At 67.9% G+C, this 109,637-nt stretch carries 110 protein-coding genes and 1 riboswitch (2 of these 111 cut by a window edge); of the genes, 60 read left to right on the forward strand and 50 right to left on the reverse strand.

Going from position 1 to position 109,637, the window contains the following annotated elements; genetic code table 11:
• Window positions 1-15: the 5' end (the start) of a hypothetical protein gene (locus tag ACRARE_RS10875; protein WP_432656457.1), read on the reverse strand. Its footprint begins 237 nt before the window's first position; 15 of the gene's 252 nt are visible here — the first part of the coding sequence; it begins with the start codon at window positions 13-15; its stop codon lies beyond the left edge, outside the window.
• A gap of 282 nt (window positions 16-297) precedes the next feature.
• Between ACRARE_RS10875 and ACRARE_RS10880 the strand changes: the two genes are divergently transcribed.
• Window positions 298-1,362 carry a Hint domain-containing protein gene (locus ACRARE_RS10880; RefSeq protein ID WP_432656458.1) on the forward strand — a complete coding sequence of 355 codons (1,065 nt, stop codon included), beginning with the start codon at window positions 298-300 and terminating at the stop codon, window positions 1,360-1,362.
• A 205-nt stretch (window positions 1,363-1,567) separates the two neighbouring features.
• Window positions 1,568-2,188: a 30S ribosomal protein S4 gene (gene rpsD / locus ACRARE_RS10885; protein ID WP_432656459.1), complete on the forward strand. Its 621-nt coding sequence runs from the start codon at window positions 1,568-1,570 to the stop codon at window positions 2,186-2,188.
• Window positions 2,189-2,650: 462 nt separating this feature from the next.
• Here rpsD and ACRARE_RS10890 read toward each other — a convergent pair whose 3' ends face one another.
• Window positions 2,651-4,075: an FAD-binding oxidoreductase gene (locus tag ACRARE_RS10890; protein WP_432656460.1), complete on the reverse strand. Its 1,425-nt coding sequence runs from the start codon at window positions 4,073-4,075 to the stop codon at window positions 2,651-2,653.
• A 48-nt stretch (window positions 4,076-4,123) separates the two neighbouring features.
• Between ACRARE_RS10890 and ACRARE_RS10895 the strand changes: the two genes are divergently transcribed.
• Window positions 4,124-5,044 carry a LysR family transcriptional regulator gene (locus tag ACRARE_RS10895; protein ID WP_432656461.1) on the forward strand — a complete coding sequence of 307 codons (921 nt, stop codon included), beginning with the start codon at window positions 4,124-4,126 and terminating at the stop codon, window positions 5,042-5,044.
• Window positions 5,045-5,049: 5 nt separating this feature from the next.
• Here ACRARE_RS10895 and allE read toward each other — a convergent pair whose 3' ends face one another.
• From allE to ACRARE_RS10945, 10 genes are all read right to left on the reverse strand, one after another.
• Window positions 5,050-5,787 carry a (S)-ureidoglycine aminohydrolase gene (gene allE / locus ACRARE_RS10900; protein WP_432656462.1) on the reverse strand — a complete coding sequence of 246 codons (738 nt, stop codon included), beginning with the start codon at window positions 5,785-5,787 and terminating at the stop codon, window positions 5,050-5,052.
• Window positions 5,784-6,908 (reverse strand): M20 family metallopeptidase, encoded by a 1,125-nt coding sequence (locus ACRARE_RS10905; RefSeq protein WP_432656463.1) that lies wholly within the window; start codon window positions 6,906-6,908, stop codon window positions 5,784-5,786. The genes allE and ACRARE_RS10905 overlap by 4 nt, the downstream gene beginning before the upstream one ends.
• Window positions 6,909-6,911: 3 nt before the next feature.
• A complete protein-coding gene (locus ACRARE_RS10910; RefSeq protein ID WP_432656464.1) occupies window positions 6,912-7,850 on the reverse strand; it encodes a polysaccharide deacetylase family protein in 939 nt (312 codons plus the stop codon).
• A gap of 4 nt (window positions 7,851-7,854) precedes the next feature.
• A complete protein-coding gene (locus ACRARE_RS10915; RefSeq protein WP_432656465.1) occupies window positions 7,855-8,754 on the reverse strand; it encodes a polysaccharide deacetylase family protein in 900 nt (299 codons plus the stop codon).
• Window positions 8,751-9,485: an aspartate/glutamate racemase family protein gene (locus ACRARE_RS10920; RefSeq protein WP_432656466.1), complete on the reverse strand. Its 735-nt coding sequence runs from the start codon at window positions 9,483-9,485 to the stop codon at window positions 8,751-8,753. Before ACRARE_RS10920 ends, ACRARE_RS10915 begins: the two co-directional genes overlap by 4 nt.
• Window positions 9,486-9,530: 45 nt before the next feature.
• Window positions 9,531-10,343: an ABC transporter permease gene (locus ACRARE_RS10925; RefSeq protein ID WP_432656467.1), complete on the reverse strand. Its 813-nt coding sequence runs from the start codon at window positions 10,341-10,343 to the stop codon at window positions 9,531-9,533.
• Complete coding sequence (locus ACRARE_RS10930) at window positions 10,340-11,194, reverse strand: ABC transporter permease (protein ID WP_432656468.1); 855 nt, start codon at window positions 11,192-11,194, stop codon at window positions 10,340-10,342. The genes ACRARE_RS10925 and ACRARE_RS10930 overlap by 4 nt, the downstream gene beginning before the upstream one ends.
• Window positions 11,191-12,249: an ABC transporter ATP-binding protein gene (locus ACRARE_RS10935; RefSeq protein ID WP_432656469.1), complete on the reverse strand. Its 1,059-nt coding sequence runs from the start codon at window positions 12,247-12,249 to the stop codon at window positions 11,191-11,193. Before ACRARE_RS10935 ends, ACRARE_RS10930 begins: the two co-directional genes overlap by 4 nt.
• Before the next feature lie 3 nt (window positions 12,250-12,252).
• Window positions 12,253-13,284 carry an ABC transporter substrate-binding protein gene (locus tag ACRARE_RS10940; RefSeq protein ID WP_432656470.1) on the reverse strand — a complete coding sequence of 344 codons (1,032 nt, stop codon included), beginning with the start codon at window positions 13,282-13,284 and terminating at the stop codon, window positions 12,253-12,255.
• Between the two features lie 121 nt (window positions 13,285-13,405).
• Window positions 13,406-15,031, reverse strand: a complete 1,626-nt coding sequence (locus tag ACRARE_RS10945; RefSeq protein WP_432656471.1) for a thiamine pyrophosphate-binding protein — start codon at window positions 15,029-15,031, stop codon at window positions 13,406-13,408.
• A gap of 602 nt (window positions 15,032-15,633) precedes the next feature.
• Here ACRARE_RS10945 and hisC point away from each other — a divergent pair.
• From hisC to ACRARE_RS10960, 3 genes are read left to right on the forward strand one after another with little or no spacing between them, the layout of a single operon-like run.
• Window positions 15,634-16,725: a histidinol-phosphate transaminase gene (gene hisC, locus ACRARE_RS10950; protein WP_432656472.1), complete on the forward strand. Its 1,092-nt coding sequence runs from the start codon at window positions 15,634-15,636 to the stop codon at window positions 16,723-16,725.
• Window positions 16,722-17,636 (forward strand): prephenate/arogenate dehydrogenase family protein, encoded by a 915-nt coding sequence (locus ACRARE_RS10955; RefSeq protein ID WP_432656473.1) that lies wholly within the window; start codon window positions 16,722-16,724, stop codon window positions 17,634-17,636. Before hisC ends, ACRARE_RS10955 begins: the two co-directional genes overlap by 4 nt.
• Complete coding sequence (locus tag ACRARE_RS10960; protein ID WP_432656474.1) at window positions 17,633-18,508, forward strand: extensin-like domain-containing protein; 876 nt, start codon at window positions 17,633-17,635, stop codon at window positions 18,506-18,508. The genes ACRARE_RS10955 and ACRARE_RS10960 overlap by 4 nt, the downstream gene beginning before the upstream one ends.
• Before the next feature lie 121 nt (window positions 18,509-18,629).
• On the opposite strand, the gene ACRARE_RS10965 is transcribed toward ACRARE_RS10960, so the two are convergent.
• Window positions 18,630-19,622: a DUF2125 domain-containing protein gene (locus ACRARE_RS10965; protein WP_432656475.1), complete on the reverse strand. Its 993-nt coding sequence runs from the start codon at window positions 19,620-19,622 to the stop codon at window positions 18,630-18,632.
• 63 nt (window positions 19,623-19,685) lie between these two features.
• Between ACRARE_RS10965 and ACRARE_RS10970 the strand changes: the two genes are divergently transcribed.
• The 3 genes from ACRARE_RS10970 (at window position 19,686) to ACRARE_RS10980 (ending at window position 23,400) form a co-directional block, all read left to right on the forward strand.
• Window positions 19,686-20,216 carry a gamma-glutamylcyclotransferase gene (locus tag ACRARE_RS10970; protein ID WP_432656476.1) on the forward strand — a complete coding sequence of 177 codons (531 nt, stop codon included), beginning with the start codon at window positions 19,686-19,688 and terminating at the stop codon, window positions 20,214-20,216.
• 67 nt (window positions 20,217-20,283) lie between these two features.
• Entirely contained in the window at window positions 20,284-21,477 is a 1,194-nt protein-coding gene (locus ACRARE_RS10975; RefSeq protein ID WP_432656477.1) for a biopolymer transporter ExbB, read from the forward strand.
• Between the two features lie 3 nt (window positions 21,478-21,480).
• Entirely contained in the window at window positions 21,481-23,400 is a 1,920-nt protein-coding gene (locus ACRARE_RS10980) for a peptidoglycan -binding protein (protein ID WP_432656478.1), read from the forward strand.
• A 184-nt stretch (window positions 23,401-23,584) separates the two neighbouring features.
• Here ACRARE_RS10980 and ACRARE_RS10985 read toward each other — a convergent pair whose 3' ends face one another.
• The 3 genes from ACRARE_RS10985 to gloB all read right to left on the reverse strand — a co-directional run bounded on the left by ACRARE_RS10985 (window position 23,585) and on the right by gloB (window position 27,920).
• Window positions 23,585-24,517: a M23 family metallopeptidase gene (locus ACRARE_RS10985; protein WP_432656479.1), complete on the reverse strand. Its 933-nt coding sequence runs from the start codon at window positions 24,515-24,517 to the stop codon at window positions 23,585-23,587.
• Window positions 24,518-24,648: 131 nt separating this feature from the next.
• Window positions 24,649-26,982 carry an ATP-dependent Clp protease ATP-binding subunit ClpA gene (clpA, locus tag ACRARE_RS10990; RefSeq protein WP_432656480.1) on the reverse strand — a complete coding sequence of 778 codons (2,334 nt, stop codon included), beginning with the start codon at window positions 26,980-26,982 and terminating at the stop codon, window positions 24,649-24,651.
• A gap of 167 nt (window positions 26,983-27,149) precedes the next feature.
• Window positions 27,150-27,920 (reverse strand): hydroxyacylglutathione hydrolase, encoded by a 771-nt coding sequence (gene gloB / locus ACRARE_RS10995; RefSeq protein ID WP_432656481.1) that lies wholly within the window; start codon window positions 27,918-27,920, stop codon window positions 27,150-27,152.
• Window positions 27,921-27,979: 59 nt separating this feature from the next.
• Here gloB and ACRARE_RS11000 point away from each other — a divergent pair, with 59 nt between their 5' ends.
• On the forward strand, window positions 27,980-28,747 hold the full coding sequence (locus tag ACRARE_RS11000) for a class I SAM-dependent methyltransferase (RefSeq protein WP_432656482.1): 768 nt from the start codon (window positions 27,980-27,982) through the stop codon (window positions 28,745-28,747).
• A gap of 33 nt (window positions 28,748-28,780) precedes the next feature.
• On the opposite strand, the gene ACRARE_RS11005 is transcribed toward ACRARE_RS11000, so the two are convergent.
• Window positions 28,781-30,610, reverse strand: coding sequence for a putative sodium/potassium/calcium exchanger (locus ACRARE_RS11005; RefSeq protein WP_432656483.1), 1,830 nt, complete (start codon window positions 30,608-30,610; stop codon window positions 28,781-28,783).
• 644 nt (window positions 30,611-31,254) lie between these two features.
• Between ACRARE_RS11005 and ACRARE_RS11010 the strand changes: the two genes are divergently transcribed.
• The 6 genes from ACRARE_RS11010 to ACRARE_RS11035 all read left to right on the forward strand — a co-directional run bounded on the left by ACRARE_RS11010 (window position 31,255) and on the right by ACRARE_RS11035 (window position 36,711).
• Window positions 31,255-31,815: a F0F1 ATP synthase subunit delta gene (locus ACRARE_RS11010; RefSeq protein ID WP_432656484.1), complete on the forward strand. Its 561-nt coding sequence runs from the start codon at window positions 31,255-31,257 to the stop codon at window positions 31,813-31,815.
• Window positions 31,816-33,354: a F0F1 ATP synthase subunit alpha gene (gene atpA / locus ACRARE_RS11015; protein ID WP_432656485.1), complete on the forward strand. Its 1,539-nt coding sequence runs from the start codon at window positions 31,816-31,818 to the stop codon at window positions 33,352-33,354.
• Window positions 33,355-33,371: 17 nt separating this feature from the next.
• Window positions 33,372-34,241, forward strand: coding sequence for a F0F1 ATP synthase subunit gamma (locus tag ACRARE_RS11020; protein ID WP_432656486.1), 870 nt, complete (start codon window positions 33,372-33,374; stop codon window positions 34,239-34,241).
• 18 nt (window positions 34,242-34,259) lie between these two features.
• On the forward strand, window positions 34,260-35,681 hold the full coding sequence (atpD, locus tag ACRARE_RS11025; protein WP_432656487.1) for a F0F1 ATP synthase subunit beta: 1,422 nt from the start codon (window positions 34,260-34,262) through the stop codon (window positions 35,679-35,681).
• A gap of 11 nt (window positions 35,682-35,692) precedes the next feature.
• On the forward strand, window positions 35,693-36,121 hold the full coding sequence (locus ACRARE_RS11030) for a F0F1 ATP synthase subunit epsilon (RefSeq protein WP_432656488.1): 429 nt from the start codon (window positions 35,693-35,695) through the stop codon (window positions 36,119-36,121).
• A gap of 242 nt (window positions 36,122-36,363) precedes the next feature.
• Complete coding sequence (locus ACRARE_RS11035; RefSeq protein WP_432656489.1) at window positions 36,364-36,711, forward strand: H-type lectin domain-containing protein; 348 nt, start codon at window positions 36,364-36,366, stop codon at window positions 36,709-36,711.
• 182 nt (window positions 36,712-36,893) lie between these two features.
• Here the strand turns inward: ACRARE_RS11035 and ACRARE_RS11040 are convergent, their stop codons facing one another.
• Window positions 36,894-37,586: a metal-dependent hydrolase gene (locus ACRARE_RS11040; protein ID WP_432656490.1), complete on the reverse strand. Its 693-nt coding sequence runs from the start codon at window positions 37,584-37,586 to the stop codon at window positions 36,894-36,896.
• A gap of 95 nt (window positions 37,587-37,681) precedes the next feature.
• Here ACRARE_RS11040 and ACRARE_RS11045 point away from each other — a divergent pair, with 95 nt between their 5' ends.
• The 7 genes from ACRARE_RS11045 to ACRARE_RS11075 all read left to right on the forward strand — a co-directional run bounded on the left by ACRARE_RS11045 (window position 37,682) and on the right by ACRARE_RS11075 (window position 44,897).
• Window positions 37,682-38,332 carry a ceramidase domain-containing protein gene (locus tag ACRARE_RS11045; RefSeq protein ID WP_432656491.1) on the forward strand — a complete coding sequence of 217 codons (651 nt, stop codon included), beginning with the start codon at window positions 37,682-37,684 and terminating at the stop codon, window positions 38,330-38,332.
• A gap of 115 nt (window positions 38,333-38,447) precedes the next feature.
• Entirely contained in the window at window positions 38,448-38,735 is a 288-nt protein-coding gene (gene gatC, locus ACRARE_RS11050) for an Asp-tRNA(Asn)/Glu-tRNA(Gln) amidotransferase subunit GatC (protein WP_432656492.1), read from the forward strand.
• Between the two features lie 39 nt (window positions 38,736-38,774).
• Window positions 38,775-40,265 carry an Asp-tRNA(Asn)/Glu-tRNA(Gln) amidotransferase subunit GatA gene (gatA, locus tag ACRARE_RS11055; RefSeq protein WP_432656493.1) on the forward strand — a complete coding sequence of 497 codons (1,491 nt, stop codon included), beginning with the start codon at window positions 38,775-38,777 and terminating at the stop codon, window positions 40,263-40,265.
• 103 nt (window positions 40,266-40,368) lie between these two features.
• Window positions 40,369-41,166 carry a hypothetical protein gene (locus tag ACRARE_RS11060; RefSeq protein WP_432656494.1) on the forward strand — a complete coding sequence of 266 codons (798 nt, stop codon included), beginning with the start codon at window positions 40,369-40,371 and terminating at the stop codon, window positions 41,164-41,166.
• Window positions 41,167-41,170: 4 nt separating this feature from the next.
• Window positions 41,171-41,878 carry an N-acetylmuramoyl-L-alanine amidase gene (locus ACRARE_RS11065; protein WP_432656495.1) on the forward strand — a complete coding sequence of 236 codons (708 nt, stop codon included), beginning with the start codon at window positions 41,171-41,173 and terminating at the stop codon, window positions 41,876-41,878.
• Between the two features lie 247 nt (window positions 41,879-42,125).
• Complete coding sequence (locus ACRARE_RS11070; RefSeq protein ID WP_432656496.1) at window positions 42,126-42,956, forward strand: TIGR00282 family metallophosphoesterase; 831 nt, start codon at window positions 42,126-42,128, stop codon at window positions 42,954-42,956.
• A gap of 156 nt (window positions 42,957-43,112) precedes the next feature.
• Window positions 43,113-44,897, forward strand: coding sequence for an SLC13 family permease (locus ACRARE_RS11075; RefSeq protein ID WP_432656497.1), 1,785 nt, complete (start codon window positions 43,113-43,115; stop codon window positions 44,895-44,897).
• 259 nt (window positions 44,898-45,156) lie between these two features.
• Here the strand turns inward: ACRARE_RS11075 and ACRARE_RS11080 are convergent, their stop codons facing one another.
• The gene (locus tag ACRARE_RS11080) at window positions 45,157-45,873 is read right to left on the reverse strand and encodes a M48 family metallopeptidase (RefSeq protein WP_432656498.1); all 717 of its coding nucleotides are present in this window, start codon (window positions 45,871-45,873) and stop codon (window positions 45,157-45,159) included.
• A 161-nt stretch (window positions 45,874-46,034) separates the two neighbouring features.
• Between ACRARE_RS11080 and ACRARE_RS11085 the strand changes: the two genes are divergently transcribed.
• Window positions 46,035-46,286, forward strand: coding sequence for a DUF8831 family protein (locus ACRARE_RS11085; protein ID WP_432656499.1), 252 nt, complete (start codon window positions 46,035-46,037; stop codon window positions 46,284-46,286).
• A 113-nt stretch (window positions 46,287-46,399) separates the two neighbouring features.
• Here ACRARE_RS11085 and ACRARE_RS11090 read toward each other — a convergent pair whose 3' ends face one another.
• Window positions 46,400-46,669 (reverse strand): DUF167 domain-containing protein, encoded by a 270-nt coding sequence (locus tag ACRARE_RS11090; RefSeq protein ID WP_432656500.1) that lies wholly within the window; start codon window positions 46,667-46,669, stop codon window positions 46,400-46,402.
• A 118-nt stretch (window positions 46,670-46,787) separates the two neighbouring features.
• On the opposite strand from ACRARE_RS11090, the gene ACRARE_RS11095 reads away from it, so the two are divergent.
• From ACRARE_RS11095 to ACRARE_RS11110, 4 genes are all read left to right on the forward strand, one after another.
• Window positions 46,788-47,909: a histone deacetylase-like amidohydrolase gene (locus tag ACRARE_RS11095; protein ID WP_432656501.1), complete on the forward strand. Its 1,122-nt coding sequence runs from the start codon at window positions 46,788-46,790 to the stop codon at window positions 47,907-47,909.
• Window positions 47,910-47,946: 37 nt separating this feature from the next.
• Window positions 47,947-48,252 (forward strand): SdpI family protein, encoded by a 306-nt coding sequence (locus tag ACRARE_RS11100; protein WP_432656502.1) that lies wholly within the window; start codon window positions 47,947-47,949, stop codon window positions 48,250-48,252.
• Between the two features lie 80 nt (window positions 48,253-48,332).
• On the forward strand, window positions 48,333-48,911 hold the full coding sequence (locus tag ACRARE_RS11105; protein WP_432656503.1) for a nitroreductase family protein: 579 nt from the start codon (window positions 48,333-48,335) through the stop codon (window positions 48,909-48,911).
• The gene (locus ACRARE_RS11110; protein ID WP_432656504.1) at window positions 48,896-49,603 is read left to right on the forward strand and encodes an EI24 domain-containing protein; all 708 of its coding nucleotides are present in this window, start codon (window positions 48,896-48,898) and stop codon (window positions 49,601-49,603) included. Before ACRARE_RS11105 ends, ACRARE_RS11110 begins: the two co-directional genes overlap by 16 nt.
• Window positions 49,604-49,763: 160 nt before the next feature.
• Here the strand turns inward: ACRARE_RS11110 and ACRARE_RS11115 are convergent, their stop codons facing one another.
• Window positions 49,764-50,048 (reverse strand): DUF1467 family protein, encoded by a 285-nt coding sequence (locus ACRARE_RS11115; RefSeq protein WP_432656505.1) that lies wholly within the window; start codon window positions 50,046-50,048, stop codon window positions 49,764-49,766.
• Window positions 50,048-50,452, reverse strand: a complete 405-nt coding sequence (gene mce / locus ACRARE_RS11120) for a methylmalonyl-CoA epimerase (RefSeq protein ID WP_432656506.1) — start codon at window positions 50,450-50,452, stop codon at window positions 50,048-50,050. The genes ACRARE_RS11115 and mce overlap by 1 nt, the downstream gene beginning before the upstream one ends.
• Window positions 50,453-50,632: 180 nt before the next feature.
• Here mce and ACRARE_RS11125 point away from each other — a divergent pair, with 180 nt between their 5' ends.
• The gene (locus tag ACRARE_RS11125) at window positions 50,633-51,340 is read left to right on the forward strand and encodes a response regulator (RefSeq protein ID WP_432656507.1); all 708 of its coding nucleotides are present in this window, start codon (window positions 50,633-50,635) and stop codon (window positions 51,338-51,340) included.
• A gap of 239 nt (window positions 51,341-51,579) precedes the next feature.
• Here the strand turns inward: ACRARE_RS11125 and wrbA are convergent, their stop codons facing one another.
• The 4 genes from wrbA to ACRARE_RS11145 form a co-directional block, all read right to left on the reverse strand.
• Window positions 51,580-52,197, reverse strand: a complete 618-nt coding sequence (gene wrbA / locus ACRARE_RS11130) for an NAD(P)H:quinone oxidoreductase type IV (protein WP_432656508.1) — start codon at window positions 52,195-52,197, stop codon at window positions 51,580-51,582.
• A gap of 217 nt (window positions 52,198-52,414) precedes the next feature.
• Window positions 52,415-52,966 carry a 2OG-Fe(II) oxygenase gene (locus ACRARE_RS11135; protein ID WP_432656509.1) on the reverse strand — a complete coding sequence of 184 codons (552 nt, stop codon included), beginning with the start codon at window positions 52,964-52,966 and terminating at the stop codon, window positions 52,415-52,417.
• A 139-nt stretch (window positions 52,967-53,105) separates the two neighbouring features.
• Entirely contained in the window at window positions 53,106-53,414 is a 309-nt protein-coding gene (locus tag ACRARE_RS11140; protein WP_432656510.1) for a ScoMcrA-related endonuclease, read from the reverse strand.
• Between the two features lie 170 nt (window positions 53,415-53,584).
• The gene (locus tag ACRARE_RS11145) at window positions 53,585-55,243 is read right to left on the reverse strand and encodes an NAD+ synthase (protein ID WP_432656511.1); all 1,659 of its coding nucleotides are present in this window, start codon (window positions 55,241-55,243) and stop codon (window positions 53,585-53,587) included.
• Window positions 55,244-55,474: 231 nt separating this feature from the next.
• On the opposite strand from ACRARE_RS11145, the gene ACRARE_RS11150 reads away from it, so the two are divergent.
• From ACRARE_RS11150 to ACRARE_RS11160, 3 genes are all read left to right on the forward strand, one after another.
• Window positions 55,475-56,971: an MORN repeat-containing protein gene (locus ACRARE_RS11150; protein ID WP_432656512.1), complete on the forward strand. Its 1,497-nt coding sequence runs from the start codon at window positions 55,475-55,477 to the stop codon at window positions 56,969-56,971.
• Window positions 56,968-57,675 carry a dienelactone hydrolase family protein gene (locus tag ACRARE_RS11155; protein WP_432656513.1) on the forward strand — a complete coding sequence of 236 codons (708 nt, stop codon included), beginning with the start codon at window positions 56,968-56,970 and terminating at the stop codon, window positions 57,673-57,675. Before ACRARE_RS11150 ends, ACRARE_RS11155 begins: the two co-directional genes overlap by 4 nt.
• Before the next feature lie 190 nt (window positions 57,676-57,865).
• Window positions 57,866-58,564: a hypothetical protein gene (locus ACRARE_RS11160; protein ID WP_432656514.1), complete on the forward strand. Its 699-nt coding sequence runs from the start codon at window positions 57,866-57,868 to the stop codon at window positions 58,562-58,564.
• Window positions 58,565-58,666: 102 nt separating this feature from the next.
• On the opposite strand, the gene ACRARE_RS11165 is transcribed toward ACRARE_RS11160, so the two are convergent.
• A complete protein-coding gene (locus ACRARE_RS11165; RefSeq protein ID WP_432656515.1) occupies window positions 58,667-59,407 on the reverse strand; it encodes a YebC/PmpR family DNA-binding transcriptional regulator in 741 nt (246 codons plus the stop codon).
• A 263-nt stretch (window positions 59,408-59,670) separates the two neighbouring features.
• On the opposite strand from ACRARE_RS11165, the gene ACRARE_RS11170 reads away from it, so the two are divergent.
• The 7 genes from ACRARE_RS11170 (at window position 59,671) to ACRARE_RS11200 (ending at window position 66,143) form a co-directional block, all read left to right on the forward strand.
• A complete protein-coding gene (locus tag ACRARE_RS11170) occupies window positions 59,671-59,958 on the forward strand; it encodes a hypothetical protein (RefSeq protein ID WP_432656516.1) in 288 nt (95 codons plus the stop codon).
• 135 nt (window positions 59,959-60,093) lie between these two features.
• Window positions 60,094-60,720, forward strand: coding sequence for a MarC family protein (locus ACRARE_RS11175; RefSeq protein WP_432656517.1), 627 nt, complete (start codon window positions 60,094-60,096; stop codon window positions 60,718-60,720).
• Between the two features lie 132 nt (window positions 60,721-60,852).
• Window positions 60,853-61,545, forward strand: coding sequence for a hypothetical protein (locus ACRARE_RS11180; protein WP_432656518.1), 693 nt, complete (start codon window positions 60,853-60,855; stop codon window positions 61,543-61,545).
• Between the two features lie 263 nt (window positions 61,546-61,808).
• A complete protein-coding gene (locus tag ACRARE_RS11185) occupies window positions 61,809-63,581 on the forward strand; it encodes an SLC13 family permease (protein ID WP_432656519.1) in 1,773 nt (590 codons plus the stop codon).
• Window positions 63,582-63,739: 158 nt separating this feature from the next.
• A complete protein-coding gene (locus ACRARE_RS11190) occupies window positions 63,740-63,997 on the forward strand; it encodes a DUF6455 family protein (protein ID WP_432656520.1) in 258 nt (85 codons plus the stop codon).
• Between the two features lie 63 nt (window positions 63,998-64,060).
• Complete coding sequence (locus ACRARE_RS11195; RefSeq protein ID WP_432656521.1) at window positions 64,061-64,312, forward strand: DUF6455 family protein; 252 nt, start codon at window positions 64,061-64,063, stop codon at window positions 64,310-64,312.
• Between the two features lie 280 nt (window positions 64,313-64,592).
• Window positions 64,593-66,143 carry a cryptochrome/photolyase family protein gene (locus ACRARE_RS11200; RefSeq protein ID WP_432656522.1) on the forward strand — a complete coding sequence of 517 codons (1,551 nt, stop codon included), beginning with the start codon at window positions 64,593-64,595 and terminating at the stop codon, window positions 66,141-66,143.
• 287 nt (window positions 66,144-66,430) lie between these two features.
• Here ACRARE_RS11200 and rimO read toward each other — a convergent pair whose 3' ends face one another.
• The gene (rimO, locus tag ACRARE_RS11205) at window positions 66,431-67,825 is read right to left on the reverse strand and encodes a 30S ribosomal protein S12 methylthiotransferase RimO (RefSeq protein ID WP_432656523.1); all 1,395 of its coding nucleotides are present in this window, start codon (window positions 67,823-67,825) and stop codon (window positions 66,431-66,433) included.
• Window positions 67,826-67,946: 121 nt separating this feature from the next.
• On the opposite strand from rimO, the gene ACRARE_RS11210 reads away from it, so the two are divergent.
• Complete coding sequence (locus ACRARE_RS11210; protein WP_432656524.1) at window positions 67,947-69,884, forward strand: AsmA family protein; 1,938 nt, start codon at window positions 67,947-67,949, stop codon at window positions 69,882-69,884.
• A 242-nt stretch (window positions 69,885-70,126) separates the two neighbouring features.
• Here ACRARE_RS11210 and ACRARE_RS11215 read toward each other — a convergent pair whose 3' ends face one another.
• The 5 genes from ACRARE_RS11215 to hrpB form a co-directional block, all read right to left on the reverse strand.
• Entirely contained in the window at window positions 70,127-70,717 is a 591-nt protein-coding gene (locus ACRARE_RS11215; protein ID WP_432656525.1) for a GcrA family cell cycle regulator, read from the reverse strand.
• 180 nt (window positions 70,718-70,897) lie between these two features.
• Window positions 70,898-71,824, reverse strand: coding sequence for an ornithine carbamoyltransferase (argF, locus tag ACRARE_RS11220; RefSeq protein WP_432656526.1), 927 nt, complete (start codon window positions 71,822-71,824; stop codon window positions 70,898-70,900).
• 69 nt (window positions 71,825-71,893) lie between these two features.
• Window positions 71,894-73,081: an aspartate aminotransferase family protein gene (locus ACRARE_RS11225; RefSeq protein ID WP_432656527.1), complete on the reverse strand. Its 1,188-nt coding sequence runs from the start codon at window positions 73,079-73,081 to the stop codon at window positions 71,894-71,896.
• A gap of 531 nt (window positions 73,082-73,612) precedes the next feature.
• Window positions 73,613-73,903 (reverse strand): 50S ribosomal protein L28, encoded by a 291-nt coding sequence (rpmB, locus tag ACRARE_RS11230; protein ID WP_432656528.1) that lies wholly within the window; start codon window positions 73,901-73,903, stop codon window positions 73,613-73,615.
• Between the two features lie 247 nt (window positions 73,904-74,150).
• Window positions 74,151-76,571: an ATP-dependent helicase HrpB gene (gene hrpB, locus ACRARE_RS11235; protein WP_432656529.1), complete on the reverse strand. Its 2,421-nt coding sequence runs from the start codon at window positions 76,569-76,571 to the stop codon at window positions 74,151-74,153.
• Between the two features lie 144 nt (window positions 76,572-76,715).
• On the opposite strand from hrpB, the gene meaB reads away from it, so the two are divergent.
• Complete coding sequence (meaB, locus tag ACRARE_RS11240; protein WP_432656530.1) at window positions 76,716-77,693, forward strand: methylmalonyl Co-A mutase-associated GTPase MeaB; 978 nt, start codon at window positions 76,716-76,718, stop codon at window positions 77,691-77,693.
• Window positions 77,694-78,021: 328 nt separating this feature from the next.
• Here meaB and ACRARE_RS11245 read toward each other — a convergent pair whose 3' ends face one another.
• Window positions 78,022-78,717 carry an NAD-dependent deacylase gene (locus ACRARE_RS11245; RefSeq protein ID WP_432656531.1) on the reverse strand — a complete coding sequence of 232 codons (696 nt, stop codon included), beginning with the start codon at window positions 78,715-78,717 and terminating at the stop codon, window positions 78,022-78,024.
• Between the two features lie 65 nt (window positions 78,718-78,782).
• Between ACRARE_RS11245 and ACRARE_RS11250 the strand changes: the two genes are divergently transcribed.
• Complete coding sequence (locus tag ACRARE_RS11250; protein ID WP_432656532.1) at window positions 78,783-79,268, forward strand: low molecular weight protein-tyrosine-phosphatase; 486 nt, start codon at window positions 78,783-78,785, stop codon at window positions 79,266-79,268.
• Window positions 79,269-79,302: 34 nt separating this feature from the next.
• Here the strand turns inward: ACRARE_RS11250 and ACRARE_RS11255 are convergent, their stop codons facing one another.
• Window positions 79,303-79,659 (reverse strand): COG4315 family predicted lipoprotein, encoded by a 357-nt coding sequence (locus tag ACRARE_RS11255; protein ID WP_432656533.1) that lies wholly within the window; start codon window positions 79,657-79,659, stop codon window positions 79,303-79,305.
• 379 nt (window positions 79,660-80,038) lie between these two features.
• Here ACRARE_RS11255 and ACRARE_RS11260 point away from each other — a divergent pair, with 379 nt between their 5' ends.
• Complete coding sequence (locus tag ACRARE_RS11260; protein WP_432656534.1) at window positions 80,039-80,596, forward strand: DUF2087 domain-containing protein; 558 nt, start codon at window positions 80,039-80,041, stop codon at window positions 80,594-80,596.
• 89 nt (window positions 80,597-80,685) lie between these two features.
• On the opposite strand, the gene ACRARE_RS11265 is transcribed toward ACRARE_RS11260, so the two are convergent.
• Complete coding sequence (locus tag ACRARE_RS11265; protein ID WP_432656535.1) at window positions 80,686-81,009, reverse strand: hypothetical protein; 324 nt, start codon at window positions 81,007-81,009, stop codon at window positions 80,686-80,688.
• Window positions 81,010-81,411: 402 nt separating this feature from the next.
• Between ACRARE_RS11265 and ACRARE_RS11270 the strand changes: the two genes are divergently transcribed.
• Window positions 81,412-82,602, forward strand: coding sequence for a Hint domain-containing protein (locus tag ACRARE_RS11270; protein WP_432656536.1), 1,191 nt, complete (start codon window positions 81,412-81,414; stop codon window positions 82,600-82,602).
• A gap of 78 nt (window positions 82,603-82,680) precedes the next feature.
• On the opposite strand, the gene ACRARE_RS11275 is transcribed toward ACRARE_RS11270, so the two are convergent.
• From ACRARE_RS11275 to ACRARE_RS11285, 3 genes are all read right to left on the reverse strand, one after another.
• Window positions 82,681-83,457, reverse strand: a complete 777-nt coding sequence (locus ACRARE_RS11275) for an MBL fold metallo-hydrolase (RefSeq protein WP_432656537.1) — start codon at window positions 83,455-83,457, stop codon at window positions 82,681-82,683.
• 207 nt (window positions 83,458-83,664) lie between these two features.
• The gene (locus ACRARE_RS11280; RefSeq protein ID WP_432656538.1) at window positions 83,665-84,708 is read right to left on the reverse strand and encodes a cytochrome-c peroxidase; all 1,044 of its coding nucleotides are present in this window, start codon (window positions 84,706-84,708) and stop codon (window positions 83,665-83,667) included.
• 215 nt (window positions 84,709-84,923) lie between these two features.
• Entirely contained in the window at window positions 84,924-85,841 is a 918-nt protein-coding gene (locus ACRARE_RS11285; RefSeq protein ID WP_432656539.1) for a DMT family transporter, read from the reverse strand.
• Window positions 85,842-85,924: 83 nt separating this feature from the next.
• Window positions 85,925-86,057, reverse strand: a riboswitch (FMN riboswitch).
• A 720-nt stretch (window positions 86,058-86,777) separates the two neighbouring features.
• Between ACRARE_RS11285 and ACRARE_RS11290 the strand changes: the two genes are divergently transcribed.
• The 4 genes from ACRARE_RS11290 (at window position 86,778) to ACRARE_RS11305 (ending at window position 91,470) form a co-directional block, all read left to right on the forward strand.
• Window positions 86,778-87,446 carry a hypothetical protein gene (locus ACRARE_RS11290; RefSeq protein WP_432656540.1) on the forward strand — a complete coding sequence of 223 codons (669 nt, stop codon included), beginning with the start codon at window positions 86,778-86,780 and terminating at the stop codon, window positions 87,444-87,446.
• Window positions 87,443-88,465 (forward strand): hypothetical protein, encoded by a 1,023-nt coding sequence (locus ACRARE_RS11295; protein WP_432656541.1) that lies wholly within the window; start codon window positions 87,443-87,445, stop codon window positions 88,463-88,465. The genes ACRARE_RS11290 and ACRARE_RS11295 overlap by 4 nt, the downstream gene beginning before the upstream one ends.
• Before the next feature lie 90 nt (window positions 88,466-88,555).
• Window positions 88,556-90,355 carry a translation elongation factor 4 gene (gene lepA, locus ACRARE_RS11300; protein WP_432656542.1) on the forward strand — a complete coding sequence of 600 codons (1,800 nt, stop codon included), beginning with the start codon at window positions 88,556-88,558 and terminating at the stop codon, window positions 90,353-90,355.
• 401 nt (window positions 90,356-90,756) lie between these two features.
• Complete coding sequence (locus ACRARE_RS11305; RefSeq protein ID WP_432656543.1) at window positions 90,757-91,470, forward strand: hypothetical protein; 714 nt, start codon at window positions 90,757-90,759, stop codon at window positions 91,468-91,470.
• Window positions 91,471-91,664: 194 nt separating this feature from the next.
• Here ACRARE_RS11305 and ACRARE_RS11310 read toward each other — a convergent pair whose 3' ends face one another.
• The 3 genes from ACRARE_RS11310 to ACRARE_RS11320 all read right to left on the reverse strand — a co-directional run bounded on the left by ACRARE_RS11310 (window position 91,665) and on the right by ACRARE_RS11320 (window position 92,879).
• Complete coding sequence (locus ACRARE_RS11310) at window positions 91,665-92,216, reverse strand: REP-associated tyrosine transposase (protein ID WP_432656544.1); 552 nt, start codon at window positions 92,214-92,216, stop codon at window positions 91,665-91,667.
• Between the two features lie 248 nt (window positions 92,217-92,464).
• Window positions 92,465-92,602 (reverse strand): entericidin A/B family lipoprotein, encoded by a 138-nt coding sequence (locus tag ACRARE_RS11315; protein ID WP_432656545.1) that lies wholly within the window; start codon window positions 92,600-92,602, stop codon window positions 92,465-92,467.
• 124 nt (window positions 92,603-92,726) lie between these two features.
• Window positions 92,727-92,879 (reverse strand): entericidin A/B family lipoprotein, encoded by a 153-nt coding sequence (locus tag ACRARE_RS11320; protein WP_432656546.1) that lies wholly within the window; start codon window positions 92,877-92,879, stop codon window positions 92,727-92,729.
• Window positions 92,880-93,073: 194 nt separating this feature from the next.
• Between ACRARE_RS11320 and ACRARE_RS11325 the strand changes: the two genes are divergently transcribed.
• The gene (locus ACRARE_RS11325; RefSeq protein ID WP_432656547.1) at window positions 93,074-93,265 is read left to right on the forward strand and encodes a CTP synthetase; all 192 of its coding nucleotides are present in this window, start codon (window positions 93,074-93,076) and stop codon (window positions 93,263-93,265) included.
• A 134-nt stretch (window positions 93,266-93,399) separates the two neighbouring features.
• Entirely contained in the window at window positions 93,400-94,080 is a 681-nt protein-coding gene (locus ACRARE_RS11330) for a TerB family tellurite resistance protein (protein ID WP_432656548.1), read from the forward strand.
• A gap of 14 nt (window positions 94,081-94,094) precedes the next feature.
• Here the strand turns inward: ACRARE_RS11330 and ACRARE_RS11335 are convergent, their stop codons facing one another.
• Window positions 94,095-94,859, reverse strand: coding sequence for an alpha/beta fold hydrolase (locus ACRARE_RS11335; protein WP_432656549.1), 765 nt, complete (start codon window positions 94,857-94,859; stop codon window positions 94,095-94,097).
• A gap of 197 nt (window positions 94,860-95,056) precedes the next feature.
• On the opposite strand from ACRARE_RS11335, the gene ACRARE_RS11340 reads away from it, so the two are divergent.
• Entirely contained in the window at window positions 95,057-95,449 is a 393-nt protein-coding gene (locus ACRARE_RS11340; RefSeq protein ID WP_432656550.1) for a hypothetical protein, read from the forward strand.
• A 3-nt stretch (window positions 95,450-95,452) separates the two neighbouring features.
• On the opposite strand, the gene ACRARE_RS11345 is transcribed toward ACRARE_RS11340, so the two are convergent.
• From ACRARE_RS11345 to ACRARE_RS11365, 5 genes are all read right to left on the reverse strand, one after another.
• Complete coding sequence (locus tag ACRARE_RS11345) at window positions 95,453-96,304, reverse strand: DUF817 domain-containing protein (RefSeq protein ID WP_432656551.1); 852 nt, start codon at window positions 96,302-96,304, stop codon at window positions 95,453-95,455.
• A 290-nt stretch (window positions 96,305-96,594) separates the two neighbouring features.
• Complete coding sequence (locus ACRARE_RS11350; protein ID WP_432656552.1) at window positions 96,595-97,038, reverse strand: MaoC family dehydratase; 444 nt, start codon at window positions 97,036-97,038, stop codon at window positions 96,595-96,597.
• A gap of 154 nt (window positions 97,039-97,192) precedes the next feature.
• Window positions 97,193-98,065 carry a TIGR01459 family HAD-type hydrolase gene (locus tag ACRARE_RS11355; protein ID WP_432656553.1) on the reverse strand — a complete coding sequence of 291 codons (873 nt, stop codon included), beginning with the start codon at window positions 98,063-98,065 and terminating at the stop codon, window positions 97,193-97,195.
• Window positions 98,066-98,277: 212 nt separating this feature from the next.
• Window positions 98,278-99,558 carry an O-acetylhomoserine aminocarboxypropyltransferase/cysteine synthase family protein gene (locus ACRARE_RS11360; protein WP_432656554.1) on the reverse strand — a complete coding sequence of 427 codons (1,281 nt, stop codon included), beginning with the start codon at window positions 99,556-99,558 and terminating at the stop codon, window positions 98,278-98,280.
• Window positions 99,559-99,960: 402 nt separating this feature from the next.
• Window positions 99,961-100,881, reverse strand: coding sequence for a manganese-dependent inorganic pyrophosphatase (locus tag ACRARE_RS11365; RefSeq protein WP_432656555.1), 921 nt, complete (start codon window positions 100,879-100,881; stop codon window positions 99,961-99,963).
• Window positions 100,882-101,019: 138 nt separating this feature from the next.
• Here ACRARE_RS11365 and ACRARE_RS11370 point away from each other — a divergent pair, with 138 nt between their 5' ends.
• The 7 genes from ACRARE_RS11370 (at window position 101,020) to ACRARE_RS11400 (ending at window position 108,051) form a co-directional block, all read left to right on the forward strand.
• Window positions 101,020-101,661 (forward strand): DUF2161 domain-containing phosphodiesterase, encoded by a 642-nt coding sequence (locus tag ACRARE_RS11370; RefSeq protein WP_432656556.1) that lies wholly within the window; start codon window positions 101,020-101,022, stop codon window positions 101,659-101,661.
• 297 nt (window positions 101,662-101,958) lie between these two features.
• Entirely contained in the window at window positions 101,959-102,246 is a 288-nt protein-coding gene (groES, locus tag ACRARE_RS11375; protein WP_432656557.1) for a co-chaperone GroES, read from the forward strand.
• Between the two features lie 66 nt (window positions 102,247-102,312).
• A complete protein-coding gene (gene groL, locus ACRARE_RS11380; RefSeq protein ID WP_432656558.1) occupies window positions 102,313-103,956 on the forward strand; it encodes a chaperonin GroEL in 1,644 nt (547 codons plus the stop codon).
• A gap of 345 nt (window positions 103,957-104,301) precedes the next feature.
• The gene (locus ACRARE_RS11385; RefSeq protein WP_432656559.1) at window positions 104,302-104,820 is read left to right on the forward strand and encodes a GNAT family N-acetyltransferase; all 519 of its coding nucleotides are present in this window, start codon (window positions 104,302-104,304) and stop codon (window positions 104,818-104,820) included.
• Window positions 104,821-104,936: 116 nt separating this feature from the next.
• A complete protein-coding gene (locus ACRARE_RS11390; protein WP_432656560.1) occupies window positions 104,937-106,082 on the forward strand; it encodes an alpha-D-ribose 1-methylphosphonate 5-triphosphate diphosphatase in 1,146 nt (381 codons plus the stop codon).
• A 414-nt stretch (window positions 106,083-106,496) separates the two neighbouring features.
• A complete protein-coding gene (gene purE / locus ACRARE_RS11395; RefSeq protein WP_432656561.1) occupies window positions 106,497-106,985 on the forward strand; it encodes a 5-(carboxyamino)imidazole ribonucleotide mutase in 489 nt (162 codons plus the stop codon).
• On the forward strand, window positions 106,978-108,051 hold the full coding sequence (locus tag ACRARE_RS11400) for a 5-(carboxyamino)imidazole ribonucleotide synthase (protein ID WP_432656562.1): 1,074 nt from the start codon (window positions 106,978-106,980) through the stop codon (window positions 108,049-108,051). The genes purE and ACRARE_RS11400 overlap by 8 nt, the downstream gene beginning before the upstream one ends.
• Window positions 108,052-108,158: 107 nt before the next feature.
• Here the strand turns inward: ACRARE_RS11400 and ACRARE_RS11405 are convergent, their stop codons facing one another.
• A complete protein-coding gene (locus ACRARE_RS11405) occupies window positions 108,159-108,383 on the reverse strand; it encodes a YdcH family protein (RefSeq protein WP_432656563.1) in 225 nt (74 codons plus the stop codon).
• Between the two features lie 162 nt (window positions 108,384-108,545).
• On the opposite strand from ACRARE_RS11405, the gene ACRARE_RS11410 reads away from it, so the two are divergent.
• Window positions 108,546-108,959 (forward strand): Hsp20 family protein, encoded by a 414-nt coding sequence (locus ACRARE_RS11410; protein ID WP_432656564.1) that lies wholly within the window; start codon window positions 108,546-108,548, stop codon window positions 108,957-108,959.
• A 26-nt stretch (window positions 108,960-108,985) separates the two neighbouring features.
• Entirely contained in the window at window positions 108,986-109,225 is a 240-nt protein-coding gene (locus ACRARE_RS11415) for a DUF1150 family protein (protein ID WP_432656565.1), read from the forward strand.
• A gap of 120 nt (window positions 109,226-109,345) precedes the next feature.
• Here the strand turns inward: ACRARE_RS11415 and ACRARE_RS11420 are convergent, their stop codons facing one another.
• Window positions 109,346-109,637, reverse strand: partial view of a ribonuclease E inhibitor RraB gene (locus tag ACRARE_RS11420; RefSeq protein WP_432656566.1) — the 3' portion only. 41 nt of this gene lie beyond the right edge of the window; only the last 292 of its 333 coding nucleotides appear in the window; the start codon falls outside the window, past its right edge; its stop codon occupies window positions 109,346-109,348.

Raw genomic sequence — 109,637 nt, forward strand, 5'->3', positions numbered from 1 at the left:
CGGGGTAGACGTCATCGTATGGACCCGGGTCCGGCAGGCCGCGGACCCGAGGGGGCGATCACGCTTTGGTTGTGCGCGCCCGGGGCCAGGCGTCGCCCGCCACTTTGCGGTCAGTCCGGCCACAGGCGCGGCGGGCACAGGCGCAAAACGACCCCTTATCCGGCACCGCGCGGGATCAGGGCAAAAAGATGGCCCGAAAAAGGGTCGATTTGGGGAAATTCCCCAAAAATGTCCGAATTCATAGGCACCCGTATAGAGTGTGTCGTGGGTTCTGGGATGTGAGGGTAAGTAGAGCGGATGCGGACGGGCTATCTGGGGACCTATGTCTTCTCGTGGTCGCAGACCGAGATCGACGGGCTGGCGCAGGCGCCGCAAAGCGCCCTGTCGGTCGGGTCTGGCTGGGTCTGGCGCGGCGATGCGGTGCGGGTCGACGGGCCCACCGAACTGCTCAGCCTTGGCCGCCCCGAGGACGAGGGCAACATGCGCCAAAGCGCGGCCCGGATGGTGCGCCGGCTGGTCGGCGCCGCGGTGACCGACAGCCGCCGCCCGGATCAGGTCGAGGTCGAGGATCCCCTGCTGGAGGCGGGCTTCGTGCTGACCGATGGCCACCGCACCTATGCGGCGACGGTGATCGAGGTCGGCCCCCATGCGCCGCCGCTGCTGATGTTCCTAGATGCGCTGCCCGAGGCGGGGCGCGAACACTGGGTGGTTCATGAGGCGCTGCGCCGGACCCCGGCGGCGCAGGGCGCCGAAGGGGCGGGCGGCGTGATCTGCTTTACCCATGGCACGACGATCTCCACGCCCACCGGGCCGCGCCTGGTCGAGGATCTGCGCGAAGGCGACCGGGTGCTGACCAAGGACAACGGCCCGCAGCCCATCCAGTGGATCGGCGCCCGCCGCATGAGCGGCGCGCGTCTTTATACCATGCCGCATCTGCGCCCGATCCGCATTCGCCAGGGCGCCTTCGGCATCCGCCGCCCCGAGGAAAGCCTGCTGGTCTCGCCCGAGCACCGGATGCTGGTCAAGGGCGCCGTGGCGCGGGACCTGTTCAACACCGACGAGGTGCTGGTCACCGCCCGCGACCTGGTCAACGGCCGCTCGATCCTGCGCGATGTCACGGTGCGCGAGGTGACCTATGTGCATCTGCTGCTGGACGATCACCAGATCCTCTTTGCCAACGGGATCGAGACCGACAGTTTCCACCCCGCCAATGCCGCCCTCTCGGCCCTGACCCCGGGTGACCGGGCGCGGCTGCTGGCCGGGCGGCCGGAACTGGAATACGATCCGCATCACTACGGCGCCTATGCCCGGCGCAACCTGTCGCGCCCCGAGGCGGCGATCTTGATGCGCGACGCGGCCTAGGCGGCGCCCCGGCGGCCCCGGGCGCGGAGGGCGCAGAAACTGCCCCGCGCCGATTGACTCTCTCTGCCCAGCCCGTATAAGCGCGGCTTCATTGGTGTTGGTGGGCCCCGCAAGGGGATTCCTGTCAACCCGGGTTGCCTGTCTCGCAAGAGAGAGGTCCGGGGAGAGGACAACGCCCTTCGAAACATTAAGAAGGAGATCAGCCGTGACCAAACGCACGTCTGCCAAGTACAAGATCGACCGCCGCATGGGCGAAAACATCTGGGGCCGTCCGAAGTCCCCGGTGAACCGCCGCGAATACGGCCCCGGCCAGCACGGCCAGCGCCGCAAGGGCAAGATGTCCGACTTCGGTCTGCAGCTGCGCGCCAAGCAGAAGCTGAAAGGCTACTACGGCGACCTGACCGAGAAGCAGTTCCGCCGCATCTACGGCGAAGCCGAACGCCGCAAGGGCGACACCGGTGAGCTGCTGATCGGCCTGCTGGAACGCCGCCTGGACGCCGTGGTCTACCGCGCCAAGTTCGTGGCCACCGTCTTTGCCGCCCGTCAGTTCGTCAACCACGGCCACGTCCTGGTGAACGGCAAGCGCGTCAACATCCCCTCCTACCGCGTGAAAGAGGGTGACGTGATCGAGGTCCGCGAGAAGTCCAAGCAGATGGTGGCCCTTCTGGAAGCCACCCAGCTGACCGAGCGCGACGTGCCCGACTACATCGAGGCCGACCACTCGAAGATGACCGCGACCTTCGTCCGCACCCCGGGCCTGTCTGACGTGCCCTACCCGGTGCAGATGGAACCGAACCTCGTCATCGAATACTACGCCCAGAACTAAGTTCTGCCGCGAGAGTTTCCGGAAAGGGCCGTGCATCCGCGCGGCCCTTTCTGCATTTCGGGCCGCCCTGACGTCCCGAGGCCTGAGGGCCTCGATCCGGCGGTCGGTCTTCTGGCCATCCCTGGGGCTGCGCCCGTCCGAAGCCTGGTCCTACTGTCCAGCTGATGCCGCCGATGTCGGGCAAGCCCCACGCGAAGCAGAGACGACATTTGAAGCGCCATCACGGGACCGATGCTGGCCGTGTCGGGATCCAGCCCGAGGCCCGCAGGCGCTTCTCTCCTTGCGGCGCGCAAGGGGCTGCGTGGGGCGACAGGCCCTCCGTTGATCACCTGCTTTCGAGCCTGGCCGCCGGAGTTCGGGATCGCCAACGCCCGGGGCGCGTCGCGTGGGCCAGCGACCTTGCGAAAGGGATCATCCGGGGCGAGCCGAGCGCGCCCCGGACGTTCTGCGCGGCCTCTGCCGTCACAGGTCCGTTTGCGGAAACACTGCGGACGGGTTGAGGATGCCGGCCGGGTCCATCTGCGTCTTGAGACCGCGCATCAGGGCAAGCTCTTCCGGTGTGCGGCTGTGCCCCAGCCAGCGCGCCTTGATGCGGCCGACGCCATGCTCTGCCGTGACCGCCCCCTGCCAGTCCCGCAGCACCCCATAGATCGCGGTCTCGATCCGGTCCTCGGCTGCGGCGCTGCCGTCATGGGCCACAAGCAGATGGACGTTGCCGTCCCCCACATGCCCGACCTTCAGCACGCCGGTCGCCTCGGGCAGCTCGGCCAGCACCGCATCGGCGGCGTCGCAAAAGCGCCCCAGGGCCGAGGGCGACAGGCCGATGTCGAAGTTGATGTGATGTCCGAAGTCGTCATCGACCTCTCCGACCGCTTCGCGCACGGACCAAAGCGCCTGCGCCTCGGCAAGGGATTTCGCCAGCACACCGTCCTCGACCAGGTCCTGCTCGAAGAGCTGGGCGAAGAAGGCTTCAAGCTCGTCTTCGGGCTGTGCCTCGCCCGCTTCGACCTCGACCAGCAGGTAGAACCCGTGCCGCCCCGTGATCGGCGCTGTCGCGAGAGAGGTCTCGTGGCAGACGAAATCCCAGTAGTCGGGCCACATCCCCTCGAAGGCCCGGATCCGCGCGCCGAACCGGTCACGGGCGGCAGAGAGGCAGGCCAGCGCGGCGGCGTGGTTCGGCAGAGCAAAGAGCGCCAGGGCGCTGTGCGGCACATGCCGGCGCAGTTGCAGCACGGCCCTGGTGACCACGCCAAGCGTGCCCTCGGAACCGATGAAAAGCTGCTTGAGGTCAAAGCCGGAGTTGTCCTTGACCGTCTTTCCAAGCCGGGACACGACAGATCCATCCGCCAGAACCGCCTCCAGGCCCAGGACATTGGGCCGGGTCATGCCATGCTGCAAGACGCGGATCCCGCCCGCGTTGGTGGCGATGGTGCCGCCGATGGTCGCCGTGCCCCGGGCCCCGATGTCGACCGGGTAGTCGAGACCGGCGGCGCGCGCCGCCTCCTGCACCGCCTCCAGCGGTGTCCCGGCCCAGGCCGTCAGGGTCATCGCCTCGCTGTCGATTTCTAGGATGCCCGACAGGCGCTCGGTCGACAGCACCACAGTGCCTTGCGGGCAGCAGGCGCCGCCCGACAGCCCGGTGCGCCCGCCCTGCGGCACGACGCCGATCCGGTGGCGGTTGCATATCGCCAGCACATGCGACACCTCCTCGGTGTCTGCCGGTCGCAGCACGGCCAGGGGCATGGCGCCCGCAAGACCGGACTGGTCCGAAGCATAGCGCGCGCGATCGCTCTCTTGCGTGAAGAGGCCTTTCCCCCCAAGCACTTCGGCCAGCTCTTTCAGCGCGTCGATGTTGGCACTGTCGTGTTGAATGCCGGTTCGGTCCATCTATGATGCGCTCCTTGACGCTAGACTGTTCGATCGCGGGAGCCCCCAATGCCACCCAGCAAGATCCTCGGGCGACTGCCCGGATTGAGGCATTTCATCGAAGTCGCCCAGCTTGGGTCCTTCCGGGCTGCGGCGGACAAGTTGCACGTGGCCCCCTCGGCGGTCAGCAAGCAGATCAAGAACCTGGAACTGGCGCTGGACGTCGAATTGTTCCGCCGGGACCGGGGGCGCGCCGGGCTCGAGCTGACCGAGGCGGGCGAGATCCTGTTGTTTCGCTGCGCCTCGGTGGTCAACGAACTGACCATCGCCCAGGATGAGATCGACCAGTTGCAGGGCCTTCAGCGCGGTCACCTGCGGCTGGGCGTCAACGAGGTGCTCGCCTCGGATCTTCTGCCGGGCATCCTGCGCGACATGAGCTACAACCACCCCGGACTGAAGTTCACAATCATCGTCGAGAACACCCGCGAGATCCTGACCCGGATGCAGGATGGCGATATCGACATCGCGCTTGGCTACAACTTCCCGCCCTCGGCAGAGATCGAGACGCTGGCGACCCTGAAGCGCCGCACCTACGTCGTCACCGCGCTGGATCATCCGATGGCACGCCTGCGGGACGTGCGTATCGAGGACATCGACGGCGAGAGGATGATCTTCCCCGACAATTCGATCCCGATGCGCCAGCTTCTGGAAGATGCGCTGGTGCAAAGCGGTGTCACCGTCCGCGAGATCATGAGCACCAACAGCTTCACCCTGCTGCGGCAGATGGTCGAAAGCGGCATGGGCATCGGTATCGTCTTTGGGCGCTTCCTTCAGATCCGCCGCGAGAAGATCGCCTTCGTCGAGCTGGAGAACCTGCCGTTCGAAAGCCCGCCGGTGGCCTGCTGCCGCATGGCCGGGCGCACGCCGACCGCCTCTTCGGTGGCTTTCGCCGCAGCCATCAAGACGATTTTCGCGAACTACGGGGGATAGTCGGATCATCGCTCGGCCAGCGGCGACCGGTTGTAGTTCTTGTAGATGAGGTAGCGCGAGGGGGTCCGCCCCAGGGCGCCGAACCACTGCGGCACATGGGGGCCCATCCAGATGGCGTCGCCCTTGCCCACCGGATACCACTGGTCATCCAGCCGGTAGATCCCGCCACCGTCCAGCATCAGCAGGCCGTGCTCCATGAAATGGGTTTCCACATAGGCGAGCGAGGCGCCGGGGTGGAAGTTCATGATGTTGACCTCGCCGTCGAACGCGGCGTCGGTGGGCAGCATCTTCTGCACCATCAGCCAGTCGTCGCCGCGCAGGGGGGTGCTCTTGATGTCGCTTACCTTGCCGAAGACCGGCGCGGGGATCGCGCCGCGCGCCACGAAACGCCATTCCATCAGCAGCAGGGACAGGCCTGCCGGGGCGCTCAGCCTGGCGTCGGTTTCCGGCGGCAGGAAGGCGTAGCCCTCGGCGCCAAGGGTCTGACCGGTCGAGAGGCTGGCCTCGCCCTCCAGCACGAAGACGAAACGGGCGATGCCGGGGGCGGCGGGAGCGATGTCGTTCAGCCCCTCTGCGCTGCGCACCAGGCCCATGGCGAATTTCGCGCCCATGTCGGGGCTGATGAGAAAGGCGATCTCGGCGCCCGGCCAGTCGGGCTGGGTGATCCACTCGTGGCTTTCCGGGGTCAACAGCGCATGGTTGCGGCGGATGTCGGAACGGGTCTGTCCGAAGCTGGGTTTCATTCTTTGTCTCCGGTGGGGCGGGTGCCCGCATAGGTCAGGATCAGTTCGCGCAGCAGCGCCATGCGGCGCGACAGCGGCGAGACGAGGATGTGTTCCTGCGGTGAATGCCAATTGTTGCCGATGGCACCAAGCCCGTCGAGGGTCGGCACCCCCGCGGCGCAGGTAAAGTTGCCGTCGCTGCCACCGCCGGAGCGGGTCTCGATCATCTCCGCCCCGAGCGCGGCGTTGATCTCGCCCGCGCGGGCGAACATGGCAAGGGTTTCCGGCGTGCGGGCAAGGCTTGGTTTCTCGATCGCGCCCGAGAGGGTGATGGTCACCTCGGGGTCCTGGGAGCGCAGCGCCTTCAGCGCATCTTCGACCGCGACACCCAGGGCATCATCGGCAAAACGCACGTCGATGTCGCAGGCGGCGTGGCCCGCGACGACATTGGGTTCGGTGCCCCCACGCAGGCGCCCAACGTTGACGGTGGTTTCCGTGGCAAGGTCGGTCATCTGCTCCAGCTGGCCGATGGTGCGCGCCATCTGGAGGATGGCCGAGTGCCCGTCGGCAAAGGCCGAGCCCGCGTGGCTCTCGACGCCGTGGAAGTCGAGCGTGTACTTGGCGCGGCCCTTGCGGAAGGTGATCGCCTCGTCGCCGCGCGCGGGCTCTGGGATCAGCGCTGCGCCCATCTTGCGGGCCTCGGCCTGGATCAGCTGGTGAGAGGTCGGAGAGCCGATCTCTTCATCCGAGTTGTAGATCAGCGTCACCGGGCCGGGCAGGGGCGTGCCGCTGTCGACGATCTCGCGCATGGCGCAAAGCGCGAGGTAGCCGCCGCCCTTCATGTCGGCGATGCCGGGGCCATACTGACGGTCACCATCGCGGCGGATCGCGACCGCGCCGGGGGCGCAGACCGTGTCGATATGCGAGGTGACCAGAACGCCCGGCCCGTCTCCGCCCTTGAACCGGGCGACAAGGTGGTCGCCCATGCCGTCACGGCCCGGGATGCGCGTCACGGCACAGCCCAGCGGGTCCAGTTGCGACTGGATCAGGTCGACCAGCCGGGCGATGCCCGCGACGTCCCCGGTGGGGGTGTCGATCTCGACCCAGGCCATCAGGCCCTTCAGGATGTCTTCGCTTTCCATGGCTCAGCTCAGGCTGTCTTCGTAGTCCTGCCAGATGCTCGGGGCGAGCTTCAGCGAGGTTTCCACGGGCTGCACGGTCTGCCAATGCGCGGCGATCTCGGCGCCGCTGGCGGCCCAGACGCCGGGATGGCCCATGGCCTCGCGCAGCAGGGTGGCGAGGTTGTCGAAGCGGTGGCCCCAGCCCGACCGTGCGGGCGAAACGCACAGGTTGAAGTACCGCCCGCGCCGGTACTGCGCCCGGAATTCGGCCCGCCAGTTGTTCAGCAGCGCCTGCGGACGCTCCAGCCCGGTGCCCTCGCGTGGGAACATCAGGAAGAAGGTGTCGTCGAAATGGTAGTAGTAGGGCAGGGTCAGCAGCGCCTCGCCCTTTGCCGCGTCCGACACCCAGTAATAGGGCGCGTCATCCGCCAGCCCGTTGCCGAAATAGCTGTAGCCGCGCGCCTTGAGCAGGGCGATGGTGGCGTCCGTGGCGCAGCCGGTGGCGGCGCGGTCGTCGGGATGCGACAGGGCGAACCAGCCCTGCGGCGCGGCGCCGGTGACGCGGGCAAGGGCCTCGGCCGCGCGGTCCATGTGCTCGGCCTCGACGCCAGGGGCGAGCAGGGCCGGGTCCTCACCATATAGCCCCTGGGCGGCGATCTCGTGGCCCTGCCCAAGGATGCGCGCGATCACGTCGGGGTAGCCCTCGGCGATCACGGCGGGGGTGGCGAAGGTGGCCCGGATGCCCAGCTCGGCAAAGAGCGACAGGAAACGGTCCAGCCCTTCGTTCAGCCCGTAATGCCAGGTCGGATAGGCCAGGTCCTTGGCGGTGATGCCCTTGCCCGCGCCGGCGGGGTTGAGGTTGACCGTCAGGCCAAGCGCCATCTGCTGGCCCGTCGGCCAGAGGATCTCGGCATCGCTAAGGCCGATCTCGTCGGAGGTGGTGTAGAACTCTTTCCAGGGCATGGGATTACTGCGCCTCCGGCATCGGGTGGTTGGTCAGGATGTGCTGGGCCAGCGCGTCGCAGGTGGGGAACCAGACGCCGGGCAGGGTTTTCATCCGCTGGATCAGCCGCTGGATCATGTCGACCCGCATGGCGTGCCCCGAGACGAAGGGGTGAAGCAGGAAGTTCACGTAGCCGCCCTGCTTGTACTGCTGGAGGAAGGCCGCCCACCAGATCTCGAACACCTCGTCCACATCCATCACGCGCTGCGCGTCGTTGGGCGTGTCGAGCCAGCCGAAGCTGAAGTACATCGCGTCGTCCAGCGCGTAGTGGAAGGGCAGTTGCAGGATCGGGTTCTGGCCCTGGGGATCCAGCTCGTAGAACGGCATGTCATGGGCCGAGGTGAAGGAGTTGTAGACCACGCCCTTGGATCTCAGCAGGCCGGGGGTGTGGCTTGACCGGGTGCCGGTGATCGGCTTGCCCTGCACGGCGCTTAGCGCGGCAAGGGTGCGGGTCAGATGCGCCTCCTCGATCACGGGGTCGGGGTAGACCTCGTGTTCCCACATGTGGTCGGCAAGCTCGTGGCCGTTCTTCACGACCGCCTTCAGCACCTCGGGGTACAGCTCGCAGATGCGCCCGGGGGTGAAAAGCGTGACCTTCACCTCCTCTTCGTCGAACATCTCCATGATGCGCCAGATGCCGACCCGGCCGCCGAATTCGCCCTTGGCCTTCTGGCCCCAGGGTTCGTTCAGCAGGCGGCGCAGCAGCATGGCGTCGAAATCGAGGGTGAAGTTCACCGCGACCTTCACCCCCTCGGGATATTTGAAATCCGCGATCGGGATGCGGCGGCGGCGCTGGAAACGGGCCGTTTCGACGAGGGCCAGGAAATCGTCCCGGGCCATGGCGGGGGTAGCAGAGGAGGTCATTGCGCGCTCCGGATGGTCTGTTGCAGGGGGCCGCGCGGCAGGCCCGCGCGGTAGAGAACGGCCGCCTCGGCGGCCTTGAGCCCGGCGATCACCGGGTTGACGACCGGCACGCCGACCGCCTGCGCAAGCCGTTCGGGCAGGCCCGGGATGAAGGACAGCGCGAAGCAGCCCAGCACCAGCACATCGGCGCCCTGCGCCACGCAGGCACGGGCCCGCTCCACGATGGCGGGCAGATGGGTGTCCGGGTCGCGGTTAAGATCGGCGACCGAGCCGCCCACGGTGATCTCTGACACAAAGCTGCCCTCGATGCCGATGCCGCGAATGCGGCGGCGCAGGCCCCTGGGCGTGGGATCGGAGGACAGCACCGAGAACCGCTCGCCCAGTTGCACGGCGGCAAGCAGTCCCGCCTCGCCGGGGCCGAGGACGGGGATCCCTGCGACCTCGGTCAGGGCATCGACGGCCGGGTCGCTGAAGCAGCCGATCAGCACCGCGTCGTACCGGTCGGCCCAGCCCGCCGCCGCCTCGCGCAGGGCGGGGAAGACCATGGCCGCATCCGCCGCGCTTTCGATGGCGCGGGGGCCGGTCTCGGGCGAGGCGATCGCGACCTCCGCCGAGGGGGCCCAGGCACGAAGCATCCGCAGGCGCTTGGCCACCACGGCCTCACCGGCGGTCAGGTGCAGCGGACTGGCCAGTTGATAGAGAATGCGGGGGCGCGCCGACGGGTCGGTCATGGTCGTGTGGTCTTTCAGGAAGGAGAGGCCCCTGACCCCGAAGGGTCAGAAGGCGCGTTGCAGGCCGACGAGCTTCTGCACCAGGGCCACACCGGCAATCGACAGCAGGATCGACAGGGTCGCGGCGGCGGCAGCGGTGGGTTTGAACTCGTAGGTCAGGAAGTCGAACAGCGCGAGCGGCAGGGTGTTGCCCCCGAGCGGCTTGAGCAGCAGCGAGATGGTGTAGAGATCGAAACTGTTGATGAAGGCAAAGATCCCCCCCATTGCCAGCCCCGGCATCACCAGCGGCAGGATCACGAGACGGAAGGTCTGCCACCCCGTGGCGCCCAGGCTTTGCGACGCCTCTTCCAGCGAGTTCGGCACCTGCCGCATCGCCGCGGCGATGGACACGTAGGCATAGGGGAAGGACATCAGGATGTGCCCCATCTGAAGGCCCAGCACGGTCTTGGCCATCTCGATCTTGTAGAGGAAAAACAGCAGCCCCACGGCGGTCAGCAGCTCTGGCACCAGCAGCGGCAGGGTCATGCCCAGCTGGAACCAGCCCGACAGTTTCCCCGAGATCACCTGACCGGCCATCGCCGCCATCATCGCCACGCTCATGGTGACGATGGCGGTCACGGCGCCGATGCGCAGCGACATCAGCAGGCCGTCCACCAGGTCCTGGCGGTTGAAGAATTCGGCATACCAGCGGAAGGAAAAGCCCTGTGGCGGGAACTCGATCATCAGCCCGTTTGTGAAAGAGGCGCCGATGATCATCACCAGCGGCGCCATCAGGAAGACGTAGAGCAGCACGATGAGGACGCCGAAGGCGATGTTGATCGGCTTCTGGTGGCCAAAGGTGTTGGTCATCTCGCTCATGCCTTGGACCTTTCCATGAGACGCGAGGTCAGCGCGGTAAACAGCGCGACAACGAGGATGGTGGAGACCGACAGCACGATCGCAAGCGCCGAACCGAAGGGCCACTGGAACGTGCCGGTCAGCTCTCCGATGATGAGCGTCGGCATGTAGCTGACCATCTGCCCGCCGAGCAGGGCCGGGGTGACATAGGCCGCGACGGCGAGGACATAGACAAGGATCATGCCGGGGTAGATGCCGGGAAAGCTCAGCGGCAGGATGATGTCGCGGAACACCTCGCGGCGGGTCGCGCCCATCGAGGAGGAGGCCTCGATCAGCGTCGGAGAGATGTTGCGCAGCGCGTTGTTGATCGGCAGCACCATGAAGGGCACGAAGACATGCACCAGCGCCAGGATCACCAGCCCCTGGGTGAACAGCAGCCGCAGCGGCATCTCGATGAGGCCGAGGCCAAGCAGTGTCTGGTTCAGGGGGCCGTTCAGCGCGGCGGCGATCATCCAGCCGAAGTTGCGTACCAGCACGCCGGTCATCAGTGGCGAGGCGATGCAGGCATAGAGGAACACCGCCTTCATCCCCCGGGCCTTCGACATGTGCCAGGCGATGGGATAGCTGACGATCAGGCAAAGCACCGTCACCAGTCCCGCCGTCAGCAGCGACCGCAACAGGACGGACCAGTAGTGGCCGTCGCTCAGGATGCGGTCGTAATGCTGCGTCGTGTAATCGTCGCCGAAGGGCGCAGAGGTCCCCGGCGTGCGAAAGCTCATCTCGACCATGTTGGTGATCGGCAGGATCATGAACACGAAGATGAGCGCGATCGCCGGAATGGCGAGCAGGAGCTTCGGGTTCTTCAGGCTCATGGCGCGACCTCGGGCATCAGCCAGGCGTGGCTGTGGTCGATGGCGATGCCGACCATTTCGCCCGGCACGACCTTGTGGTTCGGTTCGGCCGCCAGCTTGAGCATGGAGCCGTCGGCCAGGGTGATCTCGCAATGCAGCGCGGCGCCGAGGAAGGCCGATTTCGTCACCTTGCCCTTGAAGGTGCCTGCCTCGGGCGTGGTCAGCGACAGCGCCTCGGGGCGCAGCAGCAGCTCGGCCGGGCCGGTGATGCCGGGCACGCCGGACAGCGCCAGCGAGGCACCGGCGGCGGTGATGGCATAGCGCCCTTCGCCCTGGGGTGTGACCGACTGGCAGGGAATGAAATTCGCCTCGCCGGTAAAGTCGGCGACGTAGCGTTCGGTCGGCTGCTGGTAGATCTCGCGCGGGGTGGCGAACTGCGCCACCCGGCCCGCCTTCATCACCGCGACCATGTCGGACATGGCCATCGCCTCGGACTGGTCGTGCGTGACGTAGAAGGCGGTGATGCCGGACTGCTGTTGCAGGTCGCGGATCAGCCAGCGCACCTCGTCGCGCAGCCGCGCATCAAGGTTCGCCAGCGGCTCGTCGAGCAGCAGCAACTTGGGCTTCAGCACCAGCGCGCGCGCCAGTGCCACGCGCTGCTGCTGGCCGCCCGAAATGGCGCGCGGCAGCCGGTCGCCCAGGCCGTCGAGACGCACCAGCTTCATCGCGTCATGGACGCGGGTCGCGATCTCGGACTTGGGCAGTTTCTGGATCTTGAGACCGTAGCCGATGTTCTCGGCTACGGTCATGTGCGGGAAAAGAGCGTAGTTCTGGAAGACCACGCCGAAACCGCGACGGTTGGCAGGGGTCCCGAGGATGGACTCCCCGTCGACCGTGATTTCCCCGCCGTTCGCCTCGAGGAAGCCCGCAAGGCACCGCAGCGTGGTGCTCTTGCCGCAGCCCGAGGGCCCGAGGAGGGTCACCAGCTGGCCACTTTCGGCCTTCAGCGACACCCCGTCGAGTGCGAGGAAATCCTGATACCGCTTGCGCAGATCCCTGACTTCAACCGTCGCCATAACTCAGATCGTCCGTTCCCAGAGGTCGTTCAAGCCCGGCATGATGGCGAGCGTTTCATCCCAGTCAAAGCGGATCGCCTGGCTGACCACCTCGGGTTGCAGCGGCCACTTCTGAAGCTCTTCAGGCAGTTCGACGGTCTTGTTGGTCGGCGCGATGAGCCAGTTCTCGGCCATCCACAGCTGGATTTCCGGCGACAGCACGAAGTTGATGTAGTCGAAGCCGGTCTGCTTGTCCGGGCTGTTCTCGAAGACCGAGAACGAGTGGTCGAACACCAGCATACCTTCTTCGGGCACCACGTAGTCGATTGGAATGCCGGCTTCCTGCATCGCCTTGACCTCGCCGAGGTCGATCGGCGCCACGGCCACCTGGCCCTGCGACAGCAGCGGCGTCAGCTGGGCGGAATAGCCGATCTGCGGGAAGGGGCCCAGTTCCTTGAACTTGGCAACGGCGGTCTCGATGTCGTCGCGGCCCGAGCCGAAGTGCTCGCCGGCCCACATCGCCATCATCGTCGCGGCAGAGTTGGTGATCTTGTAGAGACCCAGCTGGCCCTTGAACCGCTCGTCCCAGAGATCGGCCCAGCCCTTGGGCGGCTCGGACACGAGGTCGGTGCGGTAGGCGATGACCAGCGGCGCCAGCATCCCGGTGACGGCGGTGTTGCCCTTCAGGATGGCGGGCTCGATCACGTCGGCCATGTTGGGCACGTTCTCGGGGGTCAGTTCCGCGAAATAGCCGTCATTGCGGATCATCGCGGTGTATTTCTCGTTCAGCATGACGGCCGGGAACGGCGGGTTCTCGGGGCCGGCAGCCTGGAAGTTGGAAATCCATGCCATGCCGAGGCCGATGTCGAGGTCGAAATCACGGCCGATCTGTGCGGCGAATTTCGGCATGACGTGCTGGCGCCAGTCGTTTTCCCAGCGGCCACCGAACATGTTCACGATGAACGTGTCGGATTGGGCGAAGGCCGGGGCGCCGATCGCGGCGAGGGCCGCGGCACCGGCCGAGGTCTTGAGGAAGTTGCGTCGGGTGAGGGTCATCTGAGGCTCTCTCCTGTTGAGGTGCTTCTTGGTCATTCGGCGCGCCCGGGCCTCGAGGGAGCATGTGCCCGGGGCGCGCCATGTATCCCCGTCGCGGCTGCGGCGGGATCTTGGGGCCGCCTTACATCTCGATCTTGTCGGGATCGAGTCGCAGGTCGACGAGGACGGGGCCGGTCCGCTCCGCGATGGCGGTGCAGGCGGCATCAAGGCTGGCGTCATCGGTGACGCGGACCGTGGCAAAGCCGAGCGTGGCGCAGGTGGCGGCAAAGTCGATCCGCGCGATCATCGACAGCTCGGGGTTCATGTTGCGGTTGGTGAACTGCACATGCTCGGCGCCATAGCTGCCATCGTTGCAGAGGATCACGATCATGTCGGCCTTTTCGCGCACGGCGGTGACCAGTTCGCTCAGGCCGGACAGGGTGAAGCCGCCGTCGCCCGCGACCAGCACGGTCGGGCGGTCGCTGATCGAGGTGGCGGTGCCGATGGCCTCGCCGAGGCCGCAGCCGATGGCGCCGAAATGCGAGGTGTAGACCAGATCCTGCGGCCGGGTGACCGGCAGGTTGCGCCAGGCGGTGGTGACGAAGCGGCCAAGGTCGGCGACCAGCACCCGCTCGCGCGGCAGCGCCTGGTTCAGGCGGCGCAGGGCCGGGATCATGTCGACGGTGCCGGGGGCCGTCCCTGCCGCGGCGGGCAGCTGCGCGAAGGCCTCGGCCTCGGCCTGCAACCGCTGGGCAAGGTCGTCGTCGGTGACGCCCGAGCCGGGGATTTCGGCCATGTCCAGAAGCTCGGTGAAGGCGCGCGCGGTGCCTGCGATGTCGCCGATCAGGCGCAGCGTCGGCGTGTCGAGGCGGGGGTTTTCCTCGGCGTCGGGAAGGATCTGCACCACGCGTTTGCCCTTGGTATAGGCCCGCTCCTCGGTGGTGTGCTTGCTCAGGCTTGCGCCGAAGGCAAGGATGCAATCCGACTGCATGATCACCTCGGTGGCCGTCGGATGGCTGAGGCCGCCGCAGATGCCCAGGTCGAAGCGTTCGCCATGGAACAGGCCCTGGGCCTTCAGCGTGGTGGCGACCGGGGCCTCGATGCGCGCTGCCAGTTCCAGCAGGGCGGCGCGGGCTTCGGGGGTTGCGGCCCCCCGACCGGCAAGGATCAGCGGACGCCGGGCCGAGGCCAGCATTCCCGCCGCCTCTTCCATGGCGTCGCCAGAGGCCGGCGCCATGGTGCAGGCGGGCAGGGCGATGGCCGCATCTGGCGCGGCCATGTCGTTCCACATCAGGTCGACACGCATGTTGAAGACCACGGGGCAGCGCCGGTGCGCGGCAATTCGGAACGCGCGGGTCAGATCCTCGACCGCCGTCGCGGGGCTGCGCATCTCGACGAAGGCGGCGCCTGTGCTGGCCACGACCTCGCGCTGGTCGATCTTTTGCAGGTGTTGCAGATCCCCGGGGGCCGTGTCGCCACACAGGACCACCAGCGGGATACCTCCGCGCGCCGCCTCTGCAAGCGCCGTGATCACGTTGGTCAAGGCCGGGCCATGGGTGATCGTCGCCACGCCGGTGCGCCCGGTCGCCTGCGCCGCGCCGATCGCGGCGAGGACCGCGTTTGCCTCGTGCGTGCAGGCGATATAGCGACCGTGCCCGGCCTCGACGTAGGCATCCACCATGAAGAGGTTGGCATCTCCGACAAGACCATAGAGGTGCGTGACGTCGAGCTCAGCGAGGGCCCGAGCCAGCCCCTGATGCAGTTTCATGGTATTCGCCGTGTCTTTCATGGGGTGCCGTTGGCCTTATCCGTGTCTGGCCATCACCCTAGGCGGGGTCGTGGCGTGACAAAAGATCATTTTAAATACCGAAAAAGTTCCAGAAAGTGACTTTATGCGGGGCACTGACAGGCCGCCGGGGGCGCAGGGGAATATCTGTCCCGAGCGTTGAGATCCGCACGCTGGATCGGCGCAAGCGGTGCGCCCGGGCGCCGGATCCGTCAGGACAGATCCGTTCGGCTGTCCCTGCTCATGACCGTCACGCGGCAGAGCAAGGCCCGTTGCAGGGCCGGGCCTGAGCGCCCGATCACCGGTTAGGCGCACGACTCCCCGGTGGCAGAGACCCGGCTGAAGCCGTTTGGCCCGATAAGGCCGATGACGAAACGCCGTTCGACCGTCGAGCCCCCCCCCGCGGCCCCCTGAAGGCCTTGATGGGCAGGCGTGCCGCGCGCGGCACCGCTATCCGACCCGCCAGGCGCGTCCCGGCGCGGAGTTTCTGCCACGGCCGCCGCCCGCGTCGGGTTTCATTCAAACTTCATCTTTCCTTGCTTTGGCCCGCCAGCTAGAAGCGGCAGTGGTGCAGAGGTGAGACTATGATGCAGAAGATCAAGCCGCAGCCCGGGATCATGGAGATCGCCCTTTATGTCGGCGGTGCCTCCAAGGTCGAGGGCGTGAGCGACGTGGTGAAATTGTCGTCGAACGAGAACCCCTACGGGGCGGGCGATCCGGCGAAGGAGGCCTTCCTGCGCGCCGTGCACGACCTGCATCGCTACCCTTCCACCGATCACGCCGAGCTGCGCCAGGCGATTGCCGCCCATCACGGGCTGGACCCGGCGCGGGTGATCTGCGGCGTGGGCTCTGACGAGGTGCTGCAATGGGTCTGCCAGGCCTATGCGGGCCCCGGCGACGAGGTGCTGTTCACCGAACATGGCTTCGGCATGTACCGCATCTGTGCCCATGCGGCGGGCGCGACCCCGGTCGAGGTGGCCGAGACCGACCGCGTCACCGATGTCGACAAGCTGATCGCGGGGATGACGCCGCGCACCAAGATCGTCTTCATCGCCAACCCGAACAATCCCACCGGCACGATGATCGGCACCAACGAGGTGGCGCGTCTGGCCGATGCCCTGCCCGAAGGGGCGCTCTTGGTTCTGGACGGGGCCTATGCGGAATATGTGCAGGGCTATGACGGCGGCGCCGCCCTGGTCGAGGCGCGCAGCAACGTCCTGATGACGCGCACCTTCTCCAAGATCTACGGGCTGGGCGGGCTGCGTATCGGCTGGGGCTACGGCCCGCAGGACATCGTCGATGTGCTGAACCGCATCCGCCAGCCCTTCAACCTGTCCAACGCCCAGCTGGCCGCGGCGACGGCGGCAATGAACGACCAGGCCCATGTCACCAGGTCGCGGACCGAGAACGCCCGGCTGCGCGACTGGCTGGCAGGCGCCCTGGCCGATCATGGCGTGCCCTCGGACCCGAGCCATGGCAACTTCATCCTGGCGCGTTTCGCCAGCCCGGAAGAGGCCGCGGCCTGTGACGCCTTCCTCAAGGGGCGCGGCCTGATCGTGCGCCAGGTGGCGGGCTACAAGCTGCCGCACTGCCTGCGCATCACCGTGGGCGACGAATCCGCCTGCCGCCGCGTCGCCCATGCCATCGGCCAGTTCAAGGCCGGAGAGAGCGCATGATCTACGGCACGGTCACCCTGGTGGGGCTGGGGCTGATCGCCTCGTCGATCATCCACGCCGCCAAACGGGGTGGCCTGGCGGGCGAGATCCGCGGCTATGACCTGTCGGACGAGGCCCGCGCCACGGCGCGCGAGATCGGCCTGGGCGACGTGATCTGCGACAGCCTGGCCGAGGCGGTGACCGGTGCCGATCTGGTGATCCTGGCGGTGCCCGTGGGCGCCATGGGTCGCGTCGCGGAACAGATCGCCCCCTTCCTCAAGCCCGGGGCCGTGCTGTCCGACACCGGCTCGGTCAAGGGCGAGGTGGTGCGCGCGGTCGGCCCGCATCTGCCCGAGGGCGTGCATTTTATCCCCGCCCACCCCCTGGCGGGCACCGAGCATTCCGGCCCCCGCGCGGGCTTTGCCGAGCTGTTCGACAACCGCTGGTGCCTGCTGGTGCCCGCGGGCGAGACCGACCCCGACGCCCTGGCGGGCCTGCGCGCCTTCTGGGAAGGCATGGGCGCCCATGTCGAGGAGATGGACCCCGAGCACCATGACCTGGTGCTGGCGGTGACCAGCCATACCCCGCACCTCATCGCCTATACGATGGTCGGCGTGGCCGATGACCTGCGCCGGGTGACCGACAGCGAGGTCATCAAGTATTCCGCCGCCGGGTTCCGCGACTTCACCCGGATCGCCGCCTCGGACCCGACCATGTGGCGCGACGTCTTCCTGTCGAACAAGGAGGCGACCCTGTCGATCCTCCAGCGCTTCACCGAGGAACTCTTCCGCCTGCAACGGGCCATCCGCCGCGATGACGGCGATCTGCTGTTCGACTACTTCACCCGCACCCGCGCGATCCGCCGCGGCATCATCGAGGCCGGTCAGGATACGGATGCGCCGGACTTCGGCCGGGGGACCACCCGGAAATGACCCTGCCCCGCCCCGCCCGGATCGCCATCGCCTGCCTTGCTGGCACGCTGCTGGCGGTCTCGGCGGGCGCGCAGACCCTGGCGCCGGGGGCCTCGCTGCGGCCGGTGGCGCGTGGCCAGATGGTGAAGGGCGTGATCCTGCCCGCCGAGGTCTTCGTGCAACGCGACATCGCCCATGAGGTGGCCCTCCAGGCGCTGGCGGCGGCCCGCGATCCCAACCGGGCCGAGACCCTGGGCGTCACCCGTCGCCTGCCCGACCGGCCAACGGCGCCGCTGCGCGCCCTGCGCCCGCACCTGCGTCCGGCGACGGTGGTGCAGCAGGGCCGCCGGGTGGCGGCGATGCGCCAGCAGGGGGCGGTCTGCGGCGATCCGGCCCTGCAAGGGGTGGCGATCGGGGCCGTGGCCTCGGACACGGCGGGCTGCGGCGTGGGGCAGGCGATCCGCCTGCAATCGGTCTCCGGCGTGGCCCTGTCGACCCATGCGGTGATGGATTGCACCACGGCGCAGGCGCTGAAAACCTGGGTCGACGGCGGCTTGCGCCCGGCGGTGAAACGCTATGGCGGCGGCGTGCGCGAGCTGCGCGTGGTGGCCCATTACGCCTGCCGCCCGCGCAACAACCGCAAGGGGGCGCGGATCTCGGAACATGGCAAGGGCCGCGCCATCGACATTGCCGCGATCCGGCTGCAAGACGGCAAGGACCTGGTGGTGCTGGACGACTGGTCGAACGGGCGCGAGGGGCGGATCCTGCACCAGGCCCATGCCTCGGCCTGCGGCCCCTTCGGCACCGTGCTGGGCCCCGAGGCCAACGCCCTGCACCGCGACCACTTCCATTTCGACACTGCCCGCTATCGCAACGGATCCTATTGCCGCTGAGCGCCCCCGCTGGCTCAAAAGGCGCCCGCCCGATCCTCCGGGCACGGCCCCCATGGCTTCTCATTGCCAAAAATATCCCCGCCGGAGGCTTCGCCGGCGCAGAGCGGCGGCGAAACGACCCCTAGCGCAGGTGCAGCACCGGGGCGGGGCCCAGGGGGATCAGCCCGGCCCAGATCGTGCCGTCGTGCAGGGTCAGGCCCAGGTCCAGCGAGTTGGGGTTGCCGCTGAACCCCGCCATCAGCGACAGGCCCTGCTCCAGGCTGCCCGCCACCTCGGCAGGCAGCGCGCCCGCGGCCACCGCCATCTGCAACATCTGCCGCCACTGGCGCGCCTGCACATGGGCCTCGCCCGACAGGCGTCCCTGCGCGTCCACCTCCAGATCGGCGGTCACCTGCAACAGCAGGTCGCCCCAGGCGGCCCGGGCCAGGTGCAGGGCGACCCGCTCGGGCTGGGGCCGCGCCTCTTCTAGGGCGCGCAGATCCCAGGGGCGGGTGAAGGTCACATCGGCATCCAGCCGCAGCTCGGTCACCGCCTCGGGCAGGCCCTCGACCGCCAGCCGCGCCGCCAGGGGGGCGGGCAGCGACAGGCCCTCGGCCGCCAGGCCCAGGCGATAGCGGCTGTCGTCCTCGGCGTCCTGCGCCATGGCGAGGTTGAGGCTGTCCATCGCCGCCTCGGTCCCGCCCGACAGCACCAGCGCGCGGCCCGTCATCTGCGCCCGTTGCAGCTCCAGCAGCGGGCCGGGGGTGACCCGCAGCGAGGCGCGCAGGTCCTCACTGGCCAGGGAAAACCGCTCTTCCGGCGTGCGGAAATCGAACCGCTCGGGCCAGACGGCGATCAGGTGGCCGGGTTTCCACGACAGGGCATAAAGGCCGAAACGCGGCATCTCGACCGCCAGCCCGGTGCCCGGATCGGCCAGGGCCAGGTTCTGCCACAGGGCATCGAACCGGTTCGGATAGCCGCGCAGGGAAAACTCGGCGTAATCCGCCTGCCAGCCCTCGGCGCGCCGTGCCTCCATCCAGTTTTCCAGGCCGCGCTTGGCCCCCATGGCCCCCAGGGCCCAATAGCCCGACCACAGAAGGGCGGCGGCGACAACGACGATCAGCAGGCGCTTCATCCGGCCCCCCTTCAACTCTGGCAACAGCTCGTGTTTATAAGTGGGGTCGAGAAAGGAAAAGTCATGTCGATGTGGGTCTTTGGCTATGGGTCGCTTCTGTGGAAGCCGGGGTTCGACCCGGTGGAGCGGGTGGTGGCCTATCTGCCCGACTACCGGCGCAGCTTCTGCATGACCTCGATCCACCATCGCGGGTCAGAGGCCGACCCGGGCCTGGTGCTGGCGCTGGACCCCGAAGAGGGGGCGGGCTGCACCGGACTGGCCCTGCGCGTGGCCGAGGACGAGGAAGACCGGGTGCTGGCCTATCTGCGCGAGCGCGAGCTGGTCTCTTCGGCCTATGTCGAGAAACGCCTGGGCGTCGAGCTGGTAGATGGCCGCGCGGTCGAGGCGCTGGTCTATGTGATGGACCCCGCCCATGACCAGTATTGCGGTGGCCTGCCGTTGGAGATTCAGGCCCAGATCATCGCCCATGCCCATGGCGGAATGGGGCCCAATGCCGAATATCTCTACAACACCGCCGCCCACCTGGAAGAGCTGGGGCTGGGCGATGACGAATTGACCTGGCTGGCCGCAAGGGTCCGCAATTTGCACGGATAAGTCCTTTTCCCGCAAGGCGATTGCACCTATGGTCGGGGCAACGAAAACCACACTCGGGACCGTCGAGATGGCTCATGGTGAGGGCGAGGCCGCCCCGCAGTTTTCCCAACCCATCCGCCAGATCCTGCTGATGCTGATCGTGCTGGGGCTGTGCGGCGCAGGCGGCGTTCTGGTGGCGCCAAAACTACTGCCGGTCTTCGAGGCGAACCCCTATCTGAACGGCTTCATCGCCTTCGTCTTCGTCCTGGGCGTGATGGCCTGTTTCTGGCAGGTGGTGCAGCTGATCTCGTCTGTGCGCTGGATCGAACGCTTCGCCTCGGACCTGGCCGAAGAGGCCGGGCGCGCGCCGCGCCTGCTGACCCCGCTGGCCACCCTGCTGGGCCAACGCGACCGCCGCTTGCAGATCTCCTCCAGCTCGGCCACCTCGATCCTGGAATCCGTCGCGACCCGGATCGACGAGGCGCGCGAGATCACCCGCTATATCACCTCGCTGCTGATCTTCCTCGGCCTTCTGGGCACCTTCTATGGCCTGGCCACCACCGTGCCGGCGGTGGTCGACACCATCCGCTCGCTGGCGCCCGGCGCGGACGAGGGGGCGACCTCGGTCTTTGACCGGCTGATGACCGGGCTTGAGGCCCAGCTGGGCGGGATGGGCGTGGCCTTTGCCTCTTCGCTGATCGGCCTGGCGGGATCGCTGATCGTCGGCCTGCTAGAGCTGTTCGCGGGCCACGGCCAGAACCGGTTCTACCGCGAGCTGGAAGAGTGGATGTCGACCATCACCCGGGTCGGCCTGTCGTCGGACGGCGAGGGGGGCGCGGACGAGTCGATGCTGGTCTCGGTGCTGGACAACATGGGCGAGCAGATGGCCCGGATGCAGGAGATGTTCGCCCGCTCCGACGCCGCCCGCGCCGAGGTGGACGCGAAACTGTCCACTCTGGCCGATACGATCGAACGGCTGACCGACCGCATGGCGGCGCAGAACAGCTCCGGCGGCCAGATGGCCGAGGCGATGACCCGCATCGCCGACAGCCAGGACGCGTTGATGCAGAAGCTGACGGAACAGGGTCTGGCCGAGGGGCTGGATGCCGAAAGCCGGATGCGCCTGCGCTCGATGGACGTGCAACTGCTGCGCATCCTGGAAGAGATCAGCGCCGGCCGGCACGAGACCATGGCCGAGCTGCGCACCGACATCGCCTCGCTGTCGCGGCTGATCGCCCAGGGGCAGCGCGCCCATCTTTCGCACCCCGACCGGGACGGCTGACCCATGGCCCTGTCGCGCAGATCCGGCGCCCGGCTTCAGGCCAATATCTGGCCCGGCTTCGTCGATGCGATGACCGGCCTCTTGATGGTGCTGATGTTCGTGCTGACGATCTTCATGATCGTGCAATTCACGCTTCAGGAAACCATCACCGGCCAGGAAAGCGAGCTGGATGAGCTGACCTCTGACCTGGCCGCGCTGAGCCAGGCCCTGGGGCTGGAACGCGACCGCAGCGCCCGGCTGACCGACGAAGTGGGTACCCTGACCGCGACGCTGGACGACCGCCAGACGCGGCTGGACCAGCAGGCGGCGCTGATCGCCTCGCTGACCCAGGAACGCGACAGTACCCAGGCCTCGCTGGAGGCCGCCCAGGGGCGGATCACCGAGTTCGAGGCCCAGGTGGCGGGGCTGCTGGCACAGCAGACCGAGGCCCGGGGTCAGATCAGTGATTTGCAGGCCGAACAGCAGCGGCTGATCGGCGAACAGGAGGCGCTGCAACTGGCCCTGGCCCAGGCCCGGGATGAGATCGACGCGGGCGCCGAGGCCGCCCGCCTGGCCGCCGCCCGCCGCGAGGCGCTGGAGGCCCTGGTGGACAGCCTGCGCACCGAACGGGACGACGCCCAGGGCCTGGCGGGCAGCCTGTCGGCCGAGCTGGCCGAGGCCCAGGCGCAGTTGACCGAGGAAGAGGCCGCCCGCCTGGCCGAGGCCGAAGCGGCCCGCGCCCTGCGCGCGCGGCTGGAGAATTCCCAGGACGCGCTGACCGCCATGACCCTGGCGCTGGAGGAACAGCGCCGGAAGGCCGAAGAGACCCTGACCCTGCTGGCCGCCGCCGAGGCCGCGCAAGAGGATCTGGACCTGCGCCTGGGTGCCGCCCTCTTGGCCCGCGACGAGGCCCTGGCCCAGGCGGGGGCCGCCGAGGGCGCGCTTTCCGCCCTGCGCGAGGAGCTCGACAGCGCGCGGGCCGCCAACGATACCGAGGATCTGCGCGCCCGCCTGGCCGCCGCCCTGGCCGCCCGGGACGCGGCTCAGACCGAGGCCACCTCCGCCCAGACCGACCGCGAGGCCCTGCGTGATCAGCTGGCCGCGGCCCTGGCCCGGCAACTGGCCGCCGAGCGGGAGGCCAGCGATCAGTTGAGCGAGGCCGAAGCGCGCGCCGCCCTGCTGGCCGAGGCCAACGCGGCGCTGGATGCGGAAGAGGCGAAATCGGCGGAAAGCCAGCGCCGGGCGGCGCTGCTGAACCAACAGGTGGCGGCGCTGCGCACGCAGCTTGGCTCGCTTCAGGCGCTGCTGGACGATTACAAAAGCCGCGAGGCCGCCAGCCTGGTGCAGATCGAAAGCCTGGGCCAGGATCTGAACGCGGCGCTTGCGCGGGCCACCGCGCTGGAGCGGCGCGAGCGCCAGCGCGCCGAGGCCGAGGCGGCGCGCCTGGCCGAGGAAGCCGCGCGGCTGGCCGCCCAGGCCGAGGATCTGGAGCAGTACCGCTCGGACTTCTTCGGCCGGATGCGGCAGATCCTGGCGGGGCAGGACGGGGTGCGCATCGTCGGCGACCGTTTTGTCTTCTCCTCCGAGGTGCTGTTCGCGCCCGCCCGGGCGCAGCTGTCGGAGGCCGGGCGCGACCAGATCGCCGAGATCGCGGGCATCCTGCGCCAGGTGGCCGCCGAGATCCCGGCGGGGATCAACTGGATCATCCGGGTCGACGGGCATACCGACAAGGTGCCCCTGCGCGGCAGCCGCGAGTTTTCCGACAACTGGGAGTTGAGCCAGGCCCGCGCCCTGTCGGTGGTGCGCTACATGATCGAGCTGGGCATCGCGCCCGAGCATCTGTCGGCCAACGGCTTTGGCGAGTACCAGCCCATAGCCGAGGGCGACAGCCCCGAGGCCCTGGCGGCCAACCGGCGGATCGAGCTGAAGCTGACCGAACGCTGAGGGCGACAGGTAGGGGGAAGGGGGGCTTCGCCCCCCGTCGCCTGCGGCGACTCCCCCCGGGATATTTTTGGCAATGAGAAAGAGGGGGTGGGCGCCTGGGCTGGGGCGCGTTGCGCCTGTTGTGGGCGGCGTAGGGGCCCGATGCCCAAAGTGGGGGGCGTTGCCGGGGCCTGTGCCCTGGGGCCTAGGGGGTGATCTGGATCTGGGTAGTGCTTTGCGCCAGGGGGTGGCCGTCTCGGGTCAGCGTGGCGCGGCCGGTGTAGAGGCCCGGGGGCAGGGCGGCGTGCAGGCGTTTGCCATGGGCGCGGAAGAGCTGGGCCTGGGTGCGGTCCAGCGTGATCTCCTGCCGGGTGAAGGGGCCGTCCGGGGCGGTGATCACCAGCGTCAGCACATCCCCCGCCCGGGCGCCGTAGAGATGGGCCCAGAGGACCAGGGCGGGGCTGTCGGCGGGCAGGGCGCCGCGGGCGGCGTCGCCTGCCTTGATCGAGGCATAGGCGGGCAGGGCGTCGAGAAAGCCCAGGGCGATCAGCCCGCCGGGCTGGTAGGGCAGGGGATCGGCCCAGAGGGAGCTGGGGGCGGGGGTGTCGCAGGCGGTGGGGCCTTCGGGCGCGAAAGGGTCGACGACCTGGCCATCGTGGCGCAGCGACAGGTGCAGATGCGGGAACTGGCTGCGCCCCGAGAGGCCGACGCGGCCCAGGGCGGTGCCCGTGGTGACCTCTTGCCCTTCGCGCACCGTGATCGGGCCTCGGGCCAGGTGGCAATATTGCGTCTCCCAGCCGTGGCCGTGGTCGATGACCACCCCATTGCCGCAGTCGCGGCCCGCCAGGTCGGTGGTGCCGTCCCAGAGCTGGTCGGCCATGCCGTCGCGCAGGGCACGGATGCGGCCCGGGGCGGCGGCGCGCACCATAACGCCCGCCTGCATCGCCGCCAGGCCGGGCATGGCAAAATCGGTGCCCTGGTGGCCGTCGTAGCTTAGGGTGCCGCAGCGGAAATCGCGTGCGCCCGGGCCGGGGTCGGCATCGACATAGCTTTGGATGTGGCAGGTTCGGCCCGGAGTGCAGTCGAGGGGGAGGGCCAGGCGGGGGGCCTGTTGCGCGACGGCCGGTGCGGCGGCCAAAGCGCCGAGGAAAGCCGCGAGGCGGCGCGCCGCCCGGAGGCTGGGGAGGCGAGGCCCGGACAGCCGAAGGGCGGGGACATGCCCCGCCCTTCTGTTGTTTCGTGTGCCATCGCCGGGCATGGTGCCCTGCCTCACTCTGCGGTCAGCAGCGGCGGCTTGTTGCCCGACAGGCGCAGCTTGTCCGGACCCTTGATTTGCAGGTCCAGCTCGTCGCCCTTCAGCGCCACCTTCACCACGCCGCCCTTGGCCAGCTTGCCGAAGAGCAGCTCTTCCGCCAGGGGCTTCTTGATGTGTTCCTGGATCACCCGACCCAGGGGGCGGGCTCCCATCTTGTCGTCGTAGCCCTTGTCGGCCAGCCATTCGGCCGCCGGGCGGGTCAGTTCGATGGTCACGCCGCGGTCCATCAGCTGGGCCTCGAGTTGCAGCACGAACTTCTCGACCACTTGCAGGATGACCTCTTTCGGCAGCGGCTGGAAGCTGATCACCGCATCCAGACGGTTGCGGAACTCGGGCGTGAAGGTGCGCTCGATGGCGGCGGTATCCTCGCCCTCGCGCCGGTCGCGGCCAAAGCCGATGGCCGATTTGGCCTGTTCGGCGGCGCCCGCGTTCGAGGTCATGATCAGCACCACGTTGCGGAAGTTCACCGTGCGGCCGTTGTGATCGGTCAGCTGGCCATGGTCCATCACCTGCAGCAGGATGTTGTAGACATCCGGGTGCGCCTTCTCGATCTCATCGAGCAGCAGCACGCAGTGCGGGTGCTGGTCGACGCCATCGGTCAGCAGGCCGCCCTGGTCGAAACCGACATAGCCCGGAGGGGCACCGATCAGCCGCGAAACCGCGTGTTTCTCCATGTATTCCGACATGTCGAAGCGCAGCAGTTCCACGCCCAGGGTATCCGCCAGCTGCTTGGCCACCTCGGTCTTGCCGACGCCGGTCGGCCCCGCGAAGAGGTAGTTGCCGATCGGCTTCTCGGGTTCGCGCAGGCCCGCGCGGGCCAGCTTGATGGCCGAGCTGAGCGCCTCGATCGCCTTGTCCTGACCGAAGACGACACGTTTCAGCGAGCCTTCGAGGTCTTTCAGCACCTCGGCATCGTCCTTGGTGACGTTCTTCGGCGGGATGCGGGCGATCTTGGCCACCACGGCCTCGATCTCCTTCACGCCGATGGTCTTGCGGCGCTTGCTTTCCGACAGCAGGTGCTGGGCCGCGCCCGCCTCGTCGATCACGTCGATGGCCTTGTCCGGCAGCTTGCGGTCGTTGATGTAGCGCGCCGAGAGTTCCACCGCCGTCTTCACCGCATCATTGGTGTAGCGGATGCCGTGGTGTTCCTCGAAATAGGGTTTCAGACCTTGCAGGATCTTCACCGCATCCTCGACCGAGGGTTCGTTCACGTCGATCTTCTGGAACCGGCGCGACAGGGCGCGGTCCTTTTCGAAATGCTGGCGGAATTCCTTGTAGGTGGTCGAGCCCATGCAGCGCAGCTTGCCCCCGGCCAGGGCCGGTTTCAGCAGGTTCGAGGCATCCATGGCCCCGCCCGAGGTGGCGCCGGCGCCGATCACCGTATGGATTTCGTCGATGAAGAGCACGGCATCGGGATGCGCCTCAAGCTCGGTCACCACGGCCTTCAGCCGTTCCTCGAAATCGCCGCGATAGCGGGTGCCGGCCAGCAGCGCGCCCATGTCGAGCGAGAAGATGGTGGTATTGGCCAGGATCTCGGGCGTTTCGCCCTGCACGATCTTGCGCGCCAGACCTTCGGCGATGGCGGTCTTGCCGACGCCCGGGTCGCCTACCAGAAGCGGGTTGTTCTTGCGGCGGCGGCACAGCACCTGGATGCAGCGTTCCACCTCGTGGCCGCGCCCGATCAGGGGATCGACGTCGCCGTCATCCGCCTTGGCGTTCAGGTTGACGCAATACTTGTCCAGCGCCGATTCCTTGCCGTCGCCCTCGGGCTGGGCGGCAGAGGGGCCGGTGGCGCGCTTCTGCTCGTCCTCGGCGCCGGTCACCGGGCGGCTTTCGCCATAGGCCGGGTCCTTGGCCACCCCATGGGCGATGAAATTGACCGCGTCGTAGCGCGTCATGTCCTGCTCTTGCAGGAAATAGGCGGCATTCGATTCACGTTCGGCGAAGATGGCGACCAGCACGTTGGCCCCGGTGACCTCGGTCCGGCCGGAACTTTGCACATGGATCGCGGCGCGCTGGATCACGCGCTGGAAGGCGGCCGTGGGCACCGCCTCGGAGCCGTCGATATCGGTGACCAGGTTGGCCAGTTCCTCATCCACGAATTCGACGAGGGTCTGGCGCAACTCCTCGGTGTCGACCGAACAGGCCTTCATCACGCGGGCCGCGTCGGGTTCGTCGATCAGCGCCAGCAGAAGGTGTTCAAGCGTCGCGAATTCGTGGTGCCGGGCATTGGCCAGCGCCAGGGCCGCGTGGATCGCCTGTTCCAGGGTGGTCGAGAATGAAGGCACTGTGGTGCTCCTTTTCGATCTGTGTCGGAGCGGGGGCGGGCCCCAGATCCAACCATGGCCTCTTAGTCTTAAAGTTTGGTCGATCCTGACCGGGCTTCAAGCGTTTTCTGCGACCGCTCGTTCACATTTCCGGGCCCGGCCTGCCGGAATAGTCCCTAAACGGTCATTCAGAAGGCGTCCTTGCGACGCCGGATCTCGGCGAAGACCTTCGCCGCGGGGGCGCCGGAAAGCCCGAGCTGTTCCGCGACCGCAGGTTGGGCGGCGCGCAGGAAGGGGTTGGTGGCTAGTTCTTCGGAAAGCTTGGACGGCACGGTGGGGCGTCCATTGGCACGGGCGGCCTTCACGGCCTCGACACGAGATATAAGATCGGAATTGCCCGGTTCAATCGTCAGGGCGAATTTCGCATTGGCCAGGGTGTACTCGTGCCCGGAACAGATCGTGGTGCGCGGCGGCAGCGCGGCCAGCTTTTGCAGCGAGTGGTACATCTGCTCGAAGGTGCCCTCGAAGACCCGGCCACAGCCAAGCGCCATCAGGCTGTCGGCGGTAAAGGCGATCTCGCTGGCGGGGAAGTGGAAGGCCAGGTGGCCGACGGTATGGCCCGACACGTCCAGAACGGCGCCGCGTTCGCCGCCCAGGCTCAGGTGGTCGCCCTCTTTCAGCGCCACGTCCAGCTTCGGCAGCCGGTGCGCATCGGCCTCGGCGCCATAGACCCGGGCGCCGGGATGCTGGGCCAGAAGCGCCTCCAGCCCCTGGACGTGATCGGGGTGGTGATGGGTCAGCCAGACCTGATCGGCGCTCCAGCCGCGTTCGGCCAGGGCGGCCAGGATCGGCGCGGCTTCGGGCACGTCCACCACAGCGGTCTCTCCGGCGGCGGGATCATGCAGCAGATAGGCGTAATTGTCGCTCAGACAGGGCACCGTGACGAGGGCAAGGGCCATGGTCATTTCCTTCGCACTTGTTATGGTTCAGAGTGAAACCCAAAGCGGAGCGGCTTGCAATGCACCTGGATGTGCAGGATCTGCGCAATTTCTACTACCGCTCGACCCTGGGCCGCGCCGCCCAGGCGTCTATTCGTGGGCGGCTGCTGGATTTCTGGCCCGAGGCGAAGGGGCAGACCGTGCTGGGCTACGGATTTGCAGCCCCGCTGTTGCGCCCCTACCTGGCCGAGGCGCGCCGGGTCATCGCCCTGATGCCCGCGCCGCAGGGGGTGATGCCCTGGCCCGCCGCCATGCCCAATGTCTCGGTCCTGTGCGAGGAAACCCTGTGGCCCATCGACACCGGGCTGGTGGACAAGCTGGTGCTGATGCACGGGCTGGAAACCAGCGACAGCCCGACCGAGCTGCTGGAGGAATGCTTCCGCGTGCTGGGGCCGGGGGGCAAGGCGATGTTCATCGTGCCGCACCGCTCGGGCCTGTGGTCGCGCTCCGACCGCACGCCCTTTGGCTATGGCCGCCCCTACAGCCAGGGCCAGCTTGAGGCGCAGCTGAAACGCCATGCCTTCCTGCCCGAACGGCATCAGCACACCCTGTACCAGCCGCCCTCGTCGCGCCGCTTCTGGCGCAAGACGGCGAATTTCTGGGAGAAGATGGGCGGCCAGGTCTCGGCGGTGCTGTCGGGCGGCGTGCTGATGGTCGAGGCCAGCAAGCGGGTGCAGGCGCCCTCTGGCCCCGGCGAGAAGGTGCGCGCCAAGTCGGGCCTGCGGGTGCTGGAGGGGCTGGCGGCGCCCAAGCCGGAAACGGCCCGGGCGCGTCACTGGCAGCGTTAGCGATCAGCGGGTGCCGGGCGCGGCGCGCCCGGATCAGGCGGCGGCGCTGCCCGCCAGGGCCGAGGCGGGGCTGAGGCTGCCATCGCCGTTGCGGATCCAGATGTCGTCCAGCGACAGCGGCGCCGTGTCGTCCAGCGCCACGGTGATGGTCTGGCTGAACGCGGCCCCTTCGGGCCCTTCCAGGCCGATCACCACATCGACATAGCCGCTGGTCGCGGCGGCGGTGATCCCGACCCCGGTCACCAACGAGCCGTCATCGGCCGTCCCGGCGATCTCGATCCGGTCGCTGCCGCCCTCGAAATCTTCGACCACGCCCAGGTCCTGGGTATAGGCCCAGTCGGGGATCTCGTCATATTCGGCCTCTTCCATCAGCGACAGGCCGGGCACGAAGTAGGTATCGCTGCCCGCGCCGCCATAGCCCTGGGCCTCGCCGAAGAGGGTCAGCGTGTCGTCGCCCGAGCCGCCATAGAGCTGGGCCGTGCCGCTGCCGATCATCCGGTCGGTGCCGGCGCCACCCTGGCCGGTGGCCTCGTCCTCGGCAAAGATGTTGTCGGCCCCGGTGCCGCCCCAGGCCTCGGCGGTATCCGAGGCCTCGATCCAGTCGTCGCCCGAGCCGCCATAGGCCAGGGCATCCCCGGTCGCGGTGATCGTGTCGTCGCCGCTGTCGCCCTGGGCCCGGGCCTCGCCGCTGGCGTTCAGCAGATCCTCGCCCGCGCCGCCATAGAGCTGCGCCTGGCCGCTGCCGGTCAGCGCGTCCTCGCCCGTGTCGCCATAGGCATGGACGCTGTCCCCGGCGGTCAGCACATCGTCGCCCGACCCGCCGTGCAACAGGGCCTCGTCCGACCCGCTCAGGGTGTCATCGCCCGAGCCGCCAAAGCCCGCGGCGCGGTCGCTGGCGGTGATCTCGTCGCGCCAGGCGCCGCCATGGGCCGCGGCGTCTTCAGATGCGTAAAGGTGATCGGCGCCCCGGTCGCCGTAGACCTGCGCACTGCCGTAGGCCGACAGCGTGTCCTGGCCCAGCCCGCCGTGCGCCTCGGCGCTGTCATAGGCCGCCAGCACATCCTCGCCGCTGTCGCCGTAAACGCTGGCCTCGCCCTCGGCGATCAGCCTGTCGGCCCCGGCGCCGCCATAGCCCTGGGCGCTGCCCGTCGCGCCGATCTGGTCCTGGCCATAGCCGCCGTGCAGCGTCGCCTCTTCGAAGCCGAACAGCGTGTCGTCATCCAGCCCGCCGTAAAGCTGGACATGATCATTGGCATAGCCCAGGTCGTCGCCGGGCCCGCCGTAAAGCCGCGCCGTACCGCCCGCCAGGTAGGTCTCGGCCTCGGGGTCGCCGCCCGCGCCGCCGTAGAGGGTGTCGTCGCCCGACCCGGCCCGGCCCAGGCCCTGGTCGTAGCCCTCGACCTCATCGTCGCCCGACCCGCCCCAGGCCTTGGCCTGACCGGCGGCGGCGACCGCATCGCTGCCCGCGCCGCCGTAGACCTGCGCGCGGTCCAGCCCGACCAGGTAGTCGTCGCCCGAGCCGCCGTAGACCGTCATGTCGTCCTCGGCGAAGGCGATGTCGCCGCCCGGCCCGGCATGAACGATGCCGCCGCCCGTCAGCACGCCCTCTTGCGCCTCGGGGCCGTCGTAATAGCGTTCCTCGCCCTCGGCCAGCTCGACGGCCTCGGGATAGGTCTGGTCGATCAGGTCGCGAAGTATGGATTGCACCGGCGCGTCCTCGTCCTCGTCGCCGGGAATCGACGGGTTGGGATCGTCGATCACATCGTCGCCGCTGTCCTCGGCTGAGGCGTGATCGTCATCGTCGCTGCCGTCGAACAGCGGTGCGGCCAGCAGGGGCAGAAGCAGCAGAAAAAGAAGTTCCATGCGAGGACCTGATATAAATGCGGTGGTCTGCGGCGGGCCGGGCAGGGGGGCAAGGCCCCCCTCCATCCGCCGAGTCGGCGTCGTATCTTTCTGGAATGACTGACAGATTTTAGAGAATGTGTCAGGAAACAGACTGTTTCGCCTCTAAGTTGCCACAATTCGACCCCGCAAGCCCCCGCCAGGGGGCGCGCGCCGTGGCGGTCCGCGGGGGTGCAGGGCAGGGGGCAGGACCCGCAAGGCAGGGAACCGGCCCGCGTCGGGGCCGTTTCGGGCCCTTTCGCACGGCTTCGGGGGGCGGTTGCAGGCCCGGACAGGGCCCCCGCGAAATTGCGTAGCCCCTCCCTGCGCAGCCGAATCGTTGACTATGCATGAGATCCCGACTGGTGCGAATCCCAAAAAGGTGAACAAATACTTGTGCTTTGCCTCACCCCCCGTCAGCCGGGCGCGGGCGAAAACCGCGAGGGACCCTCGAAGGCACTGAAAAACAAGGGTGATGAGGTTGGCGTTAACGGCGCCAAGCGGGTTGATGGGTCGTAAGGCCTCTGCTACACCCCCGCTGATTTTGATGCTCTGCTATGCTAGGGCTGCAAACCCCCTGCGCCGACGCCACGGTCGGAACGGGGCCGAAAATCGGAAGGGTGGACGTGTCCGAACCAGCTTCGATCTCCTACGGCATCGCCTCGCGCTATGCTCAGGCCGTCTTCGACATCGCGCGCGAAAACGGCAAGCTGAAAGAGCTTGAAACCAACATCAAGGATCTGGCCGAGGCTCTGGCGTCCAGCGACGACCTGCGCGACATGATCCTGTCGCCGATCTACACGCGCCAAGAGCAGGAAACGGCCATTCTGGCCGTCGCCGACAAGCTGGCGCTGAAACCGGTGACCCGCAACGCCCTGGGCCTGATGGCGCAGAAGCGACGCCTGTTCACCCTGCCGCAGTTCTGTCAGCGCCTGACCGAACTGCTGGCCGAGGAAAAGGGCGAAGTGACCGCCGAGGTCACCTCTGCCACGGCCCTGAGCCAGGAACAGCAGGACAAGATTACCGCCATGCTGGCCGAAAGCGTCGGCAAGCAGGTGGCCCTGAATACCGCCGTCGATGAAGCCCTCATCGGCGGTCTCGTCATCAAGGTTGGTTCGAAGATGATCGACGCGTCGATCCGTTCGAAGCTCAACGCTCTCCAGAATGTCATGAAAGAGGTCGGATAAATGGGAGTCCAAGCAGCCGAAATTTCTGCTATCCTCAAGGAGCAGATCAAGAACTTTGGCCAAGAGGCCGAAGTGGCCGAAGTGGGCCGGGTGCTGTCCGTCGGTGACGGTATCGCTCGTGTCTACGGCCTCGACAACGTCCAGGCGGGCGAGATGGTCGAATTCCCCGGTGGCATCCAGGGTATGGCGCTGAACCTCGAAGCCGACAACGTCGGCGTCGTGATCTTCGGTTCCGACCAGGACATCAAGGAAGGCGACACCGTCAAGCGCACGAACTCGATCGTGGACGTGGCCGCAGGCGACGCTCTGCTGGGTCGCGTTGTCGACGGTCTGGGCAACCCGCTGGACGGCAAGGGCCCGATCGAAGGCTCCGAGCGTCGCGTTGCCGACGTGAAGGCGCCGGGCATCATCCCCCGTAAATCCGTGCACGAACCGATGGCCACCGGCCTGAAGTCGGTCGACGCCATGATCCCGATCGGTCGTGGCCAGCGGGAACTGATCATCGGCGACCGTCAGACCGGTAAAACGGCTGTGGCCCTGGACGCCATCCTGAACCAGAAATCCTACAACGACGCCGCCGGCGACGACGAGAGCAAGAAGCTCTACTGCGTCTACGTGGCTGTCGGCCAGAAGCGCTCGACCGTGGCGCAGCTGGTGAAGAAGCTGGAAGAGACCGGCGCGATCGAATATTCGGTCGTGGTCGCCGCCACCGCATCCGACCCCGCGCCGATGCAGTACCTGGCCCCCTACACCGCAACCGCGATGGCCGAGTACTTCCGCGACAACGGCAAGCACGCCCTGATCATCTACGATGACCTGTCCAAGCAAGCCGTGGCCTATCGTCAGATGTCCCTGCTGCTGCGCCGTCCGCCGGGCCGCGAAGCCTACCCGGGCGACGTTTTCTACCTCCACTCCCGCCTGCTGGAACGTTCGGCCAAGATGAACGAAGAGTTCGGCTCGGGCTCGCTGACCGCTCTGCCGATCATCGAAACCCAGGGCGGCGACGTGTCCGCGTTCATTCCGACCAACGTGATCTCGATCACCGACGGTCAGATCTTCCTGGAAACCGACCTGTTCTACCAGGGTATCCGCCCGGCCGTGAACACCGGTCTGTCGGTGTCCCGTGTGGGTTCGTCGGCGCAGACCAAGGCCATGTCCTCGGTTGCCGGTCCGGTGAAACTGTCGCTCGCCCAGTACCGCGAGATGGCCGCCTTCGCCCAGTTCGGCTCTGACCTGGACGCCGCCACCCAGCGTCTGCTGGCACGTGGTGCCCGCCTGACCGAGCTGATGAAGCAGCCGCAGTACCAGCCGCTGACCAACGCGGAAATCGTCTGCGTCATCTTCGCCGGCACCAACGGCTACCTGGACAACGTGCCGGTCGCCGAAGTGGGTCGTTTCGAAGCTGAACTGCTGAAGTTCCTGCGCAACAGCAAACCCGAAATCCTCGAGTGGATCACCAACGAAGATCCCAAGATCAAGGGTGAGCCCGCGGACAAGCTGAAGGCAGTGCTGGACGAGTTCGCAGCAGATTTCGCCTGAGCCTAGGGAGGTAACACATGCCTTCTCTGAAGGACCTCAAGACCAGGATCGAGTCGGTCAAGTCGACCCGCAAGATCACCAAGGCCATGCAGATGGTTGCCGCGGCGAAACTTCGCCGCGCGCAAGAGGCCGCCGAAGCGTCCCGCCCCTACGCGGAACGCTTCAACGCGGTGCTCGGCCAGCTGGCATCCTCGGTGGGCGGGTCGGATACCGCGCCGCTCCTGCTGAAGGGCACGGGCAAGGACGATGTGCAGCTGCTGGTGGTCATGACCGCCGAACGCGGCCTGTGCGGCGGTTTCAACGCCAACATCGTCAAGCTGGCCCGCACCCGCATCGCCGCGCTGCAAGCCGCCGGCAAGACGGTCAAGATCCTGACCGTCGGCAAGAAGGGCCGTGAACAGCTCAAGCGTCAGTATGGCGATCTTTTCGTGGGTCACGTCGACCTGAGCGAAGTCAAGAACGTCGGCTACATCAACGCGCAAGAGCTGGCCGCCACGCTGCTGTCCTCCTTCGAGGAGGGCGAGTTCGACGTGGCCACGATCTTCTACGGCAAGTTCGAGAACGTCGTGACCCAGGTGCCGACCGCACAGCAGGTGATCCCGGCCGAGTTCGAAGCAACGGACGCGCCCGCGATCGACTACGACTACGAGCCCGGCGAGGCCGAGATCCTGGAAGAGCTGCTGCCCCGTGGCGTGGCGACCCAGATCTTCGCGGCCCTGCTGGAAAACGCTGCCTCGGAGCAGGGTGCCCGGATGTCCGCCATGGACAACGCGACCCGCAACGCTGGCGAGATGATCGACAAGCTGTCCATCGAGTACAACCGTACCCGTCAGGCGGTCATCACCAACGAGCTGATCGAAATTATTTCGGGCGCCGAGGCGCTCTAAGGAACCGGAGACAACGACATGGCATTGAAAGGCAAAGTGACCCAGGTCATTGGCGCCGTCGTGGACGTGCAGTTCGAGGATGGCCTGCCGGCAATTCTGAACGCGCTGAACACCGACAACAACGGCAACAAGCTGGTTATGGAAGTTGCGCAGCACCTGGGCGAGAACACCGTCCGGGCCATCGCAATGGACGCAACCGAAGGTCTGGTCCGTGGTCAGGAAGTCCTGGACACCGGCGCCCCGATCTCGGTTCCCGTCGGCACCGCCACCCTGGGCCGCATTCTGAACGTCGTCGGCGAGCCCGTCGATGAAAAGGGCCCGGTCGAAGCGGACGAGTACCGCCCGATCCACGCCCCGGCCCCCGACTTCGCCGACCAGGCGACCGAAGCCGAGATCCTCGTGACCGGCATCAAGGTCATCGACCTGCTGGCCCCCTACGCCAAGGGCGGCAAGATCGGCCTGTTCGGTGGTGCCGGTGTGGGCAAGACCGTTCTGATCCAGGAACTGATCAACAACATCGCAAAGGTGCACTCGGGCCTGTCCGTGTTCGCCGGTGTGGGTGAACGGACCCGTGAAGGGAACGACCTCTACCACGAGATGATCGAATCGGGCGTTCTGAACCCCGACAACCTGCCGGAATCGAAGATTGCCCTGTGCTTCGGCCAGATGAACGAACCGCCGGGTGCCCGTGCCCGTATCGCGCTGACCGGCCTGACCCTGGCCGAACAGTTCCGCGACGCCACCGGGACCGACGTTCTGTTCTTCGTCGACAACATCTTCCGCTTCACCCAGGCCGGTTCGGAAATGTCCGCACTGCTGGGCCGTATCCCCTCTGCCGTGGGTTACCAGCCGACGCTGGCCACCGACATGGGCGCGATGCAGGAACGGATCACCTCGACCAAGAACGGTTCGATCACCTCGATCCAGGCCGTCTACGTTCCCGCGGACGACCTTACCGACCCCGCGCCTGCAACGACCTTCGCCCACCTCGATGCAACCACGGTTCTGAACCGCGCGATCTCGGAACTGGGTATCTACCCGGCCGTGGACCCGCTCGATTCGACCTCGCGCCTGATGGACCCGCTGGTCATCGGTGAGGAACACTACCAGGTGGCCCGTGACGTCCAGGGGATCCTGCAACGCTACAAGTCGCTGCAAGACATCATCGCCATCCTCGGCATGGACGAACTGTCGGAAGAGGACAAGCTGACCGTGGCCCGCGCCCGGAAGATCCAGCGTTTCCTCAGCCAGCCCTTCGACGTGGCAAAGGTCTTCACCGGCTCCGACGGCGTCCAGGTTCCCCTGGAAGACACCGTCAAGTCGTTCAAGGCCGTTGTCGCCGGCGAATACGATCACCTGCCCGAGGGCGCCTTCTACATGGTTGGCGGCATCGACGAAGTGATCGCCAAGGCCGAGAAGATGGCCGCGGAAGCCGCGTAAGGTAGGATCTGATGGCTAACACGATGGACTTCTCCCTTGTCTCGCCGGAACGGAGCCTGGTCTCCGGCTCGGTGAGCGAGGCGCAGATTCCGGGTGAGGATGGAGATCTGACGGCGATGCCTGGTCATGCGCCGATGATCACCACCCTGCGCCCCGGGGTCCTGCACCTCAAGGGACCGGACGGAGAGGACGATTACGTCGTCTCCGGCGGTTTCGCCGAGATCTCGGCCGAGGGCGTCACCGTCCTGGCCGAACGTGCCCTGCACAGCAAGGAAATGACCCAGGACGTGCTGAACGACTGGGTCCAGGAAGCGCACAAGGCCTGGAAGGACGCGACCGACGACAACGCCGTCGCCCGCGCCGGCAAGCTCCTGGCCGACATGGTGGCCATGGGCACCCATATCGGCCTGGACCCCGATCACGCCAACTACGTGGACTGATCGCCGGTCCCGCGACCTGCACAAATCCTCATCAAGGCCCCGGCATCGCCCGGGGCCTTTTTGCGTTCCGGGGGCAGGGGGCGAAGGGGTTTCTCAACCCCTCTCGGCCTATCTGGTCCTGACCGGGCCCGGCCAGGCGTTGCCGCGACCCTCGGGGCTGTCGCGACACCCCCCCGAAGTTAGGGGGTGCACAAACGATTGAAAACGCGACAGGATGCGGGCCACTACGGGACGAAGACGACATGAAGAAATTGACGACACACACCATCGGGATCGACCAGGGGGATATGGTCATGTTCTCGGATTTCCAGGACGGCGGCGACATGTGGACCGGCACCGGCCCGCGCGAACGCCGCCGCCGGGTGCGCTTTTCCGAACCCTTCCTGGCCCTGCCTTCGGTGCATTGCGCCCTGTCGATGTGGGATATGGACAATGGCTCGAACCTGCGCGGGGACATCGAGGCCGAGAATATCGGCCGCGACGGCTTCGACGCGGTGTTCAAGACCTGGGGTGATACCCGCGTGGCCCGCGCCCGCATCCGCTGGATGGCCATCGGCCCGGTGCGCGGCGAGGGCGACTGGGACGTCTGAGGGGCGCACGCGGGGGATGCCCGTGCCGGGCCTTGCCTCCGGCGGGAGTATTTTCAGCCATCGAATAGGAGAAGGGCGCGGCAGCAAGCGAACCCCTTCTTTCTCTATTCGATGGCTACAAATACTCTGGGGGGAGGCTCCGGGACGGAGCCGGGGGGCAAAGCCCCCGGCCCCTTGGGGCCCTACAGCGCGATGGCTTCCAGCACCTCAGGTTCGATCACATCGACGCCGGGCAGTTCCGCCTTCAGCAGATCGGCCGACTGTTCCAGCAGCGGGAAGGTGCGGTAATGCATCGGCACCAGCGTCTTGAAGTCGAAGAAGGTCTTGGCGGCATAGGCGGCGCGGCGCATGTCCATGGTGTAATGGCCGCCGGCGCAGAGGATGCCGATGTCGGGCTTGTGCAGATCGTGGAAGATCTTCATGTCGGCCATCACGTCGGTATCGCCCGAGAAATAGATCGAGTGGCCTTCGCCCTCGATGATGAAGCCCGATTCGGAGCCCATGTAGACCGGCCCGTTCGGCCCGTCGCTGGCCGAGGAATGGGTGGCGTGCACCATGGTCACCTTGACCCCGCCGATATCCACCGTGCCGCCCTTGTTGAACCCGGTCGTCTCGACGCCGCCTTGATCCGCGACCCATTTCATCAGCTCGACCATGCCGAAGACGGGAATGCCCAGCTCTTTGGCGACGGGCACCACATCGGCCAGGTGGTCGCCATGGCCGTGGGTCACGAAGATATGGGTGGCCCCCGCGATCGCCTCGGCGCGGCGGTCCGCGGGGAACATCGGGTTGCCGGTCAGGAAGGGATCAAGCAGGATCACCTTGTCGGCGATTTCCAGGCGGAAAGAGCCGTGGCCGAGCCAGATCAGTTTCATGTCGTACCTCATATGATTTGGGCCGGGACGGAACGGATCCCGCCCGGGGATGCAATGCAGGTAACCTATCGGGCGGATAGGACAAGGAAAGTCCCTTGAACTGGAATGAGAGCATTGATGCCTATTGCGAGCGTCTCGGGCCTGCCTTCTGGTCCGAGCCGGTCAATGCGCTGACAAATCTGGCCTTTATCCTCGCCGCCCTCTGGGCCTGGCCGCGCGTGCGCGGCAGGACGACCGGACAGGTCCTGGCGGCGATCCTCTTCGTGATCGGCATCGGCTCGGGTCTGTTCCACACTCTCGCCACCGCCTGGGCGGGGCTGGCCGATACCCTGCCGATCCTGGCCTTCATCGAGGTCTATATCTTCGCCGCCACCCGCGATTTCCTGCACCGTCCCCGCTGGCAGTCGGGGCTGGTCACCCTGGCCTTTCCGCTGGTCGCGGGGGCCATGGCGCCGATGCTGGCGGGGCTGCCGCTGTACGGTGTCAGCGCGGGCTATCTGCCGGTGCCGCTGATGATCGCCGCCTATGCGCTGCTCCTGGCGCGCCGGGCGCCCGCCACGGCGCGGGGGCTGGGGATCGGGGCGGCGCTTCTGATGCTGTCGCTGACCTTCCGCTCGCTCGACATGCCGCTGTGCGGGGCGACCCATGGGCTGGGCACGCATTTCCTGTGGCATATCCTCAACGCCATTATGCTGGCCTGGATGATCGAGGTCTGGCGCCGTCATCCGCGGCGCGCCTGGGCCTGACACAGAGGGCCAGGTGCTGGGGGCCACATGGGGCCCGCCAGTGTCTTGCGGCCCGTGCCTGCGGGCGCTAAACCCGTCTGCGATCCGAAACCAGGAACATCCCCGGGAGATGCCCATGTCGATCGACACCGAAACCGCGGCCAAGGTCGCGAAACTGGCCCGCATCAAGGTGGAAGACGACGCGCTGCCCGCCCTGGCGGAAGAATTCAACACCATCCTCGGCTTCATCGAACAGCTGAACGAGGTGGATGTCGATGGCGTCGAGCCGATGACCTCGGTCACCCCCATGCGCCTGAAACGGCGCGAGGACGTGGTCACCGAGGGCGATCAGCAGGACAAGATCCTGGCCAATGCGCCCGATGCCCGCGAAGGTTTCTTCGCCGTGCCCAAGGTGGTCGAGTAAGACCCGAAGATCCACGCCCGACCAGAGAGGCGAGACGAGATGACCGAGCTGAACACATGGACCATTGCTGAGGCCCGCGACGCGCTGCGCAAGGGCGAGGTGACCTCTGTCGCCCTGACCGAGGCCTGCCTGGGTGCGATCGAGGGGGCCGGGGCGCTGAACGCCTTCGTGCACAAGACCCCCGAGATCGCCCTGGCCCAGGCCGCCGCCGCCGATGAGCGACTGAAAGGCAGCGAAGAGGCCCCGGCGCTTTGCGGCATTCCGCTGGGCATCAAGGATCTGTTCTGCACCAAGGGCGTGGCCAGCCAGGCCGCCTCGAACATCCTGGGCGGTTTCAAGCCCGAGTATGAAAGCACCGTCACCGGCAACCTCTTTGCCGAGGGTGCGGTGATGCTGGGCAAGCTGAACATGGACGAGTTCGCCATGGGCAGCTCGAACGAGACCTCGGCCTATGGCCCTGCGGTGAACCCCTGGCGCCGCGCGGACGATGAAACCCCGCTGACGCCGGGCGGCTCTTCCGGCGGGTCCGCCGCTGCCGTGGCCGCGGATCTGTGCCTGGGGGCCACCGGCACCGACACCGGCGGCTCGATCCGCCAGCCCTGCGCCTTCACCGGCACCGTGGGGATCAAGCCGACCTACGGGCGCTGTTCCCGCTGGGGCATCGTCGCCTTCGCCAGTTCGCTGGACCAGGCGGGCCCGATGACCAAGACGGTGCGCGACAGCGCCATCATGTTGCAGGCCATGTGCTCGCATGACCCCAAGGATTCGACCTCGGTCGATTTCCCGGTGCCCGATTTCGAGGCCGCCCTGACCGGCGACATTCGCGGCAAGACCATCGGTATCCCCAAGGAATACCACATGGAGGGGATCCCCGCCGAGATCGAGCAGCTTTGGACGCGCGGCAAGGAGATGCTGGCCGATGCGGGCGCCAAGGTGGTGGACATCTCATTGCCCCACACGAAATACGCGCTGCCCGCCTATTACGTGATCGCCCCCGCCGAGGCCTCGTCGAACCTGGCCCGCTATGACGGCGTGCGCTACGGCCACCGTGCCAAGCTGGCGGCGGGTGACGGCATCACCGAGATGTACGAGAAGACCCGCGCCGAGGGCTTCGGTTCCGAGGTGCAGCGCCGGATCATGGTCGGCACCTATGTGCTGTCGGCCGGGTTCTATGATGCCTATTACAACCGCGCCCGCCGCGTGCGCGCCCTGATCAAGCGTGACTTCGACGAGGCCTTCGCCAGCGGCGTCGACGCGATCCTGACCCCGGCCACGCCCTCGGCGGCCTTCGGTCTGGGCGAGATGCAGGATGCCGATCCGGTCAAGATGTACCTCAACGACGTCTTCACCGTGACCGTCAACCTGGCGGGCCTGCCCGGCGTCTCGGTGCCCGCGGGCACCGATGCCCAGGGTCTGCCCCTGGGTCTGCAACTGATCGGGCGCCCCTGGGAAGAGGGCGATCTGCTGAACACCGCCTATGCGCTGGAACAGGCCGCGGGCTTTGTTTCCAAGCCCGGGAAATGGTGGTAACCGAGGCCCCCAGGCCCTGATGGGCCCGCGCCCGCACGGGCGCGGCGCCCGATCCCCTTTCGATCCACCCCGGGGCCGTTCGGGCAGAATGAGAGAGTTTCGGATGCGCGAGATTACCCTGGCCGTGGCCCTTCTGGCCCTTGCTTCCTGTAGCCCGGCGGTGCCGGACAGCGCGGCGGGCGTGGGCTTCGGCGATTACCAAAGCTACCAGCAAAGCCGCGAGGCAGAGCTGCAATCCGCGACCATCGCGCCGCCGCCCAATGTCTCGTCCGAGGCGTTGCCGGGCACCTCGGGTGGCAGCAGCGCCGCGCCGCTGTCGGCCATCGCGACCCTGCCGCCGGGCGCCGCCACCACCCCTGCGGGCGCGGGCAGCCAGGGCGCCGACAGTGCCGAGGCCATCGCCGCCGACGCCCAGGCGGCGCTGAACGCCGCAGGTGTCAACTCGGGCCAGGTGCCGCTGGAGGCCAGCCCCGCCAACCCCGCCCCCGAGGCGGTCAATCAGCTGGGAATTTCCGAAGAGAACGATTTCGGCGCCGTCGACCAGCAGCGCTCGATCGAGGAAGACGCCGAGTTCATCCAGGAAAACCGCGCCCGCTACGAGCAGGTCCAGCCCGAGGCCCTGCCCGAACGGGCCGACACCGGCCCCAACCTGGCCGCCTATGCCCTGGGCACGACCCATGCGCCGGGCACGCCGCTCTACACCCGGATCGGGCTGAACGCCGAGGCGCGCTATACCCGCAACTGCGCCAAATACCCCTCGCCGGACTTGGCCCAGGCGGACTTCCTGTCCAAGGGCGGGCCGCAGCGCGACCGCCTGGGGCTGGATCCCGATGGCGACGGCTTCGCCTGCACCTGGGATCCGACCCCCTTCCGCAAGGCCGCCCAGGGCGCGACGGAGTGAGGGCATGAGCCTCTGGCAGGAGGGGGCGGAACCCTACGCCTCCCCCAACCGCAACGCCCGCCGCGACGGGCTGACGCCGCATCTTGTGGTGCTGCACCACACCGCGATGGAAACCGCCGAGGCCGCCCTGGCCCGTCTGGCCGATCCCCAGGCCCAGCCCACGCCGGTCTCGGTGCATTACGTCATCGCCGAGGATGGTCGCCTGTGGCAGATGGTGCCCGAGGCCGAGCGGGCCTGGCACGCCGGTCTGGGCCATTGGGCCGGGCAGGACGACATCAATTCCCGCTCGATCGGGATCGAACTGGCCAATCCCGCCCCGAACCCCTTTGCCGAGCCGCAGATGGCCCGGCTGGAACGGCTGCTGCCGCAGATCCTGGCCCGCTGGGCGATCCCGCCGGAAGGGGTGATCGCCCATTCGGACATGGCGCCGACCCGCAAGGCCGATCCGGGGCCGAAGTTCGACTGGCGCCGCCTGGCCCTGCAAGGCCTGTCGATCTGGCCCGACCCGGGCGCTGTGGACAGCGACGCGCCCCTGGCGCAAAGCCTGGCCCGCATCGGCTATCCGCTGGCCGATCCCGCCGCGGCCTTTGCCGCCTTCCGGATGCGGTTCCGTCCCTGGGCGCAGGGCCACGAAGAGGCCGAAGATCGCCGCATCGCCGCCGACCTGGCGCGCCGCTTTCCCGCCCGGCCCGGGCCCGGGGCGCAGGGCTAAGCGGATCGGCCTGCGGCGGGGATATTTTTTGGCAATGAGAAGGGCAAGGGGGCGGCACGTCGACGCCCCGGCGGCCCCCGGCTGCGGTGTAGGTCAACAGGGGCGGAGGCTCTTTCTTCTATTCGATGGCTGAAAATACTCCGGGGGAGTCTCAGCCTGCTGAGACGGGGGCAGCGCCCCCTCTCGCCACAGCCACAACCCGCCGAAACACTTGCCTCCGCCCGCCCGGAGGCATAGGGCATTGCCCATGCGGATGATGTTTCTCGGAGATGTGATGGGGCGCGCCGGGCGCGCGGCCATCGCGGAGTGGCTGCCGAAGCTTCGGCAGGCCTGGCGGTTGGATTTCGTCGTGGTCAATGGCGAGAATGCCAGCCATGGCGCGGGGCTGACCGGTGCCCATGCCAAGGGCCTGCTGGAGGCGGGCGCCGATGTGCTGACCCTGGGCGATCATGCCTTCGACCAGAAGGACATGTTGCAGGCCATCGAGGGCGAGAAACGCATCATCCGGCCCCTGAACTATGCCAAGGAATGCCCCGGCGTCGGCGCCCGGGTCTTTGACGCGCCGGGCGGGCGCAAGGTGCTGGTGGCCCAGGTGCTGGGCCAGGTCTTCATGAAGCGGCCCTTCGAGGACCCCTTCAGCCATGTGGACGCGGTGCTGCGCAAGTTCCCCCTGGGCGGGCTGGTGCAGGCGGCCCTGGTCGATATGCATTGCGAGGCCACCTCGGAGAAGATGGCCATGGGCCATTTCTGCGACGGGCGCGTCTCTATGGTGGTCGGCACCCATACCCATGTGCCCACGGGCGATGCCCAGATCCTGCCCAAGGGCACGGCGTTCCAGTCCGACGCGGGCATGACCGGCGATTACGATTCGGTCATCGGCATGGACAAGGCCGAACCGATGCGCCGTTTCATCACCGGCATGGCCAAGGGCCGTTTCACCCCCGCCGAGGGCCCGGCCACGGTCAGCGGCCTTTACGTCGAGACCGACGACCGCACCGGCCGTGCCATAAGGGTGGAGATGGTCCGCCAGGGCGGCCGTCTGGCCCCCGCGGGCCCCGGCCCGGTGCCCGCCAACTGACCCCGCCGCCGCCCGACCGGCCCGCCGCCGCTGCCTTCGCACAGGGCAGCGTGACCGCAGGCGACGGGGCGTGCGCGCGCAACGCTTGCAAGGCCCGCGGCGCTTCGCCTAGATCGTATTTCAGGCGACAGGCGCCGCGGAAGGAGAGCCACCAGGATGCTGGCCATCGACATTTCCCAGACCGGTGAGGCCCTCTTGGCCCTCGGCGTCGTGGTGGTGATGTTCGTGCTGTTCGTGCGCGAAACCTACCCGGCCGAGGTGGTGGCCATCTCGGGCATCTCCCTGATGCTTCTGCTGGGGCTTCTGCCCTATGACCTGGCCCTGCCGGTGCTGTCCAACCCGGCGCCCTGGACCATCGCGGCGATGTTCATCGTCATGGGGGCGCTGGTGCGCACCGGCGCGCTCGAGGCCTTCACCCAGACTGCCACCGCCCAGGCCAGCCGGCGGCCGATCCTGGCCCTGGCGATCCTCTTTGCCTTCGTCGCCCTGTCCTCGGCCATCGTGTCCAACACGCCGGTGGTGGTGGTGATGATCCCGGTCTTCGTGCAGATGGCCAAGACGCTGAACATCATGCCCTCGAAACTGCTGATCCCGCTCAGCTACACGGCGATCATGGGCGGCACGCTGACCCTGATCGGCACCTCCACCAACCTGCTGGTGGACGGGGTGGCGCGGTCCCAGGGGCTGGAACCCTTTGGCATCTTCGAGATCACCCCCATTGGCCTGGTCGTGGTCGGCTGGGGCTGTTTCTACCTGCTGGTGCTGGGCCGCTTCCTGCTGCCGCGCCGCGATTCCATGGCCTCGATGCTGACCGACCGCTCGAAGATGAAGTTCTTCACCGAGGCGGTCATCCCCCCCGACAGCAACCTGATCGGCCGCGAGGTGACGGGGGTGCAGCTGTTCAAACGCGAGGGCGTACGGCTGATCGACGTGCTGCGCGGCGATGAAAGCCTGCGGCGCAATCTGAAGGGCGTCGAATTGCAGGTTGGCGACCGGATCGTGCTGCGCAGCCATATCTCGGAACTGCTCAGCCTTCAGCGCGACAAGAGCCTGAAACGCGTCGACCAGGTCAGCGCGGTGGAAACCACCACGGTGGAGGTGCTGATCACCCCGGGCTGCAAGATGGTGGGCCGTTCGCTGGGCTCCATGCGCCTGCGCCGCCGCTACGGGGTCTATCCGCTGGCGGTGCACCGGCGGAACCAGAACATGAGCCGCCAGTTGCAGATGGACGAACTGGTGGTCCGCGTGGGCGACACGCTGCTGCTGGAAGGCGCGCCCGAGGACATCAAGCGGCTGGCCCGCGAAATGGACATGGTCGACGTGGCCACCCCCAGCGAACGCGCCTACCGCCGCAGCCAGGCGCCGATCGCCATCCTGGCGATCCTCAGCATCGTCGGCCTGGCGGGTCTGGGCGTGGCGCCCATCCTGATGCTGTCGGTGATGGCGGTGGCGCTGGTGCTGGTGACCCGCTGCATCGACGCCGACGAGGCCTTCGGCTTTGTCGACGGGCGGCTTCTGGCGCTGATCTTCTCGATGCTGGCCATCGGGGCGGCGCTGGAACATACCGGCGCGGTCGAGCTGATCGTGCGCTACGCGGCGCCGGTGCTGTCGCATCTGCCGCCGGTGATGGTGGTCTGGGCGGTCTACCTGCTGACCTCGGTGCTGACCGAACTGGTCTCGAACAATGCCGTGGCGGTGGTGATGACGCCGATTGCGGTCGGTCTGGCCCAGGCCATGGGGATTGATGCCCGCGCCCTGGTTATCGCGGTGATGATCGCCGCCTCGGCCAGTTTCGCCACCCCGATCGGCTATCAGACCAACATGCTGGTCTATGGCCCCGGCGGCTACAAGTTCACCGATTTCATGAAGGTCGGCATCCCCTTGAACCTGTCGATGGGGGTGATCGTCAGCCTGGTGATCCCGCTCCTCTGGCCGCTCTGATCCGCCCGCCCGGGCGCGCCTGCCCGCCCCGTTGACCGCGCGTTACCAGCCGGGGCGCCGCCGGGGCTTCAGGGCAAAAGTCCCGCGCTCTTCCCCGTCCCCCATCTTTCTCATTGCCAAAAATATCCCGGGGGGAATTGAGCCCGGCACGGGCTCAAGGGGGGCAGAGCCCCCCTTGTCCTATCCATTTGTCGCCATCCGGCGACGGCGGGGGCAGAGCCCCCACAACCAAGCCCCGCCGCCTCAGCGCGCGGTCCCCTCAGCGCGCGGCCAGCGCGCGACGCACCGTGGCCATGCGTTCGGCATTGGGCGGATGCGAGCCCAGGAAATCGTCGCCCGGATCCGGCAGCCGGTCGAAATACAGCGCTCCGCGCAACGGGTCGAACCCGGCGGCCCGGGCGATCTGGGCGCCCAGGTAATCCGCCTCCAGCTCGAACTGCCGCGAGTAGGAGCGTGCCCCATAGGCCGCCCCCAGCTCCGAGGCCCGGCGCACCGCGCGCCGCGACGCGCCAGAGCGCATGGCCGCCTCGGCATAGACCTGTGCCCCCTGGGCGGCATAGTCGCGCTGCCGGGTCAGATGGTCGAGGATGTGGTGGCTGGCCTCATGGCTCATCACGAAGGCCAGTTCGTCGGGGTTCCGCATGTCGGCAATCAGCGCCAGGGTGAAGATCAGCACCGGCTGGCCGTCCGCATCCAGGGTCTGGAAGGCATTGGCGGGCATCCGGCGGCGGCTGTCGATGGCGATGCGGAAGGCGCAGCGGTCGTCGTCGCGCCGGGCCCGGCAGATGCCCTCGGCCACCGGTTCCACCGTGGCCACCACCTCGGCGAACTGCCGCGCCGCGCGATCCGCGTCCAGCCGCGAGGGGATGTCCTGGCCGGGCGTCCCGGCCCCTTCGGGCCCGGGCATGGGCGGCAGCGCGCAGGCGGCCAGGCCGATAAGCAGCAGGGCGGAAAGCAGGGAACGCAGGGCTATCATGGCTGGATCTGTCCGGGGCTGGCCGCCCGGGGCGCGCCCGCACGGCAAAGAGATGCGAAACCCATCATATAGACGAAACGCCGGCCGTTTACAGCATCGTGAATCCGCCTGTGCGACATTGCGGCGTTTCCCGCCGGGCGGGGGCGGGCTAGAGTGATCCCATGTTTACGATCGAACACGATTTCGACTGCACCATCGTCACCCTGGTGGATGACGGCCCGGCCCCCTTGCAGGAGGACGTGACCGTCAACGCTTTCGCCGAATGCATCACGGTCGAGCAATACGATGCCCGTACCGATGAGGTGGTCCGCATCACCCTGTCGATGGCGCAGCTGCGTGACCTGGGCGCGGCGCTGAACCTGCCCGAAGGCTGCTACACCCTGACGCCGCAACCCAGCTCGGCGGCTAGCTGACGGGCCGCAGAGGCGCAGGCCCCGAGACGGGTATCGAGACGGGCATGGTGACGGGCGCAGGGATCAGCCAGGGGCGTGACCTGCGCAGGCAGGTCGCCGCCGTGCGTGCCTTCTTAGCTTTCTTCGATGCGAAACACCTTGTCGCGCGCCGTCTGGCCGCGGACCAGCAGCAGCCGCGACTTGGCCAGCCCCAGCGATTTCGCCAGCAGTTTGCGCACCGCCTCATTGGCCTTGCCGTCCTCGGGCAGGGCGGTGACATAGACCCGCAGCGGCCCGTCGCCCTCGGCGACGATCCGGTCGCGCGCCGCCTTGGGGGTGACGCGGGTGGCGATCTCGGCCCCGGGCCGGGCCAGGTGACTGAGGTCGGGCGGTTTGGCGGCCATCTCTGCTGTCCTTCTTTCCGCGCGCGCCGCGCAAGGGCGCCCCTGCCGGCGCAGGTCTTGCGCCCGGGCGCCGCAGGGCACAGTCTGCGCCGACAGAGGAACATCACGAGGCGCCAAGATGTCAACAGCACCCGACCCCCGCACCGGCTTCTACTGGGATGAGCGCTGCTTCTGGCACTCGGGCGGCAACTATGCCCTGACCCTGCCCGTGGGCGGCTACGTGCAGCCCCTGGCGGCGGGCGGTCTGCCCGAAAGCCCCGAGACCAAGCGGCGGCTGAAGAACCTCATGGAGGTTTCGGGCCTCTGGGCGGAACTGGCCACCACCTCGGCCCCGCCCGCCACGCGCGAGGATCTCATGCGGGTCCATCCCGCCAGCTACCTCGATGCCTTCAAGGCGATGTCGGACGCGGGCGGCGGCGAGCTGGGCCTGCGCACCCCCTTCGGCCAGGGCGGCTACGAGATCGCGGCCCTGTCGGCCGGACTGGCTGTGCAGGCGCTGGATGACGTGCTGGCGGGGCGGGTGCGCAATGCCTATGCCCTGTCGCGCCCGCCGGGGCACCACTGTCTGCCCGACTTTCCCAACGGTTTCTGCCTGCTGGCCAATATCGCCGTGGCCGTCGAGGCCGCCAAGGCGCGCGGCCTGGCCCCCCGCGTCGCGGTGCTGGACTGGGACGTGCACCACGGCAATGGCACCGAACATATCTTCTACGACCGCGACGACGTGCTGACCGTCTCGATCCACCAGGAGGCCAATTATCCCCTGGATACCGGCGCGGTCACCGACCGCGGGCGCGGCGCGGGCGAAGGATACAACCTGAACATCCCGCTGCCGCCCGGCGCGGGCCATGTCACCTATCTGGAGGTGATGGAGCGGATCGTCCTGCCCGCGCTCACCGCCTACCGCCCCGATGCGATCATCGTCGCCTGCGGCTTCGACGCGGGCATCTTCGACCCGATCGCGCGCATGTCCTGCACCGCCGAGACCTTCGGCGAGATGACCCGCCAGGTGATGCAGGCCGCCGACACCCTTTGCGACGGGCGCCTTCTGATGGTGCATGAGGGCGGCTATTCCGAGGCCTATGTGCCCTTCTGCGGCCACCGGGTGATGGAGGTGCTCTCGGGCAGCGACATCCATGTGCCCGACCCCATGGCCCAGGCGGTGGCAACGCGGCAGCCGAACGCGGGGTTCAACGCCTATCTGTCGGGGGTGATCACCCAGATCGCCGAGGCCCTGTCATGACCCGCGCAGGCCCGGGCGCAGGCCCGGAGGGGCGGCGATGAAATACCTGATGCTGGTCCCGCTGCTGCTGCTGGCGGCGATCGGCGCGCTGATGGCCGCCGGTCTGGTGCCGCCCAATGGCTATGTCGGCTATCGCAGCGTGCGCAGCCTGTCCGACCCGGCGCTGTGGTATGCGATCAATGCCCGCGCGGGGTTCGCCCTAGGCCTCGCCAGCCTGCTGGCGGCTGCGGGGGTCTGGGCGATTTACCGCCGCGCCCTGGACCCCTCGGTGCAGGCGCTGCTGTCGGTGGCGGCGCTGATCGCCGTGGCGATCGTCACGGTGATCGCGGGACGCACCGGCTAGAGGGGCAGGCGCCCCCGCTTTGCGGTTGAAACCCCGGCGCCGAGGGCCGACATATCGAGCCAGCCCAACCGGAGAGAGACATGCCCGAAAGAAACCAGGCGGCGCTGGACTTCCTGCTGACCCGCCGTTCGCGCCCGGCCAAGACCCTGGCGGCCCCCGGGCCCGACCGGGACGCGCTGGAGGTGATCCTGACCGCCGCCGCCCGCAGCCCCGACCATGGCAAGCTGGAACCCTGGCGCTTTGTCGTTCTGGAAGGTGCGGCCTTTGCCCGGCTGGCGGATCTGGTGCGCGCGCGCGGCGCGGCGCTGGAGAAAACCGAGGCCGAGATCGCCAAAAGCGTGAAGCAGTTCGACGATGCGGTGGTCTGCGTCGCCGTGGTCTCGGCCCCGAAACCCTCGGACAAGGTGCCACAGATCGAACAGCTTTATTCCGCTGGCGCCGTCTGCCTGGCGGCGCTGAACGCAGGCCTCGCCTCGGGCTGGGGCGCCAGCTGGCTGACCGGCTGGCATTGCTTCGACCGGGGCTTTGTCGAAGAGGGGCTGGGCCTGACGCCCGAGGAAAGCATCGCCGGGCTGATCTTCTACGGCACCGAACAGGTCACCCCGCCCGAACGTCCCCGCCCCGAGCTGAAGGAGATCACCACATGGATCTCGGCCTGATTCTTTCCGGCTTCACCCGCGCGCTTGGCCAGACCGGCGATCCGCGCTTTCGCCGGGTGCTGTTCATCGGCGTCGGGCTGACCCTGGTCCTGCTGGCCGGCGCCGCCTGGATCACCTGGTTCGGCATCGGCTGGGCCATCGGCGATGACGCCAGCCTGCCCTGGATCGGCACCGTGCCCTGGCTGAACGATCTGGCGGCGGCGGGCGGTCTCTTGGCGATGATGATCGCCTCGGTCTTCCTGATGGTGCCCGTGGCCTCGGCCATCACCTCGATGTACCTCGACCAGGTGGCCGAGGCGGTCGAGGATCGCCATTACCCGCAGTTCCCCCCGGTCGAGGGCACCGGCTTCTTCGAGGATCTGCGCGATACGCTGGGCTTTTTGGGGGTGATCATCGTCGCCAACCTGGTGGCGCTGGTCTTCTACCTGGTCCTGGCGCCGCTGGCGCCCTTCATCTTCTGGGGGCTGAACGGCTACCTGCTGGGGCGGGAATATTTCACCCTGGCCGCCATGCGCCGCCTGGGCCGCGCAGGCGCCGAAGAGCTGCGCCGCCGCAACATGGGCACGATCTGGCTGGGGGGGATCCTGATGGCGATCCCGCTGACCGTGCCGATCCTGAACCTGGTGGTGCCGATCCTGGGGGCGGCCACCTTCACCCATATCTTCCACGGGCTGGCCGCCAAGCGCGGCTAGTCTTATCCGACAGCCCAGAATACTCCTGCCGGAGGCAAGGCGTGCCCGCAGGGCGCGCCTTTTTCATCTGTCGCGCGCCGGTTGGCCCGTGCCGGGTCATGCCTTCGGCGAGAGTATTTCCAGCTGTCGGATGAACAGGGGCGGGCGCCCGGCGGGGCGGTCAGCCCGCCGTGGCGGGCGTGGACATGCGGTTGAACCAGTCCAGATCCTCGATGGTGATCCAGCCCGACAGGATGATGCCCGCGATGATCACGAAGAGCACGGTCGAGATCCCGGTGGTGATCCACAGCTTGGGCTTCAGGTGGTGGATCTCCAGCGAGCCCGACTGGGTGCCGCGCAGCACCCGGCCCATGTCCTGCTGGGTCTTCAGCTTCAGTGGTGCCAGGATCAGCAGGGTCATCCACCAGATCACCGCGTAAAGCACGATGGCAGAGGTGATGCCCATCAGACCTGCTCCAGCTCGATCAGGGTGCCGTTGAAATCCTTCGGATGCAGGAACAGCACCGGCTTGCCATGGGCGCCGATCTTCGGCTCGCCACCGCCCAGGACGCGGGCGCCCTTCTCCAGCAGCTGGTCGCGGGCCGCCAGGATGTCGTCCACCTCGTAGCAGATATGGTGGATGCCGCCCGCCGGGTTCTTGTCGAGGAACCCCTGGATGGGCGAGCCCTCGCCCAGCGGGTACAGCAGTTCGATCTTGGTATTGGGCAGGGTGATGAAGACCACCGTCACCCCGTGATCGGGTTCGTCCTGGGGCGCGCCCACATCGGCGCCCAGGGTCGAGCGGTATTGCTCGGCCGCGGCCTCCAGATCGGGGACGGCAATGGCGACATGGTTCAGGCGGCCGATCATGGCTGGGGTCTCCTCTTCCTCACCTGGCCCCTTATCGCCCGGTCCGGGGGGCGCGCGCAAGCCGGGGCGCAGGCCATGGGGTCGCAGGGGGCGCTTAACCCTGCGTTCACCTTCGCCCGCCTAGCCTGATCGGGTGATGTGCCGGTCCGGCCCTCGGACCCGTCAGGAAGGAAGGCGCCCATGGATCCGCTAGAACCCTTTGCCGCCCCGACCGCCGCGCGCCCGATGCTGGGGCTGACCGTGCTGGTGGTCGAGGACAGCCTGTATGCCTCCGAGGCGCTGCGCCTGCTATGCCTGCGCTCGGGCGCGCGGATCCGGCGGGCCGATTGCCTGCGCTCGGCGCGCCGTCACTTGCAGGTCTACCGGCCCTCGGTGGCGGTGGTGGACCTCGGGCTTCCCGACGGATCGGGGGCCGAGCTGATCGGCGAGCTGACCCGGGGCGGGGTGCGCCTGGGGGTGGTGGCGGCCATGTCCGGCGATCCGGGCGCCGAGGCCGTGGCGCGCGAGGCCGGGGCGCAGATCTTCTTTGCCAAGCCGCTGACCAGCCTGATCCAGTTCCAGCGCGAGATCCTGGCGCGTTTGCCCCCGGAATACCGCCGGTCCGGCCCCCGCCTGATGCCGGGCGAGCCGGTTGAACCCGATCCGGTGGCCTACAAGGACGACATGGCCCATGCGGCCGAGCTGCTGGAGGAAGGCGCCGATGCCGAGACGCTGGCCTATCTGGCGCAGTTCCTGCGCGGCGTTGCGCACTGTGCGGGCGATGCTGAGCTGGAGGCGGCGGCGCGCCATCTGGCCGCGCGCCTGGAGGAGGGGCAGCCGCTGCGCGCCGATCTGGCCGCGCTGGCGGGCCTGTTGCAGGACCGGGTGGGGCAGCGTCTGGCGATCTGACCGCTAGCCGCGGTCGGGCGCGCAGGGGCGGTTCAGGTGAGCTGAGGGAAGAGGACGGGAGAGCCGGGGAGGCTCTCCCTGCCGGTGTGACCGGGAGGGTGGGCCGCCCTTCGGGGAGAGAGGGCGACCCCGGTGACACCGGAGGTCCTGGCGAGGGGCCGCGCGGGGGCGTACGGCGTCGCGAGGGCCGGGGCAGGGGCGGCGGCGCGACGGAGCGGGCCGCGCCGCGCGCGCTGCGATCAGGCGGCCACGGCGGGGGCGGTGGCACCGGTCAGCTTGGCGGTCACCTCGACCAGGCGGCTGGCCTGGTGGGCGACGGCCGCCTTGCCCTTGTCGTCAAAGGCACCGGCCTTGCCGGAATAGCCGTAGGGGTTGCCGCCGGCCTCGGCGATCACCTCGGAGGTGAAGCCCGGGGCCACGACGATGGCGCCCCAGTGCATGACGGTCGGGTAGAACCCGAGGATGGTGTTCTCCATCCCGCCGTGGGTGTTGCCGGTCGAGGTCGAGGCGGTCACGGTCTTGTTGGCCAGCTTGCCCTGGGCCCAGACGCCGCCCAGCGTGTCGATGAAGGCGCGGATCTGCGAGGGCGCGCCGCCGAAGCGGGTCGGGAAGGAGAAGAAGTAGCCATCGGCCCAGGCCATGTCCTCGGGGGTGGCGACGGGGATGTCCTTGGTGGCTTCCAGGTGGGCCTTCCAGGGCTCCTGGGTGTCGATTACCGATTGCGGGGCGGTTTCGGCCACGCGCAGCAGGCGGACCTCGGCGCCCGCTTCGCGGGCCGCGCGGGCGGCTTCTTCGGCGACGGCATAGTTGGTGCCGTAGGTGGAATAGTAGATGACGGCGATCTTGGGTGCGCTCATGTCGATGCTCCTGAAACTGGGGGCTTGATGTCTCGTTTGAGCGCCAGATAGGCCCGAAGCGGCGCGGACAGAATTGCCGCAAGTGCAAAGCCGCTGTGCGCAAGCGCACGGTGCCGTGTGGGATCTTGCCTGAAAAAGCATCGTCGAACGCAGTTTCCCGCCTGCCGGAGGGCCGGCAGGGCGGGTGCATCCTGGATCCTTTGGGAATGTCAGAGGGTTAGCGGAAGGGTGCGCCGTGGGCCCAGACGGTCAGCGAGAACCGCTCGCCCGCGGTCACGGGCAGCACCCGGTGCAGCGCGAAAGAGGGGAACAGCACGGCGGTGCCCGGCGCCAGCTCTGCGGTGGCGCAGTTCGAATTCATCCAGACCTCAAGGGTGCCGCCCTCATAGGCGCCGGGATCGGACAGCTGGGTGACCAGCGTCAGCTTGCGCCGCGACGCCAGCCGCCCCTCTCCGATGTCGGAATGCCAGGTGAAATGCCCCTCGCGCTCGGCCCCGTAGCGGGCGATCTGCGGCGATTCGGAGAAATCGGTCAGGTCGAAGTCGAAGACCTCGCGATTGGCGCGGGCCACCAGGTCGATCAGCCGGTCCATGACCCAGCCGGTCTCGGGCAGGTCGTCGAGCCAGACCAGATCGGCGCGGCGCAGGTTGTGTTCGGTGGTGGCGCGCACCAGGCCCGCATCGGCGGCGGGGGCGGCGCGGGCAATCTCGGTCAGCTGGGCGCATTCGGCCACAGAGAAGGCATCGGGAATGGTGTGAAAGGCGATCATGGGCGCAATGCAGTCGAAAGGTGCGCCTCTATGCCCGCTGGGCGCCCCTGCCGCTGCGCCGTTTCCGACCTGTCAGATGTCGCTTTTGGCCCTGCGCGGGGGATCGCCTGCGGGAAAGCTCCGGCCCGGGCATCGGGGCCTAGCGTTCGCGGCCAGGGGCCGAGGGGGCGGCGCCGGGGCCTGCCGGGGCACGGCTGCGTTGCGGGCGGAAGCCACAGCGCACCAGGGCGCGTTCGACCCGTTCCACCTTGGCCGGGGTGCTTTCCATCCGCGCGATCCCTGCGCAGAGCTGGGCGGCCAGATAGCCGATCGCCTTGGCCGGATAGCGGCGGTTCTGTTGCTGGATATAGCGGGTGGCGGTGCGGCGCCGTCCGGTCACCTCATGCAGCCAGTCGTCGCCGTAGTGGTCGACCAGGGCCATCGCATCCAGCACGTCCTGACGGGTCATGCGATCGAGGCCGCGCAGGAAACGGGGCTGTGCGCCGGGCAATTCATTCATGATCGAAGAATAGCCCGAGCAGGGGCCGGGGGGTACATGAATTTCATGCATTTCCGTCATGACGGAAGAGAGTGAACAGCCCGTGAAGCCCCCCCCGGGACCGCGCCCCGGGGCCGGGCCTAGCTGGGGTCGCGCCAGCGGTTGACGATGGGATAGCGCCGGTCCAGCCAGAAGGCCCGGTTGGTCAGCCGCGCACCGGGCGCGGCCTGGAACCGCTTGTATTCCGACAGGTAGATCAGCCGCTCGACCTTTTTCACATCCTCGCGGTCATAGCCGGCGGCGACGCAATCGGCGACCGACCGCTCGTCGTCCACCAGCAGGGTCAGGATGCCGTCCAGCACGGGGTAGTCGGGCAGCGAATCGCTGTCCTTCTGGTCCTCGCGCAGCTCGGCCGAGGGCGGCTTGGTGATGATCCGCTCGGGGATCACCTCGCCCGCATTGCCCTGCATCCAGTCGCGGTGGTTGGCATTGCGCCAGCGGCAGGTTTCGAAGACCCGGGTCTTGTAGAGATCCTTGATCGGATTGTAGCCGCCCGACATGTCGCCGTAGATCGTGGCATAGCCCACGGCCACCTCGGACTTGTTGCCGGTGGTCAACAGCATCGAGCCGAACTTGTTCGACAGCGCCATCAGCAGCAGACCGCGCAGGCGGGACTGGATGTTTTCCTCGGTCAGGTCGGGCTGGGTGCCTTCGAAAAGCGGCGCCAGGGCCTCGGTCACCGCGGCGCGGGGGCCAGAGATCGGCACATAGTCATAGCGGCAGCCAAGGGCGTTGGCGCAGGCCTCGGCGTCCTCAAGGCTGTGCTGCGAGGTATATTCCGAGGGCAGCATCACGCAGCGCACGTTGTCGGGGCCCAGGGCATCGGCGGCGATGGTGGCGACCAGGGCCGAATCGATGCCCCCCGACATGCCCAGCAGAACCTTCTTGAACCCGGTCTTGCGGCAGTAGTCGCGCAGGCTTTCGACCATGACGCGGTAATCCTGCTCCCACTCGTCGGGCATATGGGCCTTCTCGCCCTCGACGATGCGCCAGCCCTCGGGGCCGCGCTCCAGCTCGACCATCTGCTGGGCCTCGTCGAAGACCGGCATCTGGAAGGCCAGCCCGCCATGGGGGTTCAAGCCGAAGCTGCCGCCGTCGAAGACCTGATCGTCCTGGCCGCCCACAAGGTTGAGGTAGATCAGCGGCAGGCCCGTCTCGACCACGCGGCCCACCATGTGGTTATAGCGGGTGTCCATCTTGTGCCGCGCATAGGGCGAGCCATTGGGCACGATGAGGAACTCGGCGCCGGTTTCCTCCAGCGTTTCCGAAACCTCGGGGTGCCAGGCATCCTCGCAGATGGGAAAGCCGACGCGTGCATTGCCCACGGCCAGCGGGCCGCCCAGGGGGCCGCTGTCGTAAAGGCGCACCTCGTCGAAGACGGTGTCATTGGGCAGGTTGTGTTTCAGCGCGCTGGAGACGACGCGGCCGCCCTTCAGCATGTGATAGGCGTTGAACAGCTCGGCCCCTTCCACATGGGGGCCGCCGATCATCAGCGGCGGGCCCTCGGCGCAGCGCTCGGCCAGGGTGGCGATGGCGGCGATGGCGTCCAGGTAGAAGGCCGGCTTCATGATCAGATCCTGGGTCTGATAGCCGGTGATGAACATCTCGGGCAGGCAGACCAGGTCGGCGCCCGCGTCGCGGCCCTGTTGCCAGGCGGCGAAGGCCAGCTCGGCATTGCCGGAAAGATCGCCCACGGTGGCGTTGCGCTGTGCCAGCCAGATGCGGAACCTGTCTGCCATGTAACCTCCTTGCGGCCGGGAACCGGCGCCTGTGTGGTTCAGAATATGCGTCCTGTGGCGCGCTGGGGCGCGCGGGTCGGGGCCTGCTTAGCGGCCAGACCCGCCGAGGGGAAGGCGATTTGGTGAAAGGCGTTGCCCCCCTTTTCCCGGTCGCATAGGTTTTCGCCAGACCAGCAAGGCCGCCGCGCGCGCGGATCGGGCCCAGCGAAACGGCGGGTTCAGGGAGAAACCATGACGCAGGTTCTGAAAAGCTTTCTGGTGGCCGGGTCGGTCGGCCTGGCACTTATGGCGGGCACGGTCGCGGCGCAGGACGGCGCGGTGCAGACCAAGCAATACGAGGATGGCGGGGTCTACGAGGGCAGTTTCAAGGACGGCCTTCAGGATGGCTATGGCACCTATCGGCTGCCCAATGGCTACGAATATTCCGGCGACTGGGTGGCGGGCGAGATCCGCGGCAAGGGCCGCGCGGCCTTCCCCAATGGCTCGGTCTACGAGGGCGAGTTCGCCAAGGGCAAGCCCGAGGGATTCGGCAAGATCACCTTCTCGGACGGGGGCACCTACGAGGGCGAGTGGGTGGACGGCAAGATCACCGGCCAGGGCATCGCCAATTACGCCAATGGCGTGCGCTACGAGGGCGGGTTCCGCAATGCGATGCATGACGGGCGCGGCCGGATGGAGAACCCCGACGGCTATGTCTACGAGGGCGACTGGGTGAACGGGGTGAAAGAGGGGATCGGCCAGATCACCTATCCCGACGGCACCACCTATGAGGGCGAGATCGCGGGCGGCCAGCGCCAGGGCAAGGGCACGCTGATCATGGCCGATGGCCTGACCTATGAGGGCGACTGGGAGGCCGGGCAGATCCAGGGCACCGGCAAGCTGACTCAGCCCAATGGCGACATCTACGAAGGCACCCTGGTGGCAGGCAAGCGCGAGGGCGAGGGCCGCGTCACCTATGCCAGCGGCGATGTCTACGAAGGCGGTTTCGTCGCCGATCAGCGCGAGGGGCAGGGCAGCTTCACCGGCGCCGATGGCTATCGCTACGAGGGCCAGTGGGCGGCAGGCAAGATCGCGGGCGAGGGGCGGGTGACCTATCCCGACGGCTCGGTCTACGAGGGCCAGTTCGCCGATGACCTGGCCGATGGCCGCGGCAAGATCACCTATCCCGATGGCGCCACCTACGAGGGCGACTGGGTCGGCGGCGTGATCGAGGGCGAGGGCGTGGCCACCTTCCCCTCGGGGCTGACCTACGAGGGCGGCTTCAAGGGGGCGCAGAACCACGGCTATGGCGTGATGCGCGATGCCGACGGCTATGTCTACGAAGGCAATTGGGCCGAGGGCCAGCGCGACGGCGAGGGCCGCGCCACCTATCCCGACGGCATGGTCTACGAGGGCGGCTTCAAGGCCGGTCTGCGCCATGGCGAGGGCAAGATCACCATGCCCGATGGTTTCAGCTATGAAGGCGACTGGGCCGAGGGAGAGATGACCGGCGAGGGCGTGGCCACCTACAAGAACGGCGATATCTACACCGGATCCTTCGTCGAGGGCCGCCGCCAGGGCGAGGGCACGCTGACCTATGCCACCGGCGAGGTCCTGTCGGGGCAATGGGTGAACGGCGTGCTGGACGAGGGCAGCGCCAGCGAGGCGGGCGCCGCAGATGAGGGCGCCACCGAGGGCACCGCGGAAGAGGGCGCTGCCGAGGATGGCGCGCCCGAGGCCAGCGAGTGAGCCGCCCGGGGCGCGCCTTCGCCTATCGCGGCGGGGCGGCGGACAGCCTGGGGTATCTGGTCCTGCCCGAGGGGGCGGGGCCCTGGCCGGGCGTGCTGGTCGCCCCGGCCTTCGGCGGGCTATCGGATTTCGAACGCGACACCGCAGACCGGCTGGCCGGTATGGGCTATGCGGCCCTGTGCGTGGATTACTACGGTGGCGGCGCCCGGGCGGCGGATCGCGACGAGGCCTCGGGCTGGATGGGCGCGCTGATGGCCGACCGGCCCGAGTTCGCCCGGCGGATGCAGGGCGCGCTGGCGGCCCTGGGCGCCCTGCCGCAGGTCGATGCGGCCCGGCTGGGGGCCATGGGCTTCTGCCTGGGTGGCAAGGGGGTGCTGGACCTGGCGCGTTCGGGGGCGGCCTTCCGTGCGGGCGTGTCGCTGCACGGGATCTTCGACGCGCCCCTCGAAGGATCGCAGCCGATGCAGGCGGCGCTGCTGGTGCTGCATGGCTGGGACGATCCCCTGGCCCCGCCCGAGGCGGTCACCGCCCTGGCGGCCGAGCTGACGGCCCATTGCCCCGACTGGCAGATCCAGGCCTTCGGCCATACCGGCCATGCCTTCACCAATCCGGCGGCCCAGGCCCCGGGCATGGGCTATTCCGCCCCTGCCGCTGCACGCTCCTGGGCGGCGCTGGACCGCTTCTTCGCCGAACATCTGCACTAGGACGCCGGGCGCCGCGCGCGCCCGCCGGGCGCGACGCCCCGCCTCCCGTCCCGTGGAAGGGACCGGGCGCGCGCCCATGCCCCGGGCCAGGCTGACGTGCGCGTCAATTGACAGGGGCCGTCCGGTCGCCTTTCTTGTCCGCGCAAGCGCGCCCGCCCGGGCCGCACCAGCCGCCACCAAGGAAGACCCGATGCCAAGATCCATCCTGACCGCCGCCGCCCTGTTCCTTCTGACCGCCCTGCACCCGGTCACGGCCCGGGCCACCGAGGTCTACGTGGAGAACACATGCAGCGAGACGGTGCAGGTCGCGGTCAGCTATACCGACAGCCGCGGCAAGGAGCGCACCGAGGGCTATTTCCGTCTGCCCGCCGGGGCCGAGCGCAAACTGCTGCGCACCGAGGCCGGGCGCTTTGCCTTCTACGCCTATGACCCGGGCCGCAGCTGGCGCGGCGCCTACCGGATGCCCTCGGTCGGTGACGACTATGGGCTGGACGGCACCCTGGTCACCTTCGACCCGACGCTGAAACGCTATTCCCATGCCCTGAGCTGCGCCGAAAGCCAGGGCGACGCCGCCCTGCGCCAGATCCGCATGGCCACCACCTGCGACCACGATGTCTTCATCGCCGTGCGCTATCAGGACCTGGCCGGGCAGATGCAGACCCAAAGCTGGTATCGCCTGACCCGGGGCGAGGTGTCCTATCTGCCCAAGACCCGGGCCGATCACTTCTTCTACTACGGCCGCAGCGAGACCTTCCTGGAGCAGGGCGAAGAGACCTGGTTCAGCTATGTCGGCGCCCATCCCTTCGCGCTGGAGGGCAAGGAAGAGGGCTTCATCCGCAAGGATTTCAACACCGATGCGCATCTGCTGCTGCTGAGCTGCGGCGGCTAGGCGCCGGGGTGGGGCTGCGCGCCCCGCCAAAGGAAACGCCCCGAAGCCGGACGGCTCGGGGCGTTTGTCATTCGGATCTGCCGCTGCGGGCGCGGCGTGCGATCAAAGCTGCTCCATCACCTCGTCGGAGGCCTCGAAGTTCGCGGTGACGCGTTGCACGTCGTCGTCGTCTTCCAGGGCGTCGATCAGCTTCATCAGCTTCTGCATCGCCTCCAGGTCCATCTCGGTGGTGGTGGTGGGCTTCCAGATCAGCTTGGTCGACTCACTTTCGCCAAGCTGCTCTTCCAGGGCTGAAGAGACGGCGGCCAGATCGGTGTCGGCGCAATAGATCACATGGCCGTCTTCCGAGCTTTCCACATCCTCGGCGCCCGCCTCGATCGCCGCCATCATGACGGTGTCGGCATCGCCCACGGAGGCGGGGTAGACCACCTCGCCCTTGCGGTCGAACATGAAGCCGACCGAGCCGGTCTCGCCCAGGTTGCCGCCGTTCTTCGAGAAGGTCGAGCGCACGGTCGAGGCGGTCCGGTTGCGGTTGTCGGTCATCGCCTCGACGATGATCGCCACACCGTTGGGGCCGTAGCCCTCATAGCGGATCTCTTCGTAGTCGTCGCCTTCGCCCGCCTGCGATTTCTTGATCGCGCGGTCGATCACGTCCTTGGGGACGGATTGCGACTTGGCTTCCTTCACCGCCAGGCGCAGGCGGGGGTTCTTTTCGGGGTCCGGGTCGCCCATCTTGGCGGCCACGGTGATCTCTTTCGAGAGTTTCGAGAAAAGCTTCGAACGGGCGGCGTCCTGCCGCCCCTTGCGATGCTGGATATTCGCCCATTTAGAGTGGCCGGCCATCGGTGCCTCCGGTCTCGGTCTGAATTCGGTCGCGTCTCTATAATCGACAGCGGGGGCGGGCCGCAAGGTGGCTGCGCATCGGTGCGGATCCTCAGACGGTTGTGCCTGGCGCGCAGGCTGCGCCCCTGGCGGGCACCCGCGGCCAGATCGCCGCCACAGGCCCGGCCAGGGCCTTTTGTAACAAGGGTTGTCATTTGAGCTGCCCGCGCGGTTCGGGGCCAATGGGGGCTATTTTATACGTCAGTCTCAACAGGGGGCGTTTCATGCCCGTCTCTCTCTGCCCGCGCTATCACGATCCCAAGCAGGGCGCCTGGGTCACCCACGCCTGGGCGCAGATGGGCGCGTTCGAGACCACCTACCTGGGCCCGACCGGCCGCGACTGTTACTCCCTCTACGCCGAGACCGACCCGATCTCGCACAGCATCACCAGCGACATTTCCAAGACCGTCATCCAGGGCAACGCCCAGACGGTCAAGGTGGCGGGCCAGACCTATGGCCTGCGCGAGATGCGCGCTGAAGGGGGGATGCAGAAACTGGCCTGTAGCCTGTGAGACACGGGGCGGCAAAGGATCGCCTGGCGGGCCTTGTTCCCGGTGACCCGCGCCCCAGATATGGGGCAGGGGCCCGGTCCGGCAGGACGGGCCCCTTGATCTGTTCCGTCCCCTGTCCCCCGAGGTGCCCCGCCCATGACCGCCGATCTGTTCGAGCAATTTGTCACGCTCTGGGTCGTGATCGACCCGATCGGCACGATCCCCGTCTTCGTTGCGGTGACCGCCGGGCTGGGCCCGAAGGCGCGGCGCAAGGCGGCGGTGCAGGCCAGCCTGGGCGCCGCCGGTGTCCTGCTGTTCTTCCTGGTGCTGGGCCAGTTCCTGACCGAGGCCCTGGGCATCTCGCTGCCGGCCTTCCAGATCGCCGGCGGGCTGATCCTGTTCCTCTTCGCGCTGACCATGATCTTTGGCCAGGGCGACCGCTCGGACCGGATGGCCGACGGGCACAACCCGGCGATCTTTCCGCTGGCGGTGCCCTCGCTGGCCTCGCCCGGCGCCATGCTGGCCATCGTGCTGCTGACCGACAACAACCGGTTCTCGGTGCCGGAACAGGCGGTGACGGCGGCGGTGATGCTGGCGGTGCTGGCGGTGGCCTTCGTGCTGATGCTGTCGGCCGGGCCGATCCTGCGGGTGATCCGTCCGGGCGGCGCGGCGATCGTCAGCCGGGTCATGGGCATGGTGCTGGCCGCCGTGGCCACCGACAACGTGATCGAGGCGATCTTCCAGTTGGTGGCCGAAGGCCCGGGCACGGGTGGCGCCCTCTGATCCCCGGGACAGTGGACGCAGACCCCGCTATTTCCAATGATGACACTGTTAGAACCGGTCCCGCAGGGCACCGGGCAGGCGCCTTTGCCTGGCCCTTGCCTGCGCGGGGCGGGACAAAGGAGGTTTGAGACCATGACGATTTTCCGCCCCCGGCGCCTGGCCGCCCTGCTGGTGCTGGGCCTGGCCCTTGGCCTGCCCCCGACCGCCGCCCAGGCCGCCAACACATTGGTCTTCCAGAACGATTGCTCGGAACAGGTCTGGGTGCATTTCATTTACTACGACCGGGCCGGCGCCCGGGTGACCATGCCCGCGCAATCCTTTCAGCCCGGCGCGCGGCAGTCGGTCTTCGTCACCGACAGCAGCACTTATTACTACTACGCCTATGACGATGGCCGCCATTGGAGCGGCGATACCTACCTGCGCAACATCAATGACGATCCTTTGCCTTACCGCGAAAGGGTGATCGACGAAGAGATCGAGACCCTGCGCCTGACCTGCGAAGACAGCTATGGCGATACCAATCTGATGGAATTCCGCGCCCTCAACCGCTGCCAGCAGCCGATCTGGGTCGCCCTGCGTTACAAGTCGCTGGACGACGAGTGGAAGACCTTTGCCTGGCGCAAGGTAGAGCCGGGCCAGATGGGGTTCTTCCCCAAGACGCGCAACGGGGTGATCTACGTCCACGCCAAGACTGCCCGGGATGCGACCGGCTATCGCGTGACCTGGGAGGGCACCGACAAATACTACACGGTCGAGGGCGAAGAGCTGGGGTTCATCCGGAATGATGACGTGCGCGGGCGCCCCTTTACCGGCTTCAACTGTTAGGCCTCTCTTGCGGGGCCCCTGTCGCGGCGCGCCCGTCTCGGGGCGCGCCGCCGGATCCCGTCGCTCGCCCCCGGCAAGATTGTCGCGGCACGCACAGCTTCATCCAGACGGTCCCGATCAACCAGATCTTCACCGAATACCGGCTGGACAGAAACCGCATCCTGAACCTGGCCTGCGACTGAGCGGGCGGGCTGTCGCCGGGGCGGTGGCGAAGGGCCGCGCAATTCGCGTGACCTTGGCCGCGCGGGCGCTATTGTCGGCCCATGACTACCGATCAGATCATCCTCTTCACCCTGTTCTTCGCCGTCTTCGCCCTGCTGCTGTGGGGGCGGTTCCGCTATGATGTCGTGGCCTTCACGGCGCTGATGGTGGGGGCCGCGACCGGGGTCGTGCCCTACGAGGACGTCTTCAGCGGGTTCGGCCACGAGGCGACGCTGATCGTGGCGCTGGTGCTGGTGGTCTCGGCCGGGCTGGTGCGCTCGGGCGCGGTGCATCTGATCACCCGGACGCTGGTGGACAGTTCGCGCAACCTGGGCGCCCATATCGCCCTGATGGGGGGGATCGGCGGGGTGCTGTCGGCCTTCATGAACAATGTCGCGGCCCTGGCCCTGCTGATGCCGGTGGATATCCAGACCGCGCGCAAGGCGGGGCGGGGGCCGGGCCTGTCGCTGATGCCGCTGAGTTTCGCCACGATCCTGGGCGGCATGGCCACGCTGATTGGCACGCCGCCCAATATCATCATCGCCGCCATCCGCGCCGACAGCCTGGGCGAAAGCTTTGCCATGTTCGACTTCGCCCCGGTGGGCGGGCTGACGGCGCTGGCGGGCTTGGCCTTCGTGGCGCTGATCGGCTGGCGCCTGATCCCGCAGCCCGACGACGGGCCGATGACCGAGAAGGAGCTGGCGCAATACGTGGCCGAGCTGACGGTGCCGGCAGACAGCAAGTGGATCGGCCGCCGGGTGTCGGAAACCTATGACGACGCGGAAAAGGCCGACGTGGCAGTGCTTGGCGTGATCCGGGACGGCAAGCGCCTTTATGGCCGCTCGCGCAGCGTGTTGCTCGAGGCGGGGGATGCGCTGGTCCTGGAAGGGCTGCCCGAGGCGCTGGACGAATTCCGCACCGCGCTGAACCTGGCCCTGGCGGACGGCCAGCGCGAAGAGCTGCTGAAGGCCAGTGGCGAGGGGCTGGACGTGCTCGAGGTGGTGGTGCCGCGCGATGCGGCCATCGCGGGCAAAACGGCCATGGCCGTGGGCCTGTCCTGGCGGCACCGGGCGGTGCTGATGGGGATCTCGCGCCAGGGGCGGCAGATCACCCGGCAGGTGCGGCGCACCCAGATCCAGCCCGGTGACCAGCTGCTGCTGCTGGTGCCCAAGGATACCGGCAGCCAGGTGGCCGATGCCATCGGCGCCCTGACCCTGGCCGACCGTGGCCTGGCGGTGACCGAGAACACCAAGACCTGGGCCGCCATTGCCCTGTTCGGCGGCGCCGTGGCCGCCGCCAGTGTCGGCCTGCTGCACCTGCCCATTGCCCTGGGCTTTGTCGTCATCGCCTATCTGCTGATGCGCGTGGTGCCCCTGCAAGAGCTGTACGACCATATCGAATGGCCCGTCGTGGTCCTGCTGGGCTCGATGATCCCGCTGGGGGCGGCGCTGGAAACCTCGGGCGGGACCGAGCTGATCGCGAACGGATTGGTCACCCTGACCCAGGGCTGGCCCGCCTGGGCGGTGCTGACCGCGCTGATGGTGGTGACGATGACCCTGTCGGACGTGCTGAACAACACTGCCACGGCGATTGTCGCCGCCCCTATCGGGATCTCGATGGCGCAAAGCTTTGGCGTCTCGCCCGATCCCTTCCTGATGGCGGTGGCCGTGGCGGCCTCTTCCGCCTTCCTGACCCCCATCGGGCACAAGAACAACACGCTGATCCTGGGCCCCGGCGGCTATCGCTTTGGCGACTACTGGCGCATGGGCCTGCCGCTGGAGATCCTGGTGGTGGCCGTGTCGATCCCGCTGATCCTGGTGTTCTGGCCGCTCTGACCCCGGCCCGCGCCCGGGGGCCCCGGGGCCGCGCGCATCGGCGTCACTTGATTGGCATTGTCAACTTGATCGAGATCAAGGAGCGCCCGCGCGGGTGAGTCTAAAACCTGTTCGAGCCCGGGGCACACCGGGACGGACAAGGACCGGAGCGCGGCGCAATGAAACCCATGGGATCCCTGACGGAGCATTACTGGCTGGTCCAGAGAATGGCCAAGGCCCTGGGCTGCGACACCGCGCAGGCGATGGAAGAGGGGCGTCTGGACCCGCAGGAGTGGGCCGAGATGGTCACCCGCTGCCGGGGCTGCCAGGTGACCTGCGCCTGCCGTGACTGGCTGGCGCGCGCCGAACTGGACGAGGCCCCCCGGGCCGATGCCATCGGCGGCTGCGAAAACGCGCTGGTCTTTGCCGAACTCTAGGACGGACGAACGGGAACAGGATTGGACAGGGCCAAGACGGCCAGGATCCTTAGGAGACGCGAAATGGGTTTTTTCAGCAAGCTTGACAAGCACGCCGACCTGATGGGCGGCATGGCCGACCGCGTCGGCCTGGATCTGGGCGCGCAGATGGTCGACGAATCCGTCGCCAACGGCTACCGCGCCGCAGTCATCCGCTGTGCCACCTGCCGCGAGGCGGGTGCCTGCGCCCAGTGGCAGGCCGAGCACGCCAGCGCCGAGCGCACCCCGGCCTACTGCCGCAACGCCGGCTGGTTCGAGGCGCTGTCGACGAAGTGAGTTTTCCCGGGCGCGCGCCTTGCGCTGTGCCCGGTTCCAGATCCCGGTTGCATGGTTCTTTGGGGAAGGAGCCATCAGGGATCGCCGCAGCGGCTCCGGTCCGCTGCCCTGGCCGCAGGAGGGCGCGGCCTTGGCAGGGTCATGGCGACCGGGCAAGCGTGGCGCAGGCGCCGGTGCGAGAGCCTCCTCTCGCGCCGGCGTTTTCTTTGCGCCCCGACCGGTCGTGCCGCCAGTTCCGGGTTTGGCTGAACCACCCGCCCGGCCCGCGCGTAGTCCCTGCATGACCGACGACACCTCCCCCCGCCTGATCCTGGTGCTGGGCGACCAGCTGTCCCCCGACCTTTCGGCCCTGCGCGGCGCCGATCCGGCCCGCGACCGCGTGGTCATGGCCGAGGTGGCGGCGGAAACCGGCTATGTGCCCCATCATCCGAAGAAAATTGCCCTGGTGCTGGCGGCGATGCGCCATTTCGCCGAAGAGCTGCGCGGGCAGGGCTGGCAGGTGGCCTATACAAGGCTGGACGAGCCCGAAAACGCGGGCAGCATCGGCGGCGAACTGCTGCGCCGGGCCGAAGAGACGGGCCTTTCCCGTGTCGTTGCCACAGAGCCCGGCGAATGGCGCCTGACCCAGGCGCTGCGCGATCTGCCGCTGGATCTGGAGCTGCGCGAGGATGACCGGTTTCTCGCCAGCCACGCCCGCTTCGACGCCTGGGCCGAGGGGCGCAAGGCGCTGCGGATGGAATACTTCTATCGCGAGATGCGGCGCGACACGGGGTACCTGATGGAGGGCGACCAGCCCGCGGGCGGCCAGTGGAACTTTGACGCCCAGAATCGCCAGCCGCCGCCCCGGGGCGGGGCGGATCTGTTCCGCGCGGGCCCGATGTCCTTCACCCCCGACGCGGTGACCGAAGAGGTGCTGACCCTGGTCGAAGAGCGTTTCAGTGCCAATTTCGGTGACCTGCACCCCTTCGACCTGCCCGTCACCCGCGCTCAGGCGCGCCGCGCGCTGAGCCATTTCGTCCGCAGCCGCCTGGCCGAGTTCGGCCCCTATCAGGATGCCATGCTGCGGGACGATCCCTATCTGAACCACGCCCTGATTTCGCCCGCGCTGAACATCGGCCTCTTGGACCCGCGCGAGGTCTGCGACGCGGTGCAGGCAGCCTATGAAGCGGGCGAGGTGCCGCTGGCCTCGGCCGAGGGGTTCATCCGCCAGGTGATCGGCTGGCGCGAATATGTGCGCGGGATCTACTTTCGCGAAGGCCCCGACTATCCCCGCCGCAATGCGCTGAACCACCAGCGGGGGCTGCCGCCGCTTTACTGGGGCGCCAAGACGCGGATGGCCTGCCTGGCGGCGGCGGTGGATCAGACGAAACGGCTGGGCTATGCCCATCACATCCAGCGGCTGATGGTCACCGGCAACTTTGCCCTGCTGGCGGGGGTGAATCCGGCCGAGGTGCACGATTGGTATCTGGCGGTCTATGTCGATGCCTTTGAATGGGTCGAGGCGCCCAATACCGTCGGCATGAGCCAGTTTGCCGATGGCGGCGTGATCGCCTCGAAGCCCTATGTGGCCTCGGCCAACTACATCGCGAAGATGTCGGATTACTGCACCGGCTGCGCCTATTCCGCGACGGTAAAACAGGGCAAGGGGGCCTGTCCGTTCAATCTGCTCTACTGGCACTTCCTGGCCCGCCACCGCGCCCGGTTCGAGGGTAACCCCCGCATGGGCCGGATCTATGGCAGCTGGGACCGGATGGAGGGCGAGAAGCGCGAGGCGATCCTCCGCGAGGCCGAGGATTTCCTGGCGCGGCTCTCGGCGGGGGAGGAGGTCTGACGGAGATGCCCCCGTCGCCGAAGGGCGACAGGTAAAAGGGCAGGGGGGGCTCTGCCCCCGTCGCCGAAGGGCGACACGTGGAGGGGAAGGGGGGCTCTGCCCCCCGCCGCGCGTGCCGCGCGACTCCCCCCGGGATATTTTTGGCAATGAGAAAAGCTGGGCGCCGCGCCCCAACTATTTTTTGGCCCGAAATACTCCGGGGGTGCGGGGGCTGGCCCCCGCTGAAAGCAACGTGCAGGGGCTGGTCCCCGCTTTTGGTCCGTGGCCGTCCAGCAAGACGGCAGGGCCTAGCCGCGCAGGCGCTTGCCCCAGAGGTCGTATTCGCTGGCCTCGTCCACCTCGACCGTGACCAGATCGCCCGGTTTCAGATCCTCGAAATCCTCGTCGATGAAGAGGTTGCCGTCGATCTCGGGCGCATCGGCCCAGGACCGGCAGGTGGCGCCGTCGCCGTCTACCTCGTCGACGATCACCTGGCAGGTGCGGCCCACCTTGGCGGCCAGCTTGGCCTCGGAAATCGCCTGGGCCTTCGCCATGAAGCGGTCCCAGCGGTCCTGCTTCACCTCGTCCGGCACATGGTCGGGCAGGTCGTTCGAGCGCGCGCCCGCGACATTCTCGTATTGGAAGCAGCCGACGCGGTCGAGCTGCGCCTCGTCCATCCAGTCGAGCAGGTACTGGAACTCTTCCTCGGTCTCGCCCGGATAGCCCACGATGAAGGTCGAGCGGAGGGTGATGTCGGGGCACATCGCCCGCCAGGCGGCAATTTCGTCCAGGGTCTTCGCGCTGGCCGCGGGCCGGGCCATGCGTTTAAGGACATCGGGGTGGGCGTGCTGGAAGGGGATGTCGAGATAGGGCAGCAAGCCGCTTTCGGGGTCGGCCATCAGGGGGATCAGCTCGCGCACCGCCGGGTAGGGGTAGACGTAGTGCAGCCGCACCCAGGCGCCAAGCTTGCCCAGCTCGCGCGCCAGGTCGGTGATATGGCTGCGCACCTCGCCGTCCTTCCAGGGATGCGCCGAATACTTGCGATCCACGCCGTAGGCCGAGGTGTCCTGGCTTATGACCAGCAGCTCCTTCACCCCTGCCTCGACCAGCTTTTCCGCCTCGCGCAGCACGGCGTGCGCGGGACGCGAGGCCAGGCGGCCGCGCATGTCGGGGATGATGCAGAACTTGCACTTGTGGTTACAGCCCTCGGAAATCTTCAGATAGCTGTAATGGCGCGGGGTCAGCGAGACGCCCGAGGCCGGCAGCAGATCGACGAAGGGATCGGGGCTGGGCGGCACCGCCTGGTGCACGGCGTCCAGCACCTGTTCGTATTGATGCGGGCCGGTGACGGCCAGCACCTTGGGGTGGGTGCCGGTGATATACTCGGGCTCTGCCCCCAGGCAGCCGGTGACGATCACCCGGCCGTTTTCCTTCAGCGCCTCGCCGATGGCCTCCAGGCTTTCGGCCTTGGCGCTGTCCAGGAACCCGCAGGTGTTGACGATCACCGCGTCGGCACCCGCGTAGTCGGGCGAGATGGCGTAGCCCTCGGCGCGCAGCCGGGTCAGGATCCGTTCGCTGTCCACCAGCGCCTTGGGGCAGCCGAGAGAGACCATGCCCAGCGAGGGTTGGCCGGGGCGCGCGGGGTCCTCGCCCAGACGGGCGGCAGGAGCTAGATCGGGGCGGAGATCGGGCGGGTTCTGCATTTGCCCGCATATAGGCGAGCGCAGGCCCCGTGGAAAGCCCCGCCGCGCGCGCGCGAGCGTTTGCCCGGGGCGTCATTGTTGCTATTCTGTCTAATGACCAATTGGATCAAGGGGATCGGGGATGCGGTGGATCGTGCGAATTCTGGGTGCGCTGGTGCTGGCGGTGGTGGCCCTGGCGGCGGCGCTGCTGTTGCTGCCCGGCGAAAAGATCGCGGGGATCGCCGCTGACCGGATCGAGGCGCTGACCGGCCGCCAGCTGACCATCGCCGGTGAGACCCGGCTGAGCTATTATCCCGTGCTGGGGGTGCGCACCGGCCCGGTCAGCCTGTCCAACGCCCCCTGGTCCGAGCGCGGCCCGATGTTCCAGGCCGACAGCCTGCAAATCGGTGTCGACCTGATGGCCCTTCTGGGCGGCGACGTGCGCATCACCGAGCTGGAGGCCGAAGCCCCCGCCATCCTGCTGGAACGCAATGCCGAAGGGGCGGTGAACTGGGATCTGCTGCCCGCGGGTGCGGCCTCGGGCAGCGGCGCAGAGGCCCCGGCCCCAGGTGGCGCGGCGCGGCAGATCACCCTCGACCGGCTGCATATCCGCAAGGCCTCGATCCGCTATATCGACGCCGCCATGGCCAGCGATCAGCGGCTCGAAGGGCTGGAACTGGGGCTTTCGCTGCCCGACAGCAGCGGCCCGGCGGATCTGACGCTGGGTCTCGACCTGCCCGGCGGGCGGATCAGCGGCGAGGGCCGCGTGGCCCAGGCGATGACCTTCCTCGACGGTGGGGTTTCCGAGCTGAGCCTCAGTTTCGAGGCCCCGGGCGGCAGCGCCCGCTTCGAGGGGCGCGGCGGGATCGCGCCCGAAGCCGACGGCCATCTGGTGCTGTCGATCAGCGATGCCGACCGGCTGCTGGCGGTGCTGGGCGAGGGGGCCACCCTGCCCGGGGCGCTGGCGGGGGATCTGGGCTTTGACGGCCAGGTCACGCTGACATCCGACGGCCAGGTGGCCCTGCGCAGCGGCACCCTGCGCGGCGCGGGCAACGTGGCGGCGGTCGAGGCCGACATCACCCCCGGCCCGGTCACCCGCGTCACCGCCCAGGTGGTGGCCGACCGGCTGGACCTCAGCGCCTTCACCGGCGGCGGCAGTTCGGGCAGCGGCGGTAGCAGCGGCACGGGCGGCTGGTCCAACGCGCCCATCGACGCCTCGGCGCTGAACCTGATCGAGGGCACCGTGGCGCTCAGCGCGGGCAGCGTCGATCTGGGGGTGACCCAGCTGAGCCAGCTGCGCAGCCAGATCACCATCGACCGCGCCCGCGCCGTGGCGACGATCAGCCAGATGGGCATCTTCGGCGGCGGCGTCACCGGCCAGCTGGTGGCCAACAACCGCGCGGGCCTGTCGATTGGCGGCGACCTCAGCGCGGCGGGGGTCGACCTGGCGCGGATGCTGGACGAGCTGGCGGGGATCGACCGCTTCACCGGCAGCGCCGACGCGGGGCTGAACTTCCTCGCCTCGGGCAATTCGGTGCAGGCCTGGATGTCGTCGCTCTCGGGCGGCGGCCGCCTGTCCACCGGGCGCGGCACGATCTCGGGGATCGACCTGGACCGGGTGCTGCGCTCGGGCGACGTCTCGGGGGGCACGACGATCTTCGACGCGACCGAGGCCAGCTTCTCGATCGCCGGGGGCGTGCTGTCGAACGACGACCTGGAAATGCGCCTGGCTTCGATCACCGCCACCGGCGAGGGCACGGTGGACCTGGGCCAGCAGCGGCTGAACTACCTCTTCACCCCCGTGGCGCTGAAGGATGACGCGGGGCGCGGCATCGCCATCCCGGTGCGCATCCGTGGCCCCTGGGCGTCGCCACAGATCCTGCCGGACCTGGAACGCGCTATCCAGCTGAACGCGGACCTCGACACCCAGCAGATCGAGGACAACGCCAAAGAGCGCGTCCGGGCCGAGGTCGAGGACGCCCTGGGCGTGACCCGCGAAGAGGGCGAAAGCGACGAAGACCTGCTGCGCCGGGGCCTGGAGAACAAGCTGGAGGACGAGCTGCGCAACCTCTTCAAGTAGAGGGCCGCTCGCCTGATGGGGCCCCGTGTCTGATCGGGCCGCCTTGGCGTCCCGCCCCTCTATCTTCTCGTTTGCCAAAAGTATCCCGGGGGAGTCGCCCGTAGGGCGGCGGGGGCAGAGCCCCCTATCCCTTCCATCTGCCGCCCTCCGGCGGCGGGGGCAGAGCTCCTTTACCCACACACCAACCGCACATGAAAAAGGCCCCCGAGGGGGCCTTTTCAAATCTCCGATCGGTCCGCGCCTCAGCGTTTGCGGTCGCGGCGCGAGGACATGGGCTGGAAGGCCACGCCCACATGGGCCTCGCAATAGGGTTTGCCCGCCTGGGCGGGCAGGCCGCAGAACCAGAAATCCTCGGTCGCGGGGTCGCCCACGGGCCACTTGCAGGTCTTCTCGGTCAGCTCCATCAGGGTCAGGCGCTTGGCCTTCTTCTCGATCTCGCTGACCTTGGCCAGGGCCTCGGGGCTGATCTCATTGGCCGAGGGCTGCGGCGGCAGGGGCTGGCCCGCCGGGATGATCGCCTTGCGCGCCGGGCTGGGCGCGGGGGCGGCGGGGGCCGCCGCCTGGGGCGCGGGTTCGGGTTTCGGCTCGGGCGCCGGGGTGGCGCTGGCCGCCTCCCGCTTGGGTGCGGGCTTGGCCTTGGCCTCGGGCTTGGCCGCCGGGGTGGCCTGGGCACTGCCGCCCCCGCCCGAGCGGTTCGACAGGCCCAGCCGGTGCACCTTGCCGATCACCGCGTTCCGGGTCACGCCGCCCAATTCCTTGGCAATCTGGCTGGCCGACTGGCCTTCGCCCCACATCTTCTTCAGCAGCTCGACGCGCTCATCGGTCCAGGACATTCGCCTCTCCATCTTCCCACAAGGCCGCTGCCCGCGGTCACGGGGGGCGGGGCCGCCTGCCATCGCAGGGGCCCCGCCCTAAAACTCAGCCTTCTATACTAGTCATGGGGCGCGGAGTTACAAGGTATCAATGGCCTTGCCCCCGCTCCCCGGCTTTCCTCTGCCGCAGGCCCGCGCGGCCTAAAGGCCCAGGCACCAGCGCATCACGGCCTTCTGCGCGTGCAGCCGGTTCTCGGCCTCGTCGAAGATCACCGATTGCGGCCCGTCCATCACCGAAGAGGTCACCTCTTCGCCCCGGTGCGCGGGCAGGCAATGCATGAACAGCGCCTGGTCCCCCGCCTGGGCCATCAGCGCGTCGTTCACCTGGTAGGGGCGCAGCATGTTGTGGCGCCGCTCGCGGGTGCTTTGCGCGTCATGCATCGACACCCAGGTGTCGGTGACCACCAGATCGGCCCCCTCGACGGCGCGGGCCGGATCGCGTTCGATTACCACCTCGGCGCCCTTTTCACGGGCGAATCCCACAGCCTTGGGGTCGGGGTCCAGCTGCATGGGCCCCGAGAAGGTCAGGTTGAACCCCATCTGGCCGGCGGCGTGCAGCATCGAGGCACAGACGTTGTTGCCATCGCCGATCCAGACCACCTTCTTGCCCGCCATCGGCCCGCGATGTTCCTCGAAGGTCAGCATGTCGGCCATGATCTGGCAGGGGTGGCTTTCATTGGTCAGCCCGTTGATCACCGGCACAGAGGCATATTCCGCCAGCTCGTGCAGGATGGTCTCTTCATTGGTGCGGATCATGATCATGTCCACATAGCGCGACAGCACCCGGGCGGTGTCGGCAATCGATTCGCCGTGACCCAGTTGCATCTCGCCGCCCGACAGCACCATCGACTGGCCGCCCAGCTGGCGCACCCCCATGTCAAAGCTGACACGGGTCCGGGTCGAGGGTTTCTCGAAGATCAGCGCGACCATGCGACCGGCCAGGGGCTGGTAATCATCAGGGGTGCCCTTGGGGCGATCGCCGCGGGCCACCTTCATGGCGCGGGCCTCGTCCAGCATGTGCCGCAGGTCGTCGGGGTCGGTGGTGTGGATGTCCAGGAAGTGCTTCATCGTCTCTCTCTCAAGGCGGGTGCGATGGCGGGCGAGGTCCTCCCGCCCGCATCGCCCCGCGCAGGGGCGTCAGCCCGCTTTCGTCTCGCTTGTCGCGGCCTTGGCGGCCCGGTCCAGCCGGTCCACGGCCTCGGCGATTTCGGCATCGGTGATGGTCAGCGGCGGCAGCAGGCGCACCACATTGTCCGCGGCCGGAACGGTCAGCAGCTCTTGGGCATAGCCCGCCTTGACCACATCGCCGCAGGGGATCTTGCATTTCAGCCCCAGCATCAGGCCCAGGCCGCGCACCTCTTCGAAGACGTCGGGGTTATCCGCGACCAGCCCCTCCAGCTTCTGCCGGAAGAGGCCCGCCTTGCGCCGTACCTCCTCCAGGAAGGCCGGATCGGCGATCTTCTTGATCACGGCGTTGCCCACGGCGCAGCCCAGCGGGTTGCCGCCATAGGTCGAGCCATGGGTGCCCGCCACCATGCCGCTTGCCGCCTCTTCGGTGGCCAGCACGGCGCCCAGGGGGAAGCCGCCGCCAATGCCCTTGGCGACCATCATGATGTCCGGGGAGATGCCGGCGTATTCATGGGCGAAAAGGTGACCGGTCCGGCCCACGCCACATTGCACCTCGTCCAGGATCAGCAGGCAGCCCTTGTCGTCGCACAGCTTGCGCAGCGCCTTCAGGTCGGCGTCGGGCAGGGGGCGGATGCCGCCTTCGCCCTGCACCGGCTCGATGATGATCGCCGCGGTCTCGTCGCTGACCATCTCGGCCAGGGCGTCCCAGTCGCCCCATTTCGCCTGTTTGAACCCGGGCAGCAGCGGGCCAAAGCCCTTGGCCATCTTCTCGGTCGGCACGGCGGCGATGGCGGCGGACGACCGGCCATGGAAGGCGCCGTCGAAGGCGATGATCTCGACCTTTTCGGGCAGGCCCTTGGAATACCAGTACTTGCGGGCCATCTTCACCGCCAGTTCCATGGCCTCGGTGCCCGAGTTGGTGAAGAAGGCGGTATCGGCAAAGGTCGCCTCGACCAGCCGCTTGGCCAGCTCTTCCTGCTGCGGGATCTCGTAGAGGTTCGACAGATGCCACAGCTTGCGGCCCTGCTCGGTCAGGGCCGCGACCAGATCGGGGTCGCTATGGCCCAGGGCGTTGACGGCGATGCCGGCGCCCAGGTCGAGGAAACGACGCCCGTCCTCCTCGATCAGCCAGGAGCCTTCGCCACGGGTGAAATGCAGCGGCGCGCGATTGTAGGTCGGCAGAACGGGAGGGATCATCGGATGTCCTTCGCAATACGAGAGGCCCTGAATGAGCATGGGGGCTCGGGCCAAGTCAAGTTTTCAAGGGGGGTGAAAAAGGCGCCGCGACATTTTGGGCGCAGGATCGGGGCAACAGCCGCGCTTCCCGGGGGAAGGCGGTCCTCAGACGCGTCGGCGTCGGCGGATATCTGCGGTCATCACGATCATGTCTGTCGCATAGCGCCTCGCGCGGCGCTTGCAAAGGGGAAACGTAGGCGCGCGGCGCCAGTCGTGGCGCCGGTGGCGGCCGGGGAGGCCTCCGGCGGGAGTATTTCTGGCCATCGAATGGAAGGGGGGGGCGCCCCAAAGCTCTTACGGTCCCCCGGCTGAAAAGGAGATCGCCTGGCGCGCGGCCTGGGTGGGCGTTCCTTCCATTCGATGGCTGAAAATACTCTGGGGGAGTCGCGCGGCACGCGCGGCGGGGGCAAAGCCCCCCGGGGCTGGCCTGGCCAAAAGAAAACGGCCCCGCCGCAGGGCGAGGCCGTTCGAAATGTCGAAGGATCAAAGCGATCAGGCGTTGGCGGCCTGGGCTTTCAGGATCTCTTTCTTCACCTTCAGCGCGGCGTCGGACAGCTCGGCGTCCTTGGCCTTGGCCAGGAACTTGTCCAGGCCACCGCGGTGGTCCACCGAACGCAGGGCGGAGGCGGAGATGCGCAGTTTCACGTTGCGGCCCAGGGTCTCCGAACGCAGCGAAACGTCGTTCAGGTTGGGCAGGAAACGGCGGCGGGTTTTGTTGTTGGCATGGCTGACATTGTTGCCAGTCATCGGGCCTTTACCGGTCAGTTCGCAGCGGCGCGACATGGGCTATCCTCGTCTGGTCTGAAGGGCAGTTCGCGCCCCGATCAAATGAAAAGGCACCGCCGTGGCGGCACCCCTGAATCTCGTTGCGCGTCATTACGACTCTGTCGGGGGGAGGTCAAGTGTTTCGGAGATATGACAGGGACAGAGCCGCGAGATGCGGATGCGGCGCTGCATAGACCGGCGGCGCGGGAAAGGCCAGAGGGGCGGCCCGTTCGCTTTGACGCGGGGCGCGTGAGGCGGATCCCCCCTATTGCTTGCGTTTGACGCGCAGGGTCGGATCCGCCTCGCGCGGATCCTCGGGCCAGGGGTGTTTCGGATAGCGGCCGCGCATGTCCTTGCGCACATCCGCATAGGAATTGGTCCAGAAGCCCGGGATGTCGCGGGTCACCTGCACCGGGCGACCGGCGGGCGACAGCAGGGTCACCACCAGGGGGCGGCCCGCCACGGTGGGGTGGCGGGTCTGGCCGAACATCTCTTGCAGGCGCAGGGCGATCCCGGGGTCTTCGCCGGAATAGTCGATGGCGATCTCGCGGCCCAGGGGGGTGATAAAGCGGGCGGGGGCCTCGCGGTCCAGCCGCTGTTGCGCGTCCCAGCTGAGCCGCCCGCGCAGGGCGGGCAGCAGATCGAATCGCTTCCAATCTTCCAGGCTGCGCACGCGCCCCAGATGCGGCAGCAGCCAGTCCTCTGCCGTTTCCATCAGCGCCGCATCGCTGAAATCGGGGAAGTCGTCGCCCATCAGGCGCGCGCGGGCCAGGAAAAGGCGCGCGGGTTCGGAAGGGAAGAAACCCAGCTCGCGCACACCCTCCAGCATGGCGCGGGCCATGTCCTCGGGCGGGGCCTCTTTCCAGGCGCGGTCGGTCAGGGCGATGGCGCCCAGCCGGTCCTGCACCCGGGCCTCGACGCGGCGGTGGCGGCGTGACCAGCGGCACAGATGCATCTCGGCGATCTGATCGGGGAAAAGGGTGCGCAGGGCGGCCTCGTCGATCTGCACCGCCTGGCGAATGCGCGCCTCGCGCGGGTCGCCGTCGGTGTCGGTGACCACCAGCAATCGCGCGCCCGCCAGCGGATCCTCGGGGGGCAGGGCCGCGCCCTTGCCGCCCGAGAGCAGATAGCGCGGCGCCTCGCCGGGGCGGCGCAGCCCGATCCGGTCGGGATAGGCGAGCGCGGCCATCTCCTCGGGCGCCAGCCCGGCCTCGGGACCGGCCCCGCGCGCCAGCCGCTTGGCCTCTTGCCGGATGCGGGCCAGGGCGCCCGCATCGGCGCGGGCCTCACGCTCGCCCTGCAGGGCCTTCAGCCGCAGGTGCAGGTCCACCGGGGCGCCGCGCGCCATCGGGTCGCGGTCGGCCAGCAGCGCGGCCATGGGCGCCGCCGAGGGCCCGGCGAGTGCCAGCATATGGGCCAGGCGCGGGTGCAGCGGCAGCCCGGCCAGGGTGCGCCCGTGCTCGGTGATGCCATGCCCGTCCAGCGCGCCCAGCATCCGCAAGAGGGCCTGCGCCTCGGCAAAGGCGCCTTCGGGCGGGGGCGTCAGGAAGGCCAGCTGGTCCGGCCCCGCCCCCCAAAGCGCCAGTTCCAGAGCCAGGCCCGCCAGGTCGGCGGCCTCGATTTCCGCAGGGGGATAGGCGGGCAGGGCCCCTTCCTCGCCCCTGGTCCAGGCGCGGTAGCAGCGGCCCGGCGCCACCCGGCCCGCGCGGCCCGCGCGCTGATCGGCCTCGGCGCGGCTGACCTTCTCGGTCACCAGCCGCGACATGCCGGATCCGGGGTCAAAGCGCGCCCGCCGCGACAGGCCTGCGTCGACCACCGCGCGCACGTCGGGGATGGTCAGCGAGGTTTCGGCAATCGAGGTGGCAAGCACCACGTTGCGCCCCTGGGCGGCAGGCTCCAGCGCGGCGCGCTGTTCGGCGAATTTCATCGCGCCATAAAGGGGGCGGATCTGGCAATCGGCGGGCAGGCGGCCTTTCAGCGCCTGTTCCACCCGGCCGATCTCGCCCGCGCCGGGCAGGAAGACCAGCACGCCCGCCTCGGTCTCGGCCACCGCGCGTTCCACCAGGGTGGCGACATCGGCCCAGGTCTCGCGGCCCTTGCGCAGGGGGCGGTCGGCATGGACCAGCTCGACCGGATAGGCGCGCCCCTGCGAGGTGACGATGGGGGCGTCCTCCATCAGCGCCGCCACGGGGCCCGCGTCCAGCGTCGCGGACATGGCCACCAGGATCAGGTCGTCGCGCAGGGCTCCGGCGATTTCCAGGCACAGCGCCAGGCCCAGATCGGCGTTGAGCGAGCGTTCGTGAAACTCGTCAAAGATCACCGCGCCGATCCCCGACAGCTCGGGGTCGGACTGGATCATCCGGGTCAGGATGCCTTCGGTCACCACCTCTATCCGGGTCGCCCGGCCCACCTTGGCCTCGCCGCGCACCCGGTAGCCCACGGTCTCGCCCGCCCGTTCGCCCAGGGTCTGGGCCATGCGTTCGGCGGCCGCGCGGGCGGCCAGGCGGCGGGGTTCCAGCATCAGGATCCGGCCCGGGGTCAGCCCGGCCTCTAGCATAGCCAGGGGAACCCGGGTGGTCTTGCCCGCGCCCGGGGGGGCCTGCAAGACGGCGCGGCCCCGGGCGCGCAGGGCGGCGATCAGCTCTGGCAGGGCGGCGTCGATGGGCAGGGGGGCTTGGGCTGTCATGGCGCCCTTATGCGACGGCGGGGCGGGGGGCGTCCAGCTTGTGTAAAGTGGGGGCGTTCCCCTTGCGGGCTGCGGCGGTGTCGCACTGGACGGCGCGCGGTGCGAGGCGCTACACCCGGGGAAAAGCAGACCCGGGGGACCCTGATGGACATCGACACATTGGCCGAGAAAATCCTGGCCGGGGATCGCCGCGCCCTGTCGCGCGCCATCACCCTGGTGGAAAGCGCCCGCGAGGATCACCGCACCCAGGCGGCGCAGCTGCTGCAACGGCTGTCCGGGGCAGGGCGTCAGGCGCTGCGCATCGGGCTGTCGGGCACGCCGGGGGTGGGTAAGTCGACCTTCATCGAGGCCTTCGGCATGATGCTGACCCGCGCGGGCCTGCGGGTGGCGGTGCTGGCGGTCGATCCGTCCTCGGCGCGCACCGGGGGCTCGATCCTGGGGGACAAGACGCGGATGCCCGAGCTGGCGCGCGCGCCCACGGCCTATATCCGCCCCTCGCCCAGCCAGACGCACCTGGGCGGCATCGCGCGCCGCTCGCGCGAGGCGGTGGCGCTGTGCGAGGCGGCGGGGTTCGACGTGGTGCTGGTGGAAACCGTGGGCGTCGGCCAGTCGGAAACCGTGGTGGCCGAGATCTCGGACCTGTTCCTGCTGCTGCTGGCGCCCGCGGGCGGCGACGAGTTGCAGGGCGTCAAGCGCGGCATCATGGAGATGGCCGACATGATCCTGGTCAACAAGGCCGATGGCGATCTGAAGCCGGTGGCGATGCGCACCTGTGCCGATTACGCGGGCGCCCTGCGGCTGCTGCGCAAGCGGCCCCAGGACCCCGAGGGCTTCCCCAAGGCGATGATCGTCTCGGCCCTGGCCCGGGACGGGTTGGAAAAGGCCTGGGAAGAGATGACCACCCTGGCCGACTGGCGCCGCGCCGAGGGTCATTTCGACCGCGCCCGCGCCGCCCAGGCCCGGTTCTGGTTCCGCGAGGATGTGAAACAGGCCCTGCTGGCCGAGTTGGAGCGCGGCGCGGCCAAGGCGAAGATGGCCGAGCTGAGCGATGCGGTGGCGGCGGGAGAGACGACGCCGACCCTGGCGGCAGAAGAGATGCTGGCGGCCCTGCGCGCCGGGTGAAAGGGGCTGCCCCCCCCCGTCGCCGGAGGGCGACAAATGGAGGGGGAAGGGGGGCGCTGCCCCCGTCGCCGGAGGGCGGCAAATGGAAGGAAGCGGGGGCCTTGCCCCCGTCGCCGGAGGGCGACAGGTCGAGGGGGAAGAGGGGCTCTGCCCCCCGCCGCGCGTGCCGCGCGACTCCCTCCGGGATATTTTTGGCAATGAGAAAGCGCTAAGGGGCGCTGCGGGGCAGGCGTCGGGGGCTGAGGGCCCCGTTGGGCCGGGTTGATGGATGGGCGCCTTTGGGGGTGCCCCTGGGGGCGGCGGTGGCGGCCCGGGGGCGAGGGCGGCGTCAGTGGTCGCTGAGCAGCTCGGCCACCCAGAGGGGCACGACCTCGGTCGCGCGGCCAAGGCGGGCCTCGGCGAAATCGCTGCGCACCGAGGAGCTTTCCAGATTCAGCTCGACCGAATGGGCGCCCGCCGCATCGGCGATCTGCACGAAGCCCGCCGCCGGATAGACCTGCCCCGAGGTGCCGATGGCGGCGAAGAGCGTGCAGCTTTCCAGATGGGCCAGGATCGCGTCCATGTGGTAGGGCATCTCGCCGAACCAGACGATGTCGGGGCGCCCGGCGGGGGCGGCGCAGGCGGGGCAGGGTTCGGCCACCTGCATCTCCATCGGCGCAGGCCAGCGGTGGCCGCAGGTGGCGCAGAGGGCCGAGGCCAGCTCGCCATGCATATGCAGCACGTCCCGCGCCCCGCCCGCCTCGTGCAGGGCGTCGACGTTCTGGGTGACCAGCACCACCTCGCCCGGGTAGTCCCGTTGCAGCTGGGCCAGGGCCACATGGGCGGCATTGGGCCGGGCCTCGGCGGCGGCGGCGCGGCGGGCGTTGTAGAACCGCTGCACCAGTGCCGGGTCGCGGGCGAAGCCCTCGGGCGTGGCCACATCCTCGATCCGGTGCTGTTCCCACAGCCCGCCCGCATCGCGGAAGGTGCCCAGCCCGCTTTCGGCGGAGATGCCCGCGCCGGTCAGGATCACGATTTTCTCCATCCCGCCTTTTCCTTTGCTGATCCGGGTTCTAGCCTTTGTTCGACGATAGCCGCAGGAGATGCCCGATGAAAACCGCTTCGATCCTTTTCGTCTGTCTTGGCAATATCTGCCGCTCGCCCACGGCGGAGGCCGTGATGCGCGCCAAGGTCGAGGAGTTGGGGCCGGATCTGGGCGCGAATCTGGTGCTGGACAGCGCGGGCACCGGCGGCTGGCATGTGGGCGAGGCGCCCTATGGGCCGATGCAGGCCGCCGCCCGGGCGCGGGGCTATGACATGGCGGGGCTGCGGGCGCGCCAGTTCGCCGTCGCCGATTTCGGCGCCTTCGACCTGATCCTGGCCATGGATGCGCAGAACCTGGCTGATATCGAGGGGCAGCGCCCGCAGGCCGGGCAGGGCGCCCCGGTGCGGCTGTTCACCGATTATCTGCCCGCCCAGAGCGCCTTTGCCGGGGCCGATCATGTGCCCGACCCCTATTACACCCGCGATTTCGACGGCACCCTGTCGCTGATCGAGGACTGCGCCGAGGGGTTGCGGACGGCGCTGGCAGGCTGAGGAAGACGGCGCAGGGCCGCCTTCCCCGCCGGGGTCAGCGGGCCAGGTGCCAGGTGCCGCCGACGCCGTCGCCCCGGGTGTCGCCGGGCTTGTTGTCGCCCGCCCAGTAGTACAGCGGCATGTTGTCCAGCGCCCATTGCAGGCTGCCGTCCTGACGGGTGACCAGGGTGAAGTCCCCCTCGGCCGAGGCGCCGGAGCCGGCCAGCAGCGGCGGCCAGGACTTGGCGCAGCCGCCGTTGCAGTTGGAGGTGCCGGGGGCATCCTTGTCGAAGATGTAAAGGGACATGCCGTTGGCATCGGCCAGATAGCCCGCTTCGGTCATCTGAACGCCCGAGGGGCCAGAGGCGACAAGGCTGAGAACGGCCGCTGCCGCAGTCATTGCAAGATTCATGGATCATACTCCGTAAAGGATTGTCCGGCCGGGCCGGAAAAAGGTCACGCGCCATCGCGCATGGCGTCGATGAGGGGGCCTTTGCCGGGGCGGCGTTGTCACCAGCGTTGTCATGGTCGATGAAATTGCGGGCCCGGGGCGTTGAAACGGGCCCGCGGCCTGGCGCGCGGCCAGAGGCTTGCCCGGTGCCCGGGCGGACGCTATCCTGGGGGTGGTCGGCAGTTCCCGAGGCCCGCCGTGCCCTTCGGGGCCTGCTAAACCTGCCATCCGAGGGCGCCTGGCGCGCCCTTCGTTTCGATGTTCCGACAGTTCTCACGCCCGACGCGTGCCTGTCGTGACCCGGCGGCCCGCGACCCCTGGCACGCGTGCAGGAGCGATCATGTCGAGACCCCCTATCCCCCTGTCCGTTCCGGACCTTTCCGCCTTTTCCCGCGCCCTGGCGCGTCAGCTGGACGCCGCCGAAGGCGCGCCGCCCTCGCATCTGGCGCTGATGAACATGCTGGCGCGGGCCGGTGGTTATCGCAATTTCCAGCATCTGCGCGCCGTGCAGGCCGCCGAGGGGCGGCTGGCGCGGCCGCCCCGGGCGCCCGAGCCCCCGGCGGACCTGCGCCTGGTGGAACGCGCTCTGCCGCATTTCGACGACGCCGGGCGCCTGCTGCGCTGGCCCGGACGGCGCCAGGTGCGCAGCCTCTGTCTGGAGGTGCTTTGGGCGCGTCTGCCCGCCGGGCAGGTCCTGACCGAGCCCGAGGTCAACGCCCACCTGGAGGCGGCGCACCTGTTTGGCGACGTGGCGCAGCTGCGCCGCTCGCTGATCGAGGACGGGCTGGTCAGCCGCACCCGCGACGGCAGCGCCTATCGCCGCCTGGGGCAGGCTCCCAGCCCCGAGGGGCGGGCGCTGATCCAGCGGGTCGAGGCGCGGCGCAGGGCCGTGGCCTGAGGCGGCGCGCGCGCGGCGCGACGTGAAAAAGGCGCGGCCCCCGGGGGGCTGCGCCTGTCATCTGCGGGTCGATAGGGGGTTTGCGCGCCTCAGGAGGCGGCGCATTGCTCCTGCGCGACGGCGCCGAAGTAGGAGTATTTCTCCCAGAACTGCTCATCCGCGCGCGAGCTGGACATCTTCACGTCCTGGGCCATGTCGGGCTTCTTGAAGAAGCGGGCCGCCTGGCGCTGGTCGCGGCCGCTGAGCACCATGTCGGCAACCTGCTGGATGCAGCCGCAGACCTGCGGGTTCGCCGCGCGGCTGTCCGAGGCCAGGCAGGCGCGGGCGATCGGGCCGGCCTGGGCGGTGCTGCCCAGCATCATCAGGGTGGTGACTGCGCTTGCGGCCAGGGCCGCGCGAATGGAACATTTCATCTCGTTACTGCCTTCGCTGTCCGCCGGTCCGGGGGTTGGTCCGCCCGTGGCCCGCTGTTCGTCTCTGCCATCCGCCCCCCTGCCAATGGCCTGTGCAGGAGAGTCGGTAGCGGGAAAGTGGCAAAAAATCCGTTAATCGACAACCGATACGCGCCCTTTTGCCCGGGGCGCCGGAGGGGGTCGGCGGAAATCCGCGCCGGGGAAGAGTCGCGAAACTGCCCCGAAACCTGGCTGAAACGTCCCATTTTCGCCCTCTCCCCGGTCCGGCCTGCCGCGTAAGATACGGGAAAGCTTGCTTAACAGCGGGTTAATCGCAAGACTGGCGGGGAAGCTGTCGCGGCCTCGGGCGTCGCGGGCGTGTCACCGAAACATCGGGGCGCATCAGATGCAGGGGCAGAGCATATGGCAACGGTAAGTTTCACCCTGCGCGGTGACCAGATCGCGACCTATTCCAGCTATTCCGGCAACGGCAACAACAGTGGTCGCGTGGTCACGGTCGAGGGCGTCAGCCCGATCGGCGATGCCAGCGACAGCTACACCGTGCTGGTGGAACAGGTGAACGAGGGCACCACGCAGTTCCAGAACGGCCAGTTCGTCACCATCCTGGATGCGGATGGCAACATCGTCATGCCGCGCACCGGGGTCAACCCGGACGCCGAACAGGGGCTGGCCGCGGGCGATGAACATATCCTGTTCATCCAGTCGAATTTCCTGATCGACTATGCGGGTTTCGAGGCGGGCAGCAGCACCTTCAAGATCCAGCATAGCGACGAGAAGGCGGACCCGGGGATCGGCGACAACGACGGCCAGTTCGACTGGACCGACCAGGCGGCCTTCGTCTGCATCGCCTCGGGCAGCCTGATCGACATGGTCCATGGTGGCCCCCGTCCGGTGGAAGAGCTGTTGCCGGGCGATCTGGTGCCCACGGTCAGCGGGCGGATGCGCCGGGTGCTGTGGGTGGGCCAGGGGCACATGAGTTTCGACCCAGACGGGCACAAGCAAAAGCCGATCCTGTTCAAGGCGGGGGTGCTGGGCAACGGGCTGCCGCGCCGCGACCTGATGCTGTCGCCGCAGCACCGGGTGCTGCTGGGCGGGCCGGATGTGGCGGCGCTGACCGGCGAGGCGAGGGTGCTGGCGCCGGCCTGCGGCCTGGTGCCGTTGCCGGGGGTGCGGGTGATGCGCGGGCGCCGCGACGCGGTCTATGTCTCGGTCCTGCTGGACCGCCACGACGTGATCCGCGCCGAGGGCGCCCCGGTGGAAAGCTTCTGGCCCGGTCCCGAGGGGCTGAAACGCCTCGACCCGATGCTGCGCGCCGCCGTCCATGCCGAGATCCCCGGTCTGCTGAGCGAGGGGGTGGCGGCCTATGGCCCGCCCGCCGCGCGACTGATGCGGGTGCAGGAAACCCTGCGCCTGGCCCGCGCCCTGCGGACGGGCATGGCCGAAGCCCGCGCCGAGGGGCGCGCGCCGCGCCCGCTGATCCCCGCCCTGGCCCCGCCCGAGGCGGCGCGGGCCCGGCGCACCCGCAGCGGTCGCACCCTGCGCTTCGAGGGGCTGCTGGATACGGGCTATGAGGGGCTGCGCATCCGCGCCTGAGGGGGCGGGGGCGCGCCGCTCTGGGCCGGGCGCCGCACCGGGGTCAGGCCCCGGCCCGGCAGCCCAAGCGCGCGGGGCTCAGCTGTACCAGCCGCCCATCACTACCTGGGTTTCCGCGCCCGCCTCGGACAGCCGCGCGGCGAACAGATCGGTGTCGGACCCGCGATAGTGATAGGGATAGACCACCTTCGGCGCCATTTCGGCCACGCCCGAGGCGGCCTGATCCTCGGTCATCGTATAGGGCAGGTTGAAGGGCACGAAGGCGATGTCGATGTCGCTTTGGGCGCGGAACTCGGGCGTATCCTCGGTATCGCCCGCGATGTAGATCCGCAGCCCGTCCACGTTCAGGACATAGCCGTTGTCGCGCCCCTTGGGGTGATATTGCAGCCGGTCTTCGGTCATGTTGTAGGCGGGCACGGCGGCGACCTCATAGCCCAGCACCTCGCCGCTGTCGCCATTGGCCAGCGGCGCATTTGCGGCGGCCAGGTCGGGGGCCAGCATCTCGGCCACGGCGGGGTTGGTGATCATCGCCAGGGCGCCGTCCGCGCGCGCGGCCAGGGCGGCCAGGGTCTCGGCGTCGTAGTGGTCGCCATGTTCATGGGTGATCAGCACCGCATCCGGGTCGGGCAGCGCCGCATAGGCCTCGGCCCCGCCGACCGGGTCGACATAGATCACGCCCGCAGGCGTCACCAGGACAAAGCTGGCGTGGGCCACCGGGTGGATGGAAACCCGGCCCGAGGCGGTTTCATAGACATCGCCGGTCAGGTCCTGGGCCATGGCGGCGAAGGGGCGGATCAGCGTGGCCCCTGCGGTGGCGGCAAGTGCGGTGGTCATCAGATGGCGGCGGGTCAGCATGTCTCTCTCTCCCTTGGATGGCCAGGGGGCGTTGGCCCCGTGGCGCCAAGGGTAGGGCGAAAGGGCCGCGCGTCATCTCACGTTGCTGTCAGGAGGGGGGGCGTCAGGGCCGGGGAAAGGCGAGGGGGGCCGACCCTTGCGGACCGGCCCCCGTCCGGCTGGACTGACTGTCGCAATGCCCGGCCGGATCTGGATGGACCTTGCCCCCTAGGGCAGCGCGTCCTGTTTCGGGCGCGGCGTTGCGGCGGTCTCGGCCGGCAGCACCGGCAGGGTGACCTCGGGCATCTCGCCGGTCAGGCTGTCGAGGAAGGCGACGATCTTGGTCGCATCCTCATCCGACAGCGCTTCGCCCAGCTGGCTTTCGGCCATGATCTGCACCGCCACCTTCAGATCCCAGACCTTGCCCGAGTGGAAGTAGGGTGCTGTCAGGGCCACGTTGCGCAGCGGCGCGGCGCGGAAGACATATTCGTCATCCACCGTTTCGGTGACGGCAAAGCGGCCCTTGTCGCCCTCGGGCAACACATCGGCGCCGGGTTTCTCGATCAGGCCGAAGGGATAGTAGCCGTGGCCACCCACGTTGACCCCTTCGTGGCAAGAGACGCAGCCCAGATCCAGGAACAGCCCCAGCCCCGCCTTGGCCTCGGCACTGAGCGCGTTGTCGTCGCCGTTCAGCCAGGCATCGAAGGGCGCGGGTGTCAGCAGCGTTGCCTCGAAGGCCTCGATCGCCTTGGCCATGTTGTCGAAATTGGCCGGGCTGTCCTGGCCGGGGAAGGCGGTCTCGAACAGCGAGACATAGCCGGGCATCGAGTTCATCATCACCTCGACATTGTCGGGGGTGTTGGCCATCTCGACGCCCGCCTGCACCGGGCCCTTGGCCTGGGCGGCCAGATCCTCGGCGCGGCCATCCCAGAACTGCGCCTCGTTCAGCACCGCGTTCAGCACCGTGGGCGCGTTGCGCGGCCCCTTCTGCCAGCCGTGGCCGACCGAGGTTTCCAGGTTGTCATCACCGCCCGTGGTCAGGTTGTGGCAGGAATAGCAGGAAAAGACCCCGGACAGAGAGACCCGGGGATCGAAGAACAGCATCTTGCCCAGTTCGACCTTTTCGGGCGTCACCGTGTTCTCGGTCAGGGCCGGGATGGTCGAGGGCAGGGGGGAAAACATATCGGCCGCATAGTCGCGCAGCTCATCGGCTGCGGCGCCCGTGGCAAGGGCCGTACTGGCTAAGAGGAGAATGGTCAGGCTACGCATCATCGTCTCCGTTTCTGTGGGAGGTTCGCGCCGGGCCACGCTCTCGCAGAATCGCAGGCGGGGGGTTGATCTCGGTCAAATCCGGGAAGGTTTTTTGAATTATTCTAAATTGAAAGGTTTCAGATGTCCCTTTGGGCCGGGGGAGGCAGGGGGCAGGACAGCAAAAGGGGGACGCGGCGGGCGCGTCCCCCTTGGGGTGTCAAGGTCTTGGCACGGTGTCAGGCCTGGGCGGCGCCCCCCTGCGGGCGGGCCAGGCGGCGTTCGCTTTCCAGCAGGTAGAAAGAGGCCGCGATGATCAGCGCCGAGCCGGCCCACATGCTGCCCGGCGGCACGAAGCCGAAGACCAGCACCCCCAGGCCCACGTTCAGCGGCAGTTTCACATGGTCGAAGGGTTGCAGGAACCCCGCGTCGGCCAGGGAATAGGCCCGGGCGATGGCATATTGCGCCGCCGCGGTCAGCACGCCCGCCAGCACCAGCAGGGCCAGGGCCGTGGCGCCGGGCAGCAGCGCGCCCAGCCCAGCACCCGCAGGCAGGGCCAGCCAGGCCAGCAGGGCGTTGGCGGGGGTCAGCAGCATCAGCAGGTGCAGGGTCAGGCTTTCCGGCGCCTCGGTCGCCGTCATCCGCTTGGTCAACAGAGAGGTGCCGGCCCAAAGCGCGGCGGCCCCCACGGGCATCAGCGCGGCCCAGCTGAAGGCATCCGACCAGGGCGCCAGCAGGATCATTCCCCCCGCCAATCCGCCCAGCACCGCCAGCCAGCGGCGCGGCGGGGTCTCCTCGCGCAGCAGCAGCGCCGCGCCCAGGGTGACGAAGAAGGGCGACAGCAGGATCAGCGCCGAGGCCTGCCAGATCGGCACGAAGCCCAGCGAGGCCACCCACAGCTGCACCCCTGCCACGGCGCAACCCGCGCGCGCCAGGTGCAGCCAGGGCTGTTTCATTGCCCAGGCATCGCGGGATCGCGACAGGGCCCAGGGCAGGGCCAGCAGGGTGGCGGTCAGGTATTGCCAGAAGGCGATGGTGGGGCCGGGCAGGCCCAGACCCATGGCGATATGCTGGGTCAGGGTGTTGTAGATGGCAAAGATCGCGCCCGCGGCGATCATCATCGCGGCGCCGCGCGCCGGGTGGTGGGGGTGAGTCATGCGGTGTCCTTTCCAAACGCATAACCCAAGGCAGTCAGGGACAGCGCCCTTGCCGCTCCCTTTCGGGCGCGGTGCGGGGGATGTCCCGTTCTCTTCCATCCGGACTATGACCGTCGGCCCCGGAGTTCCACCGGATCTGCTGACCCTTTCGGTTGCGAAAGGCGCTCGCGGGCTATCACCGCCGGTAGGGAATTGCACCCCGCCCTGAGAACAAGCGGCCTCGTTGGCCGCCGGGGGAAATTAGGGGGCAGGGGAGGGGAGTGCAAGGGGCGCCGGTGCGGGGAGGGCTGTGCGGGGATGTGGGGGGAGGGGGCTCTGCCCCCGTCGCCGGAGGGGCGGCAGGTGGAAGGAAAGGGGGCTCTGCCCCCGTCGCCCGGAGGGCGACTCCCCCGGGATATTTGGGGCCAGAAAATGGGATGGGGGCGAGGAGGGGTGGTGCTGGGGGCGCGAGAGGGGCAGGTGGCGCTTCGTCTAAACGGCATGGACGCTGCCTTTTCCCGGTTGTTCTGTCCGATTACAGTTCGGTCCATCAGTATTGCGCTTGCGGTGCTTGCCCCGTCTCCCGATTGGTTCCCCTGCTGTCCTTAGGCGGTGGATCGCTCTAGTCCCGACGAGAGGGCATTGCGCTGTCCATAGTAGCTGGCCTTGCGGCGCATTCGAGAGCGCGTCGCTGTTGCATTGTCTGCTCTCAGTCGCCTGTACGCTCATCGCAGGGCGGGTGTGGCTGTGGTTCGCGAAACCGGCCAAGCAACACCGGATTGCATCCCCCTGTACCCAGTCCGAGGTTCGGCTTTGCTGGCCTTGCGTCGCTCCGAATGCAGTTTCACCACAGTTTTCCAAACAATGCGCTGCTGCCAACTCGGATAGTGGAAATGTATTTTAATGCAGCATGGCTCTTTCTAATGTTGCTCTGTGAAATACCTCTGCAGGACGAAGTTGCTCGATCTCACCGAAATCCAGAATCGCCTCGAGTTGACACAGTGGCGGCACCGGGAACTGGCTGCCGTCAGTGATCAGCTCGAGCAGGCGTTCCCGTTGCTTGTGGCGCAGATCGAAGACCATGTCGTCGGCCTTTCCCAGGTCGGTGTGGCCAGGGCCCATATGCGTCTCGCCAGTGCCTTCGGCGATATCCTGAGCTCCTGGACGGAAGAGCAGCGTCTGATCGCGGTCCAGCGGGCCGAGGTGGCGCTCAATGCACTGGAGGAAAAGCTCGGGGAGCGCGAGAGATTCCACCTGCCGGTGGACGCGGTCATCGGGCTGGTTGGAAAACCGGTCCTGCTGGCCGCCTCCATGGCAGCCATGCCGACCCTCGCCGCCGTGGCGACGGTCAGCGCCACCAGCCTGTTCTTCTTCACCACCTCCACTGTCAGCGTGCCGATTCTCGTGGCGGGAGGCGTGGCCCTGGCTGTTGCCAACCTTTCGGGCAGCACGGTGATCAACCGTATGGGGGACAAGTCCCGTCGCCGACTGGCAGAGCGCGCCAATGCGCTGGCATGGGTCAATGTCTTCGGAGATCCTGAAAAGCCTGACGGTCGATGTCTGCTGAATGACCTGCAAGTCGCGGTGCTTCGCAAGGCCGAGGATAAACTGGAGGCAGTGTCATGATCACCATGCTCTACAAGGTGCCAGAAGACCTTCTGCGGGCCGTCACACAGGGCGAGGCTGAGGTCATCGGCGCTGTCATCAAGGAAACGGTCTCGGGGCGGATCGTGGGCCATATGCAGCAGACCAGTGCGGGCCAGAATTTCCTGATCCGCGCCTTGCAGGGGCTTCCGGGCGCGGCGGGCGGAGAGTTCTCGCCGCTCGGCATGCTGACAGCCTATCAAAATTACCAGATCGGCCAGAAGATCGAGGGCCTGCGCCAAGGCGTCGAGTTGCTCAAGGGCTTGCAGATCGGCACGCTGGCCCTCTCGGGGATCAACCTCGGTGTGTCCATTGCGGGCTTCGCCATGGTGCTGTCCCGGCTGCGCGCGATGGAGGGGCAGCTGGACAACCTCATGATCTCCGTCGCCGCCGTGACCGAGGACCGCCGGGAGGACGATCTGCGGTCCTTGCTGGGGGAACTCATGGACAAGCTGGGTCGCGCCGATGACCTCTTGTCCCTGAAAGATCTGTCCCGCATGGCGGACGGGTTGGTGGACGGCTTCGGCCGCCTGTCGGGCCAGTTCGAGATGATATTCCGCCGCGACGGCGCCGTTCATGCCTTGGAGACTCTCTCGGCGCAGAAGCTGGAGCGGCTCTGGATAGCCGCAGCGGCCCTGCGGTTGTGCCAGGACAGCACGTTGCGGCTGCTCTTTCTGATGGACGAACTGGAATATGCCCGCCGTTTTGCCAATCGCCAGGCTGGCTCGTTGCTGGACTTGTTCGATACTTTCAGGCCCGAAGAGTATAGCCGATTGATGACGCCCGTGAGCGAGGACTGGCAACAAACGCTGGCCGACCGTGCCGAAATGCGTAAACGCTGCATGATCCTGTCGGATGGTTTGCGCGGAGGGGTCGAGGGGGTAGCAGGGCAGGGTGCTCTTGCGCAAAGCCTCTTGGACGGAGGGATTTCCGGTCGCCGTTGGCTCGAAGCCGCCGAGGCAGAACAAGAGGCTCCGTTCCAGTTCCTAGAGGTTGGTTAACCGGAAACCGAATAACTGGCCCGATCGAAGGGGAAGGCCCCCTCACAACCCCTTGCCAACTGCCCCTTTCCCCCTCATATGCTGCCGATCATGACCGATCTCGCGCATATCCGTAACTTCTCCATCGTTGCCCATATCGACCACGGGAAATCCACCCTGGCCGACCGGCTGATCCAGTCCACCAACACCGTCTCGGAACGCGAGATGAAGGAGCAGCTGCTCGACGCGATGGACATCGAGCGGGAACGCGGGATCACCATCAAGGCCAACACCGTCCGGATCGAGTATATCGCCGACAACGGCGAGCTTTACGTGCTCAACCTGATCGACACCCCCGGCCACGTCGACTTTGCCTATGAGGTCAGCCGCTCGATGCACGCCGTCGAAGGCTCACTGCTGGTGGTGGACAGCACCCAGGGGGTCGAGGCGCAGACCCTGGCCAATGTCTATCAGGCCATCGACGCGGACCACGAGATCGTGCCGGTGCTGAACAAGATCGACCTGCCCGCCTCGGAACCCGAACGGGTGGCCGAGCAGATCGAGGATGTGATCGGCATCGACGCCAGCGACGCCCTGCTGGTCTCGGCCAAGTCGGGCCTGGGCATCCACGAGACGCTGGAGGCCATCGTGCATCGCCTGCCCGCGCCCCAGGGCGACCGCGACGCGCCGCTGAAGGCCATGCTGGTGGACAGCTGGTACGATCCCTACCTGGGCGTCGTCGTCCTGGTCCGCATCATGGACGGGGTGATGAAAAAGAACGACCGGGTGAAGTTCATGCGCAACGGCACGATCCACCAGATCGACCGGATCGGCGTCTTCCGCCCCGCCATGCAGAACGTGGACGAGCTGGGCCCGGGCGAGATCGGCTTCATCACCGCCTCGATCAAGCAGGTGCGCGATACCAAGGTGGGCGACACGATCACCCACGAGAAGAAGGGCTGCGAAACCGCGCTGCCGGGCTTCAAACCCTCCATCCCGGTGGTCTTCTGCGGCCTCTTCCCGGTGGACAGTGCCGAGTTCGAGGATCTGCGCGATGCGATCGAGAAACTGGCGCTGAACGATGCCTCCTTCAGCTATGAGATGGAAACCTCGGCCGCCCTCGGCTTCGGCTTCCGCTGCGGGTTCCTGGGGCTGCTGCACCTCGAGGTGATCCGCGACCGGCTGGAGCGCGAATACAACATCGAGCTGATCACGACCGCCCCTTCGGTGGTCTATCACGTCCACATGAAGGACGGCACGATGGAAGAGCTGCACAACCCCGCCGACATGCCCGACCTCACTTACGTCGATCACATCGAAGAGCCGCGCATCAAGGCCACCATCATGGTCCCCGACGACTATCTGGGCGATGTGCTGAAGCTGTGCCAGGACCGCCGCGGCATCCAGATGGAGCTGACCTATGCCGGCACCCGGCCCCTGGTGGTCTATGACCTGCCGCTGAACGAGGTGGTCTTCGACTTTTACGACCGGCTGAAATCGGTGACCAAGGGCTATGCGTCCTTCGATTACCAGATGATCGGCTATCGCCAGGACAACCTGGTGAAGATGCAGATCCTGGTGAATGACGAGCCGGTGGATGCCCTGTCGATGATGGTGCACCGAGATCGCGCCGAGATGCGCGGCCGGGCCATGTGCGAGAAGCTGAAAGAGCTGATCCCGCGTCACATGTTCAAGATCCCGATCCAGGCGGCCATCGGCGGCAAGGTGATCGCCCGCGAGACCCTGTCGGCGATGCGCAAGGACGTGACCGCGAAATGCTATGGCGGCGACGCGACGCGGAAGCGCAAGCTGCTGGACAAGCAGAAGGCGGGCAAGAAGAAGATGCGCCAGTTCGGGAAGGTGGATATCCCGCAAGAGGCGTTCATCTCGGCGCTGAAGATGGATAATTGAGGGGAACCCGGGCGAGAGCCCGGGTTTTTCTTTTGGGACTGCCAGTGGTCTTTGCGCCGGGTGGGGTGATGCATAGGTGGGTTGCATCCACCCTACGTTTGCCATGAGGGGGCAGCGTTTGCGTCGGGCCCCATACGGGGAGAAGCAAGCACTCAACCCGTAGGGTGGATGCCAATCCACCATGCTCCGGCGAGGCGCTACGGTGGATTACATCCACCCTACAAAGCGTTCGCATCCCTTCGAGAGCCGCGCGAAAAACCTAGCCCCGTAGGGTGGATGAAATCCACCGTTGCCGGAATGATCGCGGCATTGTGGGCTTTGCCCGCCCTAGGCAAGGGAGATGGTGGCTTGAAATATCCGGTTGAACTTAGAATGCTGCCCCCTAGCAATGGAGCAACCCAATGGCGGAACCAGATCATGATGGGGCTCTGAAAGAGCAAAGAAGGAAAGACCTGCGGCGAGAAATTGAGCGGCTCGAGGCAGAGTTCCATCGCCTCACAAGCGCCTTGGCATTTTGTGAGGAGTTCCTTTCTCGTTCCTACGAAGTTGATAAAGGGACGGCGCCTCCCGGAGCCATCGGACTTCACCAATTGTTTCTCATGGCCGCCGACAACATGCATATGTGCGTGGCACGACTTTTCGACAACCAGGATAAGTCCGTGGGGTTGAGGCAGGTGTTTCGCAAATATTCGGACGTGTTTGCCTACGGCTTGGATGACCCTGTCCAAGATGCATGGGAGGCCTGTTTGACCTCCATCGAGGGCAGTGAATTACTCGAAAACCTGTGGATTTACCGGCACGAATGGTTGGCACATAATCTTCTGAAGGCAGGGGATCGCACAAATGTCGAACGGATTCTCACAATCGGCCTCAGGAAGGGAGACGGGGGCACATACACGGTCACTTGGGCTGACCTCCTTGATCTGTCTCGCAGCACGCTGGATCTTCTGGCAAGGCTGCTTCGATTGGCCTGCGGTAGCCAGATTGTTCGTCGTACGCTCTACGGGGCTGAAGGAAGCCATGTACATGCTTCGGCAATAGATGTGGACCACTACGTGAAGAATGCCCGCGAGCAGTTTGCTGCCGTTCTGGAGCCCTGGTTTCCGAAGGGGTAGGGCGGATGCTGCTGCCGTTCAGCACCGAACCTCTCGTGCTTCACTGTTGAAGTGGAAAGCTAGCTGCTTACCCCGGTCGTCTAGCGGTGGATTGCATCCACCCTACGCGTCCTCGCTTTCATCCCGCACCGGGCCCACGCCTGGTAGGGTGGATGCCAATCCACCACCCACCTCCCCACGCTGCGCCCCCCCCCCTACGAAATCAGATCCCGCTGCACCTCCCGCTCCCCATAATTCCCCTCCGGCACCGCTCCGGCCCAGTCCGCCTCGACCCAGCCTTGGCGCACCTCGCGGTGGAAGGAGGAGAATTCCCAGTCCGCCGCCCGGGCCACCAGCCCGTGCCGGACCGGGTCGGCCCAGCAATAGCGCAGGTGCCGGTGGTAGTCGCGGGCGTCGCGGATGTGATGCTCCCAATAGCGCCGTTGCCAGATGCCGACCTCGCCGCGCCGCAGGCGACCGGGGCTGATCGCCACGCGGTCCTTCACCCGCTTGCTGAACTCGGCCTTGATCGCCTGCCAGCGCAGCGGATAGGCGGCGTCGCCCGGTGGCAGGGTCCACAGGCAGTGCAGGTGGTCGGGCAGCACGACCCAGGCGTCGATGTGGAAGGGGCGGCGCAGGCGTTCCACCATCACCGCTTCGCGCAGCGCCGTCACCTCGTGGCTGAGCAGCGCCGAGCCGGTCTCGCGCAGGCAGACGGTGAAGAAGATCGTGGCGCCGGGCAGGCGGGGGCGGAGATAGCTGGCCATGCGGCGATCGTCGCGTGGCATGGTTAAGAAAGGGTGGAGCGGGGCGGGGCTGCGCGGAACACCAGGCAGGCCCGAGGTCAGGCGCAGAGGCGCTTGCGCCAGGCGAGGGGCACAGGGTCCGCCGTGACTGAGGCCGGACAGCCGCCGCCCGCGCTGGACGCAGGCGCGCATGACAAAGGCCGGGCCCGCCCCGGGGTCCCGGCCTTGGCCTGGGTCGTCTGGTCCCGCGCCGGACGCGCGGGGGGGAATTACATCCCGGCCTGGGTCTGGCGGGCTTCGCCCTCGATGGCGGCGCCGGCCTTTTGCAGGTCACGGCCCGCGCCCTGCACGGTTTCACAGGCGGTCAGCGCGGTCAGCGCGGCCAGGCAGATGGCAAGTCGGATCATCTCGGTCCTCGGTAAGAAATGGCTCTGACCGGGATCCTAGGCGGCGGGCCGGGGCGCGTCCAGTCGGATGCGTCTTCCCGGCCCGTTCAATCGCGCGCGCAGCCGTGCCAGGCGCGCGGGGCGCTTACATCTGCGCCTGGGTTTCCTGCGCCTGGCCCTCGATGGCCTCACCGGCGTTTTCGATGTCCTGGCCTGCGCCCTCGATGGTTTCGCAGGCGGCCAGGGCCAGCAGGGTGGCGAAAAGGGCGGCGGTGCGGGTGGCGATACGGGCGGTCATGTCTGTCTCCTGTCTCTCTTCCGGTTCTGCGGGGACAACGCGGCGCGACGGCTGAGGTTCCGGGCGGGGGTCTGACCTGGCGACAGAGCGGCGCAGGCGGGCGGTATTTGACCCCGATCAAGGCGGTGCGGGGCGGCGGGCCCGCACAGTCCATACGGTCCCGACTCGGGTCCGTCATGGGAAGGATAACAGCCATGCTTCGTCTCGCCTCGATCCTCTACTCACTGATCTCGACCACCCTGGCGGGGTCCTTCGTGGTCGTCGCCCTGGTCACCGGCCAGGACACGCTACGCCCGATCCTGATCGCCGCCGCCGCGGGGTTCCTGGTGGCCCTGCCGGTGGCCTATCTGGTCGCCCGGCGCATCGTCGGCAGCGACGAGGCCTAGGCCCGGGGACCCTGCCCAAGGGGCAAGCGGGGGCCGGTGCGGGCCCCGCATGACGGTGCTTTTCATTATGGACGGGGGCGGGGCGCCTCTAAGGTCGCGCCAAACGTCTGTCTGATCTGCACGAAGGATGCCCCATGAACGGTATGCGCGACCTGGCCCTGGGCGGGCTTTTCTTTGTCGGCGGCATCGTGGTTACCGTGATCTCGCTGACCGGCGGCCAGGGCGGGGCGATCGCCTATGGCGCCATCGCGGTTGGCGCCTTCATGCTGATCAAGGGCGGGATGCAGCAGGCCGAGTATCGCAAGGCGGTCCGCGCGGCAAAGGCCCGGGCCGAGGCCGGGCAGCCGGCCGAGGCGGGCGCGGGCACGATCACCCGGGCCCAGGCGGATGAAATGATCGACCTGGTGGTGGGCGTTGCCGCCGCCGACGGGCAGCTGGCGCCGGGCGAACGGGTGATCCTGCGCTCGGTCGCGCGTGATGTCTTTGCCGCCGATCTGTCGGACGCGGATGTGCAGGCGATCTATGACCGGGTCAGCGCCTCGGCCCATGGGTTCGAGGCCGGTCTTTACCGTCTTCAGGGCAAGATCCCGCCTCAGATGGGGCCGACCCTGCTGCGCTATGCCGCCATGGTGGCCTATGCCGATGGCGAGCTGGGTGCGGCGGAACAGGCCGCCCTGGCCAAGATGGCCGAGATCCTGGGCATCAGAGACACCCAGAAACAGGTCGAGCTACAGGCCGCCTTCCAGCAGATCCAGCGCATCGTGATGGAGCAGCAGCAGGCCCGCGAAGCCGCCGCAGGCCCCATGCCTGGCTGATCAGCGCGACGCCTTCAGCCCGCGGCAAGAAAGGCCGCCACGGCGGCTTCGAATTCGCGCGGTTTCTCGGCGTGCAGCCAGTGGCCCGCGCCGGGGATCTTGGCGAAATGCGACTGCGGGAAAAGGGCCCGGATGCGCTCGCGCGCCTCGGGCTTCACATAGTCGCTTTCGGCGCCCGACAGGAACAGGGTCTCGCCGGGGAAGGGGGTGGTCAGATCCTCGGGGAAGGACATGATCTTGGGCATCTCCGCCTCCAGCACCTCCAGGTTCAGCCGCCAGCGTTTCTCGGCCACATCCAGGCTTTGGGTGAAGAAGCTTTGCAGGGCGCGCCCCACCCCCAGCTCGGCCAGCTGCGCCTCGGCGTCCGACCGGCGACCCACCCGGGACAGGTCGACCGCCTTCATCGCGTCGATGAATTCCTGCTGGCTGTGGGAATAGGTGACGGGGGCGATATCCGCCACCACCAGCCGGTCCACCAGCTCGGGGCGGCTCAGCGCCAGGGTCATGGCGGCCTTGCCGCCCATGGAATGGCCCAGCAGATGGCAGGGGCGCCCCTCGGCCTCGATCACCTCGGCCAGGTCGCGGGCCATGTCGGGATAGCCGTGCTGGTCGCTCCAGTCGGAAAAGCCGTGGTTGCGCATATCCACGGCGATGACCGCGCGGTCCGCCGACAGACGTTTCGAGATCACGCCCCAGTTCCGCCCCGACCCGAACAGGCCATGGGCGATCACAAGGGGGGTGGCGTCGGCGGGGCCGTCCTGGCGGATCCTGTTCAGCATGGGCGATGCATAGCGCGGCCCCGCGTTCCGCGCCAGAGGGCGGCGCGCAGGGTCCCCTGCCCAGGGGCGCACAGCGCCGGGCGGGGGGGCAAGGGCAGGCGCAAAGACTTGTCGCCCGCCGCCCCCGGCGCTAGGGTCGGCTCCGCTGCGGCGCCCGCCTCGGGCCGCCCCGGCACAGAAGGACCGGAGCAGACGTCATGGCCGACCCCCTCAACTCGCTCGACAGGCATATGGACCGCAGCGCCCGTCGGCTGCGGCGCAAGCTGGGCGGCAAGCGCGGCCATCTGCACCTGCGCGATGCCGATCTCGACCGGTTGACCCGCCGCGCCGGGCGTGACCTGCCCGCGCCTGCGCGGCGCGAGGCGCAGCGGATCCTGGCCACCCGCGCCCAGATGCAGAACCCGCGCCTGGCGGCGCGGATGGATCCCGGGCGGCTCGACGCCTCGTTCCGGCGCTTCGACGCGGTACTGGGCCAGTGGAACCCGGCCCGGCGGCGGCGCAACATGTGGCTCAACGCCGTGGCGGGCTATGCCTTTAACCTGCTGCTTTTCGGCGCGCTGCTGGCGGGCTTCCTGCACTGGCAGGGCTAGGGCCTAGCCCTGATCGACATCCCCGGGGCGAAAGCCCCCGCGCCGCAACTGGCCGCGCATCACCAGGGTGACGGTGGCGAAGCTGACGAAGAACAGCAGATACCACGATCCCATCTTCGACAGCGAGACCAGCTGAAATTCCGCCTGGCGGTGATAGATCCAGGTGCCCGACAGGGTGCCGATATTCTCGGCCACCCACAGGGCAAAGGCGATGCCAAGCGCGGCCAGGGGGAAGGGCATCCAGTGCCAGGCGCGCAGGCGAAACCACATCCGCGTGCGCGCAAAGAGCAGCAGCGTGGCGGCGAACAGCGCCAGCCGGATGTCGGGCAGCCAGTGATGGGCGAAGAAGTTTACATAGATCGCCAGTGCCAGCAGGACCGAGGCCCAGAAGGGCGGATAGGGGGCAAAGACGGCCCCGAACAGGCGAAAGGCCCGGGCGATATAGCTGCCGACGCTGGCATACATGAAGCCGGTGAACAGCGGCACTTCGAACAGCTTCAGCATCCCCGGCTCGGGATAGGCCCAGGATCCGGCCGAGACCTTGAACCACTCCATCACCGTGCCGGTGAGGTGGAAGAGCAGGATTACCTTGGCCTCGTCCCAGGTTTCCAGCCGGAAGGCCAGCAGCAGGATCTGTGTCAGCACCGCCAACCCCACCAGAAAGTCATAGCGCGCCAGGGCCCAGCCCTCCTGCCAGATCGCAGAGGTGACGATCAGCGAGATAAGGATGATCCCAGCGAACAGCCCGGCCCATAGCTGGCGCCAGAGGAACAGCAGCAGGGATTGCGCCCAGCCGGGCAGAGGCGTCTGCGCCAGCAGCGCGGCATCACGGGGCAGGGAGGGGGTCTCGCTCATGGCGCCATGTTGCGCGTCCCGTGCGCCCTGTCCAGCGCCCGCCGCACACCTGCCCCTCACCCCCGGCATACCGGACTTTGGCCAAAGGCCCTCGCACTCCAACCCTCCCGACACGCCGCCGGGCCAGAGGCGCCCCGCCCCTCTCTTCTCATTGCCAAAAATATCCCGGGGGGAATTGAGCCGCAGGCTCAAGGGGGGCAGAGCCCCCACTTTCCTTCCATATGTCGCCCTCCAGCGACTTCCCTTCCGCATGTCGCCGTCCGGCGAGGGAGGCACAGCCCCCCGCGCGGTCAGTCGAACTTGCGCGAGGGGGCCAGCACCATGGCCTCGCCCATCAACACCTTCTTGCCCGCCACCAGGCAGCGGCAATCCAGCTTCACCCGGCGCTTGGCATGGTCGATGCCGATCACCTCGACCTCGGCGGTCACCACGTCGCCGGGGCGCACGGGCGCCAGGAACTTCAGGGTCTGGCCCATGTAGACCGTGCCATGCCCGGGCAGTTGCTCGCCGATCACCGCCGAGATCAGCCCGGCGGTCAGCATCCCATGGGCAATGCGCCCCTCGAAAATCGTGTCCTGGGCATAGGCGTCATCCAGATGCACCGGGTTCCGGTCGGTCGAGACCTGGGCAAACATCTCGATATCCGCATCCGTCACCTCTTTGCGCAGGTGACGGGTCATGCCCATCTCGATGTCCTCGATGCAGATCGTGCCGCGCGGGAAATTGTCCAACATCCACCCCTCCATCCCGGGCGCCGCCGCGTCAGAGGTGGGGCGAATCCGGTGCGTAATAATGTGAACGACCAGATGGTCGTTGCGAAACAATATTACGCTGCGGATGCGAGATCAAGTATTTTGACGGACCGGGCGTCCCCCCGCCGCAAGGGCCTCAGCGCAGGAAGCCGATGGCGTAGGTCGGGGTCATGCGGTTGGCCTCGATAAAGGCCTCCAGCGCGGCGGGATCGGGCTGATCGGTGGTCTTGGTCTCTTCCGCCGCCAGGCCGCCGGTGATGAAGAGGGTGTCGATCCCCTCGCCCAGGCCGCCCTGCACATCGGTATGGATGCCGTCGCCGATGGCCAGGATGCGGCTTTCCGACGGCACCGGGCCCAGCTGGGCCAGGCGCATCCGGGCCAGATCGTAGATCGGCGGATGCGGCTTGCCGAAATAGAGGCTCTCGCCGCCCATCTCGGTGTAAAGCTTGGCCACGGCGCCGGCGCACCATTCGCGGGTCTCGCCCCGATCGACGACGATGTCGGGGTTGGCACAAAGCAGCTTCAGGCCGCGCGTCTTCGCCAACAGCAGCTCGGGGCGCAGCACCTCGGGCGGGGCCATGGTGTCGAAGGGGCCGGTGCAGACCACGCCCTCGGCCTCGTCCAGGGGAACGCGGGTGATCTCGATCGGGTGTTCCTGGATGTGCAGCGGGTGGAAGAAGGGATCGTCGCCCGGCTCGCCGATGTGGAACACCTTGTGCCCGACGATGCCGTTGTACATGGCGGCGCGGGCGCTGTCGCCCGAGGTGGCGATGGTGTCCCAGGCATCCTCGGGCACGCCGAAGCCCGCGATCTGCGTCTCGACCTGGGCGCGGGGGCGGGGCGAGTTGGTGACCAGCACCACGTGTTTGCCGCTCCGGCGCACCTCTTGCAGGGCGGCGACCGCTTGCGGCAGGGCCTTCACCCCGTCATGGACGCAGCCCCAGAGGTCGACGAAGAAGGCGTCGTAATCGGCGGCGATGTCGGCGAGGGTGGGGACGATGCGGGTCATGGCGGCTCCGGTCAGGCAGGGGCGTTTGGCCTTCATATGGCGCAAAGGGGCCGCCGCGACCAGTGGCCAATGCGTCCCCGGTAGCGCTGTCATCAATATGTCATGGAGGCGGGCCGGGCCGCCAGGTCTGGACGCGGGCCGGGGGCGTCGCAGCAAAAAGGCGCGGGTCCCCCTCGCGGCCCGCGCCTTTCCTGTTCTCTTATCCGCCCGGATCAGGCGGTGGCGGCGGCCAGGGCCTGATCCAGATCGGCGATCAGATCGGCGGCATCCTCGGTGCCGATCGACAGGCGCACCACCTCCGGCGCGGCGCCTGCGGCGCGCTGCTGCTCTTCGCTCAGCTGCCGGTGCGTGGTCGAGGCCGAATGGATGATCAACGAGCGCGTGTCGCCCAGGTTCGCCACATGGGAAAACAGCTTCAGGCTGTCCACCAGCTTGACGCAGGCATCATAGCCGCCCTTGACCGCCACGGTGAAGAGCGCCCCCGCCCCCTTGGGCACGATCTGCTGGCCGCGTTCGTAGTAGGGGCTGCTTTCGAGGCCCGGCCAGGTGACGGCTTCGATGCGCGGGTCGGCCTCCAGCCACTGGGCCACCGCGCGGGCGTTCTCCACATGTTTGGCCATGCGCAGCGACAGGGTCTCGATCCCCATCAGGGTGTAATGCGCCGCCTGGGGGTTCAGGGTCATGCCCAGATCGCGCAACCCGATGGCGATGGAGTGGAAGGTGAAGGCCAGTTCACCGAAGGTCTCGTGGAACTTCAGCCCGTGATAGGCCGGTTCCGGGGCCGAGAGCGAGGGGAACTTGTCGTTCGCCGACCAGTCGAACTTGCCCGAATCGACCACGCAGCCGCCGGTGACGGTGCCATTGCCGGTTAGGTACTTGGTCATCGAATGCACCACCAGGGTGGCGCCCATCTCGATGGGGCGCGCCAGGGCCGGGGTGGCCGAGGTGTTGTCCACGATCAGCGGGATGCCGGCGGCATCGGCGATCTTCGCCATGGCGGGCACGTCGGTCACATAGCCCCCGGGGTTGGCGATGGTCTCGCAGAAGATGGCGCGGGTGTTCTCGTCGATGGCGGCAGCGACGGCCGCCTCGTCATCCATGTCGACAAAGGTGCAGGACCAGCCGAAGCGTTTGAAGGTCTGGCTGAACTGGGTGATCGTGCCGCCGTAAAGACGGTTCGAGGCGACGATGTTCAGCCCCGGCGCCATCAGCGGGAACAGCGCCATGATCTGCGCCGCATGGCCCGAGGAGCAGCAGACCGCGCCCGCGCCCCCTTCCAGCGCCGCCATGCGCGCCTGCAAGGCGGCCACGGTCGGGTTGGTCAGGCGCGAGTAGATATAGCCCACTTCCTGAAGGTTGAAGAGCGCCGCCGCGTGATCGGCATCGCGGAAGGCATAGGCGGTGGTCTGGTAGATCGGCACCTGGCGCGCGCCGGTGGCCGGATCCGGCTCGGCGCCGGCGTGGATCTGCAGCGTGTCGAAGCCCTGGGTCATGATGGTTTCCTCCTTTTCCGTTGGCCGCGAATTAAGCAGGTTCCGGGTGGACTGGAAAGAGCGGGCAGATCGTCGGGCGGTGGCGCCTGCCTCCGGCGGCGCGCGGGAACCCCGGCGTCGGGCCGCCTCCGGCGGAGTATTTTCGGCCCGATGAAAGAGCGGGGACGCGCCTTTCCGGGGGCCGGACCTTCACAAGACAGCGGGCGCGCCCGCCCCATTGTGAAAGTCGGTCGCCCCCATGGCACCCCTTTTCCCTATTCGACGGCTGGAAATACTCCGGGAGGTGTCTTCGCCCGGCGAAGACGGGGGGCAGCGCCCCCCTCCGACGCAGCCCCCCGCAGCGCCCGAACGAAAAGGGACGTCCCGCAGGACGCCCCTTTCAAATCGTTGCGGCGGACAGCTTCAGACCTTGAGGTTCGGAATGATCTGCTTCTTGCGGCTCATCACGCCGGGCAGGACCACGCGGTCGCCCTCGACCGTCACGCCAAAGCTTTTCTCGGCCACGCCCTTGACCAGGTCGTTGGGCACGAAAAGGGTCGCTTCCTCGTTCAGGATGTCGACCACGAACAGCAGCACCTGATCGACGCCATCCTCGGCTTCGACCGCCTTGAAGCTGTCCATGATCGAGGCCTGGCGATCCAGCACCAGTTTCGGCGCGGTGGTTTCCAGCACGGAGACGCGGAACTTGGTGCCGTCCACCTCATAGGCCTTGCTGTCCATGCGGATCAGCTCGGCATCCGAGAAGGCCGAGATGTCGGACTTGGCCTCGAACATCTCGCTGGCATAGCTGCCCAGGTCCAGGTTCAGCTCGGCGGCCAGGCTGACCGCCAGGGCGCGGTCCTGCTCGGTGGTGGTGGGCGAGCGGAATTCCAGCGTATCCGACAGGATGCAGCTGAGCATGGCGCCCTTGATGTTGTCGGGCATCCGGGCCGCGTCCTCGCCCATCAGGTCGTGCATGATGGTGGCGGTGCAGGCCAGCGGCTTGATGGTGATGTCGATCGGGCCCTTGGTTTCCAGGCCGCCGGTCAGCTTGTGGTGGTCGATGATCTGGATGACGTTGGCGTCGTTGATCGCCTCGGGCAGTTCGGCGGGGTTGTTGGTGTCGACAATGACCACGTCATCCTCGGCGGTCACCTCTGCGATGATCTCGGGCGTCTCGAAGCCCCATTTCTCGACCACGAAGGCGGCCTCTGTGTTGGGCTGGCCCAGCAGTTTCGCCGCCGCCGGGGTGCCTTTGACCTCGCTCAGATACCAGGCCCAGATCAGGGCAGAGCCGGTGGAATCGGTGTCAGGAGATTTGTGGCCGAAAACCTTGATCGTCATGGGGCGTTCCTTGCAGATCACAGAGGGGAAACATGGGTTCGGCGGCCTTATACTGGCCCCGTCCGGCGCTGTCACCCGTCCCGATGGCGCGCGCGCCGCGCCTTGCCGGGCCCGGGCGGGGCGGGCTAGGGTCCGGCCATGTCCGCGCCCCGTGAAACCGATCTATATCCGCCCGTGAAGGCCTTCCTTGAGGGGCAGGGCTATGAGGTGAAATCCGAGGTGGCGGGGGCCGATGTGGTGGGGCTGCGCCCCGGCGATCCGGCGCCGGTGATTGTCGAGCTGAAACTGGCCATGTCGCTGCAATTGCTGCACCAGGCGCTGGAACGGCTGAAGATTTCCGATGCGGTCTATCTGGCCATTCCCCAGGTGAAGGGGCGCAAGACCCTGGCGCGGCATGTGGCGCTGTGTCGGCGTCTGGGGCTGGGCCTGCTGACGGTGCGCCTGTCGGACGGGTTCATCGAGGCGCAGTGCGATCCGGGGCCCTATGCGCCGCGCAAGGTGAAGGCCCGCCAGAGCCGCCTGCTGCGCGAGTTCCAGCGCCGCGCCGGCGATCCGAACCGTGGGGGCGCGGCGGGCAAGATCGTCACCGCCTACCGCCAGGACGCACAGCGCTGCGCCGCCCATCTGGCCGAACACGGCCCCTGCCGGGGCGCGGCGGTGAAGGCCGCCACCGGCGTGGCCCGGGCCACCACCCTGATGCGCGACAACCACTACGGCTGGTTCGAGAAGGTGGCGACGGGCGTCTATCAGATCACCGAGAAGGGCCGGGCGGAACTGTAGGGCGGGAGGGATCCCGCCGTGCCCCGGAAGGAGGGCTGTCTCCCACCCTGCGAAATCCGCGCCGACTGTGTCCCGGGCGTAGGGTGGATGCCAATCCACCCGGCGGGGCCTGTCCTGCCGCGTCACGGGCAGAGCCGCCCCTTCGCACCCGCAGCGTAATTTTTCCCGGCGCGCCCCGTTGACTCACCCCGGGCGCTTGCCTATCTCCGTGCCGTTAGCACTCGGGGGAGCTGAGTGCTAATACCCGCCGAAACCCGGCGGGGCAGGGAACAAACTTTGAGCCAAGGAGCCTCGAAGATGGCATTTCAACCGCTGCATGACCGTGTGCTCGTCGAGCGTGTCGAGAGCGAAGAGAAGACCGCAGGCGGCCTGATCATCCCCGACAGCGCCAAGGAAAAACCCGCCGAAGGCATCGTCATCGCCGTGGGCGCTGGCGCCAAGGACGACGACGGCGAGCGTATCGCGCTGGACGTCAAGGCCGGCGACAAGATCCTGTTCGGCAAGTGGTCCGGTACCGAGATCACGCTGGACGGCAAAGAGCTGCTGATCATGAAGGAAAGCGACATCATGGGCATCATCTCCTGATCCTCACCGGATCGGATTGACTGACCCCATTCGCTTTACCCGAAACCCAATCTCAGGAGAGAGAACATGGCTGCAAAAGACGTCAAGTTCGACACCGACGCCCGCAACAAGATGCTCAAAGGCGTCAACACCCTCGCCGACGCGGTGAAGGTGACCCTCGGCCCGAAAGGCCGTAACGTGGTTCTGGACAAGTCCTTCGGCGCGCCGCGCATCACCAAGGACGGTGTCTCGGTCGCCAAGGAAATCGAACTGGAAGACAAGTTCGAGAACATGGGCGCCCAGATGGTGAAGGAAGTCGCTTCCCGCACCAACGACGAAGCCGGTGACGGTACCACCACCGCAACCGTGCTGGCCCAGGCCATCGTCAAGGACGGCGTCAAGGCCGTGTCCGCCGGCATGAACCCGATGGATCTGAAGCGCGGCATCGACCTGGCCACCGCCAAGGTCGTCGAGGCCATCAAGGCCGCTGCCCGCCCCGTCAACGACAGCGGCGAAGTCGCCCAGGTCGGCACCATCTCGGCCAACGGCGAAGAAGCCATCGGCAAGATGATCGCTGAAGCCATGCAGAAAGTTGGCAACGACGGCGTTATCACCGTCGAAGAAAACAAGGGCATGGAAACCGAGGTTGAAGTCGTCGAAGGGATGCAGTTCGACCGCGGCTACCTGTCCCCCTACTTCGTCACCAACGCCGACAAGATGGTCGCCGAGCTGGAAGACTGCATGATCCTGCTGCACGAGAAGAAACTCTCGTCGCTGCAACCGCTGGTCCCGCTGCTCGAGCAGGTCATCCAGTCGCAGAAGCCGCTGCTGATCATCGCCGAAGACGTCGAGGGCGAAGCCCTGGCGACCCTCGTCGTGAACAAGCTGCGCGGTGGCCTGAAGATCGCCGCCGTCAAGGCACCGGGCTTCGGTGACCGCCGCAAGGCCATGCTGCAGGACATCGCGATCCTGACCGGCGGCCAGGTGATCTCGGAAGATCTGGGCATGAAGCTCGAGAATGTCACCATGGACATGCTGGGCACCGCCAAGACCGTCAACATCACCAAGGACGAAACCACCATCGTCGACGGTGCTGGCGACAAGGCCGAGATCGAAGCCCGCGTTTCGCAGATCCGCACCCAGATCGAGGAAACCACCTCGGACTACGACCGCGAGAAGCTGCAAGAGCGCGTGGCCAAGCTGGCCGGTGGCGTTGCCGTCATCCGCGTCGGCGGCCTGACCGAGGTCGAAGTGAAAGAGCGCAAGGACCGCGTCGATGACGCCCTGAACGCCACCCGCGCTGCCGTGCAAGAAGGTATCGTGGTCGGCGGCGGTGTCGCCCTGGTGCAGGGCGCCAAGTCGCTGGACGGCCTGACCGGTGCCAACCCCGACCAGGACGCCGGCATCAAGCTGATCCGCAACGCCCTGGAAGCGCCGCTGCGCCAGATCGCGGAAAACGCAGGTGTCGACGGTGCCGTCGTCGCCGGCAAGGTCCGCGAATCCACCGACCTGAAGTTCGGCTTCAACGCTCAGACCGAAGAATACGGCGACATGTTCGCCTTCGGTGTGATCGACCCCGCCAAGGTGACCCGCACCGCGCTGGAAGATGCAGCCAGCATCGCCGGCCTGCTGATCACCACCGAGGCGATGGTTGCCGACAAGCCCTCGAAGGAAGGCGCCGGCGGCGCCCCCGACATGGGCGGCATGGGCGGCATGGGCGGCATGATGTAATCAGCCGCAGCCCGGGCAGGCGCGACCTGCCCGCTGCCGGAACACTGGGAAAGGGGGCCTTCGGGCCCCCTTTCTGCTGGGCGTAGCCTGCATCCCTGACCGGCGGGGCGCGGCGCATCCGGGCAGAGCGCCCGGCAAGGGGTCAGGCCCAATGTGGGCCCGCCGGGCGGCTTTCCGCCCCCGAACCCCGGTCTTTGTCACTTATTTCAGCGTCTTGCCGCAGTGCCGCATGTTTCGTTGCCTTGCCACAATTTGGGGGGCTGACCGGCGGCCCCCTTCCTCGCTAGGATTTTCCGGTGCGGGCCCTTCGGTGGCTCGCCCCTGTCGTCCCGTGGGAGCATCAGCATGGCACGCAAACCCGAGATCGAGCACAAGCTTTACACCTCCGCCCATGAGATCGGGGTCGATAACCTGCTGACCCAGGCCTATGACGGCCCGGCCCAGGCCCGGCTGGTCGAGGCGTTGCGCCGCGCCGGGGACATGACGGTCGAGCTGATGGCGCTGCACAAGGGCCATGTGGTGGGCTATGTGGGCTTCAGCCGTCACCTGTCGCCCGAGGGCTGGGTGGCGCTGTCACCGCTTGGGGTGCTGCCGCAGTGGCGCAGCAAGGGGATCGGCAGCGAGCTGGTGCGCTATGGTCTCGACGCGGCGCGCCGCGCCGGGGCGCGCGCCATCACCGTGCTGGGCGACGGGCGCTATTACCAGCGCTTCGGTTTCACCTACAAATCCGCCGAGAACCTCGAAACGCCCTATTGCGGCGATCAGACCCTGCTCTATCCGATCGCGGCGGGCACCGCCTTTGCCGCCGAAAAGCTGGTCTATCCGGCGGCCTATCGCGAGCTGGGGCTGCAACCCACGAACTGAACCGGCTCGGGTCAGGGCGCGCACGGGGCCGCTTTCCCAGGCCCCGCGCCAGTGCTATCCAGCGCCATGACCCCTTTGATCCGCCCTCAGCGCGGCCCGGCTGACGGGACCGCGTCATGACCCCGCCCCTGCTGCCCGATATGCATCTGACCGGCGCCCGCGTGCTGCGCCCGGGCGGGATGTGCGACGACGCCCTGGGCCTGTCCGCCGGGCGGATCCACGAGGGCTGCCCGGGCCGGGCGGTGGACCTGACCGGCTGGTGGGTGCTGCCCGGGATCGTGGATGTGCATGGCGACGGCTTCGAACGCCACCTGGCGCCGCGCCGGGGCGCGCTGCGCGACCTGGGCGACGGGCTGGCCATGGCGGCGGCGGAACTGGCGGTGAACGGCATCACCACGGCGATGCTGGCACAGTTCTTCTCCTGGGAAGGGGGGATGCGCAGCCCCGATTTCGCCGAGGCCATGGCGGCGGCCCATGCGGCGCTGGCCCCGCGCCAGGCGCTGGATCTGCGCCTGCAACTGCGGCTCGAGGCTGCGCTGATCGACGACTTCCCCCGCGCCCGGGCGCTGATCGCGCGCCATGACATCCGCTATGTGGTGCTGAACGACCACCTGCCGCACGCGGCGCTGGCGGCGGGCAAGACACCGCCCCGGCTGACTGGTCAGGCGCTGAAATCCGGGCGCAGCCCCGAGGCGCATCTGACCCTGATGCAAGATCTGCACGCCCGCGCGCCCGAGGTTCCGGGCGCGGTACAGGGCCTCATCGCCTCCCTGCCGGGTCTGCTCTTCGGCAGCCATGACGATGCCACCCCCGAGGATCGCCGCCACTGGCGCGCCCTGGGTGCCCGCGTTTCGGAATTCCCCGAAACCCGCGCCGCCGCGCTTGAGGCGCGGGCGGGCGGCGACGCGGTGGTGCTGGGCGCACCCAATGTGGTGCGCGGTGGCTCGCACGCGAAGAAGGTCTCGGCGGCCGAGCTGGTGGCCGAGGGGCTCTGCACCGCCCTGGCCTCGGACTACCACTATCCGGCACCGCGCCAGGCGGCGCTGAAACTGGCCCCCGAGATCGGCCTTGAAGCGGCCTGGGGCCTGGTGTCCTCGGGCCCCGCCGCCCTGCTGGGGCTGACCGATCGCGGAACGCTGGCGGCTGGGCAGCGCGCCGACCTGGTGGTGCTGGATCCCGACACGGGCCGCATTGGCGCCACCCTCGCAGGCGGGCGCCTGGCCTGGCTGGGCGCCAACCTGGCGCCGCGCTTCCTGGGCTGAGGCCTGCGGCGAAGGGGTGCGGGGGCTCTGCCTCCGTCGCCGGATGGCGACACGTAGAGGGAGGCGGGGGGCTCTGCCCCCCTTGAGCCTTAGGCTCAATTCCCCCCGGGATATTTCTGGCAATGAGAAGAGAGAGGCGGGGCGCCGGAAAGTTCAAGCGGCGCCCCGGCTGAAAAGTCTGCCAACAAGAGCGCCGCGCCGGTTGGCCTACGTCTCAGCCGGGGGGCGGTCGGGGCTTTCAGGGGCCACCCCCTTGCCCTTCTCATTGCCAAAAATATCCCCGCCGTAGGCATCGCCCGGCACGGGCGATACGCCCCGGGACCCAACAGGCGCGACCCCGGGGCGTGGTGCCGATTGCCCCTGCGCGCAAATCCACTATAAACACGGCTCGGATCCCCGCGCGGAGGCAGGCAGATGAGCGCTATCAAGGTCGGAATCATCATGGGCAGCCAGTCGGACTGGCCGACGATGAAGGAGGCCGCCACCATCCTGGATGAGCTGGGCGTGCCCTATGAGAAAAAGATCGTCTCGGCGCATCGCACCCCCGACCGGCTGTGGTCCTACGGCAAGGAGGCCGCGGGCCGGGGCCTTCAGGTGATCATCGCGGGGGCGGGCGGTGCGGCGCATCTGCCGGGCATGATGGCCTCGAAGACCCGGGTGCCGGTGATCGGCGTGCCGGTGCAGACCCGGGCCCTGTCGGGGGTCGACAGCCTGTATTCCATCGTCCAGATGCCCAAGGGCTTTCCGGTCGCCACCATGGCCATTGGCGCGGCGGGCGCGGCCAATGCCGGCCTGATGGCCGCCGGGATCCTGGCCATCGCCGATGCCGATCTCGCCGCCCGCCTCGACGCCTGGCGCGCCGCCCTTTCCGCCTCTATCCCCGACGAGCCCGCCGATGACTGACATGCTTCCCTCCGGCGCGACCATCGGCATCCTGGGCGGCGGCCAGCTGGGCCGGATGCTGGCCGTGGCTGCTTCTCGTCTGGGCCTGAAGGCCCATATCTTCGAGCCGGGCGCCAACCCGCCCGCCGCCGATGTGGCCCATGCGGTCACCACCGCCCCCTATGAGGACGCCGCCGCCCTGCGCGCCTTCGCCGAGGCGGTGGACGTGGTGACCTATGAATTCGAGAACATCCCGACCTCGGCCCTGGATGTGATCGAGGCGATCCGCCCGATCCGGCCCGGGCGCGAGGCGCTGCGGGTCAGCCAGGACCGGCTGACCGAGAAGGACTACCTTGCGGCCCTGGGCCTGACCACCGCGCCCTATGCCGATATCACCGACCTGGCCTCGCTTGAGGCCGCGCTGACCGACTTTGGCACACCCGCGATCCTGAAGACCCGTCGCTTTGGCTATGACGGCAAGGGGCAGGTGCGGATCACCGATCCCGCCCAGGCAGCCCAGGCCCTGGCAGAGCTGCAAGGCGCGCCGGCCGTGCTGGAAGGCTTTGTCGATTTCACCGCCGAGGTCTCGGTCATCGGGGCGCGCGGGCTGGACGGCGCCGTGGCCTGTTTCGACCCGGGCGAGAACGTGCACAGCGCGGGCATCCTGCGCCAGACCACCGTGCCTGCCGTCATCCCCGCCAGCCTGCGCACCGATGCGGTGCTGCTGGCCGCGCGGGTGCTGGGGGCGCTCGACTACGTGGGCGTCATGGGGGTCGAGCTGTTCGTCACGCCCCAGGGGCTGGTGGTGAACGAGATCGCGCCCCGGGTGCACAACTCGGGCCACTGGACGCAGAACGGCTGCTCGGTGGACCAGTTCGAACAGCATATCCGCGCCGTGGCGGGCTGGCCCCTGGGCGACGGGCAGCGCCATTCGGACGTGGTGATGGAAAACCTGATCGGCGACGACATGGACCGGGTGCCAGAGCTGGCCGCGCGGCCGGGGGCGGCGCTGCACCTCTACGGCAAGGCCGAGACCCGGGCGGGCCGCAAGATGGGCCACGTGAACCTGGTGAAGCCGAAGGGCTGAGGCCCGCCGGGGCCTGGTGACAGACAAAAAGGGCGCCGCGGATCTCCGGGGCGCCTTTTGCTTTGGGGGCCGTTTCGGGGCCTGTCCGGGCGGCCTGCGCGCGGGCCTCAGGCGATGATGTCGGGGGTCAGCCGGTCTTCGATCAGGGCGATCCGGTCCTTCAGGGCCAGCTTCTTTTTCTTCAGCCGCTGGATGGTCAGCCGGTCCGCCGTGGCGCGTTCCTCCAGCGCCTTGATCGCCTCGTCCAGGTCGCGGTGCTCGGCCCGGAAATGCGCCAGCTCGACCTCCAGCACCTCATCGGTCTTCATCGAGATGTCGGTGGGGGCATTCATGGCTGATTCGCTTTGATGGGTCACGGGCACCCAGAATACCGCAAACCTCTGGTTTCGCAAAAACCTTGCAGCCGGTCCGCCCCCTCCCCATATTGATTGCACGGGCCTTGCCGCTGACGGGAGGTCCGGATCAGACGTCGCTTACCGCCAAGGACGCAAGGAATGAGCAAGTTGACCCTGGGGTCGCACCCCTATCTTCTCGGGTTCGAACAGCTGGAACGGCTGCTGGAACGCAGCGCCAAATCCGGCAACGAGGGCTACCCGCCCTTCAATATCGAACAGACCTCCGAGAAATCCTATCGCATCACCCTCGCCGTTGCGGGCTTTGCCGAAGAGGACCTGGCGATCACGCTGGAGGACCGGCAGCTGGTCATCCGTGGCCGCCAGACCGACGACGGAGACGGGCGCGTCTTTTTGCACCGCGGCATCGCGGCGCGTCAGTTCCAGCGCAGTTTCGTTTTGGCCGACGGGGTCGAAGTGGGCGAGGCGGTGATGGAAAACGGCCTGTTGCATGTGGACCTGAGCCGGGCAGAGCCCGAGCGTGTGGTTCAGCGGATCGACATCCGCCGCGGCTGAATATCAGTGAAGAAAGGGGTAACGCCATGACCAGCAAATACGATTCCGATGAAACGGCGATCCTGACCGAGGCGGCGAAAACCGTCTATGTGCGGGCGGTGAATACCGCCGATCTGCCCGAAGACGTGCGCGAGCAGGTCCCCGGGGTGAAGCAGCTGTTCGCCGTGCATGATTCCATGGGCGAGCGCCTGGCCCTTGTGAAGGACCGCCAGACCGCCTTTATCCTGGCCCGCCAGAACGATCTGGCGCCCGTGACGGTGCATTGACGGGGCACCGACGGGGCCTTGATGGCGCCCTGATCCGCGCCATTCGGATACATTGAAACAAAAGCGGCCTGCCGGAACCCCGGCAGGCCGTTGTCATGTCTCGGCGCGGGCGAAAGGGCCCTAGCCCTCAAGGCCCCAGCCATCGGGGGCATAGCCATGCTCCAGCGCGGCGCGGGTGGCCAGCTCTTCGCCGATCCAGATCCCCTCGGCCGAGATCGCCTGATCGGGCAGGGTGGCCACCAGATAGGCGGCCTCCTCGCCCTCGGCCTCGACATACTGGCAGACATACTCTTGCCGGGTCAGGGCATCGGCCAGGGGGCGCCAGTCTGCGCCCTCGTCACTGGCGACGAAGAAGTAATCCACGTCGGCCACCTCGGGCAGGCCATGTTCGGCCTGCATCTCGCCATAGGCG

It is taken from the genome of Pseudooceanicola aquaeponti, from assembly GCF_050897975.1.
Taxonomy (GTDB): domain Bacteria; phylum Pseudomonadota; class Alphaproteobacteria; order Rhodobacterales; family Rhodobacteraceae; genus Pseudooceanicola.

Coding starts and splice junctions, on each gene's coding strand:
- ACRARE_RS11285 (WP_432656539.1), bottom strand. CDS start 85,841: ATGACTCACCCCCACCACCCGGCGCGCGGCGCCGCGATGATGATCGCC.
- ACRARE_RS11135 (WP_432656509.1), bottom strand. CDS start 52,966: ATGATCGCCTTTCACACCATTCCCGATGCCTTCTCTGTGGCCGAATGC.
- ACRARE_RS11200 (WP_432656522.1), top strand. CDS start 64,593: ATGACCGACGACACCTCCCCCCGCCTGATCCTGGTGCTGGGCGACCAG.
- ACRARE_RS11280 (WP_432656538.1), bottom strand. CDS start 84,708: ATGATGCGTAGCCTGACCATTCTCCTCTTAGCCAGTACGGCCCTTGCC.
- rimO (WP_432656523.1), bottom strand. CDS start 67,825: ATGCAGAACCCGCCCGATCTCCGCCCCGATCTAGCTCCTGCCGCCCGT.
- ACRARE_RS10905 (WP_432656463.1), bottom strand. CDS start 6,908: ATGGAAAGCGAAGACATCCTGAAGGGCCTGATGGCCTGGGTCGAGATC.
- ACRARE_RS11385 (WP_432656559.1), top strand. CDS start 104,302: ATGGCACGCAAACCCGAGATCGAGCACAAGCTTTACACCTCCGCCCAT.
- ACRARE_RS11150 (WP_432656512.1), top strand. CDS start 55,475: ATGACGCAGGTTCTGAAAAGCTTTCTGGTGGCCGGGTCGGTCGGCCTG.
- ACRARE_RS10975 (WP_432656477.1), top strand. CDS start 20,284: ATGGCTCATGGTGAGGGCGAGGCCGCCCCGCAGTTTTCCCAACCCATC.
- ACRARE_RS11140 (WP_432656510.1), bottom strand. CDS start 53,414: ATGACCCGTCAGGACGTGCTGGATGCGATGGCCCTGGTCGACCACTAC.
- ACRARE_RS11260 (WP_432656534.1), top strand. CDS start 80,039: ATGTCGAGACCCCCTATCCCCCTGTCCGTTCCGGACCTTTCCGCCTTT.
- gatA (WP_432656493.1), top strand. CDS start 38,775: ATGACCGAGCTGAACACATGGACCATTGCTGAGGCCCGCGACGCGCTG.
- ACRARE_RS10955 (WP_432656473.1), top strand. CDS start 16,722: ATGATCTACGGCACGGTCACCCTGGTGGGGCTGGGGCTGATCGCCTCG.
- ACRARE_RS11310 (WP_432656544.1), bottom strand. CDS start 92,216: ATGGCCAGCTATCTCCGCCCCCGCCTGCCCGGCGCCACGATCTTCTTC.
- ACRARE_RS11250 (WP_432656532.1), top strand. CDS start 78,783: ATGAAAACCGCTTCGATCCTTTTCGTCTGTCTTGGCAATATCTGCCGC.
- ACRARE_RS11190 (WP_432656520.1), top strand. CDS start 63,740: ATGAAACCCATGGGATCCCTGACGGAGCATTACTGGCTGGTCCAGAGA.
- ACRARE_RS11100 (WP_432656502.1), top strand. CDS start 47,947: ATGAAATACCTGATGCTGGTCCCGCTGCTGCTGCTGGCGGCGATCGGC.
- ACRARE_RS11355 (WP_432656553.1), bottom strand. CDS start 98,065: ATGACCCGCATCGTCCCCACCCTCGCCGACATCGCCGCCGATTACGAC.
- ACRARE_RS10935 (WP_432656469.1), bottom strand. CDS start 12,249: ATGGCGACGGTTGAAGTCAGGGATCTGCGCAAGCGGTATCAGGATTTC.
- ACRARE_RS11105 (WP_432656503.1), top strand. CDS start 48,333: ATGCCCGAAAGAAACCAGGCGGCGCTGGACTTCCTGCTGACCCGCCGT.
- ACRARE_RS10910 (WP_432656464.1), bottom strand. CDS start 7,850: ATGCCCTGGAAAGAGTTCTACACCACCTCCGACGAGATCGGCCTTAGC.
- allE (WP_432656462.1), bottom strand. CDS start 5,787: ATGAAACCCAGCTTCGGACAGACCCGTTCCGACATCCGCCGCAACCAT.
- ACRARE_RS11215 (WP_432656525.1), bottom strand. CDS start 70,717: ATGTCCTGGACCGATGAGCGCGTCGAGCTGCTGAAGAAGATGTGGGGC.
- hisC (WP_432656472.1), top strand. CDS start 15,634: ATGATGCAGAAGATCAAGCCGCAGCCCGGGATCATGGAGATCGCCCTT.
- ACRARE_RS11075 (WP_432656497.1), top strand. CDS start 43,113: ATGCTGGCCATCGACATTTCCCAGACCGGTGAGGCCCTCTTGGCCCTC.
- lepA (WP_432656542.1), top strand. CDS start 88,556: ATGACCGATCTCGCGCATATCCGTAACTTCTCCATCGTTGCCCATATC.
- ACRARE_RS11110 (WP_432656504.1), top strand. CDS start 48,896: ATGGATCTCGGCCTGATTCTTTCCGGCTTCACCCGCGCGCTTGGCCAG.
- ACRARE_RS11410 (WP_432656564.1), top strand. CDS start 108,546: ATGAGCAAGTTGACCCTGGGGTCGCACCCCTATCTTCTCGGGTTCGAA.
- ACRARE_RS10895 (WP_432656461.1), top strand. CDS start 4,124: ATGCCACCCAGCAAGATCCTCGGGCGACTGCCCGGATTGAGGCATTTC.
- ACRARE_RS11325 (WP_432656547.1), top strand. CDS start 93,074: ATGCTTCGTCTCGCCTCGATCCTCTACTCACTGATCTCGACCACCCTG.
- ACRARE_RS10945 (WP_432656471.1), bottom strand. CDS start 15,031: ATGAAACTGCATCAGGGGCTGGCTCGGGCCCTCGCTGAGCTCGACGTC.
- argF (WP_432656526.1), bottom strand. CDS start 71,824: ATGAAGCACTTCCTGGACATCCACACCACCGACCCCGACGACCTGCGG.
- ACRARE_RS11085 (WP_432656499.1), top strand. CDS start 46,035: ATGTTTACGATCGAACACGATTTCGACTGCACCATCGTCACCCTGGTG.
- ACRARE_RS11275 (WP_432656537.1), bottom strand. CDS start 83,457: ATGCTGACCCGCCGCCATCTGATGACCACCGCACTTGCCGCCACCGCA.
- ACRARE_RS11330 (WP_432656548.1), top strand. CDS start 93,400: ATGAACGGTATGCGCGACCTGGCCCTGGGCGGGCTTTTCTTTGTCGGC.
- ACRARE_RS11060 (WP_432656494.1), top strand. CDS start 40,369: ATGCGCGAGATTACCCTGGCCGTGGCCCTTCTGGCCCTTGCTTCCTGT.
- ACRARE_RS11090 (WP_432656500.1), bottom strand. CDS start 46,669: ATGGCCGCCAAACCGCCCGACCTCAGTCACCTGGCCCGGCCCGGGGCC.
- ACRARE_RS11005 (WP_432656483.1), bottom strand. CDS start 30,610: ATGGAACTTCTTTTTCTGCTGCTTCTGCCCCTGCTGGCCGCACCGCTG.
- ACRARE_RS10965 (WP_432656475.1), bottom strand. CDS start 19,622: ATGAAGCGCCTGCTGATCGTCGTTGTCGCCGCCGCCCTTCTGTGGTCG.
- ACRARE_RS11245 (WP_432656531.1), bottom strand. CDS start 78,717: ATGGAGAAAATCGTGATCCTGACCGGCGCGGGCATCTCCGCCGAAAGC.
- ACRARE_RS10880 (WP_432656458.1), top strand. CDS start 298: ATGCGGACGGGCTATCTGGGGACCTATGTCTTCTCGTGGTCGCAGACC.
- ACRARE_RS11360 (WP_432656554.1), bottom strand. CDS start 99,558: ATGACCCAGGGCTTCGACACGCTGCAGATCCACGCCGGCGCCGAGCCG.
- ACRARE_RS10890 (WP_432656460.1), bottom strand. CDS start 4,075: ATGGACCGAACCGGCATTCAACACGACAGTGCCAACATCGACGCGCTG.
- mce (WP_432656506.1), bottom strand. CDS start 50,452: ATGATCGGCCGCCTGAACCATGTCGCCATTGCCGTCCCCGATCTGGAG.
- ACRARE_RS10970 (WP_432656476.1), top strand. CDS start 19,686: ATGTCGATGTGGGTCTTTGGCTATGGGTCGCTTCTGTGGAAGCCGGGG.
- ACRARE_RS11255 (WP_432656533.1), bottom strand. CDS start 79,659: ATGAATCTTGCAATGACTGCGGCAGCGGCCGTTCTCAGCCTTGTCGCC.
- ACRARE_RS11365 (WP_432656555.1), bottom strand. CDS start 100,881: ATGACGATCAAGGTTTTCGGCCACAAATCTCCTGACACCGATTCCACC.
- ACRARE_RS10940 (WP_432656470.1), bottom strand. CDS start 13,284: ATGACCCTCACCCGACGCAACTTCCTCAAGACCTCGGCCGGTGCCGCG.
- ACRARE_RS11145 (WP_432656511.1), bottom strand. CDS start 55,243: ATGGCAGACAGGTTCCGCATCTGGCTGGCACAGCGCAACGCCACCGTG.
- ACRARE_RS11095 (WP_432656501.1), top strand. CDS start 46,788: ATGTCAACAGCACCCGACCCCCGCACCGGCTTCTACTGGGATGAGCGC.
- ACRARE_RS11370 (WP_432656556.1), top strand. CDS start 101,020: ATGTCCGCGCCCCGTGAAACCGATCTATATCCGCCCGTGAAGGCCTTC.
- ACRARE_RS11210 (WP_432656524.1), top strand. CDS start 67,947: ATGCGGTGGATCGTGCGAATTCTGGGTGCGCTGGTGCTGGCGGTGGTG.
- atpD (WP_432656487.1), top strand. CDS start 34,260: ATGGCATTGAAAGGCAAAGTGACCCAGGTCATTGGCGCCGTCGTGGAC.
- ACRARE_RS11180 (WP_432656518.1), top strand. CDS start 60,853: ATGACGATTTTCCGCCCCCGGCGCCTGGCCGCCCTGCTGGTGCTGGGC.
- ACRARE_RS11390 (WP_432656560.1), top strand. CDS start 104,937: ATGACCCCGCCCCTGCTGCCCGATATGCATCTGACCGGCGCCCGCGTG.
- ACRARE_RS10925 (WP_432656467.1), bottom strand. CDS start 10,343: ATGAGCGAGATGACCAACACCTTTGGCCACCAGAAGCCGATCAACATC.
- ACRARE_RS10920 (WP_432656466.1), bottom strand. CDS start 9,485: ATGACCGACCCGTCGGCGCGCCCCCGCATTCTCTATCAACTGGCCAGT.
- ACRARE_RS11080 (WP_432656498.1), bottom strand. CDS start 45,873: ATGATAGCCCTGCGTTCCCTGCTTTCCGCCCTGCTGCTTATCGGCCTG.
- ACRARE_RS11020 (WP_432656486.1), top strand. CDS start 33,372: ATGCCTTCTCTGAAGGACCTCAAGACCAGGATCGAGTCGGTCAAGTCG.
- ACRARE_RS11000 (WP_432656482.1), top strand. CDS start 27,980: ATGCACCTGGATGTGCAGGATCTGCGCAATTTCTACTACCGCTCGACC.
- ACRARE_RS11160 (WP_432656514.1), top strand. CDS start 57,866: ATGCCAAGATCCATCCTGACCGCCGCCGCCCTGTTCCTTCTGACCGCC.
- rpmB (WP_432656528.1), bottom strand. CDS start 73,903: ATGTCGCGCCGCTGCGAACTGACCGGTAAAGGCCCGATGACTGGCAAC.
- ACRARE_RS11295 (WP_432656541.1), top strand. CDS start 87,443: ATGATCACCATGCTCTACAAGGTGCCAGAAGACCTTCTGCGGGCCGTC.
- gloB (WP_432656481.1), bottom strand. CDS start 27,920: ATGGCCCTTGCCCTCGTCACGGTGCCCTGTCTGAGCGACAATTACGCC.
- ACRARE_RS10980 (WP_432656478.1), top strand. CDS start 21,481: ATGGCCCTGTCGCGCAGATCCGGCGCCCGGCTTCAGGCCAATATCTGG.
- ACRARE_RS10915 (WP_432656465.1), bottom strand. CDS start 8,754: ATGACCTCCTCTGCTACCCCCGCCATGGCCCGGGACGATTTCCTGGCC.
- ACRARE_RS11265 (WP_432656535.1), bottom strand. CDS start 81,009: ATGAAATGTTCCATTCGCGCGGCCCTGGCCGCAAGCGCAGTCACCACC.
- ACRARE_RS11035 (WP_432656489.1), top strand. CDS start 36,364: ATGAAGAAATTGACGACACACACCATCGGGATCGACCAGGGGGATATG.
- atpA (WP_432656485.1), top strand. CDS start 31,816: ATGGGAGTCCAAGCAGCCGAAATTTCTGCTATCCTCAAGGAGCAGATC.
- ACRARE_RS10960 (WP_432656474.1), top strand. CDS start 17,633: ATGACCCTGCCCCGCCCCGCCCGGATCGCCATCGCCTGCCTTGCTGGC.
- ACRARE_RS11115 (WP_432656505.1), bottom strand. CDS start 50,048: ATGGGCATCACCTCTGCCATCGTGCTTTACGCGGTGATCTGGTGGATG.
- ACRARE_RS10930 (WP_432656468.1), bottom strand. CDS start 11,194: ATGAGCCTGAAGAACCCGAAGCTCCTGCTCGCCATTCCGGCGATCGCG.
- ACRARE_RS11125 (WP_432656507.1), top strand. CDS start 50,633: ATGGATCCGCTAGAACCCTTTGCCGCCCCGACCGCCGCGCGCCCGATG.
- ACRARE_RS11170 (WP_432656516.1), top strand. CDS start 59,671: ATGCCCGTCTCTCTCTGCCCGCGCTATCACGATCCCAAGCAGGGCGCC.
- groES (WP_432656557.1), top strand. CDS start 101,959: ATGGCATTTCAACCGCTGCATGACCGTGTGCTCGTCGAGCGTGTCGAG.
- ACRARE_RS11415 (WP_432656565.1), top strand. CDS start 108,986: ATGACCAGCAAATACGATTCCGATGAAACGGCGATCCTGACCGAGGCG.
- ACRARE_RS11315 (WP_432656545.1), bottom strand. CDS start 92,602: ATGATCCGACTTGCCATCTGCCTGGCCGCGCTGACCGCGCTGACCGCC.
- ACRARE_RS11225 (WP_432656527.1), bottom strand. CDS start 73,081: ATGATCCCTCCCGTTCTGCCGACCTACAATCGCGCGCCGCTGCATTTC.
- ACRARE_RS11185 (WP_432656519.1), top strand. CDS start 61,809: ATGACTACCGATCAGATCATCCTCTTCACCCTGTTCTTCGCCGTCTTC.
- ACRARE_RS11040 (WP_432656490.1), bottom strand. CDS start 37,586: ATGAAACTGATCTGGCTCGGCCACGGCTCTTTCCGCCTGGAAATCGCC.
- ACRARE_RS11335 (WP_432656549.1), bottom strand. CDS start 94,859: ATGCTGAACAGGATCCGCCAGGACGGCCCCGCCGACGCCACCCCCCTT.
- ACRARE_RS11175 (WP_432656517.1), top strand. CDS start 60,094: ATGACCGCCGATCTGTTCGAGCAATTTGTCACGCTCTGGGTCGTGATC.
- ACRARE_RS11400 (WP_432656562.1), top strand. CDS start 106,978: ATGACTGACATGCTTCCCTCCGGCGCGACCATCGGCATCCTGGGCGGC.
- ACRARE_RS11030 (WP_432656488.1), top strand. CDS start 35,693: ATGGCTAACACGATGGACTTCTCCCTTGTCTCGCCGGAACGGAGCCTG.
- ACRARE_RS11405 (WP_432656563.1), bottom strand. CDS start 108,383: ATGAATGCCCCCACCGACATCTCGATGAAGACCGATGAGGTGCTGGAG.
- ACRARE_RS11350 (WP_432656552.1), bottom strand. CDS start 97,038: ATGTTGGACAATTTCCCGCGCGGCACGATCTGCATCGAGGACATCGAG.
- ACRARE_RS11070 (WP_432656496.1), top strand. CDS start 42,126: ATGCGGATGATGTTTCTCGGAGATGTGATGGGGCGCGCCGGGCGCGCG.
- ACRARE_RS11065 (WP_432656495.1), top strand. CDS start 41,171: ATGAGCCTCTGGCAGGAGGGGGCGGAACCCTACGCCTCCCCCAACCGC.
- purE (WP_432656561.1), top strand. CDS start 106,497: ATGAGCGCTATCAAGGTCGGAATCATCATGGGCAGCCAGTCGGACTGG.
- ACRARE_RS11345 (WP_432656551.1), bottom strand. CDS start 96,304: ATGAGCGAGACCCCCTCCCTGCCCCGTGATGCCGCGCTGCTGGCGCAG.
- ACRARE_RS11195 (WP_432656521.1), top strand. CDS start 64,061: ATGGGTTTTTTCAGCAAGCTTGACAAGCACGCCGACCTGATGGGCGGC.
- meaB (WP_432656530.1), top strand. CDS start 76,716: ATGGACATCGACACATTGGCCGAGAAAATCCTGGCCGGGGATCGCCGC.
- groL (WP_432656558.1), top strand. CDS start 102,313: ATGGCTGCAAAAGACGTCAAGTTCGACACCGACGCCCGCAACAAGATG.
- ACRARE_RS11270 (WP_432656536.1), top strand. CDS start 81,412: ATGGCAACGGTAAGTTTCACCCTGCGCGGTGACCAGATCGCGACCTAT.
- ACRARE_RS11320 (WP_432656546.1), bottom strand. CDS start 92,879: ATGACCGCCCGTATCGCCACCCGCACCGCCGCCCTTTTCGCCACCCTG.
- ACRARE_RS11165 (WP_432656515.1), bottom strand. CDS start 59,407: ATGGCCGGCCACTCTAAATGGGCGAATATCCAGCATCGCAAGGGGCGG.
- hrpB (WP_432656529.1), bottom strand. CDS start 76,571: ATGACAGCCCAAGCCCCCCTGCCCATCGACGCCGCCCTGCCAGAGCTG.
- ACRARE_RS11305 (WP_432656543.1), top strand. CDS start 90,757: ATGGCGGAACCAGATCATGATGGGGCTCTGAAAGAGCAAAGAAGGAAA.
- gatC (WP_432656492.1), top strand. CDS start 38,448: ATGTCGATCGACACCGAAACCGCGGCCAAGGTCGCGAAACTGGCCCGC.
- wrbA (WP_432656508.1), bottom strand. CDS start 52,197: ATGAGCGCACCCAAGATCGCCGTCATCTACTATTCCACCTACGGCACC.
- ACRARE_RS11340 (WP_432656550.1), top strand. CDS start 95,057: ATGGCCGACCCCCTCAACTCGCTCGACAGGCATATGGACCGCAGCGCC.